Origin of the sequence: Bifidobacterium minimum (assembly GCF_000741645.1) — a bacterium.
In the GTDB taxonomy this organism is placed as follows: domain Bacteria; phylum Actinomycetota; class Actinomycetes; order Actinomycetales; family Bifidobacteriaceae; genus Bifidobacterium; species Bifidobacterium minimum.
In genome coordinates, this window is sequence record NZ_JGZD01000009.1 from 1 (window position 1) to 115,343 (window position 115,343).

85 protein-coding genes, 4 tRNA genes and 7 pseudogenes are annotated in these 115,343 nt (G+C 63.8%); 80 read left to right on the forward strand and 16 right to left on the reverse strand.

Going from position 1 to position 115,343, the window contains the following annotated elements:
* A partial coding sequence (locus BMIN_RS03685) for an IS256 family transposase (protein WP_034886280.1) occupies positions 1-329 on the forward strand: 329 nt, incomplete at its 5' end.
* A 74-nt stretch (positions 330-403) separates the two neighbouring features.
* Here the strand turns inward: BMIN_RS03685 and BMIN_RS03690 are convergent.
* From BMIN_RS03690 to BMIN_RS03705, 4 genes are all read right to left on the reverse strand, one after another.
* Entirely contained in the window at positions 404-1,345 is a 942-nt protein-coding gene (locus BMIN_RS03690) for an NAD(P)-dependent oxidoreductase (protein ID WP_022860762.1), read from the reverse strand.
* A gap of 192 nt (positions 1,346-1,537) precedes the next feature.
* Positions 1,538-1,759 carry a helix-turn-helix domain-containing protein gene (locus BMIN_RS03695; protein ID WP_022860763.1) on the reverse strand — a complete coding sequence of 74 codons (222 nt, stop codon included), beginning with the start codon at positions 1,757-1,759 and terminating at the stop codon, positions 1,538-1,540.
* Positions 1,756-2,448: a hypothetical protein gene (locus tag BMIN_RS03700; RefSeq protein ID WP_022860764.1), complete on the reverse strand. Its 693-nt coding sequence runs from the start codon at positions 2,446-2,448 to the stop codon at positions 1,756-1,758. The genes BMIN_RS03695 and BMIN_RS03700 overlap by 4 nt, the downstream gene beginning before the upstream one ends.
* Before the next feature lie 237 nt (positions 2,449-2,685).
* Positions 2,686-3,567 (reverse strand): oxidoreductase, encoded by an 882-nt coding sequence (locus BMIN_RS03705; protein WP_022860765.1) that lies wholly within the window; start codon positions 3,565-3,567, stop codon positions 2,686-2,688.
* A 353-nt stretch (positions 3,568-3,920) separates the two neighbouring features.
* Here BMIN_RS03705 and BMIN_RS03710 point away from each other — a divergent pair.
* From BMIN_RS03710 to BMIN_RS03730, 5 genes and pseudogenes are all read left to right on the forward strand, one after another.
* Positions 3,921-4,395, forward strand: a pseudogene (locus BMIN_RS03710) (MFS transporter); the annotation flags it as partial.
* 911 nt (positions 4,396-5,306) lie between these two features.
* Positions 5,307-5,876 (forward strand): hypothetical protein, encoded by a 570-nt coding sequence (locus BMIN_RS08045; RefSeq protein ID WP_022860768.1) that lies wholly within the window; start codon positions 5,307-5,309, stop codon positions 5,874-5,876.
* Positions 5,877-5,928: 52 nt separating this feature from the next.
* Positions 5,929-6,507: a hypothetical protein gene (locus tag BMIN_RS03720; protein WP_022860769.1), complete on the forward strand. Its 579-nt coding sequence runs from the start codon at positions 5,929-5,931 to the stop codon at positions 6,505-6,507.
* A 47-nt stretch (positions 6,508-6,554) separates the two neighbouring features.
* Positions 6,555-7,223, forward strand: coding sequence for a response regulator transcription factor (locus tag BMIN_RS03725; protein WP_238565616.1), 669 nt, complete (start codon positions 6,555-6,557; stop codon positions 7,221-7,223).
* An 85-nt stretch (positions 7,224-7,308) separates the two neighbouring features.
* Positions 7,309-8,370 carry a sensor histidine kinase gene (locus BMIN_RS03730; protein ID WP_152595252.1) on the forward strand — a complete coding sequence of 354 codons (1,062 nt, stop codon included), beginning with the start codon at positions 7,309-7,311 and terminating at the stop codon, positions 8,368-8,370.
* Positions 8,371-8,734: 364 nt separating this feature from the next.
* Here BMIN_RS03730 and BMIN_RS03735 read toward each other — a convergent pair whose 3' ends face one another.
* Entirely contained in the window at positions 8,735-9,025 is a 291-nt protein-coding gene (locus BMIN_RS03735; RefSeq protein ID WP_022860772.1) for a hypothetical protein, read from the reverse strand.
* Positions 9,026-9,207: 182 nt separating this feature from the next.
* On the opposite strand from BMIN_RS03735, the pseudogene BMIN_RS08760 reads away from it, so the two are divergent.
* Positions 9,208-10,460 (forward strand): annotated as a pseudogene (locus BMIN_RS08760) (IS3 family transposase); the annotation flags it as partial.
* A gap of 487 nt (positions 10,461-10,947) precedes the next feature.
* Here BMIN_RS08760 and BMIN_RS08560 read toward each other — a convergent pair.
* On the reverse strand, positions 10,948-11,484 hold the full coding sequence (locus BMIN_RS08560) for an HIRAN domain-containing protein (protein WP_152595152.1): 537 nt from the start codon (positions 11,482-11,484) through the stop codon (positions 10,948-10,950).
* 155 nt (positions 11,485-11,639) lie between these two features.
* Here BMIN_RS08560 and BMIN_RS08935 point away from each other — a divergent pair, with 155 nt between their 5' ends.
* Together BMIN_RS08935 and BMIN_RS08940 are read left to right on the forward strand one after the other, a co-directional pair.
* Entirely contained in the window at positions 11,640-12,155 is a 516-nt protein-coding gene (locus tag BMIN_RS08935; RefSeq protein WP_238565617.1) for an AbaSI family restriction endonuclease, read from the forward strand.
* Positions 12,152-12,532 (forward strand): hypothetical protein, encoded by a 381-nt coding sequence (locus BMIN_RS08940; protein ID WP_238565618.1) that lies wholly within the window; start codon positions 12,152-12,154, stop codon positions 12,530-12,532. Before BMIN_RS08935 ends, BMIN_RS08940 begins: the two co-directional genes overlap by 4 nt.
* Positions 12,533-13,083: 551 nt before the next feature.
* Here BMIN_RS08940 and BMIN_RS03750 read toward each other — a convergent pair.
* Positions 13,084-13,157: transfer RNA gene (locus BMIN_RS03750), tRNA-Met, on the reverse strand.
* A 103-nt stretch (positions 13,158-13,260) separates the two neighbouring features.
* Here BMIN_RS03750 and BMIN_RS03755 point away from each other — a divergent pair.
* The 10 genes from BMIN_RS03755 (at position 13,261) to nucS (ending at position 22,360) form a co-directional block, all read left to right on the forward strand.
* Positions 13,261-14,355 carry a homoserine O-succinyltransferase gene (locus BMIN_RS03755; RefSeq protein WP_022860774.1) on the forward strand — a complete coding sequence of 365 codons (1,095 nt, stop codon included), beginning with the start codon at positions 13,261-13,263 and terminating at the stop codon, positions 14,353-14,355.
* Between the two features lie 101 nt (positions 14,356-14,456).
* On the forward strand, positions 14,457-15,263 hold the full coding sequence (atpB, locus tag BMIN_RS03760) for a F0F1 ATP synthase subunit A (protein WP_420796715.1): 807 nt from the start codon (positions 14,457-14,459) through the stop codon (positions 15,261-15,263).
* A gap of 54 nt (positions 15,264-15,317) precedes the next feature.
* The gene (atpE, locus tag BMIN_RS03765; protein WP_022860776.1) at positions 15,318-15,548 is read left to right on the forward strand and encodes an ATP synthase F0 subunit C; all 231 of its coding nucleotides are present in this window, start codon (positions 15,318-15,320) and stop codon (positions 15,546-15,548) included.
* A 46-nt stretch (positions 15,549-15,594) separates the two neighbouring features.
* The gene (locus BMIN_RS03770; protein ID WP_022860777.1) at positions 15,595-16,128 is read left to right on the forward strand and encodes a F0F1 ATP synthase subunit B; all 534 of its coding nucleotides are present in this window, start codon (positions 15,595-15,597) and stop codon (positions 16,126-16,128) included.
* A 38-nt stretch (positions 16,129-16,166) separates the two neighbouring features.
* Positions 16,167-16,994 (forward strand): F0F1 ATP synthase subunit delta, encoded by an 828-nt coding sequence (locus tag BMIN_RS03775; RefSeq protein ID WP_022860778.1) that lies wholly within the window; start codon positions 16,167-16,169, stop codon positions 16,992-16,994.
* 55 nt (positions 16,995-17,049) lie between these two features.
* Positions 17,050-18,678, forward strand: a complete 1,629-nt coding sequence (atpA, locus tag BMIN_RS03780) for a F0F1 ATP synthase subunit alpha (protein WP_022860779.1) — start codon at positions 17,050-17,052, stop codon at positions 18,676-18,678.
* A 3-nt stretch (positions 18,679-18,681) separates the two neighbouring features.
* The gene (locus BMIN_RS03785; protein ID WP_022860780.1) at positions 18,682-19,602 is read left to right on the forward strand and encodes a F0F1 ATP synthase subunit gamma; all 921 of its coding nucleotides are present in this window, start codon (positions 18,682-18,684) and stop codon (positions 19,600-19,602) included.
* Positions 19,603-19,610: 8 nt separating this feature from the next.
* Entirely contained in the window at positions 19,611-21,095 is a 1,485-nt protein-coding gene (atpD, locus tag BMIN_RS03790; RefSeq protein ID WP_022860781.1) for a F0F1 ATP synthase subunit beta, read from the forward strand.
* A 1-nt stretch (position 21,096) separates the two neighbouring features.
* The gene (locus tag BMIN_RS03795; RefSeq protein WP_022860782.1) at positions 21,097-21,405 is read left to right on the forward strand and encodes a F0F1 ATP synthase subunit epsilon; all 309 of its coding nucleotides are present in this window, start codon (positions 21,097-21,099) and stop codon (positions 21,403-21,405) included.
* A 142-nt stretch (positions 21,406-21,547) separates the two neighbouring features.
* A complete protein-coding gene (gene nucS, locus BMIN_RS03800) occupies positions 21,548-22,360 on the forward strand; it encodes an endonuclease NucS (protein ID WP_026647365.1) in 813 nt (270 codons plus the stop codon).
* A gap of 80 nt (positions 22,361-22,440) precedes the next feature.
* Here the strand turns inward: nucS and BMIN_RS03805 are convergent, their stop codons facing one another.
* On the reverse strand, positions 22,441-23,469 hold the full coding sequence (locus tag BMIN_RS03805; RefSeq protein WP_022860784.1) for an FKBP-type peptidyl-prolyl cis-trans isomerase: 1,029 nt from the start codon (positions 23,467-23,469) through the stop codon (positions 22,441-22,443).
* Between the two features lie 322 nt (positions 23,470-23,791).
* On the opposite strand from BMIN_RS03805, the gene BMIN_RS03815 reads away from it, so the two are divergent.
* The 3 genes from BMIN_RS03815 to BMIN_RS03825 all read left to right on the forward strand — a co-directional run bounded on the left by BMIN_RS03815 (position 23,792) and on the right by BMIN_RS03825 (position 26,948).
* The gene (locus BMIN_RS03815) at positions 23,792-24,895 is read left to right on the forward strand and encodes a hypothetical protein (protein ID WP_156097302.1); all 1,104 of its coding nucleotides are present in this window, start codon (positions 23,792-23,794) and stop codon (positions 24,893-24,895) included.
* A 14-nt stretch (positions 24,896-24,909) separates the two neighbouring features.
* Complete coding sequence (locus tag BMIN_RS03820) at positions 24,910-25,905, forward strand: DUF8094 domain-containing protein (RefSeq protein ID WP_022860786.1); 996 nt, start codon at positions 24,910-24,912, stop codon at positions 25,903-25,905.
* 71 nt (positions 25,906-25,976) lie between these two features.
* A complete protein-coding gene (locus BMIN_RS03825) occupies positions 25,977-26,948 on the forward strand; it encodes a co-chaperone YbbN (RefSeq protein WP_026647368.1) in 972 nt (323 codons plus the stop codon).
* Between the two features lie 297 nt (positions 26,949-27,245).
* On the opposite strand, the gene BMIN_RS03830 is transcribed toward BMIN_RS03825, so the two are convergent.
* Complete coding sequence (locus BMIN_RS03830) at positions 27,246-27,881, reverse strand: CYTH domain-containing protein (RefSeq protein ID WP_022860788.1); 636 nt, start codon at positions 27,879-27,881, stop codon at positions 27,246-27,248.
* 127 nt (positions 27,882-28,008) lie between these two features.
* Here BMIN_RS03830 and BMIN_RS03835 point away from each other — a divergent pair.
* The 13 genes and pseudogenes from BMIN_RS03835 (at position 28,009) to BMIN_RS03905 (ending at position 45,920) form a co-directional block, all read left to right on the forward strand.
* Positions 28,009-28,081, forward strand: a tRNA-Arg gene (locus BMIN_RS03835).
* Between the two features lie 179 nt (positions 28,082-28,260).
* Positions 28,261-28,650, forward strand: a complete 390-nt coding sequence (locus BMIN_RS03840) for a Rid family detoxifying hydrolase (protein ID WP_022860789.1) — start codon at positions 28,261-28,263, stop codon at positions 28,648-28,650.
* A 224-nt stretch (positions 28,651-28,874) separates the two neighbouring features.
* Positions 28,875-30,596 (forward strand): serine/threonine protein kinase, encoded by a 1,722-nt coding sequence (locus BMIN_RS03845; RefSeq protein ID WP_022860790.1) that lies wholly within the window; start codon positions 28,875-28,877, stop codon positions 30,594-30,596.
* Entirely contained in the window at positions 30,593-31,120 is a 528-nt protein-coding gene (locus tag BMIN_RS03850) for a hypothetical protein (protein WP_022860791.1), read from the forward strand. The genes BMIN_RS03845 and BMIN_RS03850 overlap by 4 nt, the downstream gene beginning before the upstream one ends.
* Before the next feature lie 53 nt (positions 31,121-31,173).
* Positions 31,174-35,220 (forward strand): Ig-like domain-containing protein, encoded by a 4,047-nt coding sequence (locus BMIN_RS03865; protein WP_156097303.1) that lies wholly within the window; start codon positions 31,174-31,176, stop codon positions 35,218-35,220.
* A gap of 130 nt (positions 35,221-35,350) precedes the next feature.
* Complete coding sequence (gene argS / locus BMIN_RS03870) at positions 35,351-37,147, forward strand: arginine--tRNA ligase (protein ID WP_022860793.1); 1,797 nt, start codon at positions 35,351-35,353, stop codon at positions 37,145-37,147.
* A 19-nt stretch (positions 37,148-37,166) separates the two neighbouring features.
* Positions 37,167-38,795, forward strand: a pseudogene (locus BMIN_RS03875) (diaminopimelate decarboxylase); the annotation flags it as partial.
* Positions 38,796-39,182: 387 nt separating this feature from the next.
* The gene (locus BMIN_RS03885) at positions 39,183-40,496 is read left to right on the forward strand and encodes a homoserine dehydrogenase (protein WP_022860796.1); all 1,314 of its coding nucleotides are present in this window, start codon (positions 39,183-39,185) and stop codon (positions 40,494-40,496) included.
* Between the two features lie 88 nt (positions 40,497-40,584).
* The gene (gene thrB, locus BMIN_RS03890; protein ID WP_022860797.1) at positions 40,585-41,652 is read left to right on the forward strand and encodes a homoserine kinase; all 1,068 of its coding nucleotides are present in this window, start codon (positions 40,585-40,587) and stop codon (positions 41,650-41,652) included.
* 131 nt (positions 41,653-41,783) lie between these two features.
* The gene (locus tag BMIN_RS03895; RefSeq protein WP_022860798.1) at positions 41,784-43,346 is read left to right on the forward strand and encodes a Maf family protein; all 1,563 of its coding nucleotides are present in this window, start codon (positions 41,784-41,786) and stop codon (positions 43,344-43,346) included.
* A gap of 27 nt (positions 43,347-43,373) precedes the next feature.
* Positions 43,374-43,511, forward strand: coding sequence for a hypothetical protein (locus BMIN_RS08565; protein ID WP_022860799.1), 138 nt, complete (start codon positions 43,374-43,376; stop codon positions 43,509-43,511).
* Positions 43,512-43,755: 244 nt separating this feature from the next.
* Positions 43,756-44,511 carry an ABC transporter ATP-binding protein gene (locus BMIN_RS03900; protein WP_152595166.1) on the forward strand — a complete coding sequence of 252 codons (756 nt, stop codon included), beginning with the start codon at positions 43,756-43,758 and terminating at the stop codon, positions 44,509-44,511.
* Positions 44,508-45,920 (forward strand): ABC transporter permease family protein, encoded by a 1,413-nt coding sequence (locus BMIN_RS03905; RefSeq protein WP_022860801.1) that lies wholly within the window; start codon positions 44,508-44,510, stop codon positions 45,918-45,920. Before BMIN_RS03900 ends, BMIN_RS03905 begins: the two co-directional genes overlap by 4 nt.
* A gap of 18 nt (positions 45,921-45,938) precedes the next feature.
* Here the strand turns inward: BMIN_RS03905 and BMIN_RS03910 are convergent, their stop codons facing one another.
* Entirely contained in the window at positions 45,939-46,883 is a 945-nt protein-coding gene (locus tag BMIN_RS03910; protein ID WP_026647370.1) for an AEC family transporter, read from the reverse strand.
* Between the two features lie 167 nt (positions 46,884-47,050).
* Between BMIN_RS03910 and dapE the strand changes: the two genes are divergently transcribed.
* The 12 genes and pseudogenes from dapE to rplA all read left to right on the forward strand — a co-directional run bounded on the left by dapE (position 47,051) and on the right by rplA (position 59,128).
* Positions 47,051-48,226: a succinyl-diaminopimelate desuccinylase gene (gene dapE, locus BMIN_RS03915; RefSeq protein WP_026647371.1), complete on the forward strand. Its 1,176-nt coding sequence runs from the start codon at positions 47,051-47,053 to the stop codon at positions 48,224-48,226.
* Positions 48,227-48,584: 358 nt separating this feature from the next.
* Entirely contained in the window at positions 48,585-51,248 is a 2,664-nt protein-coding gene (locus BMIN_RS03920) for an Rne/Rng family ribonuclease (RefSeq protein WP_051126266.1), read from the forward strand.
* 217 nt (positions 51,249-51,465) lie between these two features.
* Positions 51,466-51,774 carry a 50S ribosomal protein L21 gene (gene rplU / locus BMIN_RS03925; RefSeq protein WP_022860803.1) on the forward strand — a complete coding sequence of 103 codons (309 nt, stop codon included), beginning with the start codon at positions 51,466-51,468 and terminating at the stop codon, positions 51,772-51,774.
* Positions 51,775-51,818: 44 nt separating this feature from the next.
* Positions 51,819-52,067: a 50S ribosomal protein L27 gene (gene rpmA / locus BMIN_RS03930; protein WP_022860804.1), complete on the forward strand. Its 249-nt coding sequence runs from the start codon at positions 51,819-51,821 to the stop codon at positions 52,065-52,067.
* Between the two features lie 196 nt (positions 52,068-52,263).
* On the forward strand, positions 52,264-53,934 hold the full coding sequence (obgE, locus tag BMIN_RS03935) for a GTPase ObgE (protein ID WP_022860805.1): 1,671 nt from the start codon (positions 52,264-52,266) through the stop codon (positions 53,932-53,934).
* A complete protein-coding gene (gene proB, locus BMIN_RS03940; protein WP_022860806.1) occupies positions 53,931-55,112 on the forward strand; it encodes a glutamate 5-kinase in 1,182 nt (393 codons plus the stop codon). The genes obgE and proB overlap by 4 nt, the downstream gene beginning before the upstream one ends.
* 30 nt (positions 55,113-55,142) lie before the next feature.
* Positions 55,143-56,354, forward strand: coding sequence for a pyridoxal phosphate-dependent aminotransferase (locus BMIN_RS03945; RefSeq protein ID WP_022860807.1), 1,212 nt, complete (start codon positions 55,143-55,145; stop codon positions 56,352-56,354).
* Between the two features lie 253 nt (positions 56,355-56,607).
* Positions 56,608-56,680: transfer RNA gene (locus BMIN_RS03950), tRNA-Trp, on the forward strand.
* Between the two features lie 41 nt (positions 56,681-56,721).
* The gene (secE, locus tag BMIN_RS03955; RefSeq protein ID WP_022860808.1) at positions 56,722-56,964 is read left to right on the forward strand and encodes a preprotein translocase subunit SecE; all 243 of its coding nucleotides are present in this window, start codon (positions 56,722-56,724) and stop codon (positions 56,962-56,964) included.
* A gap of 140 nt (positions 56,965-57,104) precedes the next feature.
* Positions 57,105-57,728, forward strand: a pseudogene (gene nusG, locus BMIN_RS03960) (transcription termination/antitermination protein NusG); the annotation flags it as partial.
* 258 nt (positions 57,729-57,986) lie between these two features.
* The gene (rplK, locus tag BMIN_RS03965; RefSeq protein WP_022860810.1) at positions 57,987-58,418 is read left to right on the forward strand and encodes a 50S ribosomal protein L11; all 432 of its coding nucleotides are present in this window, start codon (positions 57,987-57,989) and stop codon (positions 58,416-58,418) included.
* Between the two features lie 14 nt (positions 58,419-58,432).
* Positions 58,433-59,128 carry a 50S ribosomal protein L1 gene (gene rplA / locus BMIN_RS03970; RefSeq protein ID WP_022860811.1) on the forward strand — a complete coding sequence of 232 codons (696 nt, stop codon included), beginning with the start codon at positions 58,433-58,435 and terminating at the stop codon, positions 59,126-59,128.
* A gap of 193 nt (positions 59,129-59,321) precedes the next feature.
* Here the strand turns inward: rplA and BMIN_RS03975 are convergent, their stop codons facing one another.
* Positions 59,322-60,158 (reverse strand): PucR family transcriptional regulator, encoded by an 837-nt coding sequence (locus tag BMIN_RS03975; RefSeq protein WP_022860812.1) that lies wholly within the window; start codon positions 60,156-60,158, stop codon positions 59,322-59,324.
* Positions 60,158-62,257 carry a DUF6020 family protein gene (locus BMIN_RS03980; protein ID WP_026647372.1) on the reverse strand — a complete coding sequence of 700 codons (2,100 nt, stop codon included), beginning with the start codon at positions 62,255-62,257 and terminating at the stop codon, positions 60,158-60,160. Before BMIN_RS03980 ends, BMIN_RS03975 begins: the two co-directional genes overlap by 1 nt.
* 97 nt (positions 62,258-62,354) lie before the next feature.
* On the opposite strand from BMIN_RS03980, the gene BMIN_RS03985 reads away from it, so the two are divergent.
* Positions 62,355-63,410 (forward strand): biotin--[acetyl-CoA-carboxylase] ligase, encoded by a 1,056-nt coding sequence (locus tag BMIN_RS03985; RefSeq protein WP_022860814.1) that lies wholly within the window; start codon positions 62,355-62,357, stop codon positions 63,408-63,410.
* 208 nt (positions 63,411-63,618) lie between these two features.
* On the opposite strand, the pseudogene BMIN_RS03990 reads toward BMIN_RS03985, so the two are convergent.
* A pseudogene (locus BMIN_RS03990) lies at positions 63,619-64,203 on the reverse strand (biotin transporter BioY); the annotation flags it as partial.
* Between the two features lie 274 nt (positions 64,204-64,477).
* Between BMIN_RS03990 and BMIN_RS03995 the strand changes: the two are divergent.
* The 31 genes and pseudogenes from BMIN_RS03995 to BMIN_RS08945 all read left to right on the forward strand — a co-directional run bounded on the left by BMIN_RS03995 (position 64,478) and on the right by BMIN_RS08945 (position 112,081).
* A complete protein-coding gene (locus BMIN_RS03995; protein ID WP_022860817.1) occupies positions 64,478-66,424 on the forward strand; it encodes an ATP-binding protein in 1,947 nt (648 codons plus the stop codon).
* Positions 66,425-66,432: 8 nt separating this feature from the next.
* Positions 66,433-68,041: pseudogene (locus tag BMIN_RS04000) on the forward strand (acyl-CoA carboxylase subunit beta).
* A gap of 251 nt (positions 68,042-68,292) precedes the next feature.
* On the forward strand, positions 68,293-77,964 hold the full coding sequence (locus tag BMIN_RS04005; RefSeq protein WP_022860819.1) for a type I polyketide synthase: 9,672 nt from the start codon (positions 68,293-68,295) through the stop codon (positions 77,962-77,964).
* Positions 77,965-77,999: 35 nt separating this feature from the next.
* Positions 78,000-78,593, forward strand: a complete 594-nt coding sequence (locus tag BMIN_RS08365) for a holo-ACP synthase (protein WP_081647980.1) — start codon at positions 78,000-78,002, stop codon at positions 78,591-78,593.
* A tRNA-Gly gene (locus tag BMIN_RS04015) sits at positions 78,584-78,657 on the forward strand. Before BMIN_RS08365 ends, BMIN_RS04015 begins: the two co-directional genes overlap by 10 nt.
* A gap of 208 nt (positions 78,658-78,865) precedes the next feature.
* Complete coding sequence (locus BMIN_RS04020) at positions 78,866-79,561, forward strand: hypothetical protein (RefSeq protein WP_420796716.1); 696 nt, start codon at positions 78,866-78,868, stop codon at positions 79,559-79,561.
* 136 nt (positions 79,562-79,697) lie between these two features.
* A complete protein-coding gene (gene rpsO, locus BMIN_RS04025) occupies positions 79,698-79,967 on the forward strand; it encodes a 30S ribosomal protein S15 (protein ID WP_026647374.1) in 270 nt (89 codons plus the stop codon).
* Between the two features lie 297 nt (positions 79,968-80,264).
* Positions 80,265-82,862 carry a polyribonucleotide nucleotidyltransferase gene (locus BMIN_RS04030; protein ID WP_026647375.1) on the forward strand — a complete coding sequence of 866 codons (2,598 nt, stop codon included), beginning with the start codon at positions 80,265-80,267 and terminating at the stop codon, positions 82,860-82,862.
* A 261-nt stretch (positions 82,863-83,123) separates the two neighbouring features.
* Positions 83,124-83,702: a LemA family protein gene (locus tag BMIN_RS04035; protein ID WP_022860823.1), complete on the forward strand. Its 579-nt coding sequence runs from the start codon at positions 83,124-83,126 to the stop codon at positions 83,700-83,702.
* Between the two features lie 265 nt (positions 83,703-83,967).
* On the forward strand, positions 83,968-86,118 hold the full coding sequence (locus tag BMIN_RS04040) for a DUF2207 domain-containing protein (protein WP_026647376.1): 2,151 nt from the start codon (positions 83,968-83,970) through the stop codon (positions 86,116-86,118).
* An 84-nt stretch (positions 86,119-86,202) separates the two neighbouring features.
* Positions 86,203-87,084 carry an aldo/keto reductase gene (locus BMIN_RS04045; protein WP_022860825.1) on the forward strand — a complete coding sequence of 294 codons (882 nt, stop codon included), beginning with the start codon at positions 86,203-86,205 and terminating at the stop codon, positions 87,082-87,084.
* Positions 87,085-87,180: 96 nt separating this feature from the next.
* Positions 87,181-88,191: a purine nucleoside phosphorylase YfiH/LACC1 family protein gene (locus BMIN_RS04050; RefSeq protein WP_022860826.1), complete on the forward strand. Its 1,011-nt coding sequence runs from the start codon at positions 87,181-87,183 to the stop codon at positions 88,189-88,191.
* Positions 88,192-88,323: 132 nt separating this feature from the next.
* Entirely contained in the window at positions 88,324-89,094 is a 771-nt protein-coding gene (locus tag BMIN_RS04055; protein WP_152595167.1) for an IspD/TarI family cytidylyltransferase, read from the forward strand.
* A gap of 67 nt (positions 89,095-89,161) precedes the next feature.
* Positions 89,162-89,830: a pyroglutamyl-peptidase I gene (locus BMIN_RS04060; protein WP_022860828.1), complete on the forward strand. Its 669-nt coding sequence runs from the start codon at positions 89,162-89,164 to the stop codon at positions 89,828-89,830.
* A gap of 196 nt (positions 89,831-90,026) precedes the next feature.
* On the forward strand, positions 90,027-91,481 hold the full coding sequence (locus tag BMIN_RS04065) for a cell division protein (protein WP_022860829.1): 1,455 nt from the start codon (positions 90,027-90,029) through the stop codon (positions 91,479-91,481).
* Between the two features lie 163 nt (positions 91,482-91,644).
* A complete protein-coding gene (locus tag BMIN_RS04070; protein ID WP_022860830.1) occupies positions 91,645-92,982 on the forward strand; it encodes a C1 family peptidase in 1,338 nt (445 codons plus the stop codon).
* 66 nt (positions 92,983-93,048) lie between these two features.
* Positions 93,049-94,191 (forward strand): 3-deoxy-7-phosphoheptulonate synthase, encoded by a 1,143-nt coding sequence (locus tag BMIN_RS04075; protein ID WP_026647378.1) that lies wholly within the window; start codon positions 93,049-93,051, stop codon positions 94,189-94,191.
* Positions 94,188-95,399: a 3-deoxy-7-phosphoheptulonate synthase gene (locus BMIN_RS04080; protein WP_022860832.1), complete on the forward strand. Its 1,212-nt coding sequence runs from the start codon at positions 94,188-94,190 to the stop codon at positions 95,397-95,399. The genes BMIN_RS04075 and BMIN_RS04080 overlap by 4 nt, the downstream gene beginning before the upstream one ends.
* 69 nt (positions 95,400-95,468) lie before the next feature.
* Positions 95,469-96,203, forward strand: a pseudogene (gene mtnN, locus BMIN_RS04085) (5'-methylthioadenosine/S-adenosylhomocysteine nucleosidase); the annotation flags it as partial.
* A gap of 208 nt (positions 96,204-96,411) precedes the next feature.
* Complete coding sequence (locus tag BMIN_RS04090; RefSeq protein WP_022860834.1) at positions 96,412-98,049, forward strand: sensor histidine kinase; 1,638 nt, start codon at positions 96,412-96,414, stop codon at positions 98,047-98,049.
* A complete protein-coding gene (locus BMIN_RS04095) occupies positions 98,021-98,725 on the forward strand; it encodes a response regulator transcription factor (RefSeq protein WP_026647379.1) in 705 nt (234 codons plus the stop codon). The genes BMIN_RS04090 and BMIN_RS04095 overlap by 29 nt, the downstream gene beginning before the upstream one ends.
* A gap of 309 nt (positions 98,726-99,034) precedes the next feature.
* A complete protein-coding gene (gene pstS / locus BMIN_RS04100) occupies positions 99,035-100,156 on the forward strand; it encodes a phosphate ABC transporter substrate-binding protein PstS (RefSeq protein WP_022860836.1) in 1,122 nt (373 codons plus the stop codon).
* A 186-nt stretch (positions 100,157-100,342) separates the two neighbouring features.
* Positions 100,343-101,299, forward strand: coding sequence for a phosphate ABC transporter permease subunit PstC (gene pstC, locus BMIN_RS04105; protein WP_022860837.1), 957 nt, complete (start codon positions 100,343-100,345; stop codon positions 101,297-101,299).
* Positions 101,296-102,312 carry a phosphate ABC transporter permease PstA gene (gene pstA, locus BMIN_RS04110; RefSeq protein ID WP_022860838.1) on the forward strand — a complete coding sequence of 339 codons (1,017 nt, stop codon included), beginning with the start codon at positions 101,296-101,298 and terminating at the stop codon, positions 102,310-102,312. Before pstC ends, pstA begins: the two co-directional genes overlap by 4 nt.
* A 26-nt stretch (positions 102,313-102,338) precedes the next feature.
* Entirely contained in the window at positions 102,339-103,118 is a 780-nt protein-coding gene (gene pstB / locus BMIN_RS04115) for a phosphate ABC transporter ATP-binding protein PstB (protein WP_022860839.1), read from the forward strand.
* A gap of 252 nt (positions 103,119-103,370) precedes the next feature.
* Positions 103,371-104,768 carry an NCS2 family permease gene (locus BMIN_RS04120; protein WP_022860840.1) on the forward strand — a complete coding sequence of 466 codons (1,398 nt, stop codon included), beginning with the start codon at positions 103,371-103,373 and terminating at the stop codon, positions 104,766-104,768.
* A gap of 420 nt (positions 104,769-105,188) precedes the next feature.
* Positions 105,189-105,710, forward strand: coding sequence for a 50S ribosomal protein L10 (gene rplJ / locus BMIN_RS04125; RefSeq protein WP_022860841.1), 522 nt, complete (start codon positions 105,189-105,191; stop codon positions 105,708-105,710).
* A 109-nt stretch (positions 105,711-105,819) separates the two neighbouring features.
* Positions 105,820-106,200, forward strand: coding sequence for a 50S ribosomal protein L7/L12 (gene rplL, locus BMIN_RS04130; RefSeq protein ID WP_022860842.1), 381 nt, complete (start codon positions 105,820-105,822; stop codon positions 106,198-106,200).
* A 331-nt stretch (positions 106,201-106,531) separates the two neighbouring features.
* A complete protein-coding gene (locus BMIN_RS04135; protein ID WP_022860843.1) occupies positions 106,532-108,226 on the forward strand; it encodes an FHA domain-containing protein in 1,695 nt (564 codons plus the stop codon).
* 7 nt (positions 108,227-108,233) lie between these two features.
* Positions 108,234-111,863, forward strand: a complete 3,630-nt coding sequence (locus BMIN_RS04140; protein WP_022860844.1) for a helicase — start codon at positions 108,234-108,236, stop codon at positions 111,861-111,863.
* On the forward strand, positions 111,860-112,081 hold the full coding sequence (locus tag BMIN_RS08945; RefSeq protein ID WP_022860845.1) for a hypothetical protein: 222 nt from the start codon (positions 111,860-111,862) through the stop codon (positions 112,079-112,081). Before BMIN_RS04140 ends, BMIN_RS08945 begins: the two co-directional genes overlap by 4 nt.
* On the opposite strand, the gene BMIN_RS04150 is transcribed toward BMIN_RS08945, so the two are convergent.
* The 3 genes from BMIN_RS04150 to BMIN_RS08370 form a co-directional block, all read right to left on the reverse strand.
* Positions 112,065-112,733 carry an SAF domain-containing protein gene (locus tag BMIN_RS04150; RefSeq protein ID WP_022860846.1) on the reverse strand — a complete coding sequence of 223 codons (669 nt, stop codon included), beginning with the start codon at positions 112,731-112,733 and terminating at the stop codon, positions 112,065-112,067. The genes BMIN_RS08945 and BMIN_RS04150 overlap by 17 nt on opposite strands.
* Before the next feature lie 84 nt (positions 112,734-112,817).
* A complete protein-coding gene (locus BMIN_RS04155; protein ID WP_022860847.1) occupies positions 112,818-113,009 on the reverse strand; it encodes an FmdB family zinc ribbon protein in 192 nt (63 codons plus the stop codon).
* Positions 112,931-113,743, reverse strand: coding sequence for a 5-formyltetrahydrofolate cyclo-ligase (locus tag BMIN_RS08370; RefSeq protein WP_238565619.1), 813 nt, complete (start codon positions 113,741-113,743; stop codon positions 112,931-112,933). Before BMIN_RS08370 ends, BMIN_RS04155 begins: the two co-directional genes overlap by 79 nt.
* 125 nt (positions 113,744-113,868) lie before the next feature.
* Between BMIN_RS08370 and BMIN_RS04165 the strand changes: the two genes are divergently transcribed.
* Entirely contained in the window at positions 113,869-115,143 is a 1,275-nt protein-coding gene (locus BMIN_RS04165) for a hypothetical protein (protein ID WP_022860849.1), read from the forward strand.
* The last annotated feature ends 200 nt before the right edge of the window (positions 115,144-115,343 follow it).

Here is a 115,343-nt window from a genome sequence, read left to right on the forward strand (position 1 = left end):
ACTGGTCAAAGAAGTATCCGGCTATCAGGAGTCTGTGGCTCAACGCGTGGGAACGGTTCATTCCATTCCTGGACTACGACGTGGAGATCCGCAAGGTCATCTGCTCGACCAACGCGATCGAGAGTCTGAACGCTCGGTTCCGCCGCTCCATACGCGCCAGGGGCGACTTCCCCAACGAGCAGGCCGCCCTCAAATGCCTCTACCTGACCGTCCGCTCCCTGGACCCGACCGGCAGAGGTCAGGTACGATGGATGACACGATGGAAGCCCGCATTGAACGCGTTCGCCATCACCTTCGCCGACCGCTGGCCGGACGGAGACAACCAATAATGAAAACCGCCAGTTACACACTTAATGAGATAGTCCCGGAACAAAACCCAGTCCACATCAGGTGCCGGTGGGGGTCATACGGTGTGTTCGGGTTTGTTGTGTAGCCATGAGGCGATGTTGCCGAGTACTTGGCGGGCGCGGAAGCTGAGGGCTTCGGTTGTGTCGAAGCCGATGTGGGGTGTGAGCACGGTGTGGGGGGCGTGCAGGATGGGTGTGTCTGCGGGCAGTGGTGGTTCGGTGTTGAACACGTCGAGTCCGGCTCCTGCGATGGTGCCGTCCGACAGTGCCCTTGCGAGTGCGTCATTGTCGACCACGGGGCCGCGGGCTGTGTTGATGAGTAACGCACCTGGTTTCATCTGTGCCAGCCGCTGGCCGTCGATGAGGTGCTCGGTGTGTGGGGTTAGGGGCACGTGGACCGAGACGATGTCGGATCGGTGCAGCAGTTCGTCCAAGCCGACGATTTTGATGCCGTCGACCGGATGGCCGGAATGGTTGAAGCCGATGGTCGTGGCTCCGAAGGCCCGGGCGAGGGCGGCGGTTGCCTGTCCGATGCGTCCGGTGCCGATCACGCCGAAGACGCGGCCTGCGATCTGTGCGCCGGTGAGACCGGCGGCGGTGCCGCCGCTGCGAACGCTGTGGTCGGCTGTTATGAGGTCACGCAAGAGTGACAGCGTCAGGCCGATGGCCAACTCGGCCACTGCCTGGGTGGGGTAGGTGGGTGAGTTCGCCACCATGATCCCATGACCGTGGCAGTAGTCGACGTCCACGTGGTCATATCCCACGAATCCGATCGACACCATCCGCAGGTGGTCGCACTGTTGGAGAATGTTCTGGCGGAGGGGCATGTTGGCGATCACGATGACGTCGGCGTCACGCACGCGACGCGCGTATTCAGCATCATCCGCCGGACGATCCTGGTAGCGCACGACCTGCACATCACCGGGCAGCGTCCGCCGGATGTCCTCGTCCAATTCCCCGTCGGAAACATGCAACGGTTCTGCCACAACGATCTTCATAACTGCCTCCTGGTATTGCTTCTCGTCTATCAACCCTATGCCCCGAGCACGAACTTCGAATGCCTATGTCTGATCAGGCGCTGCCCAGAAAACTGTCAAAAGATGCCAAGCAGCGGCGCTATGTGTAGGAAAGGTCTCATTGATCGCCCGAAAATCACGAGCCGGAAGATATCTCGATCGTGTATGTCCGGTTCACTGTTTTTCTTCTCGAACGTAGATCAGAATGTCGCCAGGCTGGCATTCCAGTGCCTCGCAAATGGCTGCGAGCGTGGAGAACCGTACGGCAGACACCTTGTTGTTCTTGATTTTCGATAGATTGACGTTGGTGATGCCAACCTGTTCGGCTAGCCAGTTGAGGCTGCGGCCGCGCTTCTGCATCATGCGATCCAGCCGCAGCACGATGTGTCCGGTCATAGCAGCCCGTCCACCTCGCGCTGCAGCTCGCCGCCATATGAGAACACGTGTGCGAGACTCAAAGCCACCAGCCCGAGCATGATGCACAGGATGCCGTAGCTGAAGCCGATGCTCACGGCGCCGACCACGAAGAACCCCAGCAGTGAGGTGGCAAATCCGCCCAATGGCGCAATGATTAGATACATGCCGATTCTTCGCATGCGGGCTATCAGAGCTGAGCGGAAGGGGGATTCCATCTCGTCTGAGAAGTAGTCCCTGTCTCGATTCTCTGCCCGGGCAACATTCCAGCGGTAGAGTTCGGAGCACGTCGATCCGACCTCATGGAAGGACAGCGCGAACATCGCGATTACCAGCATCGTGCTCAGCACGGTGATCACCAGAGCTGGTATGCTCACTTGATCCGAACCCCCGAAGGTACTGAGGCGAATGCTCGTGTCCAGGACCTGACCGTCGATCTCGAAATTCCACACACCGAAATGGACCACTGCCGTCTCGCCCTCTCTGCCCAGCTCCAGCGACTGAGGGGATAATACCGCGATCCCAAGCAGTACCGGACCAATGGCGAAAGATATCCACAGGAATACTTCGCCGAGCCGGGCGCATGTATGTGCGATGCCGTTCACCGCCTGCATGCGTCGGACGGGATCTGACCACCAAGAGGTTCGTGCGGACTTGATGTTGCTCTTCATGGCTCTCCCTTTCGTAGCCACTTGCATTGATGGATATTCTTATCATGGTTCATTGTTTATCGTTTGTCAATAAATATTCTTATCAATAAACATTAATCCCTGTTGACTGCAACAGACGATCCGAGAGCCACGTGCTGACTCCTGTATCCATGTCGCAGCATCTTCGCGTCGGATCTTCGCCATGACATTCAGACACCCATCTCGCGGGCACAATCCTCGAGATGCGCAAGAAGCCGATCAGTTGGCGTCTGATGCTGCAGCGAGCAGGGGAACGATAACGTCGCTGATTGGCGTGGGAATGCCGTGGACCCTGCCTAGGCGTTGGATGACGCCGTTGCGGATGTCCCATTCGAGTGGCCGTCCCGCTTCATGGTCAGCGAGGATCGAGTTTCCCATGTCGGGCGGGGATGACTGATATATATTGAGGATCTCTTGCGGGGTACCGTCATCCAGAGAAGCACCCTCGGCGCGGGCAACCTGGAGGCATTCATCGAGGTAGTCAAGGGTGAGACGAGAGATGTCGGCTCGGCGATACGTGCCGGAGCGGCGTCCTGTGAGGACCATGAGCCCGCCTGCGGCGTTCTGCAGGAGTTTTCGCCAGGCAAGGGAACTGAAATCGGCTGATAGTTCGGCTTCGCACCATGTGTTATCAAGGACTGCCTGAATCACCTTTGAGGCTTGCGTATCCGGAAGGGTGAGTTGCGCATGGCCTCTCAGGAGTATGGACCCATCCGGCTGTGCCTGTGCGGGGAACCACACAACCGCGGGAATCACCTGAGATCCTGCGGCGTATGGCGTGACCATCCGAACTTGTTCGATGCCGTTCTGCAGAACACACACGACCGTATGCGGACCGCAGAGTGATGTGAGCCAGCCGGCCGCCGCCTCGGTCTGCGTTGCCTTGACGGCGAGAAAGACAACATCCGCTGTGTCGGCCTGCTCTGCAGGATCCGTGAGTATAGGACCGGGCACGGTGATGATCCGTGTGCCGTCCAGCAGCGTGAGATGATCGCGATGTCTGTGGCCACAGAGCACCGGCGTATTGCCGGACTCATGCAGTGCGGCTGCGATCGTGGTACCGATGGCTCCCGGGCCGACAATGGCGGTTGAAAAACTCATGCCATCCACCTTTCTCACAGTGGTGATCGGTGTCGATGCTGCAATCGTACTTCCAAGGCATCCTGTGTCCACTGTCATCCTGCGCGTAGTCGCAGGATCCTGCGAGTCGCTTCGCTCCCGCAGGATGACGGGAGGGACGGGTTGCTCCCGCAGGATGACGGGAAGTGCAGGATGACAGCAATCCCACTCCCACAATTCGAATGTTGAAACGTCCGGAAGATCGTCCGCACTGCCCACCGAATGGAATCTCGTGTTATATATGTGGTTGTTCGCTGTAGTCGTACGCGCACACGGATCAAGTTCGTCCAAGTCGGGTAGTGGTCACCAACTGGCATAGGTAGTGGAAAAGAAGAATGAAGCGATTGCCAGCGTTGCACTGGGCCCTGCTTGGGTTCATGTTTTCGGCGTTGAGCAATGCCGTATTCGAGGGAGAGCTGGGTGCCAGGCGTGCTGATAGCCATGCTGCCGGCGTGGGTGATCGCCTTCCGCTCGACGTTCGGAACGGTCAGTGATTTCCTCTCCCCATGTGCAGGTTACCTGGTCGAACGGTTCGGCGCGTTCAAAGCGCTCGCCGTTACCGAAGGGCTTGAGGGTGTGTTGTGTCTGGTGGTCGCGCTTGTTCCCAGCGGATGGTCGCAATGTAAGTGGCTGCTGCCTACGTTGGCGTGTCTGCTGCTGGTGACTGGGCAGGTTATCGATGTCGCATCGGAGGTGTTTGAGGTCGATGCCGCTGAAGGCGATGATGACATGCTGATTCGATACAGCGGTATCGTCGGCAGTATCTCCAGCCTGATCGGCACACCCATCGCCCTGGTCGCCAGCACCGCCTTCCTTGTCATCACTCCATCACTGGTTAAGCGAAAGCCTAAACCATAAGCGAAGAGCAGTGTTGCATGTGCATACGTTACGCCATATGGTTTACGTGGTAAGCCACATGCCCTACGTTCCCAGGCATCAGGTTGAAGCCGTCGGTCATCAACCACATTCTCCCGTCATGGTTGCGTATGCTAGGTGTGAGCGATGAGAGCAATCATTCTCAGTCATTAAGCGGCCCATTCGGACTCGAGCGGATTACTGTGTGAACCTGAAAGGCGAACTCGCCAGGTATGCCGGAGAGGCACTTGTATTGATGGGTTCTTTCATAAAGGAATGACAGTGGACCGCACCATGAGAAGAGATGAAACATTGCGTGTAGTGGAAAATGATGACAGCATATCTCTGTTTTCGATGGCATGAATCTAGCTTGTGAAGTGTCGTGCAACGTTTGCGTCTTTGTCTATACCTAATGAGAAGGAGCGGCTGCAATGCATGTAACTGCAGTATTGCTGACCACGGTCATGACCCTTTGCCCGCCTTCGGCGGCCGGGGTCATTGGGTATCAGTCGGTTGGTCCCGTTGAGCAGGTGGGCAATATCAATATGTATACTCCCCAGCGTGTGAAGTGCCCGTATCTCTTGCGAATTCTCAAATGGTGCAAGTAGGTGGTTCCTGGCCCCCAAACCCACTTTCACTCGCATGAATTGTCACGCGACAATTATTTGATGATTACAAATGATGATCACAAACGGAGACGCGAATCATGGTAGAAAGGCGATCCATGCTTTGATTCCACGCTTATTCTTCCGTCATAGTTTGTGATGACATCCATTATTCTCCGCCGTACATGGCTGGTTACCTTGGTACTGGTTGGCATGAACCAACCTGAGAACAATCACGCAATGAGTTCATGGAGGGAAGCAATGATGAAGGTTTCATCACATGCAGGGTTGAAGAACAGAATAGCTGTCGCAATGACTGCTGCCATTGTTTGCTTTGGTGTCGGTATAGGGACAACCGGGGTGGCGAATGCAGCGGAGGTGGAAACCAATACTGTTTATTCGAGTCTTATCACAACTACTTCGAAACCGTCGTTGTCGGATGAAGAACTTGATTTCCTGATTGCAAGACTTGATCAGCTTCCGGATAACATCAAACGGGCGAATCCAAAGGATATCCACAACTATGCGACCAAACTCGACCATTTTCTCGCTGGAGGTTCCTTCAGCGATGTAACCGGTATCACTCCTATGGGTACCAATTGGCCGAAATGTATCTTCGAAATAGGGATGCTGGTCGTACAGTACGGTATACCTGTCGCCAAAGTGTTGAAATGGCTGAAAGAGGCAAAGGCAATCTGGGGAGGAGTCAGTGGCATCTGGTGGGCGATACGTCATGGTGTTGCAGCTGCGGAGATGGGATCCGATGCCGCTAAAGTGCTGAGTGGCTTGTTGGGTACACAAGGTGTCATCGACGCTTGTTTCAATGCGTGAATCGGTGTTGTTGAATGCTACGACGTGAAGAAATACACAATGGAGGATTGATATGGCTGATGGTGAGCATCGTGAGGAATGGTCGCCGATTCCCCTTAGGTATGTCATCCAAGGGCATGTGACGACTGAAACGCTGCTGATTCCGGTGTATCTGCTGGCGTGCTGGCTGTGCGGGCGTATCATGCCGACGATTGCTCTGTCGTTCGGTGTGCTCTCCGCCTCGGTGATTATTGCTGCTTTGGCAAGTGCCATACCCAATGCCTGTATTCTGCATGCCATCTCGGTGCATGAACGTACGGACCATCCCAGCCCTTGGTATTTGGTACCCCAGGCCTTGTGCCTGGCTCTTATCGCAGCTGTGGTTGTTATGGTGTTGACGGGTGGTCGTATTCAGGCCCTTGCTTTGGGGCTGATCATGGCGGTCGTGAGTCTTGTGGTGGAACTGCTCATGCTTCCCAGAAGTAAGGATCAGGTGATGAGTCGCGCCAAGGTGAGGGAGAACATGGAGCGGACCAGGGACATGACCCATGAGGTGTTCGCCGATGAGATCGCCCATCTTCATGATGAGCAACGGCGGAAACTCGACGAGGAGAATCGTGCCCACGGTATCGACAGGATTCACCGATCCTGATGAGCAAGATTAAGATGAGGTCGCAGACGACGTGAAGGAGGCGGTTGTTGGCGGGGTACGTGACGACGGTTGGGGTGCTGGACAATGATCAGTTCAGCCTGCGAGCTATGTCGAGCTTCCTCGTCAAGGTGCTTCCCGCCAATTTCTCGATATGCTGGCTGACGCAGGATCCGCATGGCGCCATTCGCAAATGCCTCGATGACTCTCCCAATGTGCTGTTGGTCGACATGTCTTTGGGAGACATGGATGGGGTGCAGGTGATCAGGGCCATCAGGGAACGGGATGCTCATGTGGGCCTCGTCGCGGTCACGTCGTTCCCTCTGTGGGAGTATGCCGGGGATGCAGCTGCTGCCGGTGCTCAGGGGATTGTGGGTAAGAACGATTTGGTGTCCATGGTGTCCCTGATCAGGGATGTGGCATCTGGGCACACGGGCAACGACTACGGCAGCGCCCATTTCGATTCGGTTCAGTCTGCCTTTCGAAGGATCAGTTCCGGAGATACTGACAAGGGGAATGGACTCTCATCGCGCGAGTCTGAAATCATAGAATTGTGCAGTCGGGGTGCCACCACTTCGGTTATCGCCGCTTCGCTTGGCATATCACAGGCAACCGTCAACACCCATCTGCAGCGGGCTTGTAAAAAACTGGGGGCAAGAAATCGCGTGCATCTAGTGACGCTGTGGATGAAATCCAGTCGGCTCAGACATCGAGTGTGAACGGATGACCATGCCAATATGGAATGGCGTACGAAGAAGACTGCCCCACCCCGTCCTGACGTTCGGGATAGTGGCCGGACTGGCTGTGGACTCCTACTATTACTTTCTCCATTACCCAAGCGATTCCAACCAGGCTGTGCTGGCGTTCGCAGTGTACATTGCGCTCTGCATGGCCGTTCCATGGTTCCCCAGAGCCGCCTCGATCGCGGTGATCGTGTGGTATCTGTGTTGCGCAGTCCTCCCAGCCACGAACGCCGGGGCCATGCTCACGGGCACTTGTGTTGCCATCGCCGCTGTGTTCGCATTCATGAACACGGCGATCTGTCTGGCGCTCATATCCTCCTGCGCGTTGGTGCTCTACCTGACAACGGATACGGATACGATGATCGCGATTATGATCTTCCAAACGTTTGCCGCCTTGACCGGGTACACGTGCAAACGTCATGCCGATTCCATCCGTCAACGGGAGCAACTTGCCGAAGCGCAGAGAACAGTTGCCGCACTTTCGCGCGATATGGCCCTTGCGGCACAACTGCACGACACGGTGACCAACGATCTCTCCTATATCATCACGGTCGCCTCCACGGAGAGACTGGATGCCAAGTCTGCAGTTCACAAAGCAATACTCGACTCCGTCATCAATCGTTCACAGGATGCGTTTGCCAAAACCCATGAGGTGATAGACGTTCTCAGTGGTTCGAAGCATCGAGATGTTTCGGCTGCCACGGAGTGCAGACTCAAGGCGGAGCTGGAATCGATCATGGATGCCGGGCAGCGACGGCTCCGAAGGTTGGGATTCACGGGAAGCTGCATTGTGCGTGGAAGTGACGGGTCGATGCATGTGTTGCCTGACGTCCACACGGAGATCAGGGGCCTGCTCCTGGAGATTTTCGTCAATCTGAGGCGACACTGCAACCCGCCCACCGACTACACCGTCGCCGTCGACATCCAACACGAGGTCTGCACATTCACCACGATGAACACCGTTAACAGGACGAGACTGCCGAAAGCCCAATCATCCGGGCGCGGACTTCACCTGCACCAAACCATCATCGAGTCCATCGGCGGGAAACTCGACTTCGCTGTCGACGGGGACATCTGGACGTTGCATGCAGTGATTCCCTTGATGGGGAACGATCGACATTGATGTCCTGGATGGATACAGGGGGCATGCATTGACCGCAGAAATCGAGCCGTGAGGCATTTAGATAGACTGCTCAGTGGACGGGCGCGGGGGGATACGCGGGCTGGGCGAGGCGGCCGTATTGTCCGGAGAACAGCTTTTACGACTCATGGAACAGGTGATCCCGTTACCTACTCTGAGTTACTTTAAGCTACTCTAAAGTATTTAGAGTAGCTTAAAGTAGCGGGAATTTAGAGTGGATGCACGCAGTGCGGCAGCGTTCACTCGTTGAGCTGCCAAATGGCCCGAGGGTCACGTGCTGACTTCCCTGTCCATGTCACAGCATCTTCATGCCGCAGACCTTGGCGATCCGAGGGTTGTGCTCCCGCTAAGCCGTAGAGTCGTCTGCATCGGATCCGACGGCAGTGCGGTATATCTGCAATTGTTCCGCGTCCATGCCCGACATTGTCGCCGCCCTGACCTCGCTGCCATCGAACTGCGATGGGCCACGGTTGTAGAGCAACTCCTGATGTTGCACGAAGTTTAAGTGCCGGGACTCGTCGCCGACCTGTAAGAAGCATTCTCCCCGGTTGGTTTCATGCACCTGTTCGTCGGGACTGACGCGGATCAGCAGCAGGGGGTGGCTGCTTGAGCCGAGTGAGACCAGCTCGACCTGCATGTGCACGGGATGGACGGTGAAGTTGATTGCATTCTGTCACAGTGCGTTCTCCCGTTTTGTGCTCAACCTTGCCATCATGGATACCGAGAATTACCGAGCCCCATCCGCATTGGCGAAGGTAACAAGGGTGATGTGGACTGGTTTTTGTTCCCGATTTCCCCCAGATAAGGAATGATGGAATTATGAGCACTCGATATACGAAGGAGTTCAAGGAACGGGCGGTCAGGCTGTTGGCTGAGTCCCGGGAGAATTACGCGTCCGAGACGAAGGCGTTGCAGGGCGTGGCGAAGGATCTGGGTGTGGCGGCGGAATCATTGCGCCGCTGGCAGGCCAAGGCCGATACGGCAAGCACGGCGGTCCCCAGGAGTCCGGCGAGCTCAGGCGCCTGCGCCGGGAGAATGCGCAGCTGCGTCGGGCGAACGAGATCCTGTCGAGCGCGTCGGCTTTTTTCGCCTCACGGCTCGACCCGACACGGCATTGATGGTCGCGTACATCGACACTCATCGCCACCGGTTCGGGGTCGGGCCGATCTGCACGGTCCTGCGGGCTGCGCTGGCTGGCGGGTTTCTCACCGCCAGAGCCTACTGGCAGGCCAAGAAGCGTGCCGTCTGCAGGATGCGTACTCGCCCATGAGACGCTGGCCCGTGACATCATGGTGATGCACGCGCACCGGTTCATGGCGGTGTACGGGTATCGGAAAGTCCATCACCGGCTGATCCGACAGGGATGGCATGGCATCGGGCGTGACCAGGTGCTGCACGTCATGCGCTCCCTCAGGATCCAGGGGGTGCGTCGGGGACGGAACCCGATCACCACGCGCCCCGCCAGGAGCGCGGGTGGCAGGCCGGACCTGGTGAACAGGCAGTTCACCACCGAGGCTCCTGGACGCTTGCACGTGGCCGACATCACCATCGTCACGACTCGCGTCCGGCTCGTTCGCGTATGTGGCGTTCGTCACCGACGCGTACGCCAGAAGGATCGTGGGATGGGCCGTCGCCGCGAGCCAGCACACCAGGACGCTGCCGTTGATTGCCTTGGATCAGTCCATCAGCCGGGCTGCCCGACATGGGGATACGCGCGGCCTGGTCCACCATTCGGATCACGGCACCCAATACATCAGTGCCCTGTACGGCACGCACCTGACACCAGCAGGCATCCTCGCATCCACCGGCAGCGTGGGCGACTCGTATGATAACGCGCTGGCAGAAACCGTCAACGGCGCATACAAGACGGAATTGATCAAACGATCCGACCCGTTCGAATCCGTGCACGCCCTGGAACAGGCCATCTTCCAATGGGTCTCCTGGTGGAACCAGGAGCGCCTGCACCAGCACCTCGACTACCGGACACCAGCAGAAGTCGAAACCCTGTATCATCAAACCAAGGCGACACTCGTCGCCCAATAAGACACCGGGAACAAAAACCAGTCCACATCACTTATACGCGGGCGAAGACCGGGTTCATCCGGTCATATGTGGCCAAGTCGCGGGAGAAGTGAACGCTAGCGGAATAAAGCGATCGTTCATTGAACGTTACTTTGAGACCTTTAGTCTTCAAGCTTTGGCTTATTGTTTCGCTTTCAGTCCGTCCATTCGAATTGGAATAGCGTTGTCTGGATTCTTTTCGAGATATTCTGCAGGGCAGTGGTCGATCCAGCGTTGAAGAATGACCATTTCATCCTGAGTTCTGTGGAGTTTGCGAAGTATTATTGCTGCCTGTTCGGTGTACCAGGGAGCAGGTTCACGGTGAGTGGTCCGGGTTTCGTTTTCTGCTCCTTGAATTGCCACGAGTGTGAGTTGGAGAGCCCCTTCGAATCTACCTTCACGTTTCAATTCTTGAATGGGCTCGACCGTCTCAAGGAAGTGTATGCCGTTGGCAGTCCCCGGCCTGATCTCGGCTGCCCGTTCGGGGCTTTCCTGTGTCTATGAGCGAAGCATACTTTCCGTGGCTTCGAATCTTGCGTGGCGCATTTCTTTAGAAGACATGGGTGGCCTGTGCTCTTTCGACCTTGCCCATTGTGGGTCACCATTGCCTATCCATGCCCAGGCTTCGCACCTGAGATTCTGCTGCAGTACCGCGGTAAAGAGTTGAATCCGCAGAGTCTGAGAGCTTTCGGTGGGAAGCTGGAGTATGTGCGCAACATAGCCAGGAAGGTATCCGACTTTATATCCTTCCGCGAACACGGCGATCGTTGAAGGGTCATATGTGTTGGCTGGTTCTCTCTGCATCTTTCCTTCTATTTCAAGATAGCCGTTCTCTGCTAGTTGGTGTTGTTCAGCCAGCCTGGCGATTTCTTCCTTGCATATGGTGGTTGTGCCGGAGAGGCTGACAAGACCGACCTGTGAAGAGAGAACGTTGTTTGCACTGTTACTGCTGCTGCCAGCTGATCTTCGTATTGACGCATTGTCCTGAGTAGAGTCAGCATGCAGCTGGCCGATCAATGATTTAAGAAAGCCCATGCTTCATAACAATAGATGCTGACTCATAGCGAACGACATAGAAATCAGTACGTACATTTCCAACAAATGTTAAGGGCCTATGACTGTGGCTCACTGGTATCAAATGGTCATTAGTGGGATGCAGATCGCTTTTCCGTGAGCATTATAATGGCTTCGTGATTGAGAAGAAGGAATATTTAATCCGAACATTGTCGCGCACTAAACGCAAAGATTATGAAAACTACGTCGTGAATGCGGTATGGAACCGACTCGATATGAGCGACGTTAAGCCGGTTGCTCAGCAACTAGTCATCAACAGCCCCAGCGAACGTTATTTCATTGATCTATATTTTCCCCAGATTGCCATCGGTGTTGAATGCGACGAAGGACACCACAAGAAGCAAGCGTCCAAGGATATCGATAGGGAATTGACAATCACAGACATCCTCAGACAATTGAAGGGTAAGGACTATAGAGCAATCCATGTTGACATTTCAAAATCTTATGAAGAAGTTGAGCAATCCATCAACAGTTGCGTCACAGATATAGCGAACCAAGTGCGGCAACTTCGGGATGATGGTTCATTCATCCTTGGACCGGCACTGAGAGAGATCCCCATGCTTATTTTGCGGGTAAGACAGAGATTCGAGCTAATGATGATTCTGGTTTTCGAACAATTGCAGAGGCGTTGAACACAGTTCTTCGTGCAAATTATAAGGGATTTCAAAATTCGTTTTGCATACCTTCTCGTTTACGAGCAGCCTATGGGAATAAATACCACGTCTGGTTTCCGAAACTTGCGGTTAATGGGCGGGCGGTGTCCAGGGGGTGGAACAACCAGCTCTCACTTGATGGAAAGGAAATCATTGAGTTCAATGAAGCGCTGGAAAAAATTGACCCAGGGTACCAAGATGAGACGGCTTTGACTTTTGCAAAGGAAACTGACCCAGTAACCCGTGAATCAGAATACCGTTTCATAGGTATTTTTCAGCGAGATGGGATGGTACCTGGATGCGAGAGCAAACGGCGGTGGAAAAGAATCAGTGAGTCATTTGCGTTCCTCAACTGAGTGAAACACTGTCTGAAATGGAACATTTGTTCACGCTGTCACCGCTCGAGAGCTCGAGTAGTTTTCACGCCATGGGTGTATGGAAACCCGGGCAACAGTCAGTCACGCCTCTGCACTGTTAGTGTCAACTTTCTAGTTCCCAGAAGACAATAGTTTCGATGGATTAACGCACGCACCGAAATTCAATTGCCTAATGAAATAATTCATTGTGTTCGCGCTACAGTAGACTCTTGCCATCGTGTGACACACTGGTTGATTGCACGCTGTCGTCTGATTTCTCAGACCGATCCGGTTTCCTTATGTGCGCTTCAAATCATGCGGGGAGTGCGACTGGATCATCCTTTTTCGATGACGGAGATGCTTATGAGATTGTGAGGATGATGCAATTCATAGTCAGAACTTTTGTTGGAGTTGTTCAAGTGTGTATGAAATCGGCACCTCAAAAGATTGTTCGAACCAGCCGCCGCGGGCTATAGCGGACTTTTAAGCTACTGTTCTCGAATCAAAGAGAAAACAAAAGCCCGGAACCATTGACATTCCGGGCTTATCAGTAGCGGGGTCAGGATTTGAACCTGAGACCTCTGGGTTATGAGCCCAGCGAGCTACCGAGCTGCTCCACCCCGCGTCGGCTGCCTCAAGGGCAGCTCTATCCACTTTACCGAGTGATGTGGGAATGTCAAATCGGTGTGGTGAACCCCTTTGTGCCGGGATGCGGACATAATGGTTTCATGCCTATCAACATTCCCAGTGGCCTGCCGGCGCGGGCCATACTCGACTCCGAGCGCATCTTCGCGCTGGAGAGGCCCGAGGCCGAGCGCCAGCGCGTGCGGCCACTGCGACTGGTGATCCTCAATCTCATGCCCAAGAAGATCGAGACGGAGACGCAGCTGCTGCGCCTGATCTCCAAGTCCCCGCTGCAGGTCGAGGTCGACTTCATGAAGACGTCGACCCACCAATCCACGCATGTCAGTGCCGATCATCTGCTCAAGTTCTACGAGAATCTCGACGCCTTCGAGGACAACTGCTACGACGGACTCATCGTCACGGGGGCGCCGGTGGAGCATCTGGACTTCGAGCAGGTCGATTACTGGGACGAGTTCACGCATATCCTCGATTGGGCCGGCTCCCATGTGTTCTCCACCATGTATCTGTGCTGGGGGGCGATGGGCGCGCTCTACCATCGGTATGGCGTGCGCAAGCACGTTCTGGACACGAAGCTGTTCGGAGTGTTCCCGCAGTTCCTGCAGGACGAGTACTGCTTCCTGACGAACGGCTTCGACGAGGTGGCCCTTCAGCCGCACTCGCGGATCGCCGGCGTGGACGAGGACGACGTAGCCGCCAATCCCGCTCTGCAGACGCTCACCTGGGGGCCGCAGTCCGGACCGGGGCTCATCGCGACGCGCGACTTCTCCGAGGTGTTCGCTCTGGGGCATTGGGAATACGGAAAGTACACTCTGGCCGACGAGTACCAGCGGGACATATCCAAGGGCATATCCAACGTGCCGCTTCCCGCGAACTACTACCCGCATGACGACCCCTCACTGGAGCCCCTGTTCGCGTGGCGGGCCCACGCCAATCTTCTGTGGCGCAACTGGCTCAACTGGGTGTACCAGACCACGCCGTACGACCTGTCCGAGGTCCCGGCGCTGAGATCCGAGAAGAGGCTGGGTACCGATCGCTCCATCCGACACGCTCCGGGATCGCCTCGAAGGGACGGATTCGCGCCATTGCTGACCGATGGGTACGGCCTTGTAGAAAACAGTCGTAGAATCGCATCTAGCCATTCGGGGTTGAATGTCGACACGACTCCGAGTCGCGCCTGACAGACCGGTGATGCTCCTCATGGAGGAAATCGGCCCGATACATTCAGCCCCACCGATGGGCTAGACTGACAGCTGAACGAAGCGGGAGGCGCGGAATGATTATTGCTGCCAAAGCGGCTGCAGGAATGCTTCTTGCAGAAGGGTCGCTTCAGGTACCAAGTATCGATGAGTTTCTTCCTCCGGAGATTCTCTTCCAAGGCACGCCTTTCGCCATCAACCGCATCATTTTGGTTCGCATCGTGGCGACGGTGGTCATGCTGGCGGTTCTTGGGACTACTGCCGCGAAGGCGAAGCTGATTCCTGGACGTTGGCAGGGGGCCGTTGAATGGCTTCTCGAATTCGTTCGCGACAACATCGTCTATCAAGTGATGGGCGAGATCCGTGGTCGCCGGTATGTCCCCATGATCACCACAATGTTCATGACCATACTGGTCTTTAACCTGTGCGGGATCATCCCGGGACTCAACATCGCGGCCACCGCCACCATCGTCGTCCCGCTCCTTTTCGCGTTGTGGACGTTCGTGCAGTATTGGGGTGCGACTTTCCGCGGCAAGGGGTTCATTCCCTATCTCCGTGAGGAGCTTTTCCCTGCGGGCGTCCCGTGGCCGATCTATATCATCCTTGCGCCCATGCAGCTTCTGGACATCGTGGTGATTCGTCCGTTCTCATTGACGATCCGGTTGTTCGCCAACATGATTTCCGGACACATCCTCGTCGCCCTGTGCTTCGCCGCCACTCAGTACTTCCTGATCGATGCCGAATCAAAGGCCCTCATCGGGTTCGGAGCCGTGACTTTCGTAGGAGGAATCGTCATGACGCTTTTCGAGGCGTTCGTGGCGGCGATTCAGGCCTTCATCTTCGCCACATTGAGTACGGTCTACATCAACCTCAGCTATCCCGAAGATTAGGTTTCTCTCATCAACAAGGTTTGGTCCTTACGGACCCATAAGAAAGGAACAGATATGGATCTCATCACACTTGCGGAAGTGGCTGGCAACGTCAGCACGATCGGATACGGTCTCGCTGCGATTGGACCGGGAATCGGCATAGGAATCGTATTCGGCAAGGCGATCGAGGCAACGGCGCGCCAGCCTGAACTCAGCGGACGCATCCAGGTCCTGATGTGGCTGGGCTTCGGCCTGATCGAGATTCTCGCGCTCCTCGGCTTCATCGCATACTTTATCTTCCAGTGACGGTTGAGTCGTCAAGTGGTTGGCTCGAATAGTGAAAGGAGAAACGATGGATACCTTGGCAGCTGACGGGATCAAACTGTTTCTTCCTGAGACCTACGATCTCGTATGGTCATCGATTGTTCTGGTTATCGTCGCGGCGTTCTTCTACAAGTACTTCCTGCCAAAGTTCCAGTCGGTTTTCGACGAGAGGTCCCACAAGATAGAAGGCGGCATCGCCAAGGCTCAGAAGGCTCAGAAGGATGCCGACGAGGCCAAGCGCAAGTACGAGGAGCAGCTGAGCACGGCACGCGTGGATGCGTCGAAGATTCGCGATGACGCGCGCGCCGAGGCCTCACACATCATCGCCGACGCCCGGTCGAGGGCCGAGACGGAGGCGTCTCAGGTCACCGCCAATGCGCAGCGCTCGATCGAGGCCCAGCAGAAGCAGGCGTTGGTCAGCCTGCGCGGCGAGGTCGGAACGTTGGCCGTCGCGCTGGCGGGTAAGATTCTCGGCTCCCGTCTTGAGGACGATGCCGTCCAGTCGTCGATGATCAATCAGATGATCGACGAGATCGACGGTACGGACGGCGAGGGCAAGTGACGCATGGCGTCACTGCGGATAGGAGGAGGTGAGGACGTATGCGTGGAGAGGCATCCCGGATAGCCGACCGCACATCACGTGATTCCCTTGCGCCCAGGCTTCGTGAGGCTGGCGACGATGCGTGGAGGATCGGCAATGAGCTGTTCTCCATCACCGATCTTCTGGATCATTCCACCCATGTGGAACGCGCCCTCACCGACCCGTCGCGGTCTCTGGACGACAAGAAGCGTCTGCTGACCACCCTTCTGGGCGATCAGGCCCATCCGCTGACCATGGAGATCCTTACCGATCTCGCGGCCCGTCGGTGGAGCAGATCGGGGGACATCGCCAACGCGGTCGAGGACTTCGGCGTGGATGCGTTCATGTACGCCGCCGATTCCGCGGGGTCGACGCTCACCGTGTCGGTCCAGCTTGCGGAGCTTCACTCGGCTCTGCTGAACCTGCCGGTGGTCCGTGCGCGCCTCTATGACGAGAAGGTCCCGGCCCAGGTGCGCATCCGGCTGCTCCATACCGTGCTGGGGGGAAACAACCTCGATCCCATCGCGATGCGCCTTGCGGAGCATGCCACCGCGAATCTGCGCAACCGGCGATACTTGGCGACGATCCAGTGGCTGATCAACAAGTTCTCCCGGCATATGGGGGAATCGATGGTCACCGTCACCACGGCCACTCCGCTGACGCCCGAGCAGATCGGGCGCCTATCGCATATCTACTCATCCAGACTTGGCCGTGCCGTCCACATCAACTCCGTCGTCGACGCGACGGTTCTGGGTGGAATGCGCGTTCAGGTGGGGGACGAGGTCACCGACAACACGGTGGTGGCCCAGCTTCAGCAGTTGCGCCGCAAGGTCCGTGTGAGCGCATGAGCGGCAGCAGACACGATAACGACGTACAGTCAGAAAAACAACATAAGGAGTGATCATGGCAGAACTTACCATCGATCCCGCCACGATTCGCAAGGCGCTCGACGAATTCGTCGAATCGTACAAGCCGTCGGACACGCCGACCCAGGAGGTCGGGTACGTGGCCACGGCCGGCGATGGCATTGCGCATGTGACGGGACTGCCTGGTTGCATGGCCAATGAGCTGCTGACCTTCGAGAACGGCACGCTTGGTCTGGCCTTCAATCTCGATGCCCGTGAGATCGGCGTCGTGATTTTGGGAGACTTCGCCGGAATCGAGGAGGGACAGGAGGTGCGCCGCACGGGCGACGTTCTGTCCGTTCCCGTTGGGGATGGATATCTGGGCCGCACCGTCGACCCGTTGGGCAACCCCATTGACGGTCTGGGCGAGATCAAAAGAGAGGGACGCCGAATCCTTGAGGCTCAGGCGCCCGACGTCATGCATCGCCATCCCGTCGACGAGCCGATGTCCACCGGACTCAAGGCCATCGACGCGATGACCCCGATCGGACGCGGACAGCGACAGCTCATCATCGGTGACCGCCAGACCGGCAAAACGGCCATCGCGATCGACACGATCATCAACCAGAAGACCAACTGGAAGAGCGGCGATCCCAAGAAGCAGGTGCGGTGCATCTACGTGGCCATCGGCCAGAAGGGATCCACCATCGCCTCCGTGCGCCAGAGCCTCGAGGAGGCCGGCGCGATGGAGTACACGACAATCGTGGCAAGCCCCGCGTCGGATTCCGCGGGATTCAAGTACATCGCCCCGTACACCGGCTCGGCCATCGGCCAGCACTGGATGTACCACGGCAAGCACGTCCTCATCGTCTTCGATGATCTGTCCAAGCAGGCCGAGGCGTACCGCTCGATCTCGCTGCTTCTTCGTCGCCCGCCGGGGCGCGAGGCATACCCCGGAGACGTGTTCTACCTGCATTCCCGCCTGCTGGAACGCTGCGCCAAGCTGTCCGACGAGCTGGGCGGGGGGTCGATGACCGGTCTGCCGATCATCGAGACGAAGGCGAACGACGTGTCGGCGTACATCCCGACCAACGTGATATCCATCACCGATGGGCAGATCTTCCTGCAGTCCGATCTGTTCAACGCCAACCAGCGTCCCGCCGTGGACGTGGGCATCTCGGTGTCCCGCGTCGGTGGCGCTGCGCAGACGAAGGCGCTGAAGAAGGTCTCGGGAACCCTGAAGATCTCCCTGGCCCAGTATCGGTCGTTGGAGTCCTTCGCGATGTTTGCCTCCGATCTGGACGCCGCCTCCAAGGCCCAGCTGACCCGTGGAGCCAGGCTCACCGAACTGCTCAAGCAGCCCCAGTTCTCTCCATACTCCATGGAGCAGGAGGTCGTCTCGGTGTGGGCCGGAACCCATGGGAAGCTCGACGACCTCGAGCTGGCCGACGTTCTGCCGTTCGAGAAGGCCATGCTCGACTATCTCGACCACAACACCGACATCCTCTCGACCATCCGCGACACCGGAGACTTCACCACGGACACCGAATCCGCTTTGGACAAGGCCATCGATGAGTTCCGCGCGACCTTCGTCACGAAGGCCGGAAAGCCTCTGGTGGAGAAGAAGCCGTCCGTCAAGCCGGATACCCCTGTGGAGCAGGAGAAAATCGTGGCCGGAGGGAAGTGATCCATGGGTTCCCAACTTGCATTGAAGTCGAGGATCGCCTCGACGGCCTCGCTCCAGAAGATATTCAACGCCCAGGAGATGATCGCGTCCTCGCATATAGCGAAGGCGCGCGATGTGGCGCTGAACGCGAAGCCGTACACGGACGCGATTTTCGAGGCCGTGCAGGCGTTGGTGGCGCATACCCACATCACCCATCCGATCGTGCGCAAGAACGAGGACAACCCTCGCGTAGCGGTGCTCGCCCTGACGGCGGACCGCGGCATGGCGGGCGCCTACACGTCCTCGATCATCCGGGAGACCGAATCGCTGCTCGCCCGTCTGGACGCGAAGGACAGGCAGCCCCAGTTGTATGTGTACGGGCGTCGGGGAGTGACGTACTACAAGTACCGCAACCGTGAGGTCGCGGGAACGTGGGAGGGCAACAGCGACCATCCCGGCGTGGAGGTGGCGGAGTCGATATCGTCGACCCTGCTGGACGCCTACATGAAGGATGCGGAGCACGGCGGCGTCTCCGAGCTGTACATCGTGTTCACGGAGTTCGTGAACATGGTCACGCAGAAGGTGCGCGTCCTGCGCATGCTTCCGGTCGAGCTCGTGCTGTCGCAGGAGCCCGACGCGGGTCCCGTGCCCGAGTCCGAAGCGGATGCCGCGACTCCGCTGTACACGTTCGAGCCGAGCGTCGACGAGGTGCTGGACGCGATACTGCCCAAGTACATCCAGTCACGCATCCATGAATGCCTGCTCACCTCCGCCGCCTCCGAGACGGCGAGCCGACAGAACGCCATGCATACGGCGACGGACAACGCCAGAAACCTCATCGACGACCTCACGAGGAAGCTTAACGCCTCCCGTCAGGCCTCGATCACCCAGGAACTTACCGAAATCATCGGCAGCGCCGACGCGCTGAACAAAGAGGAAGAGTAGGAACGCATATGGCTGAGAACCAGACCACAGCGGTTTCCGAGGAGACGGCGGCCGAGCCGACCGCTGGACGCATCACGCGCGTCCAGGGATCGGTTATCGACGTCGAGTTTCCCGTGGGCCACCTGCCCGATATCTACAACGCCCTCAAGGTCACGATCTCGAATGTGGGCGACACGGAGGGGGAGACTCTTCATGAGATCACTCTGGAGGTCGAGCAGCATCTGGGCGACTCCACGGTCCGTGCGGTCGCGCTGAAGCCGACCGACGGACTGGTCAGGGGCGCCGAGGTCACCGACACGGGCGGCCCGATCGAGGTTCCCGTCGGGGACGTCACCAAGGGACATGTGTTCGACGTCTCGGGCAACATCCTCAACCTCAAGGACGACGAGCACGTCGACATCAAGGAGCGGTGGCCCATCCACCGCAATCCGCCGGCGTTCGACGAGCTGGAGTCCAAGACCCAGATGTTCGAGACCGGGATCAAGGTCATCGATCTGCTTACTCCGTATGTGCAGGGTGGCAAGATCGGCCTGTTCGGTGGCGCGGGCGTGGGAAAGACGGTGCTCATCCAGGAGATGATCCAGCGCGTCGCCCAGAACCACGGCGGCGTCTCGGTGTTCGCCGGCGTCGGTGAGCGCACCCGTGAGGGCAACGACCTCATCGGGGAGATGCAGGAGGCCGGCGTCCTTGAGAAGACCGCTCTGGTCTTCGGACAGATGGACGAGCCGCCAGGGACGCGTCTGCGCGTTCCGCTGACCGCGCTGACGATGGCCGAGTACTTCCGCGACGTGCAGAATCAGGACGTGCTGCTCTTCATCGACAACATCTTCCGATTCACGCAGGCCGGGTCCGAGGTCTCTACGCTGCTGGGGCGCATGCCCTCCGCCGTGGGATACCAGCCGAACCTCGCCGATGAGATGGGCGCCCTTCAGGAGCGCATCACCTCGACCCGCGGGCACTCGATCACCTCCCTGCAGGCCATCTACGTGCCGGCCGACGACTACACCGATCCCGCCCCCGCGACGACGTTCGCCCATCTGGACGCCACCACGGAGCTGTCGCGTGACATAGCGTCGAAGGGCATCTACCCGGCCGTCGACCCGCTGTCGTCGACCTCGAGGATTCTCGATCCGCGCTATGTGGGTCAGGCCCACTACGATTGCGCCAACCGCGTGAAGGCCATTCTGCAGCGCAACAAGGAGCTTCAGGACATCATCGCCCTGATCGGCATCGACGAGCTCGGCGAGGAGGACAAGACCACCGTCAACCGCGCGCGCAAGATCGAGCAGTTCCTTGGCCAGAACTTCTATGTCGCCGAGAAGTTCACCGGTCGTCCGGGATCCTACGTGCCGGCCGACGAGACCATCGAGGCGTTCACCCGCATCTGCGACGGCGTCTACGACGACGTTCCTGTGCAGGCGTTCTCCGGCATCGGCGGAATCGACGATCTCGAGAAGAAGTGGCACGATATGCAGAAGGAATTCGGGGCCTGATATGACCGCGACCATGAGTGTGACCATCGTCGCCGCCGACCATCCCGTGTGGTCGGGGACGGCGAGGTCCGTCACGATTCCCGCCGCCGAGGGCGGAATGGGAATCCTCCCGGACCACGAACCGGTTCTCACCGTCATCAAAGAGGGTGACGTCACCGTGGTCGAGGCCGGCGGCGAGCGTCATTCCTTCGCCGTGCGCGACGGTTTCATATCCTTCGATTCGAACCGGCTCACCATCGCCGTGGAGCGTGGACACGACGTCGTGCGGTCGGGGGAGGGCCAGACCGGCGGGGATCCGATCGAAGGCTAATGACCGGTGATGCCATCCTTTGGGCCGTTCTGGGCGCCGATGAAGGATGACGACGAAGGATGGCGATGATCGTCGGGCGACACGCCCGCGACGATGAAGGCGCTCCGACGACGAGACGCCTGTGGTTGCTACAGTGGACGCCGTGCGAATCATTGTGGCAGACTGCAGCGCCGAGTATTCGGGGCGCCTTCAGGCGTCCCTGCCGCCCGCGAAAAGGGTGATACTGGTCAAGGCCGACTCGAGCGTGCTGATCTTCTCGGAGCTGGGCTCATACAAACCGTTGAATTGGATGGCCGCACCCTGCACCATCCGTGAGGTGGATCCGTCGGCGGATGACGGGGAGTCGCCCTCGCCGATGGCCGGCTTATCGGGATCGGCGGACGGATCGGATTCCGGGTCCGACGAGGTAGCCGGGGCCGGGACGGGGGATGCGTCGGCTTCTGATGCGTCGGCTTCTGAGGAAAGACCCTGCAGGATCATCCGGGTGAAGGCCGATAAAACCCCGGACCTTCTGGAGATCCGTCTGGCGCATGTCTATTCCGACGAATCCCACGACCTCGGCAGGGATCCGGGACTCGTCAAAGACGGCGTCGAGGACCATCTCCAGAGGCTGCTGTCGGAGCAGATCGAGCGCGTCGGCCCGGGATCGCGTCTGGTCCGCAGGGAGTTTCCCACGGCCATCGGTCCGGTCGACATTATGGCGGTGGACTCCGAAGGAACCCATGTGGCCGTGGAGATCAAACGTCATGGCGGGATCGACGGGGTCGAGCAGCTCACCCGGTATTGCGCGCTGCTGAACCGCGATCCGCTTCTGGCCCCCGTCCGGGGCGTCCTCGCGGCGCAGAGCATCACTCCGCAGGCGAGGGTTCTGGCCGAAAGCCGAGGGTTCTCATGTCTTCTTCTCGACTATGAGGACATGAAGAACGCTCAAGATCCGGACCTGACGCTGTTCTGAGGCGTCCGGTCCGGGTCCCGCGCGTCGGGATGCGCGTCGTCGTCGCGGACGTATGCCGTTCGGGACGGACCGGACGCGGATCAGGACGCCGCGTAGGCGTACAGGATGTCGACGACGAAATACAGCGTCGAGTTCGCGGGGATGGTCACGTTTCCGGAGGAATCCTTCTGGGCGTCCGAACCGTAGCCGAGATCCGGGGGGATCACGAGCAGGACCTGTGAACCCACCGTCTGTCCGGTGAGTCCCTTCGTCCAGCCTTTGACGACTGAGGAAAGCGAGAAGCTGCTGGCGCTGCCGCTGTCCCAGGAGGAGTCGAACTGCTTCAGGGTGCCCTTCTTCGTTTCGTACCAGCCCGTGTAATGGGCGCTGACGGTGTCCGTCGAGGTGACTTTGTCGCCGGTGCCCTTGATCAGCGTCTGGGCGACCAGCGATCCGCTGGGCTTGTATCCGTTAAGCGACAAGGAGGGCTTGCCGTTCTTCGCAAGCGTGACCTTGGGAAGGTCGGAGGGGATATCCTTCACGGTGGTTCCCGTAGCGCGGGTGAGCGCCTTGGTTTTCGACACCAGCGTCATGGCGAGGATGTAGGAGGTGCCCGACGAGTTCGAGTCGTTGACTCCGAAGGCGATCGTCGAATTGATCTTCGCGCCCTTGAATATCTTGTAATAGGCGTCGGTCGTGGATGAGGAGTCGACCACGAGCGAGCAGTCGGGGGTGTTCTTCGTCCAGGTGTTCATCAGCTCGGAGCCATCCTTGGCGTTGATGGCGATGCCCTGGGAGCAGACGCGGTCGCCATCCTGGATCGTTGCGCCATCGCCCTTCTGAAGAACCGCATACGTGTTGTTCTGGACCGTCATCGGCGTGTGGAAGGAGATGGTCGGCTTCTTGCCCGGCTTTCCGGTGGCGGTGATCCCGGCAAGCTGGCTCATCGTGGATGTCGAGCTGGAGCTTGACGAGCTTGATCCGGATTCCGTCGACGAGGCCGACTCCGTGGAGGTGGACGCCGATGAGGAGGATCCCCCACATCCCGCCAGAGCGAGTCCGAGGGACGCCATCAGGGCGATGGCCGAGACGATGTGGTTGCGCCGGGTGTTCCGGATTGTTGTTCTCATGCGTTCCAGCCTAGCCGCATCGACTGATCAATCGTCGTTCGACCGACCATCGGCCGGTCCACCATCATGTCTGTCATCATGTTCGCCATCGTGTTCGCCAGCAGAGGGACGAGCGGGTTCCGGCTGGGGCGGAGCGGGACTCCGGCCCCGATCCGCCGGTCGATGGCCCCGCGCTCTCACGCTTTTTGATACACCTCTAGTAGACTACCGTTGATATGAACCATGAACAGCATGCTCGTCCTCGCCGCGCCCGCCGCGGAACTCCCACGAGGCATGCCCGGATCATGAGGGGAATCGTCGCTCCCATACTGGCTTATGCGCCGTGGCATGTTGCGTTTTCGGGGTGCTCAACGCCACGATCTGGCGCCCCTCGACAGATATCGCCGCGACCGCGAGATTGTCGGGAGCGCGCTACGTCGTGACCGATCCGGGGGTGCTGGATCTGGTCGATACGTCGGCGAGGATGCGCGTGTCGTCGGATTCGTCCTCCCAGACCGTCTGCATCGCGCTGGCGAGCGCGCAGGACGCCATGGGATGGGTCGCGGGCGAGACCGTCACGCGCGTCACGGGAATGTCCAATTGGTCCACATTGTCCACGGACAAATATGAGGCTGCGGCAGGCGCGGATTCGCAGGGGTCGGATGTCGATTTCAAGGACTCGGACATGTGGACCGCCTCCAGATGCGGACAGGGGTCGGTGGGGCTGGCGACATCCGACACATCGTCGACCGTGGCCGTGATCGATCTGGGGAAGGCGAGCACCGGGGGATCGCTGGTCCTGTCCTGGACGAGGCGGAATCCGCCGAATTTCGCCGCTCCGTTGTATTTCATGGCGGTTCTTTTCGCGGGTATGGCCTTTCTGAGCGCCTCCGTCTTCGCCATATCCCCCGAGCGTAGGCGCAAGTCCGTCAAGGCCGCGGCCGCTGCGGGGAAGTCGGCCGGGGCACAGGAGGAAGTCACCATTCGTGAGGCCCTGAAGGGCACGCTGGAGGTGATCCATTCCTCCATGCCTCGGGGGCGCTCCCGCCGGGCGGGCGCTTCCGGCCGTGGCGCCTCGCACAAACGGAGGGAGGCGTCCCGAAAGCGCCTCGATGACGGACAGAAGAGAGATTCCGGTGATCATGCCGAGGCCGGGCCCGTGGTGGTTGACCCGTCGGCCCGCAGCATGGTGGCCGAACAGGAGAGTCGGCGGTCCGCATCGGATGAGACGCGGGCGAACGATGGTGTGCGCGAGGACCGCAGCGGGGTCGTGGGGGATGATGTCGAGCAGACGTCGGTTATCTCATCCGAGGAGTTGCGTTCGTATTTCGCTCGCCTTGCCCAGGAATCCGCTCGTGCGGGGGATCAGACGGACGATCATGCGGATCATGACGATGAATCACCGCACCATGGCCATGTGCCGGGCAGTCAGGAGGACCGTGGATGAGAGGATATAGCCGAATGCTCAGAAGGATGGTGGCGGCGCTCCTCGCGTGTGTGGCCGCGGTGGGGTTGTCGGCCTGCGATGGCCAGCCGCCGAGCGTGGAGGCCTCCTCGTCCGCTTCCCAGACGGGTCCCGATCTGACGGCCTCGCAGGAGAAGGCCATCCGTCGGAGGATCCTGGCGGGGATCAACGCCGCGAACGATTCCCGCGATGCGAAGGGATTGGACGCATACATGAGCGGTCCCGCCCTGACCATCCGCACGAGCGAGCTGTCTATCGCCAAGGCGACGGGCGAGCTCGATCCGAAGACGACGATTCCCTCCGGTGCCGTGCAGACCGTGATCCCGACGGACTCGGGGTGGCCGCGGTCGGTGTTCACCATCACGACCACGACCAAGGACCAGCAATCCAAACGGCTTCTGGTCCTCAGGCAGGATTCGGCGCGGAACAACTATCGGCTCTGGGCCGTCGCCCGTTTGTTCGAGGGCGCGCAACTGCCGAAGTTCGCGATCCCCTCCATCGGATCATCATTGGGCGAGGCGGATGATTCGGGTCTGGTGATGACTCCGAGCGATGCGGTCCAGCGGTATGCCGATGTGCTGCAGAAGGGATCGCAGAGCGACTACGCCAAACAGTTCTCGGACGACTACTTCCGGCAGGATCTGGCGACATTGGCGGAAACCGTCCAAAAGGGCATGGAGCAGAACGCGGGGACGCAGAATCAGACCTTCACCGCGTCACGCGACGACATCTCCGTCATGCGCTCTACGGACGGCGGCGATCTGGTCGTCGCCCGTATCGATTCCCAGTGGAAGAGAAGCGCCGGCGAGGGACGCAAGTCATTGCCCGCGTCCGATGCCGAGAAGGCGTTGTTCGGTTCCGGAACGGCCACCTCCGTGATGACGGTGACGTATGTCAATGTCGTGGCGCTGTATATCCCTCCGGCGAATTCAGGCAAGCAGGTCGTGGCGGTGGGTGCCGAGAGGCAGCCGGTGGCCGTGAAGGCCTCATGATCGCGGCGGTGCCCTACCGAGGCTAAGCTGAGGGGGGACCGTCATGGGACGGGCGACGGAAATGAGGAATGATGGCGCGTGATGGGCAGATGACTCCGGGGGTTTCCTTGGCCGGAGCGGTTGATCTTGAATCACTGAAGCATAAGGCGGAGGCCCAGTCGTCGCCGCGGTCCGGGGCGGGGAAGTCCGGCGGATTCGTGGTGGACGTCGATGAGTCCGGTTTCGAGGCGATGGTCCAGACGTCGACGACCTTCCCCATCCTTCTTCTCTTCTGGATGCCGGATGATGAGAGACTCGTCTCCATGGCCACGGCATTGGCCGACGCCGTCAACGCGCATAACGGAGAGATACAGCTGTGCCGGATCGATGCCGCGGCCAATCCCTCCATCGCCCAGGCGTTCCGCCTTCAGGGTGCGCCCGCGTTGTTCGCGCTTATCGGAGGCCGTCCCATGCCGCTGCTGCAGGGGCTGCCCAACGACGACGAGATGGATCAGATCAAGAACGACGTCATACCCCGTGTTATCGAGGTCGCCCATCAGGCGGGCGTCTCCGGAACGGCACCGCGTCAGGATGCCAAGGATTCCGCCGAGGAGGACGGCGCTCCCGCCGAGTCCGCGTCCGAGCCCGAGATTCCGCCGGAGCATGCCGAGGCCCATCGTCTGGCGCTCGCAGGTGACTACGCCGGTGCGGCGCAGGCCTATCGCGAGGTTCTGGAGGCGGATCCCACCGATGCCCTCGCCGCGAGGGAGAGGGCCAAGGCGCTGCTGCTGGCACGTTCGGGATCGGTTGACGTCCGGGTCGTGCGCGATGCCGCCGCCGCCCATCCCGATGACGTCGACGCCCAATTGGCCGTCGCCGATGTCGATATGATCGGTGGCCAGATATCCGATGCGTTCGATCGTCTGCTGGACTTCCTGTCATCCGGGCATCGTCAGGACATCGCCGCCGTCCGGGATCGCCTTGTGGAGTACTTCCTGATCCTCGACCCGGCCGATCCGCGTCTGGGGAGCGCCCGTCGCAGGCTCGCGACGCTGATGTACTAGCGCAGGCTTGTGCGACGCTGATGTGACGCTGATGCCCCGGAGGCCCGTGCACGGAACATGCCGCGCATCGGTCATGTCCCGAAGCGGCGGGGCATCAGGTGCTGGAGTGCCGGAGCGCTGCTGGAGTGCCGGAGTGCGGGATGTGACGGTTGGAGGTGACGGGCGCATCGGGTGCGGGATGTGACCGGATGCGTCCGGCCTGATCGTGCGCACGTCGTCCGGCATTCGTGGGGGTTCCTCTCTCGCGGCGGATCTTTCCGCGGTGGATTCCGGGCGTCTATACGCGTCTATATGCGTCTATACGCGGCGGTTGCGGCCGAAGACCTGCTCGAAATGCGGACCCTGATCGTCAAGCTCTCTGATGAACTCGTCGCGCCACTGGTCGAACGGCCGGGATGCAAGACCGTCATTCGAGAATCGGCGCTGGTCCGTGATCTCGCTGACGCAGAAGGCGGGAATGGCCAGATTGGTGACGGGGCCGCTTCTTTCGGCCTCGGCGACCACCAGAGGATGGTTGTCGCCCCCGAACACGTCGACGCTCCATCCATCCTCTCCCATCCACAGGGAGAAGCGGTTCTTGATGATCACCGATCCGCCTCGCAGGATCAGCTCGGTGGCCACATGCTGGTCGATCTCGCGCTCGGCCTCGTACCGCGTTCCGCCGACGGCGGGACCCTTGACGGTCACGAACGCCTCCGAGACCCTGTCCGTGAGCGAGCGCAGGACGCTGCGGGCGTCCGTGGCGCGGGTCATGTCGACGTCGACGTCATGGACTTGGACGCGCACCCGCAGCGCGTAGTTGTCCTGATGGACGTAGTAGCTCTGCACTATCAGGGTGGGGCTTTCGTCGGCGAGCTCGGCCGGCGGCTGCGCGCAGTAGAAGCGGCGTTCGAACTCGAAGTCGGTCATGGAATCCCAAGGGCCACTGGTCATGGGTCCCAGTCTATGCCGTCCTCATGTCGTCGGCGCCGTTCTGATGCCATCGGCCTGTCCGTGCCCCGCACCATGGGTGTCGTCACTGCCGTGTCCGGGGTGCGTGTACAGTGGTGTGGGTGCGTGAGGGTTTGTAGCTCAGTGGATAGAGCGTCTGTCTCCGGAACAGAAGGTCGTGGGTTCGAATCCCATCAAGCCCACCGGTCGGTCCTTGGAACCATTGGTTTCCGGGGCTTTTTTGATTCTCCCTCTGGTTGCCCTCGTGGACACGATTGGGCACGATGGCCGTGGAATGAGCCGCTCGCCCCATTGTTACGGCCGTGAGGGATATTGTTCAGTGTGGTTCACCGTCCATTGCGGATCTATCGAAAGGATTGCCATGTCAGAGGGAGTCAATGAGGTTGCCACGGCATATGCGCCGGCGGCTCTGGGTGCCTACAGCCAGGCGGTGAAGGCCAACGGCCTGATATTCGTCTCCGGTCAGCTCGGCATCGATCCGGCGACCGGCGAGCTGGCGGGACCCAGCGCGGGGGAGCAGACCGCGCAGGCGCTGAAGAACATCAAATACATTCTCGACGCCGCCGGCAGCGGAATCGAGAAGGTCGTGCGCACGACGATCTATATGAAGAACGTGGATGATTTCCACGAGGTCGACTCCCGGTATGCCCAGGTCTTCATCGGCTCGGTGAAGCCGGCGCGCGTGGCGTTCGGCGGCAACGACATCCCCAAGGGCGCTCTGGTGGAGATCGACGCCATAGCCGTCGCGTGACTTTGAGCTGCTGAGCTGCTGAGACGAAGGGGCGCATAATCGTTGCGTCGTGGGATCCGGTTCCTCCGATTGGAGGGCCGGATCCTTGCGTATGCGGGACGGTATGACGGGACGGTTATCCACATTCCCCGTGGCAGTGGCGGCCCTCCGTCGTCGTCGGGCAGAGTGTGGGTGGGAGGTCTGAAGGCCTGTCATCCGCATGGGGGAAGCCGAGGTCAGAGGGAATGGTGGTCGTCAACGAACTCATCCGTCATCGTTATCGCATTCTGGGGGAGATCGGCGCCGGAGGCATGTCGGTCGTCCATCTTGCCCGTGATGAGCGTCTGAACAAACTGTGGGCGGTCAAGCAGATCAGAGGCAGCTCCGATCCGGTCAGGCGGGATCTGGTCGTGAGAAGCTTGACCGTCGAGGCGGCCATGATCAAGGGGCTCGACCACCCGGCGATTCCGCGAATCGTCGATCTGATCGATGACGACGGCGACCTTCTTGTCGTCATGGACTATGTCGAGGGACGGACGCTGGAATCCATAATCGACAGTGACGGGCCTCAGCGCGAGGATGACGTGGCCGACTGGGGCGTCCAGCTGTGCGACGTTCTGGAGTATCTTCACGCACGCCGTCCTCCGGTGGTGTTTCGCGATATGAAGCCCAGCAACGTCATGCTCACTCCGGATGGAATGGTCAAACTCATCGATTTCGGCATCGCACTTGAGTCCGGCACCGAGGACCGTCCTCATATCGGCGATGACAGGACCTTGGGAACGCCCGGCTATGGCGCCCCCGAGCAGTTCGATCCGAACGCCTCCGTCGACTCGCGTGCCGATGTGTATGCGCTGGGCGCGACGTTGTTCCATCTTCTGACGGGTTCGGATCCGCGACGGAACGCCATCGTGACGGTACGCACCATCAGACCCGGTCTGTCCGAGGGGATGGAGCGAATCATCAGCCGGGCGACAAGCGCATGTCCCGGGGACAGATACGCGGGCTGCGTGGAGATGGCGTACGACCTTCTCCATTATCGGGAGCGTGATCGCGCCCATCGTTTGATGCTTGTCCGACGATGGAGGGGGTTTCTGGCGGCCGTCGTCGCAGTCGCCGCGTGTCTGGCGTTCGGCGGCGCGTCCCTTATCGGCGCCGCCTATGTCACGGCCATCGATTTCGACCATTGGATGCGGGTCGGGTCGCAGAGCACCCGGCCGGACCATGCCCGCGCCGCCTATCTCACTGCCATCGGGATCAAACCGTCCTCGACTGCTCCATACGGGAGACTCATCGCCCTGTATACCGCGGATGGGATTCTGTCGGACGCCGAGGAGTACGAATACAACACGGTCATCACGCAGAACGCCGAACTTCTGCGCGCGGACGCGGATGAGTGGGCGGCGCTGTCCTACGAGACCGGAAAGATGTACTGGTACTACTACGCGGGATCGTCGGAACGGTCCACTGCGGATCCGCCGTCGGCGGAAGGCGACCAACGGTATGCGAGGATGCGTGCGGCTTCGCAGTGGATGCGCGACGCGGCATCGAACACCGGCTTTGCCGAACGCTCCATGGCCGGGGTGTACGCGGATATCGCCGAATTCAACATGGGCATCGTCCCGCGTATCAACGACGGGTCGGATCGTGGTGAATACGGACCGTACTTCGGCAGGCTGAAGAACCTCGTCACGGCGGCCGGACGTGGAGGAAACGATGTGCTCGGCATGGATTCGGCCAATCTGGCGCTGGCCGCGATGCAGGTCTATCCACGCAAGTTCAGGGCCGACGGGGTGGACAGGGCCGACATGGAGCGTCTGCTCGAATCGGTTGGGGCCCTGATCGAGTCGACCGTTCCCACGACGGAGTCGCTTGACGGGCAGAGAAGGGACGCCATCGAGGGGTTGCCGTGCGCCCGTTCGGCCGTCGATAACGCGTTCGTGGACGTCACGGGGGCGTCGCGATGAGCGCCGGAACCCTGGACATGATGGCCGTGGCGTTCTTTGCCATGGCGGGGATCCTGCTGACTCTCGCGGTCGTCCTGTACAAGGTCTGGGATATCCGCACCGTCCGCGATGTTCTCAGCGGACGCGCCGCGGGCAGGGAGATCGAACGGATGAGGGGATCGCGCCCGGGCGCGTGGGGATACGCCGGAAGATCGCGGCGGCGATGCTCCTGTGAGCGCGGTGCGAGCGTCTGCGGGACCGCCGACAGGGGCAACGACAGGGGCCTGGAACCGGTCGGTTTTCGTCCTTGGTGGGATTGCGGGATCCAGCTGGATGGGGATGCGACCGTGCATGGGGACGGGCCTGTGGATACGGAAGGGCCTGTAGACAGGGAGGAACTTGTGGATATGGAGAGGCCTGTGGATGACGACGTGACATCGCTGCTGCGGATCCGCACGGCCGCGGACCCGTCGGATGATGACGGGATGCCGACGAGGATGATGCAGGGGACGATGCGGGGGACGATACAGGGGGAGAAACGATGAACGTCTTTGCGGGACGGGCTGTTCACATGCGCCGAATTCTGGCTATGGCGTCCATGATGGCGATGGGGATCGGCTCCGTCATGGCGGTGGCCGCGGTTCTGCCCGCGATGGCGGAACCCTCCGCGGACGGCCTTCGGTGGGGATCCATGACCATCGCGTCACGGAACTCCACTCCGACGATAATGTCGGATGACACATGGCTGGCGACGGGGGAGCAGACGATCACCGTGAGGCCGTCCGCCGACATGGAGGACGTGGGTTCCGTCGCACTGTATGCGCCGTCGCGTGATGGGGTCCGCTGCCCGGCTCCGGACGACCCGGGGGCATGCGACGTGGTGCCGATCTCGCCGGACGGGGAAGGTGCCTTCGCATGGACGGTCCATGACGGGCAGACCTACCGTCTGGACAGGATGGCCATCGTGACCGTTGACGGGAACGGCCACGTCCTGTCGTCCGAGGCGCTCGCCGATATCCCATTGGATGGTTCGTCGCAGGATAGGCTTCCGACGCCGACGACCCTTATCGTGGACGATGCGTCGGCGGAGACCACGGTGAGTCTGGACACGGCCGTCATCGCCGGCGACGGCCACAATATCGTCCGCAGGATGCCGACGGTGATGTTGACGGGATCGTCGCCGTTCTTCGAGGAACGCATGGCGCTTCTTCGGCGGGAGGGTCACCGTTCCATTGCGATTCTGACGGTGGATGGGAAGCCCGGATCGGATGGTTCCGCGTCGGATGGTTCCGCGTCGCACGGCTTCCCGGCCGGAGCGTTCTCCGACTGCACGAATCCCCGGGGTTCCGCTGGCGCGGCGGCATACTGCCTGTCGGGCGACGCGATCACGGCCGCCTTCGTCGGTGATGGTGATGGTGATGGCGATGGTGATGGCGATGGTGATGGTGATGAATCAACGGCTCCGGGAACATTCGTCATCTCCCTCGCATCGCCATACCTGCCGATGGTCGATTTTCCGCACGACGGCGTTCCCCTGTCGATTGATTCCACGCCTCCCGCATTGTCGTCGTCGCGCGGACCGGCCGTGGGCGAGGCGGGATCATTGGCGGCCGACGTCCGGGTCGGATCGGAGCTCCATGACGTCGTCGTCTCATCCTCCGCGATGGCTTTCGACTTCCGTGTGGAGGACCCGATGCCTGCCTCATCCGATGGGAGGAGTGCCGGCGGTGACACGGTCGCATCCGGCGTCGCGTCCATATCGGTGAGCATTCCAGTTCCCACGGATCTTGCCGGAACGCCGATTCCGGACGCCACGCGGACCACGCTGACGATCGACCCCGCGACGCGTTCCGCCGACGGCTCCGTGTCATTCGAACTCGACGGTGAGGGGTTCTACGATCTGCGCGCGATCACCATCGTCGTCGCCGACAAGGCGGGAAACAGCCGCAGCATGCCCCTGATCGAGGATATCGGCGCATGGGAATACGACGCCGTCGTCATTGACCGCGGAGCCACCAGAAGCGTGGATCTCGCCGTACGAAAGGCGGGGACCTATGCGGATCCCACAGGACACGACGGCGTCCCGCACTATCGCGGCGACGTCGAGGCGACATACACCGTGACCGATCGGTGGTTCCCGCTGTATCAGAAGCTGCATGGCGGCGTGAGCCTCACCCGGGGAAGCGTGGTGGATGCCGACCCATGGGACGGGTCGGCATCGACGCGGGACGTCCGGTCCATAACGCCCGCCGAACTCGCTTCCCACGGGCATGATGAGGAGTACGTCTATTCGGTCACGGTTCCCGTGCGTCCGGAGGGTGACGCGAGGGCGACCGAAGGCCGATACGTTGTCGCATTGTCCTACGGGGGCTTCGGCACGACTGGCAGAGATGCCGTGGCGTCGGCCCGCAAGGAGTTCATCATGGACTGGACGGCACCATCGACGGGAGGCCTGTCGTCGTCGGTGATGGATTCCATGCAGTGGGGCTGGGCGTTCTCCACGGAGCCGGTCATCATCACGCTCGATGGCGTGAGGGATGCCGTCTCCGGAGTCGACGCCGCGTCGGCCGAATTCGCCTCGCTGGACTTCGATTCCCCTCCGGCGGATCAGGCGCGCCATCCGCTCCCGTCGATCTCCTACTCCGGCTCGGTCTCCGGAGGCTCCCTTTCCTTCGGATTCGATCGTGATGGCCAGCGGTTGTCGCTGAACGGAACATCCATCAGAGTCTGCGACGTCGCGGGAAACTGCGCGCAGACCGGTTCCCTCCGGGATTACGGACGAGGCAGCGACATGGGGTCCCTGATCGGAATCGTCGTCGACCGCGGATCGCCCGCTCTGGACGTGTCCTATGACAACACCGACGCACGCAACGGCACGTACTACAAGGCCCATCGAACCGCCACCATCACCGTCGACGAGGTGAACTTCGATCTTCTGCAGCGCAACGTCCCTCACCGCATCGTCGCCGTGGGCGAGACGGAGGGAGCCAGACGGACGGTTCCCGTCAGCGCTTTCCGCAATCCCTCGGGAGATGGACGCACGTATGTGGCGCAGCTTCCCCTGGATGTCGATGGGGACTGGTCCGTGGACGTCGCGCTCGCCGATCCCGCGGGACGCGCGGCGGCCCCCCGCCATGACGAGTTCACCATCGACACCGCGGCCCCCATCCTGTCGGTGTCGTTCGACCGGACGTCGGCGGTCAACGGCCGGTACTACGACACGTCCAGAACGGCCACCGTAACCGTTGCCGAAAGGAACTTCAGCCCGAACGAATCCGTGATCTCGACCACGCGGAAGGACGACGAGGGCGTGGTGGCGCAGGCTCCCTCCCCATCGCGATGGACGGTACGGAACGGCGCCTCGGACCATCGGCGGTCGGCGTCCGTCGTGTTCTCGCGGGATGGGACTTACGCCCTCACCGTCAGGGCCGCCGATCTGGCGGGCAACGTGGCCACGGTGGTCAGGGAACCGGAGTTCGTCATCGATACGACCGCACCCGCCATCACCATCGTCGGCGTCTCCGACAACACGGCCTATGCCGGTTCCGTCATCCCCGGAATCTCCTATGACGATGCCAACATCGATAGATCAAGCGTCTCCTGCACGCTGAGCGGCGCCCGGCGTGGGGACATGGACGACGTGGAGCTCGACGCAATGACGACGAGAAGCGATCGGCCCGATGGCGTCGCGATGGCCTTCCGGGATTTTGACCGCACCCCCTCCACCGACGACATGTACACGCTATCGGCCACCGTCAGGGATCTGGCGGGGAACGTGATCACGGCATCACGAACGTTCTCCGTCAACCGCTTCGGATCGACGTATTCCTTCGTGGGCGACACCGGGAATCTGCGCGGCGCGTATCTCAGGAAGCCATCGGACGTGACGATAGCGGAGACCAATGTCTCCGGGCTCAGGCAGGGGACGACCAGGATCGTGGTGTCGCATGGCGACCGGGCGATTGCGTTGGAGAACGACCAGTACGCGATCGACACGGGTTCCGACGAGGGATGGAGCCGGACCGTCTACACCATCCCGGCGGCACGGTTCTCGCGGGACGGCTACTATCGCGTGCTCCTGCAGTCCGTGGACAACGCCGGAAACCTGTCGCAGAACACCATGGACGGCAAGGATCCCACGCGCACCGAAAGCGCCGAGCTGAGCTTCGCCATCGACGGCACGTCGCCCAGCGCGCGTCTGCTGGGGGTTCGTTCCGGAGGAGTCTACCGATCCGCCCTCGGCAGGGACGTCGGAATCGACGTCAAGGACAATATGGCCGTCAACGTCGCCGAGCTGTATGTCGACGGCCGGCTCGTCAGGAGATGGACGGGCGAGGAGACCCTGTACCGCACGCCACGGTACCTCATTCCATCCGATGGGGAATTCCACACGATGACGGTCCGCACGGTGGACGACGCGGGGAACGAGGCCAGAACCGAATATGACCATGTGTATGTGGGTTCCAGCTGGGCTGTGTACGCCATGCGCGCGCCTTCCGCCGCCAACGCAATCATCGTGGGCGTCGTCGCGGCGTGTGTGGTCATTGTGGGGATCTCCGTCGCCGCGATCGTATCCGGACGGTTCGCACGACGTGGCTCGTATCGGGGACGGGATCCGGAATCGGCCGATCCGGAGGATTCATGAGGGTTCTCGACCGAAAGGGCCGACCATGATCTCCATGGCCGGAATGACGTCCCGACGCCCCCATCGACCTCCTGTGCATCATGGTGGCGACCGTCCCGCTCCTGTCACGAGGGACGTTAGACTGGGGGGAATGAGTCCTGAAGAGCTGAGCGAAGTCATCACACGCATCGTCCATGATCTGGCGGCATCCGGCCGGATCGGATCTTTGGGGGAGGATGACGTCCCTCCCGCTTCGGCGTTGGCGGTCATGCGTCCCAAGGACCGTTCCCATGGTGATTGGGCCTCCAACGTCGCCATGAAGGTGGCGCGCAAAGCCTCCATGGCCCCGCGTGAGATCGCCCAGCGGATCGCCGACGTGCTGGGACGGCAGACGGGCATAGCCTCCGTCGAAGTCGCCGGACCGGGCTTCATCAACATCGTTCTGGACTCGGCCTCCGCCGCCGCCGTGGTCGATACGGTTCTGGAACGGGGTTCCTCCTATGGTCGCAACGACCATCTGTCGGGAAAGACGCTCAACCTCGAGTTCGTCTCCGCCAACCCCACCGGTCCCATCCATATCGGCGGGACGCGGTGGGCCGCCGTGGGCGACTCCATGGCACGTGTTCTGGAGGCCAACGGCGCCAAGGTCGTGCGCGAATACTATTTCAACGACCACGGTGAGCAGATCAACCGCTTCGCTAAATCGCTGGTGGCGGCCGCGCACGGCGAGCCGGCTCCCATAGACGGGTACAAGGGCGCCTATATCGACGACATCGCGTCCCGTGTGGTCGAGCAGGCCGCGTCGGAGGGCATCGACATCCTCGACCTTCCTCGCGAGGACTCCGGTGCGGATGACGACGGCCAGCCTCTGGGCGAGGGCGACTCCCCCCAGCGCGAGGAATTCCGCAGGCGTGCCGTCCCGATGATGTTCGAGGAGATCCAACGGTCGATGTCGGCATTCCGCGTCGACTTCGACGTGTGGTTCCACGAGAACAGTCTGTACGAGGACGGCGAGGTCGAGCGGGCGATACGGGCGCTTCGCGACAAGGGCGACATCGCCCAGAAGGACGGAGCCACATGGTTCCTGTCCACCAGGCACGGCGACGACAAGGACCGCGTCATCGTCAAGTCGGACGGCAACTACGCGTACTTCGCCGCGGACATCGCCTACTACTACAACAAGCGCCACCGCAAAACCGATCCGGCGGACGTGGCCATCTACATGCTGGGCGCCGACCACCACGGATACATCGGCCGCATGATGGCGATGTGCGCGGCGTTCGGCGACAAGCCGGGCGTCAACATGCAGATCCTCATCGGTCAGCTGGTCAACGTGATGAAGGACGGCAAGGCCGTGCGCATGTCGAAGCGGGCCGGCAACGTCGTCACCATTGATGACCTCGTCGAAGCCGTCGGGGTGGATGCGGCGCGTTACTCGCTGGCCCGCACCGACTACAACACGAGCGTGGACATCGACCTCGATCTGCTGGCTTCGCACACCAACGACAATCCCGTCTACTACGTCCAGTACGCCCATGCCCGGTCCCGCAACGTCGCACGCAACGCGAAGGACGCCGGAATCGGGTATGAGGGCGCGGACCTCGCCCTTCTCGACACGACGGCGGATGGCGAGGTTCTGGCGGCGCTCGCCCAGTGGCCGTCGGCGCTTGAGCAGGCCGGAGACATGCGGGCCCCGCACCGCATCGCCCACTATCTCGAGGATCTGGCAGGCACCTACCATCGGTGGTACAACGTCGAGCGCGTCGTGCCGATGCCGCTGACGGACCACGAGACGTCATTGCCGCAGGCCGAGCGCGACGCGCTCGAGACGAGCAAGAACCCGGAGCCCGCGCGGGCGGCGGCCCGTCTGCGTCTGAACGACGCGGTGGGAACGGTGATCCGGTCCGGTCTCGATCTTCTCGGCGTGGACGCCCCTGAAAGGATGTGACCGCATGGGATGTGACCGCATGGAGGACAGCGGAATCTGGCCCCAGGGCGTCGACCGGGACGATCAGGGATCGTTGAGGATGCACGGCAGGCCCGTCCGGTCACTTCTCGACCGCTTCGGCTCCCCTCTCTACGTCCTGGATACTGACGATCTGCGCTCTCGCGCCGCGCGTTTCGTCACGGCGGCGACACGGGCCTTCCCGACCACCACAACGCACGTGAGCTACGCGGGAAAGGCGTTCCTCTCCAAGGAGGTCGTCCGACTCGTTCTTGACGCCGGCATGTCCGTGGACACCTGCACCATGGGCGAGATGCGCATCGCGCTCGCAGCGGGGGCTCCGGGCCGACGTCTGGTGCTTCATGGGAACAACAAATCCGACGAGGAGATCACGCTCGCCGTGCGTGAGGGATTCTCCAAAATAGTCATCGACGAGACATCCGAACCGGCCCGCATCGCCGCCATCGCCCGCAGCGAGGGGCGCAGGGCGCGGGTGATGCTGCGGGTGACCTGCGGAATCCACGCAGGAGGCCATGAATACATATCGACCGCGCATGAGGACCAGAAGTTCGGTGTCCCGCTTCTCGCCCCCGGGACGGATGCGTCCGCACTGGACATGCTGTCGCACATTGTACCGGCCTCGCCCGCGGCCGCCAACGCCCGTGTGGGTGAGACCGCGGCACGGGATGAGCGATGCTCCGCGTCGTCCCCTCCGTTGCCGTCCCCCGCGTCGTCGCCTGCGGCCCCGCGGCCGCGCGCTCTGCGTCATGATGTCCGGTACCCCTTCGATCTGCATGCCGTCGACGTGTCGTCCAGTGACCGCGAGCTCGCGCAGGCGATGCAGGCCGTCGCCGATGGCCCCGCCCTCGCGGTCCTGCAGGAGATCGCGCGTCACGGCGACGATCTTGAGCTGGTGGGCATCCACTCGCATATCGGATCGCAGATCCATGACGCCTCCGCGTTCATCGAGGCCGCCCGTCGCATGATGCTGCTGCGCAAGACGTTCTACGCCACCGACGCGATCACCCTGCCTGAAGTCGATCTGGGAGGCGGGTTCTCCGTCGCCTACACCCCCGACGAGGACTCCATGGACGTGGACGTCGAACTCGACCGTCTCGCCACGGCGATCCGTGAGGCGAACACCGCCTGGGGCATGCCGCAGCCGATAATCTCCTTCGAACCCGGACGGTGGATCGTGGCGCCCGCGGGCATGACGCTGTATCGGGTCGGGGTGATCAAAACCGTGCCGCTGCCGGCGGGGACGCTTGACGGACGGGGAAGGCCGTTGGACGCTCGCGTGTATGTCTCCGTGGACGGCGGGATGAGCGACAACATCCGTCCCGCGCTCTACGGCGCCGACTACACCGCGATGCTGGCCAACCGGACGGGGTCGTCGTGGACCATGACGTGCCGTGTCGTCGGCATGCACTGCGAATCCGGCGATATCCTCGTCCATGAATGCCAGCTTCCCTGCGACATCAGACGCGGCGATATCCTCGCGATCCCCGTCACCGGCGCGTACGGACGCACGATGGCGAGCAACTACAACCAGGCGTTGTTCCCTGCGGTGGTCGGCGTGGGGGATGACGACGCCCACGTCATGCTGCGTCGTCAGACCATGGAGGATCTGCTCGGCTACGATCTGGCTGAGCCGACGATTATGGCGGTCGAGGCGAGCATGGGGGTAGAGGCGATCATCGATGTAGCGGCGGAGAAGGGGCGTCGTCGCGCGCCCCGGAATGGTCCGTGAGATTTCCCCTGTGATCGGGTGTCCGGCGCGCTTCCTGCAGGGCGGAGGGGGACTGACGTCCTCATTCCGGGGCACTGGTCGATCCTTCGGCGTGAGCGTCCCGACGTTGTCCGGCGCGGGTGTCCGTCAGATGGTTCCAGAGCGCACGTTTCCGGCGATACGTCAGCTTGTTCCGGTAGGATCGGCGAAGATGATGATGACGCATCGCGTCCCCGCCGGCATCCGTTGACGCCGGCGTCCGTTGGCGCGATGGTCGCGAGTTCATGAACTTCATGGGAGGGATTCACTGTGGCACAAGACAATCAAGCCCCGATCCGCATCGCACTGCTTGGCGCGGGAACCGTCGGTTCGCAGACCGCACGGCTGATCGTCGAGCAGCGTGAGGACCTGTCGCAGCGCATCGGACGTGACATCGAGCTCGTGGGGGTGGCCTGCCTCGATCCCGATGAGGTGACCGTGCCATGGATCGACAGATCGCTGCTGACCACCGACACGGCGGGGCTGTGCACGCGGGCCGACATCGTCATCGAGCTCATCGGCGGCCTCGAGCCCGCCAGAACGTTCGTCCTCAGGGCCATCGAATCCGGCGCCTGCGTGGTCACGGCCAACAAGGCCCTGCTCGCCAAGCACGGACCCGAGATCTACCGCGCGGCCGAGAAGCGCGGAGTCGACATCTATTTCGAGGCCGCGGTCGGCGGGGCCATCCCCATCGTCAGACCCCTGCGTGAATCCCTGGTCGGTGATTCCGTCACTTCCATGCTGGGTATCGTCAACGGCACCACCAACTACATTCTCGACGAGATGACCACCAAGGGGCTCGACTTCGACGTCGCACTCAAGGACGCGCAGGACAAGGGCTATGCCGAGGCCGATCCGACCGGCGACATCGAAGGTCATGACGCGGCCAACAAGGCGGCCATCATGGCGACGCTCGGATTCCACACCCCCGTGTCCATCGACGACGTGACCGTCGAAGGCATCACGGCGATCACTGCCGACGACATCGCGGCGGCCACCGCCGAGCACAAGGTCGTCAAGCTGCTCGCCGTGGTCGAGAACGGCGAGGAGGGTGTGTCGGCCCGCGTCTATCCGGCGCTGATCGACGAGAACCATCCGCTGGCGTCCGTCCATGGAAGCTTCAACGCGGTGTTCGTGCATGCCGAGGCGGCCGATGATCTGATGTTCTACGGTCGTGGCGCTGGCGGCGCGCCGACCGCGTCGGCCGTCGTCGGCGATGTGGTGACCGAGGCGCGGCATATCGCGCAGGGCTGCGTCGGTCCGTCGATACCCCTGTACCGGTCGCTGCGGAAGGCGCCGCTCGACTCGTCGACCGCCGTGTTCGCGGTTCGTTTCCTCATACACGACAAGCCCGGCGTCCTCGCCGCGATCGCCCAGGAGTTCGCCGATCACGGGATTTCCATCAACGGAGTCAACCAGGACCTCAAGCCCACCCTGCATGATCCCGGATACTCGGGTGAGATACAGCAGCTTCGTCTGGTCACGCACCGATGCGACGAGGTGACGCTGCGCGAGACGGTCACGGCGGTCTGCGCTCTTGACTGCGTGGCAGGAACACCTTCGATATTGCGTGTCCTCGACTGATGCGCCCATCGTCGCGGAAGCGTTGAATCCGCGGGTGCGGGCGGGGGAGGAGAGAGCGTTGAAGGAAAGGGAGTGCGGAAGGAGAATGATGAATCCGGTATGTCGGCAGGTGACCGTCAGCGTTCCCGCGACAAGCGCGAATCTGGGGTCCGGGTTCGATTCCGTCGGACTCGCCTTGGACTACCATGACGATCTGACCTTCACCCTTCATGACGATCCGGACGACCACACGGCCACCGTCATCATCCATGGCGAGGGGGAATCGACGCTTCCGCGCGACGAGAGCCATCTTGTCGTGTCGACCTTCCGCAGGGCCTGTCAGACATGGGGGCTGGGGCGGTGCGGCTTCACGCTGGAATCGACCAACCGCATACCCCAGGCGCGTGGCATGGGGTCCTCGGCGGAGGCCATCGTCGCGGCCATCGCCGCGGCCGACGCGTTCGCCCATGACGGGGAATCCGCGCGCCAGACCATATTCGACATGGCGGCCACCATCGAAGGCCACCCCGACAATGTGGCGCCGGCGGTTTTCGGCGGTCTGACCGTGTCGTGGAACTTCGACGTCCCGGAGGGCGCGGGATCCGCTCATGTTGCCGGAGGCGAGCCGATGCATTCGGGATTCCACACGGTGACCTATCCCGTCGACGGTGACATCATGGCGTCGGTGTTCGTTCCCGACGTCGAGCTTTCCACCCAGAAGGCGCGTCAGGCGCTTCCCGCGACGCTTCCCCATGGCGCGGCGGTGGCCAACATCTCCCGTGCGGCGCTACTGCCGGGGGCTATGAGTCCCACGGTTCTCGGGTGGAGCGCCGACGATCCCAACGGCCTTCTCCTCGTGGCCACGCAGGACGCCGTGCACCAACCCTTCCGGGCGTCCCTGATGCCGTCATCGTGGGATCTTATCGGGACGCTCAGGGCGCATGGCTACGCCGCTGCGGTGTCGGGCGCAGGCCCCTGCGTCCTCGTGCTCCATCATGGGGATGCGAGAGCTGACATCGAGTCCGTCGCACGGGATCGTCTGGCGTCCGGACACTGGCGTGCGCTCCATCTGGGCGTCGACACCGATGGAGTGCGTGTGGAGCGGCTGCTGACCGATGCCGGACGCGGCGGCGTTCCGGCGGCGTCCGGGGACGGCTCCGGCCGCGGCGAAAACTAGGAAACCGGAAAGAAGCGGAAAGACAAGGGATCAGGAAAGACCAGGGACTAGGAACCAGGGAAGACCGGATCCGGGTCGCCGCCGGAACATACGGCATTCATGGCACATCAACGGAACATGGCAGGGAGATCATGGCAATTCAGTTGATTCTCGCATCGCAATCACCCTCACGGCGCAATGTTCTGGCTTCGGCCGGAATCCGGGCATTGGTGAGGGTGTCCCATGTGGACGAGCCGGCGGTTCTGGCTTCGGAGGCCGAGGCGCGCGGCGTCTCCGTGGACGATCTCGGCATCGGCGACCGCGTGGCGATCCTCGCCCGTGCGAAGGCGTCCGTGGTCGCGGACGAATGCCGTCAGATGGCAGAAGTCATCCGCGACGCGAGGGGGGATGTCGTCACGGCCTATCCGGTGAAGGCCATGAGACGGAATGAAGCCATGCGGGCCGGCACCGGCGACATGGGGGCCGGCACTGCCCGGCATGGGTCGGACGCCGGCTCCCATGAGGTCTCCATGATGACCAGGGACTTCTCCGGTCTGACCATTCCTATGACCACGACAGCTCTGCAAGGTTCCCTTATCGAGGCATACGGAAGCGATGCCGGTAATGACGGGGATGACGGGAATGCCGGCCCTCTCCTTCTGGGATGCGATTCGTTGTTCGCCATTAATGGGCGGATCCAGGGCAAGCCGCATACCGCGGACGTGGCGCGTGCGCGGCTGCGTTCCATGCGTGGACGATCGGGTGAGCTGTGGACGGGACACACCCTCATCGATCTGGCGTCAGGGCGGTCCGTGTCGGGCACCAGCCATGCCGTCGTGCGCTTCGGCGACTATGACGACGCGGACATCGACGACTACGTCGCCACGGGCGAACCGTTGGAGATTGCGGGATCGTTCGCTTTGGAGGGACTGGGCGGGGCGTTCGTCGATGGGGTCGACGGCGATCCGCACGGCGTTCTGGGATTGAGCCTGCCTCTGGTGCGCCGGCTCGCGCGGGATCTCGGCGTGCGATGGTCCGATATGTGGAACATGCGGCGCACGCCCATCGGCGGCTCGTCCTCCGCGGCTTCCGGGAAGTCCCCGGACGCCCCCTCGCCCTCCGATGCCGCCCCCACCGTCTCTGACATCCCCACCGTCGCCGTTGCTCCTGCCTCTGCCGCCTCTGTTTCCGCCGCCCCCGCGGACAACGTCCATCAGCCTGGGGACGGGTGGGTGGACTGTGTGTGCGGCCGTCGCCACTGGGGGCTCAATGGGGCCGCCGGGGTTCTTCTCGCGCGGCGCGACGGGAAGGGGCATGTGACCCATGTGGTCATGCAGCATCGCGCGCTGTGGAGCGCCGAGGGGGGAACATGGGGGATTCCCGGGGGCGCCATAGCCGATGGCGAGAACGCCGTCGAGGGTGCTTTGAGGGAAAGCCACGAGGAGGCGGGGATCAGTCCCGGAGACATCCGTGTGGTGGGCGCCTATCGCGAGGACCATGGCCCTTGGGCGTACACCACCATCATTGCCTTTGAACGTGAGGGACACCGCGTCGACCCCGTCGCGAACGACGACGAAAGTATGAACGTCACGTGGGTTCCCGTCGAGGACGTGCCGTCCCTGCGGCTGCTCACGGCCTTCCGTGCCGATTGGCCGAACTTCCGGCGGCGATTGGATGATCTGTCCGGTTCCGGTTCGGATTCCGGCGTTCGATAGCCCTTCCGGTCGGGCGGCGGCGACCGCGTGGTGATCCTCGCCCGTGCGAAGGCGTCCGCGGCGGCCCACGTGGCGGCCCCCGTGGTGGTGTTCATGGCGGGCGACCGCCGCTCCGGCGCCGGCCTCATTCCCGCGGATGAGGGACCGGGCGGCGCCGCGGTCTAACCATCCATCGGCATGATGGAATCGCGCGCACGGGATTCCTACGGTCGAAGACATGCGCATACCATCGTCTCCCGCCCGGGGGAACACACGGCCCAGGGGGAACACACAGAGGTTCGTCGAGGAATCCTCGGGAGGGGCGGCGGCTCCCGATCCCTGGAATACAAGGAACACCGAAAACACGGGGATCGCCGGAAATGCAGGGAATGCGGAAAGCCCCGGAATCCTGAGGGCGACGGATCTCGTCATGGACTACACGCCCGGCATCATGGGAACCATGGCGGGACGGACCACGTCGATCGCCCAGCCCTCCACGGGCATGCGGCACACGCTGGGCCTCGACCACGTCTCCCTCTCGCTGGGGACGGGGGAGACCGTGGCGGTCATGGGACCATCCGGCTCGGGAAAGTCCACCCTTCTGCATGTGCTTGCGGGCATCCTTCCGCCGACGTCGGGAACGGTGTCTTTCCATGGTCGGGACATCGGAGGAATGCCGGATTCGAAGCGCACGGCGCTTCGCAGAAAATCGTTCGGATTCGTCTTCCAATCCGGCCAGCTGCTTCCCGAGCTTCCCGCCGTGGAGAACATTGCGCTTCCCATGATGATGGGGGGCGTCCCCTACGATCAGGCCGTGAGCCGGGCCATGCTATGGCTGGAGCGCATGGGCCTTCGGGAGCTGTCTACACACCGCCCGGGAGAGATGAGCGGAGGGCAGGTGCAGCGCGTGGCCATCGCCCGTGCATTGTGCGTTGAGCCCGAGATCGTCTTCGCCGACGAGCCCACCGGAGCGCTTGACAGGGCGACCGGGCATGACGTCATGACGATGCTGGTGCAGACGGCCCGGGACTGCCATGCCACGGTGGTCGTGGTGACGCATGACCCCAGCGTCGCGCGGTTCTGCCAACGTACGCTGATGATGCGTGACGGTCGCATCATGACGCCGCGCGACCCCTCCGCGTCGGCCTGCCATAATCCATACCCCGATACGGACGCACGGCCATGAGCACATGGAGATTGTGGCGTCTTTTCCACGGTGTCGGAGGTCCTCGGCGCGGCGGCACATCGGTGTTGTCGATTATCGCCTTCGCGGCGGATGGCGCGATCTTCCTCACGGTCCTCGGCGGCGTCCATGGTTTTGCTCGCAGGGCGTCGCCGGATGGGACGCTGCGGTGTCTGATCGATTCATCGAGGTGCGGGCGTCGAATCGTCGCGGTGGATTCATACGCCGGCATCTACGTGATTCTTTCGGTGATAGCGTGTCTTCTTCTCACCGTCCCCTTCGCGGCGTTGGCGGGATCCGCGGCGCGTCTGGCCGCTTCCCGTCGCGACGCGCGTCTTGCGGCGCTTCGTCTGGTCGGCGCGACCACCGGACAGGTCGTCCGTCTCACCGCCATGGAGGCCGCGGGGCAGGCCCTCGTCGGCGTCCTTCTGGGAATCGTGGGCTATGTGGCGCTGATGCCCGTGGTGGGGTTGGTGCCCTTCCAGCGTCGGCATTTCCGCATGGGGGAGCTGTGGGTCGGCGCCGGGGTGCTTGCCGCGGTGTGCGTGGCGGTTATGGCTCTCGCGCTGGTCTCTTCCCTCGTCGCGCTGCGGCGCGTGTCCATCACGCCGTTGGGTGTGGCCCAGCGGTCGGCCCAGCCCCTGCCGACGGCGTGGCGGCTTGTCGTCTTCGTCGTGGTCGTGGCGGCGTCGGTGGCTCTGATGCGCTCGCGGGCCGTCATGGCCCATCTGGCGCTCGCCCAGCAGATCATGGTCGTCGTCGGCGTGATCCTCGTCTGCTTCGCTCTGGTGAATCTGGTGGGGACGTGGGCGATCGCGTCGCGTGCCAGACATCGTGCCAGACGTCCCCGGAACGCGGCCACCATGATCGCCATGCGCCGCATACTCGACAACCCCCGGCGGGCGTGGCGCAACGTGTCGGGAATCGCGCTGTCCGTGTTCGTCGCGGGGATCACCTCCGTAGCGGGCTATATGGCGCGGGCCGTCGATACGGGACGAACGGACGATCCCGCCGTGACGCTGCTCGGCGACATCGGCACCGGAGGACTCCTTACGCTTGCTTTCGCCGCGGTTCTTGCAGCCGTGAGCTGTGGCGTCATGCAGGCCGGATCGGTGTATGAGCAGCAGGACGAGTACCGCATGCTCGCCCTCGAGGGCATGGATATGGCGACTATGGGCAAGGCCCGGTTCATCGAGGTGATGACCCCATTGAATGTCGTGGTGGTCATCGCCGCGGGATGCTCGATGCTGCTGATGCTGCCGCTGATGGCCGCGGTGATGACGAGTCCCACGACGCTCCTCTATGCGGCTGGAGGCATAGCCCTGTGCTATGCGCTGGTGTCGGTGGGCGTGGTGGCGGCGAACCGGGTCGCCAAGGGCCTTGATCTGGTCGATCGCCGCGGCGACAACTGACGTCTTCGAGGCGTGTCGTCAGCTGAGGAGCATCGCGATCAGAGCGATCACCAGAGGGCTGGTGACGGTCGAGAGAAGTATGCCGTCGCGTGCGAAGGTGAGGCCCACGTTGTACCGGGCCGCGTAGTTGTAGACGTTCTGTCCGGTCGGCAGCGCGGCGAGCACCACGCAGGCGTAGAGCGTCGGACCCCGGAATCCCATAAGGCCGTAGGCCAGAGCGAAGGCCACGATCGGCATGACGACGTTCTTCAGCACCGCCACGGTGACGATCGCGGTCCGGTCGCTGCGTTCCCTCATCGGCGTGCTGCCGTGGAGGGACATTCCGAACGCCATCAGGATCATCGGCACCGCGGAGTCGCCGATCATGTCGATGGGATCGAACAGGAACGAGGGGATGACGAACCATCCCGTCCGGGCGCTTATCGCCGATACCGCGATGCCTGCGAGCGATCCGATGAGAAGGGGCTGATGAAGGGGCTGCGCGAGGATGCGTCTGACCGAGACGGTGCCCTGCGTCGTCACGTCGAGGACGGTGAGTCCGATGGGAGTGAAAACCGCCTGCTGCATCACGAGGATGGGCGCGACCAACGCGGGGTTCCCCAATATGTAGGTGGCGATCGGCAGGCCGATGTTGTTCGAATTGAGATACAGGGAGTTCAGGGCGCCGATGGTGGCGTCCGCCGCGTCCATATGGAAGTGCAGACGGTTGAGCAGAAGAAAGAGCCCTCCCACGGCCACGGCCGACAGGAACGCGACCACGATCGAGGAATGGAAGATGTCGAATATCGGCTCCTTGGACAGGATGGCGAACATCAGGCACGGACTCGAGACGAAGAAGCTGAACTTGTTGAGGACCATCTGCGCGCTGGGTCCGCCGATGCGCATGCGTGCGGCCATGTACCCCACGAGGATTACCACGCCTATGACGCAGAAGCCCTCCATGGCGCTGAGCAGACCTGGCATGCGACCCCCACCTTTCCTCGGCTCATCATTGTTCATCGTGGCAGAGACCGGTGCCGCGCGCCGTCCTCCGTCCGCTGTGTGGGAATCGCCGTCGATCCCATCGAGGGTGGATGGCACACTGGCGTGGAGGCGTCGCGCCAGGGAGGTCGTCGCCGGGGGAGGGAACCATGCGCGCGGATTCCACCGTGGAGGACATTCTGGCCGAGGTGATGGCGATCCGGTCCGTCAGCGGGGAGGAGACGGTGATCGCCGACGCCGTGGAGTCGTTCCTTCGCGGTCTCGGCTCCCTGGAGGTCCATCGCGACGGTGACGCCGTGGTGGCGTCGACCCGCCTGAACCGTCCGACGAGGGTTATCCTCGCAGGACATCTCGATACGGTTCCGATCATCGACAATTTCCCGCCACGATGGCTTGAGCCCGGCGATCGCCTCATCCGGGCGGATGTGGCCGACCTCGCGCCCGGTCAGCGCGTCATGTGGGGCCGCGGGGCGACGGATATGAAGGCCTCCGACGCCGTCCTCCTTCATCTGGCGGCAACCCTGCGCGATCCCCGCCACGACCTGACCTTCGTGTTCTATGACCATGAGGAGGTCGCCGCCGAACTGAACGGTCTGGGCAGGGTGGCGCGGAACCATCCGCAGTGGCTGGAGGGGGACTTCGCCATCATCGGCGAACCCACCAGCTGCGCCATCGAGGGGGGATGCAACGGGACGATGCGGTTCGACGTCGTATCGCACGGGGTGGCGGCGCATTCGGCCCGTGCCTGGATGGGACGCAACGCGATCCATGGCGTGGCGCCGGTGCTGGATCGTCTTGCCTCCTACGAGCCGGTCGACGTCACGGTGGAGGGGCTCACGTATCGCGAGGGCGTGAACGCGACCCTGATCTCGGGCGGCAAGGGGACCAACGTGATCCCGGACGAATGCAGGGTCCATGTGAACTACCGATTCGCGCCGGACAAGTCGATCGATGAGGCCAAGGCCCTCATGATGGGCGAGGGGACGGACGCCCGTCTGGGCAATGGGGAGCATCTCGCGCGTGGAGGGATGTTCGAGGGGTTCGGCATCGAGATGCGTGACGAGTCTCCGGCGGCCCGTCCCGGCATGGACTCCCCGATGACGGCCGATCTGGTCTCCCTGGTCATGGAGGCGACGGGACGTCCTCCCGTGGCGAAGCTGGGATGGACCGATGTCGCGCGCTTCTCTGCCCTGGGGATCCCCGCGGTGAACTTCGGCGCGGGCAGTCCCCTGCTTGCCCACAAGCAGGACGAGCAGGTTCCCGTAGGCGATCTGACCATGATGGAGTCGATTCTTCGGCGGTGGCTGGGGTCGGATTCGGCGTGATGCCGTGTCGGCCGTCCGGGCGGTGGCAGCGCGGTGGTAGTGCGTATGTCACGTGGTGTGTCATACTGGGAGGTGGTGGCTCTGCAAGCCATCAAGGCATTCGATGATGTCGATCCCCTCGCGCGGTAGTTCGCGAGCGTTGGTGTCCGTCATCGTGCAGCTGAAGACTTTTCCAGTCGCCTCGTACGGGCGCCGAGGGCGTGGTCACGGTGAGAGCGTGGCGTGACAGCGGCGAGGCCATAGCAAGGCGAGATGGTTGCAGCGTCTCGCGAGGAGCATCGTGCCCAGAAAACGCCATGAGGACGTCGACGACGTCGAGTCCATATCACCATCATCGCAATCACCGTCATCATCGTCTATGCCCGTGCATGCCGTGACGGAGGCCGCGTCGCCGTCTCCGCAGCAGGACGCCGCAGACGCGCCTCGGAACGCCCCCGTCCGCCGCCGCCGCTCGGGACGTCGTGTCGTCAGAGGGGCCGGCGCCGCCGACGCGGACGTGGCCCTGAAGGTCGAGGAGCATTCGTCCCCCATATTCGAGGAGCCCCACGTGCCCGGTGACGCGCAGGACGCCATGCAGGACGACGCCCCCGCGCCGGCACAGCCCTCCGCCCGTTCATCCTCGTCTCCCCGGCCCATGACCTCTCTGCTTTTCCGTGAGCCCGTTCTTCCCCATGATGGCGGCACGGACGCCGAGTTCGAATCCGCCGCCCCCTTCGACGGCGCCGATGCCGATGCCGAGGCGGAGCCGGAGGTCGAGGCCCCCCGTCGCGGTCGGGGACGTTCCCGGTCGCGTGCGGGCCTTGACGAGGATTCGCGATCCGAGACCAAAACATCCCGGCGCGCGTCACGTCGGCGTGGCCGTGCGCGCGAGGATGAGGACGCCCCGCGCGACGACCGCGAGGATGAGGATTCCCGCGATGGCGTGGTGCCGCAGGCGCCCACGATCATGCGCATCACCGATGACGATGCGCATGACGGAATGGACGCCGACGAGGATCGCGTCCGTTCCCGTCGTTCCCGCAGACTGAACGCGCAGGAGCGTCGTGCCGCCGCCGAGGTCGAGCGCATTCAGGATGATCTGGAATACGACGACATCGTGTACGCGCCGATTGACGCGACCGCGCATGACTCCCCGGATCGGGGCGAGGACGACGAGTCGGATGATTCCGCCCCCACCCGTTCGCGTCGTCGGCGTCGTTCCCGTCGTACCCATGACGATGACGTCGAGCAGGAATCATCGCAGTCCTCTCGCGACTCGGAGGATGGGGATTCGTCGTCGGCACGGTCCGCGCGCGGTTCGCACGCCTCCGAGGACGGCGACGAGGGGACCGTGATCACCCGTCGTCGTCGGCGTCGTCGCTCGGGGAAGCATGATTCCGAACAATCCGGCGACGAGCAGCCGCAGTCCAGACGTTCGCGCAAGCAGCAGTACATCGACGAGATCACCGACATCGAGGGATCGACCCGTCTGGAGGCCAAGAAGCAGCGCCGTCGTGACAACCGGCGTGAGCGCAGCCGCCAGAGCCAGCTCGTCGAAGCGGATTTCCTGTCCCGTCGTGAGAACGTCGACAGACTTATGGTCGTGCGGGAGAAGGGACGTCACACCCAGATCTCCGTCATCGAGGACAACGTCCTCGTCGAGCACTACGTCTCCGACATCCAGGAGGTCTCGACGGTGGGCAACGTCTATCTGGGGCGCGTGCAGAACGTGCTCCCCAGCATGGAGGCAGCGTTCGTCGACATCGGGCAGGCCCGCAACGGCGTGCTCTACGCGGGGGAGGTCAACTGGGACTCCACCCGTCTGGAGGGGCAGCCCCGCCGCATCGAGCTGGCGTACCGGTCCGGGGATCCGGTCCTCGTCCAGGTGACCAAGGATCCCATCGGGCACAAGGGCGCGCGACTGACCTCGCAGGTCACGTTGGCGGGCAGGTTCCTGGTCCTTGTGCCTTCCGGCGGAATGACGGGCGTCAGCCGCAAGCTGCCGGACGCCGAGCGGTCCCGTCTCAAGTCGATCGTGTCGAAGATCGCGCCCAAGAGCGTCGGGGTCATCATCAGAACCGCGGCCGAGGGCGCGTCCGAGGATGCCATCGCCAAGGATCTGGCCGCGCTGCAATCCCAATGGGACTCGATCCAGGCCAAACGCGAGGAGTTCCTCCACGGCAGGCATCCCAAGCTCCTGCAGGGCGAGCCGGACGTCGCCATCCGCGTGGTGCGCGACATCTTCAACGACGATTTCAGATCGATGATCGTTGAGGGCGCCGGCGTGCACGCCCGCATCAGCGAGTACCTGTCCACGATGGCCCCCGATCTGTGCGATCGCGTGGAGCTGTGGGATCCCCAGGACCACGGCGGGAAGGACGTCTTCGACCGCTGGCAGATCGACAGCCAGCTGCGCAAGGGCATGGAGCGGCAGGTGTATCTGCCGTCCGGCGGGTCCATCGTCATCGACCGCACGGAGGCGATGACCACGATCGACGTCAACACCGGACGGTTCATCGGCCGCGGGAAAAGCCTTGAGGAGACCGTCACCCGATGCAATCTGGAGGCGTCGGAGGAGATCGCGCGTCAGCTGCGTCTGCGCGACATCGGCGGCATGGTGATGATCGACTATGTCGATATGGTGATGCCCGCCAATCGCGACCTTGTCCTGCGTCGCCTGCTGGAATGCCTGTCGCGTGACAGGACCAAGCATCAGGTGGCTGAGGTCACGTCCCTGGGGCTGGTCCAGATGACGCGCAAGCGCATCGGCCAGGGGCTTGTGGAGGCGTTCTCCGAGGAGTGCCCCACATGCAAGGGGCGCGGGTTCATACTCCATGACGAGCCGACGGTCTCGTCCGATTTCTCCGATCCGTACGCACTGAAGGGCGGCGATCCGTTCGTCAAGACGAACAAGCATGGGCATGGGGTGGAATCCTCGTCCCCGCAGGGGTCGTCGCCGGACGTCAAGGCGAAGCTCGCGCAGATCGCGGCCGCGGCCGTTGCGGCGAACGACGCGGACGGCGAAGGGGACGGGAAGGACTGATCGTCCCGATGCCGGGACGTCGTCGCCGTGCGCGGCGGCGTTCCCGGATGGTCGACCGGTCGGGATCTCCCGATGCCCCGTCGTCCCGTCGCGATGACACGCATCGTGGTGGGACTTGACGTCTGTAGGGACGTTGATGTAACGTGGGACGTCGGTGTCTGGCCGCGGGCTCGAGTGTGCCGGATAAGATGCTTGTCCAGTAGCTAAGGAATGGGATATGTACGCGATTGTGAAGGCCGGTGGCCATCAGGAAAAGGTCGAGGTCGGTGACGTCATCCTGGTCAACCGTCTCGCGGCGAAGAAGGGTGATTCCGTGGAGTTTCCGGCGGCGCTGGTCGTTGACGGATCCACGGTGACCCTGTCGGCGAAGGATCTCGCCGACCGTTCGGTCAAGGCCGAGGTCGTGGATGATGAGGTCAAGGGTCCGAAGATCTCCATCCAGAAATTCAAGAACAAGACGGGCGTGGCGCGCCGCAAGGGGCATCGTCAGCCGTTGACCGCTGTGAAGATCACGGCCATCGCCTGATTCGATCGTCCATCCACGACGAGTAGCTTCGAAAGGATCACATCATGGCACATAAGAAGGGCGCTTCCAGCTCGCGCAACGGGCGCGATTCGCAGCCCCAGTATCTGGGAGTCAAGAAGTTCGGTGGCGAGGCCGTCGTGGCGGGCAACATCATCCTGCGTCAGCGCGGCACCAAGGTCCATCCCGGGCAGAACGTCGGCGTCGGCAAGGACCACACCCTGTTCGCGCTCAAGGACGGCAGCGTGAAGTTCGGCGTCCGTCGTGACCGCAAGGTCGTCGACGTCGTCGACTGACATTCGGCGCAGTTTCTTGTAAGGCCGCATCCCTTTTGTGGGTGCGGCCTTTGTCGTCGCGGCCTTTGTCGTCATCGTGGCGTGGACGACGTGGCGTGGAGGACGCGGCGCGGGGCGGTGGGGTGCATGGTGGGGTGCGTGGCGATGGTCTTCATCCAGCCGCGAATCGATTCCTTCGGGGAAGTAAGGTGGTCGCATGAGTGATTTCGTTGATCGGGTGACGGTCCATGTCAAAGGCGGTGACGGTGGCAACGGCTCCGCCGGAGTGCGCCGTGAGAAGTACAAGCCGCTCGCCGGTCCCAATGGCGGCAACGGCGGTGACGGGGGATCCGTGATCGTCGTCGCCGATTCGCGGACGAACAGCCTTCTGGACTACCGTTTCATCCCGCATCGCACGGCTCCCAGCGGGACCATGGGTCTGGGGGACACCAAGGACGGGTCGCGCGGGGAGGATCTCATCATGCCGGTGCCCGTGGGAACCGTGCTTTTCGAGGCCGTCGGACGTCCGGGTCAGCGCAGGGCCAATGGGCGGCAGCTGGCCGATCTGAAGCATGATGGCGACCGCTACGTCGTGGCCGCCGGAGGGGTCGGGGGGTTGGGGAACGCCGCACTGGCCAACAAGACCCGTCGCGCCCCCGGCTTCGCACTGCTGGGCGAGCCGGGTGAGGAGCGCGACATCATCCTCGAACTGAAGTCCATCGCCGACGTCGCGTTGGTCGGGTTCCCGTCGGCCGGCAAATCAAGTCTTATCGCCGCCATGAGCGCGGCTCGGCCCAAGATCGCGGACTATCCCTTCACCACGCTCACTCCGAATCTGGGCGTGGTCAGCGCCGGCGAGGGGCGGTTCACCATCGCCGACGTCCCCGGCCTCATACCCGGCGCCGCGCAGGGCAAGGGACTTGGTCTTGAGTTCCTTCGGCATATAGAGCGCACCGAGGTCATCGCCCATGTCATCGACTGCGCGACCATCGAGCCCGGCCGTGATCCGCTCTCCGACTATGAGGCGCTGGAGCGCGAACTGTCCCAGTACGCCGACCGTCTCGAGCTGCCGGTGGGCGCCATTCCCATTCCCGAGCGACCCAGGGTCGTCATCCTCAACAAGATCGACGTTCCCGAAGCCCGCGATCTGGCCGAGATGGTCAAGCCGGAATTCACCGCGAGGGGGCTTCGCGTGTTCATGGTTTCCACGGCATCGCACGAGGGTCTGAGGGAGTTGGGATTCGCGCTGTCCTCGTTGGTGGACGAGATGCGCCGCGAGGTCGAGCTGCGCGAGCGGTCGCAGGATGAGGATGAGCGTGTGATCCTCCGTCCCCTCGACGAGACTCCGCGTCGCGCCCGCGAAGGCCGTCGCGAGCAGGGGCGGTTCGAGGTGAGCCGCAAGGGCGGCGCTGACGACTACTGGTTCGCGGTCACTGGCGAGAAGCCCGAGCGATGGGTTCTGCAGACCAATTTCGACAACGACGAGGCGGTCGGATATCTCGCGGATCGTCTGGCCAAACTCGGGGTTGAGGATGAGCTTCGCAGGCATGGGGCCAAACCCGGCGATGAGGTCCGCATCGGCACGGGGGACCGTCAGGTGGCCTTCGACTGGGATCCGACCATCGCGGCGGGGGCCGAGATGCTTGACGGCGCGCAGCTGGGCAGTCGCGGCCGCGACCTGCGGCTTGAGGAGACCGAGACCCGTTCCCATCGCCGCACGAACGCCGAGCGACGCCGCGAATACCATCAGATGATGGACGCGAAGACGGCCGTGCGCGAGGCCATGATGAAGGAGCGCAAGGCCGGCCATTGGTCCGACCCCAGCGTGGACGACGATCCCCATGACGAGAAGGCCATCGTCGGACGTGGAGGGGACGGCGACCAGTGACGTCGCCGCAGGAGGATGAGGTGCGCTCCTGGGTCGCGCAGGCCCGCACCATCGTGGTCAAAATCGGCTCCAGTTCCCTCACCGGCGCTTCGGGGCACCTCGATGCGCGACGACTCGAACGTCTTGTCGGCTCCATCGCCCACGCCCGGATGTCCGGCGCGCGCATCGTGGTCGTCTCATCGGGCGCCATCGCCGCGGGATTCGGACTTCTGGGATTCCCCTCGCGTCCCCGTGACGTCGTGACGCAGCAGGCGACCGCGTCGGTCGGCCAGGGGCTGCTGATGGCGCACTACGAGACGGCGTTCGCCCGTTATTCGATACGCGTGGGACAGATACTTCTCACGGCGCAGAACACCATCCAGGCCTCGCAGTACCGCAACGCGCAGCGGACCCTGTCGCGGATGCTCGACCTGGGCGTCGTGCCCATCGTCAACGAGAACGACGCTCTGGCGAGCAACGAGATCCGCTTCGGAGACAACGACCATCTCTCGGCGCTGGTGGCCAACATCGTCCGTGCCGACGCGCTCGTCCTGCTGACCGACGTGGATGGGCTCTACACCGCCCCGCCGTCGGATCCCGACGCGAGACGGATCGGCTACGTTCCGGACATCGCGAGCGTTCTTCGGACCGTCGACGTGGGGGGGAGCGAATCGGGCGTGGGAACCGGGGGGATGGTCACCAAGCTCGAGGCCGCTCGCATCGCCGCCGCGTCGGGAATCCCCACGGTTCTGGCCTCGGCGGAGGACGCCGGCCCGGCGTTGATGGGGGATCCCGTCGGGACCGTCGTCGCTCCGATCAGGCACCGGGGCTCGTCGCGCCGCCTGTGGATCGGATTCGCCGCGGAGCCCCGGGGCATCGTCGTCGCCGACGCGGGGGCGGCCCACGCCGTGGCGTCCGGTCGCGCCAGTCTTCTGTCCGCCGGGGTCGTGGGGGCGTCGGGGGATTTCTCCGCGGGTGACCCCGTGTGGATCGACGATGAGAACGGCATGCATGTGGCCAAGGGGCTGTCGGGGTTCGACTCCGAGGAGATCCCTCGTATGGCGGGTCGCAAAACGGGGGAGTTGAGGCGTGAACTGGGGCCGGAATACGTTCATCCCGTGGTCCATCGCGACGATCTCGTCCTTGTGGTGGGCAGGCCCTCCGACGGGGCCCGGAGGACGGCGGTCGACGGCGTGTGAATTTCCTGACTCGGTTATACAGTTGGGCACATGACTGGGTCTGATTGGCGCGCAGTAAGCGATCGCATCGATTCGGTGGCGCCAAGCGCCACATTGGCAGTGGATTCCGAAGCCAAGGCCATGAAGGCCAACGGCGTCGACGTCATCGGATTCGGCGCGGGCGAGCCGAACTTCCCGACGCCTGATTATGTGGTCGAGGCCGCGGTGCGTGCCTGCCGCGATCCCCGCAACCACCGCTATACGCCCACGCCGGGGCTGCCGGAGCTGCGCGAGGCGATAGCCGCCAAGACGCTGAGGGATTCGGGATATCGGGTGGATCCCGCGCAGGTCGTCGTCACCAATGGCGGCAAGCAGGCGGTGTACGAAACCTTTCAGGTGCTTCTCAACGATGGCGACGAGGTCATCATTCCCGCACCCTATTGGACGAGTTATCCCGAGGCCGTCCGTCTGGCCGGCGGCGTCCCCGTTCCCGTCTTCTCCGGAGCCGACAGGGGGTTCGAGCCTCGCATCGAGGATCTGGAGGCCGCCCGGACGGCTCGGACCACGGCGGTTATCGTCAATTCCCCGTCGAACCCGACAGGCGCCGTGTGGAGCGCGGACACCATCGAGGCCATAGGGCGTTGGGCCGTGGAGCACCGCATCTGGGTGATATCGGACGAGATCTATGAGCATCTGAACTATGACGGCGCGCATACCGCCTATATCGGGGAGAGCGTTCCCGAGGTCCGCGAGCAGCTGGTCGTTCTCAACGGGGTCGCGAAGACCTACGCGATGACGGGGTGGCGCGTGGGCTGGATGGTCGCGCCCGAGCCCATACGCGCGGCGGCGGTGAAGCTGCAAAGCCATCTGACGTCCAATGTGTCGAACGTCTCCCAGCGGGCCGCTCTGGCGGCGGTGGGCGGATCCCTGGACGCGGTGGCCGCCATGCGCGAGGCCTTCGACCGTCGTCGTCGGACGATCGTGAGGGCGTTGAACTCCATCCCCGGCGTGGTCTGTCCGACGCCCACGGGCGCCTTCTACGCCTTCGCCGACGTGACGGGGCTGCTCGGGCATGAGCTGGGACCCCACCACGCGGTGGCGCAGTCCTCGTCCATGCTGGCGTCGCTGCTCCTTCAGGAGGCCCATATCGCGGCCGTTCCCGGGGAGGCGTTCGGGGCCCCGGGGTACCTGCGGTTCTCGTATGCGCTGTCCGACGATGACCTCAAGGAGGGGATGAGGCGGTTCGCCGAATGGGCCCGATGACCGTCGTTCCCCGTCACGATCGGTCACGATCGGTCACGATCGGTCAGGGACGGTCAGGGACGGTCGCAGCGAGCCGTGCCATAGCAGGCCGTCATGTCGCAGCGAGCCGTCATGCCATGGGTGTGTCCCGCGATTCCGCATGGCGTCCGGGCTGCGCAGCATACGGTGATTGGACGAAATCGGGCCCACCCGCTAGTATGGCTCCTTGGCGGTTTTGTTTGCGCGCGCCGTGCGCGGATGGGACTGTGGCCTTAGGGATGTGGCGCAATTGGTAGCGCAACGGTCTCCAAAACCGTAGGTTGTGGGTTCGAGTCCCGCCGTCCCTGCAAAGGATAGTGAGAGTGACCAGCCGAGTGAGGGATGACTAATGGCGAAGGCAAATGCCAAGAATGCGGATAAGGCCGTCAAGGCTCCCAAGCCCAATGTGTTCATGCGCATCGGCCGGTTCATCAGGCAGACCATCGACGAGCTTCTCAAAGTGGTGACCCCCACGGGCAAGGAGCTTCTGGCGTGGTCCTTCGCGGTGTTCGTCTTCGTTCTGCTGCTTATGGCTCTGGTCACGGGGATGGATTTCGGTCTGGGCAAGCTTGTCCTCTGGGTGTTTGGCTGATACGACGAATCGAAGGTGTGTGAATGTCTGAAGAACTCAATCCCGCGCAGACCGATGCCGATGTGACGGCGGAGGTGGCCTCGCCGGCCGAGGCGGATGCCGCCGAGGTTCAGGAGGAGGGCGCTCAGGAGTCTCAGCAGCCCATGGATGCGGGTTCCAAGGCCGTCGAGGAGTTCACAAGCAACCTCCGGACGCTTCCCGGTCATTGGTATGTGCTCCACACGTATTCGGGATACGAGAAGCGCGTGAAGGCCAATATCGAGTCCCGTGTGCAGAACTACGGCATGGAGGACAACATCTTCCAGGTCGAGGTGCCCATGGAGGAGGTGGAGCAGCATACCGAGAAGGGACGCAAGGTCGTTGTCCGCGTGCGCGTCCCCGGTTATGTCCTCATCCGGATGAACCCCGATGAGGAGGCCCGTCGCATCGTCAGGGACACCGAGGGCGTTACCGGTTTCGTCGGTCCGTCGCGCGAGCCCGCCGCCTTGAGCAATAAGGAGGTCGTGGCCATGATGGCTCCGATGATCGCGGCCGAGGCCCTGCACGCCGCCGGCGACAAGCCCGCCGCCGCCAAGGAGCGCAAGGTCGAGGTGTCCTACGCGGTCGGAGATCAGGTCACCGTGACGGATGGGCCGTTCGAGACGATGCCGGCGGTGGTGTCCGACATCGAGCCTGCCACGCAGAAGCTCACGGTTCTTGTGTCCATCTTCGGGCGCGACACCCCGGTCGAGCTTGGTTTCAATCAGGTCGAGAAGCTGTCCTGATCGGACGGAGTCCCGGCTTTTCGGCAAGGGACGGTTCCTCTTCTCCGCGGGGAGGGGCCGTCCCTCGCGTTGTCTTCGGCGTTTTGCGGGAATTCCATTTTGTCCGCTCCATGGTGCATAGTGGTGAAGCTTGTGTCCATGGTGATCATCAGGACACCGGCACGGTAACATCCGTTGCGGGAGGGTCCATGTCCGGACCGGTTCATCCGGCCCGATGCAGGAACCGTTCGCACCGCTGATAGAAAGAAGAACCATAGTATGGCTCCCAAGAAGAAAGTCTCAGCGCTGATCAAGCTCGAGATCCAGGCGGGCAAGGCCAACCCGGCGCCGCCGCTGGGTCCTGCGCTGGGCTCGCATGGCGTGAACATCATGGAGTTCTGCAAGGCATACAACGCGGCCACGCAGGACAAGATGGGCCAGATCGTCCCCGTGGAGATCACGGTTTTCGAGGATCGCTCGTTCACCTTCATCCTCAAGACCCCGCCGGCCGCGGCTCTGCTTCTCAAGGCCGCCGGTATCGACAAGGGCACCGAGAACCCGCTGACGCACAAGGTCGGTTCGGTCACCAAGGCGCAGGTCCGCGAGATCGCGGAAATCAAGATGCCGGATCTTTCCGCCCGTGACGTCGAGGCCGGAATGAAGATCATCGCGGGCACCGCCCGTTCGATGGGCATCACGGTCACGGACTGAGAGGAGAAGGACAGATGGCCAAGCAGCATTCGAAGAAGTACCGTGAGGCGGCCGAGAAGGTCGATAGCACCAACCTCTACACCGCTCCCGAGGCGATTGCCCTGCTCAAGAGCATGCCCAAGCGTGGTTTCGATGAGACGGTCGAGGCCGTGTACCGGCTGGGCGTCGATCCCCGCAAAGCCGATCAGCTTGTGCGCGGCGTGGTGAATCTTCCCCACGGAACCGGCAAAACCGCCAAGGTCCTCGTCTTCGCCCGTGGCCCCAAGGCCACCGAAGCCACCGAGGCCGGTGCCGACATCGTCGGTGATGACGATCTCGTCGCGAAGGTTCAGGATGGTTTCCTCGACTTCGACGCCGTGGTGGCCACTCCGGACATGATGGGCAAGGTCGGTCGTCTGGGACGCGTGCTCGGACCGCGTGGTCTGATGCCGAATCCCAAGACCGGAACCGTCACGATGGACGTCACCAAGGCCGTCAAGGACATCAAGGGCGGCAAGATCGAGTTCCGCGTCGACAAGCACGGCAACCTCTCCTTCCTCATCGGCAAGCTCTCGTTCGACGAGAGCGCGCTTGACGAGAACTTCAAGGCCGTGGCAGACGAGATCAAGCGTCTCAAGCCCGCGACGGTGAAGGGCCGCTACGTTTCTAAGGCGACTCTCACCTCCACGATGGGCCCCGGAATCCCGCTCGATCCGGCCGCGCTGGCCTGATCCGCGCATTCGAATCGCAGTCCACCGGATCGCAGTCCACGCTCCCGAAGGAATCCTCGTCGTCATGACAGTCATGCCATGGTCGGCGGGATTCCTCCGGGGGCGTCGTCTTTTCCGTGGTCGTCTTTTGCGTGGCCCGGTCAGGCACGATCCGATCCTGCTGATCCGCGCTGATCCCGCTGGCCTCGCACCGCTATGAGTCGCGCAGCGCGGCGTCTCCGATTCGCCCGATGGCCAGCGCGGTGCGCAGAACATAGGCCTCCCGGGGATCGGTCGCGTCCCATCCGGTTGTTTCGGCGATGCGTTTGAGGCGGTAGCGCACGGTGTTCGGATGCACCTTCAGCTGACGGGCGGTGGCGTCCAACGATCCCCCCAACCGGAGGAACGCGTCCACCGTGGGGAGGTTCGGGTTGAGCGGACCTCCCTCGCATAGCGCCGAATAGACGGCGTCGTAGAGCTGGCGTCGCGCGTCCGCGTCGCCCAGAAGGGCCCGTTCGGGAAGAACGTCGCTTGACCTCATCACCCGCGGGAGGTCGGGGACGGCGGGGATCGTGCGCAGAGCGGAGAGCACCCCTCGGATCGACGAGGACGCGCCCTGCGCGGAACGGCCCATATCGCCCAGGCATACCGGCGAATCCTCGTCGAACAGGGATGCGGCCGCCTGGATCCCATCCTCCACCGTCTGCGCCTCACGGGCCGCCGCCACGATAATCGTCCAGCCTGAGCGCGTCCCGCTGAGCACGAGGCCCACGCCGTGCGGTCTCATGAACTCGAGAAGGCCATCCTCCCCCGCGTCATCGTGATCGTCATGGGAATGGCCGGCGACGGCCATGCAGGCGTCCTCGTCATGCCATCCCATCACATGCATGAGGGATACCACGCGATCATCGGCGATTCCATCGGCAAGGCATTCGAAAACGATGGAATGCAGACGGTCCTCGGGAACCGCGTCATCGGTCGTCGGGCGCCTGTGCCGAATCGTAAGACGGCTCACCAGATCGAGAAAATCGCCATGTCCGGACATGCCCATCACCGCTCCTTCGCGTGTCGTCGTTCGATGGCGGCCGTTCCGGAGCCACGCGACTCGCGGTGGAACTGCAACGCCAGGAAGAGGGCGACGAAGACCACAGGCAGCATATGCCTCTCGAAGTCGTTCGCGGGCGCCATGATCATCACCCCCATGAGGGCAAGAAGGGGGATATGCCAGGCCAGGGACCTCCAGCGTCTCAGCACGACCTCCGCGGCTCCGACGAGCAGCGTGAGAGTGACGTAGAGATTGCCGTGAGTCACCCACCCAAGCACCGGTATGTCGCTCCACTGGCGCGCGAATCCGACGATGGAGGAGCGGCCCGCGGAGTTCCAGTGGCCGATCCAGTCCGTGGAGTTGCGCACGTAGTCGTTGTCGACGTAATAGTCCATGGCGACATAGGGATGGTCGCACACGTTGAAGTATCCGAAGCTTTTTGCGAGGAAGGCGTCGATCGCGGTCACCGGATCGCTGAGGACGATCCGCAGCCAGGCGTCATTGAAGCGGGAGAGGTCGTCGCGCGTGACGGAACGCCAGCGATAGCTCACCTTCTTGGACTGGATGCCCGAGGATTTGACCGGATCGGCATCATAGGGGGTATAGGCCTCGGCCATCTGGTCGAGGTTGAAGATCGGGGCCATCTCCGTCCGGGCCTTCTGCGGAATCGCGTCCGGGTTGCGTTGGGCGATCCGTGCGATCTGCTGCAGCTGCACCCCCCGGCTTTCGATCGGGTCGCCGTTGATGATCAGCCCTTGGGATATCAGCAGGGCGATGCCGCCATGGACCAGCAGTGCGGGAAGGACCATGGAAACGAGAATCGCACGCCATCGCCGACGGTCGGACAGCACAACGGTGACCGCGGTGATCAGGATGATGTACCACGCGTACTTCGCGCTGATAAGCATCACCACGCCGGAGACCGCCAACCCCACAAGAGAGGAGCGTCGCATGGAACGGGGGTGGCCGCCGCGGCTGGCGGCGTCGCGCGTGGCGTGCTCATCGTGCGGGGAGAACGCCGTCCTGCGCATCTCGTAGCCGATGCCGAACCACCAGACGAAGGCGAAGGCGAAGACCGGGGATTTGGTCAGCGATATCGTGCTGAAAACCACCAATGGGCACGTCAGAAAGAAGACGAGAAGAAGGACGCGCATTCCCGACCCCGCGAAATCCGGCGACGGCGTGCGAGGGATCGTCCGCGTCCAGACGCGAATCGCCGTGGTGGGACGGAACGACATTCCCCGCTCCGGTCGGGAGAAGTCGACGGGGGACGTGGCGGGTCCGCGTTCCGGCCGGCCGGGGTGGCGCGTTTCGGCTCCCCATGCGTGGCGCCGCCCAAGCCATGGGGAGTTGAGGAATCTGTTGGCGGTCGACGCGCAGCAGAAGGCGGCGAACACCAACTGGGCCAGAGACAGTGCGGCCAGTCCCCAGTCGTTTCCGCCGGTGAGGAAACGGGACACGGTTCCCGTCGCCCCGTAGAGGACGGTGAGAACGATGTTGTGCTGATCCGTGAGATACGTCGCGTGGGCGGGCCACAGATAGTGCGCGGTGGGATAGATGTCCATCGGGACGAACGAGAAGAAGCCGATATACGGCTGCTGGACGCCCGTCCATTGGTTCCAGGCCCAGCTGAACTCCTTGAACTGCGAGAAGACGTCCGCGCCGAAGGCCGATACCAAAGTCAGGGGAATCCACATCCATCCGATCAGAAGAACGAGCATGATCTTCCATCCGGCGTCGGACCCGTGGATCACGGCGCGGGACAGCACTCGACGCCATCCGGCGGTGCGTGTCGCGATGCGGACGGCGAGCCTGCGGACCCCCGACGGAGCGGCATCCGTGTCGTGGCGCCGGCGGCGTGAACGTCCCGCACCACGCCCATGCCGGACCAGAAGCATGACGATTCCCAGATATATGGCGAAGGAGACCACACCATAGAACCCGTTGAGCCAGGAGAACCGGGCGATCGAGGAATCCTTCCAGTACAGGGGGCCGACCGCGGTGCACAGGGCGAGCCACAGACATGCCAGCACGGCCACGGTCCAGGTGAGAACGGACCCGATGCCGGCCGTTCTCGTCGGGACGACCTCTGATGGGGACGCCATCGGATGGGGGTCATGTGAGACAGAGGTCATGGCATGGCATTGTACTTGTGCCCCACGGACGCTGACGCGGAAGGACCACGCGAGTAGTGTGGTCGGCATGATGCATGTCAGGGGGAAGGAAGGGCCGTCGGACGGGTCGGCGACCCCGGTGGCCGTGCCGGCGGTGGCGTCCGAGTCGTATGCCGGATCCGCCGCCGATGATGGTGACGATGTCATTGGGGCCCGGGTGCTGGCGTCTCGTCGTCTGCCAGTGACGTGCGGTCTGGGCGTGGACGCGATGCTGTTCGAGCGTACGGACTCGACGAACAGCGTCGCGGAGAGGCTGCTGGGGTCTGTAGGACCGGAACCTGTAGGGTCGGAGTCTGCGGGATCGGGTCCTGCGGGATCGATACCGTCGGCGGCGGGAGGCGTCTCGACCATACGACCCCGTTTTCCCGATCTGGTGATCGTCGCTGATTCCCAGAGTCGGGGACATGGGCGTCTGGGTCGTCGCTGGGTGGAGCATCCCGGCAAGTCCCTGATGGCATCGTTCGTCGGATCCATGCCGTGGAGCGTGGTCTCGGACGCATCGGTGAACGGATGGATTCCCCTTGCGGCGGGATTGGCAGCCCTCGACGCCACGGCTGACGTGGTCCGGGACTGTGGGGCGCGCCCGACGCATAAGCCATGCGACATGGCGGTGAAATGGCCGAATGACATCTTCTGCGACGGGCTCAAACTGGGGGGCATCCTCGTCCAGATCGTCTCACCGGGTGACCCGGTGTGCGCGGTGGTGGTCGGTGTGGGGATGAACCTGGCGATTCCCGAATCCGATCTGTCCGTCGAGGGGTCGACGTCGCTGCTGGCGCACAGGTCTCCGCTGCCCGATGACGATAAGCTGCGCGACATGATGGTGGCGGCGCTGACCCGTCGGCTGCGGGCGCGGATGGCGGAGTTCCTGGACTCCCCGGTGGAGGCCGCGGCACGTGCGCGCAGGGACATGGGCGACCGGTGCTGGACGCTGGGACGCCGCGTCAGGGCGCGGATCGTCGGTGGCGGGTCGATCGTCGGCGTCGCCGTTGGTGTGGAGGATGACGCGTCGTTGAGGATACGCGATGATGCCGGCGTCCTCCATATCGTGAGCACGGGGGATGTCGGCATCCTGGCGGGATAGACGGGATGAGGGGAACAGGTGGGACGGGAGTCCATAGCCGGGCGGGATGGCGGCGTGCGGCGCCGAACGGTCACCTGACGGCGTCGTGGCTGGGGTCTTTCCGGACGGCGTCGTTACGGACGTCGTCGTTAAGGGCGGCGTCATCCGGAACGCCGGTCGTGGCGTGGGTGGTGCCGCGCGATGCCCGGCCTGCGGACATTCCCGCATGCAGTCCCGTGACGGTGATGCAGGCCACGGTCGCCTTGAGCATGTCCACGGCGATGAACGATGCGCTCGAGGCGGCCACGACGGACAGCGGCACGGCCGTCACCGCGCTTTGCAGGGCGATTCCCAGGATGTAGAGAACGCCGACGCATCCGATGAGGGCCGCCGCAAGATTGGCGGTCAGAGCGGCCATCCATCTCATCAGCGGAGTGCGTATGGCTTGGGTGCGTTCGCGCAGCGGTGTGGCGACAAGAGCGGTGACGATCACGGCGGGAAGGAACCCGATGAGGAATCCCGCGGATGGCCCCATGAACGATCCGATCGAACCGCCTCCCGCGAAAACCGGCAGTCCGGCCGCGCCGGCTCCGAGATACAGGACCACGCTGGCCGCGGCCTCGTGCCATGGCAGCATGAGGCCCGTGAGCATCACGACGAGGGTCTGAACCGTGATGGGAACGGGCGTGCCCGGGAGGGGTATCTCGCCGGCGGAGGCCGCGGCCATCAGAAGGACGGCGAACAGGACGGACCGCATGATCGCGCGGCTCAGGGGGCGTGCGGTTGCGGGGATGCGTGTCAGAATCTCATGCATGGTGTCTCCTTTGATAATCGGCGAACTGTCGCGGCATATCGTAGGCGGATGCGCCGCGCGGCTCTTTGTCGAAACCCACAGTCGGACGGCATCACCCACGGTTCAGGGCCCTTTTCTCCGTGATGGAGCCGATCCGGTGTATGCCTGCGGCGTCCGCCATCGGAGATGATGGTGCCATGTAACGGTTTCGTTTGAGGAAACCTCCAAAGTCGATGGTGTTTCTTGTGCGATTCCTGAGGACCATGCGCGGCGCCGCCATAATACGGTCTGCCGTATGCCCAATTCCATCACCTCTCTTCTTGTGGCCAATCGCGGGGAGATCGCCCTGCGCGTCATCCGAACGGCCAGGGAAATGGGGATTCGAACCATCGCGGTGTATGCGCAGCAGGATCGGGACGCCCCTTATGTGGCGATGGCCGACGATGCGTATCTGGTGCCCGGCGACAGCTACCGGGACACCTATCTCAACGAGGACGGCCTTATGGAGGTCATCGCACGGTCCGGAGCCCGGGCCGTTCATCCCGGCTACGGCTTCCTGTCCGAATCCCCCTCGTTCGCCCGCCGCGTCATCGCCGCGGGCGTGGTCTGGATCGGCCCATCTCCCGAGGCTCTGGAAAGGCTGGGCGACAAGGTTCTGGCCCGGCGCACGGCGTCCGCGGCGAAGGTCCCCGTTTCGGCCGGAATCGACCACCCCGTCCACGGTCTGGACGAGCTGCTGTCGTTTGCCGGAGAGCAGGGGTACCCGCTGGTCCTCAAACGCATGGATGGCGGTGGCGGACGCGGAATCTGCGTGGTGGAGGACGATGACGCGCTACGGACGTTCTTCCTCTCCCACGACGCCGTTCAGGGGGGCGACCTTTCCTCGTACTTCGCCGAGGAGTTCATCGGATCGTCCCGGCATGTGGAGACGCAGTGCGCCAGGGATTCGCGGGGTGGATTCGTGGTCTACTCCACCCGCGACTGCACGGTCCAGCGGCGGCATCAGAAACTGATCGAGGAGGCGCCCGCCCCGTTTCTTCCCGATGGCGTGGAGGACGCCCTGGGGCGTTATTCGCATGCGCTGTTCGACGCCGTGGATTACGTGGGTCTGGGAACCTGTGAGTTCATGATGGATCCGCATGGCGGGGTGCGGTTCCTGGAGGTGAATCCTCGGCTGCAGGTCGAGCACACGGTCAGCGAGGAGGTGTGCGGGATCGATCTTGTGCGTGAGCAGATCATCATAGCCGGCGGCGGAGCGGCGTCGCACCCGGGACGGTCGCGGGGGCACAGCATCGAACTGCGCATCACCTGCGAGGATCCTGCCACGAACCTCACTCCCGTGTCGGGGACGATCGACAGGCTGGAATGGCCGTCCGGCCCCGGCATACGCGTGGATTCGGGGGTGGAGGTCGGCGATGTGGTGTCGCCGGCATTCGATTCGCTGATGGGCAAGCTCATCATCACCGCCCAGAACAGGGAATGCGCCATCGCCCGCGCCCTGCGGGCCCTCGACGAGATAAGAGTCGACGGCGTGGCCACGCCGATTCCGCTGTATCGGCGGATCCTGGAGGATCCGGCGTTTGCCGCTGCCTCGGGATGTCTGGGAATCTCGGCCACATGGCTGGAGGACACCTACCTGAACCATCCGCCCGCGGCCGCGGCCGCGGGGCAGCCGGCCTCCCTCAACCCCGATGCCCATGCGCCCGATGCCCATGCGACGGCGGGTCGCGACCGTTGCGAGGATGAGTCCTTCGTCGTGGAGATCAATGGGCGTCGGACCACGATCACCATTCCCGGCGATGTCGTCGGCCATGTCCTGGGATCGCCGGTCACGCGTCCCACCGCCCGACGCATCCAGCCACTTCGAGGAGGACAGGGAGTTTCGGTCGCGGGGCCCGCCAGGCGTCCTCAGGAGACCCCCGGCGTCATAGCCTCGCCCATGAGGGCCGTGGTGACCAGAATTATGGCGCAGGTGGGTGATGAGGTCGATCAGGGCGATCTTCTGATCGTGGTCGAGTCCATGAAGATGGAGAACTACATCTACGCGCCGGAGAAGGGCGTGGTCGTCTCGGTCAAAGTCGATGTGGGAATCAGCGTCGAGCCCGGCGACGTTCTGGTGGTCATGGACGGTGGGGAGCGGTCCGCGCGGGAGCGGCGGACCACCGAACGCGCGTCGTCCCCGTCCCCTCGCCGCGTGCGACGGGATTCCGCGGCAACCGGTGAGGACAAGGAGCAGCAATGAGCATATCGATGAGGGAACGAACCGACGGCGCCGTGGGTCGGGCTGGCGCCCCATCGCCGGCGGAAGCGGATCGTCAGCCGCTCCGGCCGGCGATTTCGCGGGCCGCCGATCTGGCGAGGGCGGGCGAAAACCGCGCGTGCGCCAAACAGCACGCCAAGGGGAAGAAAACCGCGCGCGAGCGTCTTGATCTGCTGTTCGATCCGGGGAGCTTCCGAGAGACCGGACGCTTCATCGGAGCGGACATCAACAACGATCGGTCCGGCTGCGCGGTCGTGACGGGTATGGGGCAGGTGCGGGGACGCACCGTCGCCGCCTATGCCCAGGATTTCTCCATACGGGGAGGAACGCTCGGCGCCGTGGAAGGCGACAAGATCCTGCGGCTGATGGACGAGGCGATGCGGATCGGCGCTCCCATCGTCGCCCTCCTCGACTCGGGAGGGGCGAGGATCCAGGAGGGCGTGGCCGCTCTCTCCCGATACGGCGGCATATTCCGCGCGACCTGTCGGGCCAGCGGAACCGTTCCCCAGATATCGATCATCCTTGGTCCCTGCGCCGGCGGGGCGGTGTATTGCCCGGCGTTGACGGATCTGATCATCATGACGCGCGAGAACTCGCATATGTTCGTCACCGGCCCTGACGTCGTCCGTGAGGCCACGGGGGAGACCATCGGCATGGATGAGCTCGGCGGCGGCCTGCTGCATGGAACGGTGTCGGGCGTGGCCCACTATCTCGCGCAGGACGAGACCGACGCCATCGACTATGCGAGGGTCGTCCTGTCGTATCTCCCCTCCAACTGCATGGAGCAGGCGCCGCGCTACGACTATGTGGCCACCCGCGCCGACAGAAGAACCGCCGACGCGCTGTCCTCCATCGTTCCCGAGCGTGATCGTGAGCCGTACGACATGCGCGAGGTCATCGGTCTCATCGTCGATTACGGGGAGTTCGTCCAGGTGCATGAGATGTATGCGGGAAGCGCCCTGACCGGGTTCGCGTGCATCGATGGCCGCAGCGTCGGAATCGTGGCCAACCAGCCGTCCGTGATGGGCGGTGTGCTTGACGTCGAGTCGTCCGAGAAGATCGCACGGTTCGTCAGACTGTGCGACGCCTTCAACCTTCCCGTCGTCACTCTGGTGGACACCCCGGGTTACCGTCCCGGCTCCGATCAGGAGAGGGCCGGCATCATCCGTCGCGGAGCCAAGGTGATCTACGCCTATGCCGAGGCGCAGGTTCCTCTGGTGACGGTGGTGCTGCGCAAGGCGTTCGGAGGCGCGTACATCGTCATGGGATCGCGGTCCATCGGCGCGGACGAGGTGTTCGCCTGGCCCACCAGCCGCATCGCCGTTCTGGGCGCGAAGGGGGCGGTCGACATCATCCATCGGCGCGACCTCATCACGGCGCGCGAAGGCGGGGGGGGACGTCGAGGCTCTTCGCCGGACGTTGGTGGACGACTACGAGAACCGTGTGGTCAACGCGAACCTGGCTCTGGAGACGGGACAGATAGACGCGATGATCGATCCCGCGCAGACCCGTGACGTCCTCGTCTCCTCGTTGTCCGCCCTGGAATCCAAGAGGAGGGCCGTTCATGGACCACGGCATCACGGCAATCCGCCTCTGTGACCGCTGACCGGCCGGTCGGGATTCGGACCCGTCCGTTTCCCGATTAAGCCGTTGCCCTCATCCACCGTGTTTCCCTTATCCGACCCGTTTCCTCATCCACCGTTTTCCGATTCGACCCGTTTCCCGATTCAATCCGTTGTTTCCATCCAACCGTTGTCGTTCGTTCCGCGGCATCGCCGGTTCGTGTCCGCTGGCCCCAGGGCCTCTGCCGGAGCCGGTCGTCGCATATCAGCAGAAGGACCAATACAATCATGACCACATCATTCCTGTCCGGTCTATCCGGCCGCCCGCATGCCCTTGTCTTCGCAGGTCAGTCCACGCCGTGGAGGTCCTCGCTGTCCGAGCTTCGGGGGGACCCGGTGCTGGAGGAGTCGCTGGTCTCCCTGATGGATGACGTCGAGACGGAGCTGGGGCCGGTCAGCGCCGATCTCATGAAGGCGGTGGGCCGTCCCGTGTCGCTGATCCATGACATTCGCGACATCCATGACATCCACGACATGAGTGGCGACGACCCGAATGATGGTGACGTCGATGGCGTGGATGGGCCATCGGCCGTATCGGACGCCGCCGTCAGCGTGCCGGGAATCGCTTTGGCCCAGTACGGCGCCTTTGTGGATCTCATCCAGCTGGGATACGGCCTCGACTCACGCCCCAAGGCCGTGATGGGTCATTCGCAGGGAGTCCTCGCCGTCAGGATGGTCGAGGCGGTTCTCGGCGCCGGGTCGGTGGACGCCGCCCGCAGAACCATAGTCGGCACCATGATGATCGCCCGGCTTATCGGTGCCGCGGCGACCAGATGCGCGCGGATCCAGGGCATCCATGTGATGGGCGAGGCCACTCCCATGTTGTCGGTGACCGGGATGACCCCAGCGCAGGCGACGGCTCTGATCGATCGCATCCCCGATCCGCGCGGTCCCGTCGAGGTGGCCGTCGTCAATGACGTCGACCGCGTCGTGCTGTCCGGATACCCCCAGGATCTGATGGCCGTCGCCGCGGCCGCCGCTGCGGAGAAGAACCGTGAGGCCGCGCAGCGCAAGGAGGGGAAGCGCGGTGGTTCCCTGTTCGATCCAGTTCTCGAGTATCTCGATGTGAGCGTCCCCTTCCATTCGCCGTTGATGAAACCTGCCGTCGACGAGGTGCGGCGCTGGGCCGAGCGGTGCGGTCTGGACGGTGACGTCGCCCGCTCGCTGGCCGCGAGGGTTCTTGTCGAGCATGTGGATTGGGCGGGCGAGATGAGGTCGATGCTCGAACGGTCCTCCGTGGAGGATGATCCGTTGTGGATCGTTGACATGGGTCCAGGGCATGCCGTGGGGCGTATCGTCTCCGCGGTGGCGCAGGGGACGGGTGTCGGAGTGGCCGACGCCTCCGATTCATCCGTGAGGGAGGGATTGTCGACGCGCGTGACCGATCCTGATCGTCTTCAGGATTGGAGCCGGTTCCTTCCGCGCGTTCGCGGACGCCGTGGAAGCCGGAACCTGGTGACCCGTTTCACCGAGCTGACAGGGAAGCCCCCCGTTCTTCTTGCGGGAATGACGCCGACGACGGTGGATCCAGGCATCGTCGCGGCCGCCGCGAATGCGGGGTACTGGGCCGAGCTGGCCGGTGGCGGCCAGGTGACGGCCGAGGTGTTCGACGCGAATATGGATCGTCTTTCCGGACTTCTGGAGGAGGGTCGCTCCATAGAGTTCAACGCGATGTACATGGACCGGTATCTGTGGGATCTGCAGTTCGGGGCCTCGCGGATAGTTCCGCGGCGCCGTGCCGCGGGGGCTCCTATCGATGGGGTCGTCGTATCCGCGGGAATCCCGGCACTGGACGAGGCCGTGAAGCTCGTCCGCGACCTACGTGCCGACGGGTTCCCGTATGTGGCGTTCAAACCGGGAACCGTGGACCAGATCCGTCAGGTCGTCGCCATAGCGCGGGAGGTGGCGCCCGTACCGGTTATCATGCAGGTCGAGGGGGGGCAGGCCGGTGGCCACCACTCCTGGGAGTCCCTGGATGATCTTCTGGCGAGGACCTACGCGCATGTGAGGGCGAACGACAACATCATCCTCGTCGCCGGAGGAGGCATCGGAACCGCCGACGTCGCGTCCCGCTACCTATGGGGTTCGTGGTCCGTGGAGCGCTCTCTCCCTCCCATGCCGGTGGATGCGGTGATGGTCGGGACGGCGGCGATGACGGCGCGTGAGGCCCTGACGAGTCCCGACGTCAAACGCATGCTCGTCGCGACCCCGGGGCTGTCGTCGGGCGGAAAAGCGCAGGACGACGATCCCTTCGCCCCTCGTGAGCCATGGGTCAGGGCCTTCCGGGTCGACGGCGGCATGACCTCGGGCATGAGTCATCTGCACGCGGACATCTATGAGGTCGAGAACTCCTCGGCGCGGTGCGGAAGGCTGCTGGCGCATCTGACCACGCATCCCGAGGAGATGGAGACGCGGCGCGGGGAGGTCATCGAGGCGCTCTCCGGAACGGCCAAGCCCTATTTCGGTGATCTGGAGACGATGACATACGAGGGGTGGGCTCGGCGTTTCGCCGAACTGTGCTTCCCGTGGGCGGACGACACGTATGCGCGGCGTTTCTCCCATCTGCTCGATCGCATCGAGGCCCGGGTGTGCGACAAGGACTCGGGGTCGGTGTCATCCGTGCTCGACGCGGGTCGTGCCGTCGAGGATCCTCAGGCGGCGATCGACGCCATGCTCGACGCCTATCCCGCCATCGCGTCGTTGAGGGTCGAGCCCCAGGACGCCGCATGGTTCCCCGAGCTGGTGCGAGAATATCCCAAGCCCATGCCCTTCGTTCCGGTTCTGGATCAGGACCTTCTGCGGTGGTGGGGGCAGGACCAGCTGTGGCAGTCCCAGGACCCCCGGTACGCGGCGGATTCCGTGCGCGTGATCCCCGGACCCGTCTCGGTGGCGGGCGTGACCTCTATGGATGAGCCCGTGGCCTCCATCCTGCGCCGATTCGAGCAGGCGGCGATCGACGCCGAACCATCCTCGGATGATGCGGCGTCCACGCGCGATGGCGCCATGGACGATGGCGCCGTGAACGATGACGACGTGGACGATGGCGCCGTGGACGATGGCGCCATGGACGATGACGTCGTGGACGTTGTGGGCGGCGGGTCGGGGTTCGATGCCCCGGCCATCGTCCGCAGCAGTCCCGTCATCTCGTGGCTGGGACGAATGATCCCCAACCCTCTTCGCAGCGATCCGTCGTCCCGGGATGCCGATGCGCACCGGGACGGGACGGCGCCCGCCACCGGGGATGATGCCGGAACGTCGGGCCTTGGCCGGATCACCGTCGCGGGACGTGAGGGGGACGACGTCCTGCTCGAGGCCGTCATCGATCTGGACACCTATGACGGGAGCCGCGGCGAAGGAGACCCCGCGCGCCACGCCGTGCGCTCGATATCCATTCCCCTGCGGGTGGACGCGGAGTCCGTCGGCCGGATCCCCCGTGTGGATCGCAACCGTCTGGCCGCGGACGTCCGTGCGCTGCTTGCCGGCACGGCGGGCGTCCACGGCATCGGCGCCGGAGGGGACCCCATCGAGGAGCTGCCGCCCGTGGGCTCTTCGGACGCCGAGCACCCCTTCGGCGTCGTGACGTACGCCTACACATGGTCGCGCGCTCTGGGAACGGACCATGAGTCCGCGACCGCGGGGACGCTCCCCGACGGACTCGAGCCCTCGACCTTCGCTCCCGACGCGCTGGTGGGACCCGTGTGGCCCGCCATATACGCGGCTCTGGGATCCATCGACATGGATGGGACCCCCGTCATCGAGGGTCTGCTTGATGCGGTGCACCTCGACCATATGATCCGGCTTCTTGTGGAACCGTCGGAGGCGGAGCGGTATGTCGGAGGGCGAATCGGAGTGACGGCGTGGGCCGACCTCTGCCAGGAGTCCTCGTCCGGCCGTCTGGTCACGATCCACGTCCGGCATGCCGGAGCCGATGGCGCGGCCATCGCCGAGGAAACCGAACGGTTCATCATCCGCGGCCGCGTGGGATCGGATGAGCAGCCACGATCCTGCGCCCCGTACGGCGGGTCGGTGGACGGGGACGAGGCCGTCGACGTCGTCCGTCGACGCCTGCGCCGCGTGGTGCTTTCCGCTCCCGACGACATGACCACGTTCGCCAGAACGTCGGGGGATTTCAACCCCATCCACACCTCGTACCGTGCGGCGCGCGTAGCCGGATTGGACGCGCCTCTCGTGCACGGCATGTGGCTGTCCGCCGCGGTCCAGCACATCATGCAGGCCCGTGACGGGAAGGGGCGCGCGTGGAGGATCGAAGGATGGACCTACACGATGTTCGGCATGGTCGCGCTCGGGGACTCGGTCGAGGTGACGGTCGACAGGGTCGGACGCGTGCGCCACGGCGGGATGCTTCTGGAGGCCACGTGCCGCGTCGGCGACGTGGTGGTGTCGCGTGGAACGGCTCGGGCGTATCCTCCGGTCACCGCATTCGTCTATCCGGGGCAGGGCGTCCAGAGCGTGGGCATGACGCTGGACGAGCGCTCGTCGTCCCCGGCCGTGCGCGAGGTCTGGGACCGTGCCGATGCCGTCACCAGAAACCGTCTGGGATTCTCGATACTTGCGATCGTGCGCGACAACCCCCGCAGCATCGTCGTCAACGGAAAGGTTCTACGCCATCCGGACGGTCTTCTCAACCTCACGCAGTTCACCCAGGTCGCGCTCGCCGTCGTCGCCTTCGCCCAGACCGCCCGTCTGCGGGAGGCGGGGGCCGATGTGTGGCCGGCCTATTATGCGGGGCACTCCCTCGGGGAGTACAACGCGCTGAGCTCCTTCGCCTCGATCATCCCCCTCGAGACGGTGATCGAGCTGGTGTACCACCGCGGATCGACCATGCACCACCTCATCGACCGCGATGAGCGGGGGCGTTCGAACTACCGGATGGGGGCGCTGCGTCCCAACCAGTTCGGCGTGGGGGACGCTGACGTGCGCGACTACGTCGATGCGGTGTCGCGCGACAGCGGGGAGTTCCTCGAGATCGTCAACTACAACCTCGAGGGATCCCAGTATGCGGTCGCGGGAACGATCGCGGGTCTGAAGGCGCTGAAAGACGACAGCGAGCGCCGGGCCGCGGAATACGGGGGCAAACCCCCGTTCATGCTGGTGCCGGGAATCGACGTGCCCTTCCATTCGACGCTGCTGCGCAAGGGCGTTCCGGAATTCCGCCGAACCCTTGAGCGGCTTCTTCCCCAGGACATCGACTGCGACTGCCTGGTGGGGCGATACATCCCCAATCTCGTGGCGAGGCCGTTCGAGCTCACCCGTGACTTCGCGTCGTCCATACTCGACGTGGTCCCGTCGGAGCCGGTCTCCCGGCTGCTGGAGGATCCCGCGCGGTGGGAGGAGCTCTCCCGCGAGCCGCGCCGTCTGGCCCGGGTCCTGCTCATCGAACTGCTGTGCTGGCAGTTCGCGTCACCGGTGAGGTGGATAGAGACCCAGAACCTGTTGTTCTCCTCCCGGCGTCGCGGCGGTCTCGGCGTGGAGAAGTGCGTGGAGGTCGGGCCGGGATCGGCTCCGACGCTGGCGAATATGGCGGCCAAGACATTGAGGCTGCCGCGTTTCTCCGGCTCCCATGTGGATGTGCGCAATGTGGGCAGGGACGCCGCCGTCGTGTATATGACGGATGCCGATGCGCGTCCCGAGGAGTCCCCGACCTCGTCGTCCGTGCGAGCGGAGAGCGCCCCGTCATCGCGTCGCGCCCCGTCGCGGGAAGAGGGGACGGAAGCGGGAAGCGGGACCTCCTCGGTGGCCCCGGCCGGATCGGGTGATTCCGCGCGGCCGCTTGCGCGGGGAGGCGAGACCGACAATCCGGGCTCCGGAGCGGGTTCCGGCGTCGACGCGGCTTCGGGCGCGGCTTCGGGCGCGGCTTCGGGCGCGGCTTCGGGATTGACCGTCCCGGATCTGGAATTCCCCGCCCATGAGGCCGTCGCGGCGGTGATCGCCTATGAGGCGAAGATCAGGCCGGATCAGATCGTCGATCATGACACCACCGACACCCTGACGAGCGGGGTTTCGTCAAGACGCAACCAGCTCATCATGGACATGGGGGTGGAACTGGGGGTTCCGGGCGTCGACGGCGCGGCGGATGCGCCGATGGCGCGTCTGGCCGGCATGGTCGATGCGGCCGCGCCGTCGTACCGTCCCTTTGGCCGGGTGCTGGGCGAAGCCGTCGCCTCGCGGATCAGGGAGGTGTTCGGCGCATCGGGAATGTCCCGCAAGGACATCGAGGACAGGATTACCTCCGTCTGGTCCCTGGGCTCCGGATGGGTTTTCCATGTGCTGCTGGAACTGTCTCTGGCGACCCGCGAGGGCGAATCGCTGCGCGGGGGGGATCTGGCGACGATGGGCGCGGACGCGTCCGATCGCGCCTCGGCCCAGGCCCTTGTCGACGAGGCCGTTCTCTCGGTCGCGAAGGCTCACGGCGTCCATGTCGCCAAGCCGGTCCACGGGTCCGGATCGGCGGTTGTCGATTCGGCGGCTCTGGAGGATTATGCCAACCGCGTCACCGGTCCCGAGGGGGTTCTTGCGGTTACCGCCAGATGCGTGCTGGATCAGCTGGGGCTGTCCGTCCCCGCTCCGACCGGCGATGACGACGCCGACGCGCGGGATACGGTCGCGGCGGTTCGCGCGGAGCTGGGGGAGGATTGGCCTGATCAGGTCCGTCCCGTCTTCGACCCGCGGGCCGCGATCCTTTTCGACGACCGATGGGCGACCGCGCGCGAGGATATCGCACGCGTCTATCACGAGCATGACGCTCGCGCGGCGGCGAGGGACTTCGTCGGCGCGGGAACCGCGGCGCATGACGAGGCCGAATGGTTCGCCGGGGCCGCCAGGAGGAACGGGGACGTCGAGACCGCGGATCGGCTGGAGTCCATGGCGGCGGATGCGCTGCGCGACCCACGGGATGGGGACCGTCGCCGTTTCCGCTCCACCGTCGCCGTCGTGACCGGCGTGGGGCCTCGATCCATAGCGGGAGCCGTGTCCTCGCACCTTCTTGAGGAGGGCGCCACCGTCATCGCGGTGTGCCATCGCCTCGATGATCGCATGAGGGTATGGGCCCGTGACATGTACCGTGACCATGCCGGCGTGGAATCGTCCCTCTGGGTGGTGGCCGCGAATCTGTCGAGCTACCGCGACGTGGATGCGCTCACGGAGTGGATCACGCGGGAGCAGACCTCCGTCTCGGGGGCGACGACGACCATCGTGAAGCCCGCGTACGAGCCTGATGCCCTTTTCCCCTTCGCGGCGCCCCGGGTGCATGGCTCCCTGGAGGATTCCGGCCCGTTGTTCGAGTCCCAGACGAGACTCATGCTGTGGGGCGTGGAGCGTCTGATCTCCGGCCTGTCCCGTGCGGGATCCGGGGTGGATGTCTCCCACCGCATGCATGTGGTCCTTCCCGGATCGCCCAACCGCGGGGTCTTCGGCGGTGATGGCGCCTATGGAGAGGTCAAGGCGGCCTTCGACGCCCTGGTGGCGCGGTCCACCTCCGAATCGGGGTGGTCGTCACGGGTCACCTTCGCCCATCCCCTTATCGGATGGGTGCGGGGGACGGGTCTTATGGGAGGCAACGATCCCCTGGCCGCGGCGGCGGAACGCCATGGGCTGCGGACCTACTCCACCGACGATATGGCCCGGGAGATTCTGGAGCTCGCCACGCCGGACGCTCGGAGCCGAGCGGTGGACTCCCCGCTGCATGCCGATCTCACGGGAGGTCTGGGAGCCACGCCGGTGGATATCCGCTCTCTTCGCGCGGAGGCGGAGCGTGACGCCTCCGGAGCCGCGGATGCCGGGCCGGATCATGGCCTCCGTTCCTCCGCGGACGACGATGGTCGGCATGTCATCCGCGCGCTTCCCACTCCGCGCATCCCGCGTCTGGCGGAGGTCGCCCCCGAGCGGTGGGGTGAGGTCGAGGCCAGGCCCGACGAGATGATCGTCGTGGTCTCCGTGGGCGAGCTGGGTCCGTGGGGATCGGGACGAACCAGATTCGAGGCGGAGATGGGGCTGGAGTCCGACGGGACCGTGGAATTGTCCGCGGCGGCCGTTCTTGAGCTCGCATGGGGGATGGGACTGATCCATTGGCAGGATGGTCCCGTTCCCGGGTGGTACGACGGCGATGGCGACCGCGTGCCCGAGGAGGACATCCACGACAGGTTCCATGACGAGGTGGTGGCGCGCAGCGGAATCCGGCCCTTCGAGGAGGGTATGGGCGACGACTATCGCGACGGAGCCGACGAGCATGAGGTCGAGGTGTTCCTTGACCATGACGTCTCGTTCCATGTTCCGGATGAGCGCAGGGCCCGTGAGTATCTGGCCCAGGACGCGCGACGCACGACGATCGCATGGGACGGGGACTCGCGCGATTGGGTCGTGACGCGCCGGCCCGGATCCATGGTCAGGGTTCCGCGCCGTGCCGCCATGACGCGCACCGTCGGCGGGCAGATACCCGCCGGCTTCGATCCGCGCCGATGGGGAATCCCGGCGTCCATGGTCGGCGAGGTCGATCCGATCGCCTTGTGGAATCTCGTCACCACGGTGGACGCCTTCCTGTCCGCGGGCGTGACGCCCGCCCAGCTGCTGCGATCGGTCCATCCATCGCTAGTGGCTGACACGCAGGGCACGGGATTCGGCGGGATGCGGTCGATGCGGCGGCTGTATCTGGATCGTTTCCTTGGGCATGACGTTCCGAGTGACATCCTTCAGGAGGCGTTGCCCAACGTCGTCGCGGCGCATGTCATGCAGTCCTACGTGGGTGGCTACGGCGCGATGGTCCAGCCGGTGTCGGCCTGCGCGACGGCCGCGGTCTCCCTGGAGGAGGCCTGCGACAAAATCGCCTTGGGCAAGGCGGACGTCGTCGTCGCCGGCGCCATCGATGACATCGGCGTCGAATCCGTTGAGGGATTCGGCAACATGAACGCGACGGCCAACAGCGCGGACATGGCCGACAAGGGCATAGCCCCGAGGTTCTTCTCACGCGCGAACGATCGCCGGCGAGGCGGCTTCGTCGAGGCCCAGGGAGGCGGAACGGTTCTGGTCATGCGAGGGGATGTCGCGCTGTCCATGGGATTGCCGGTGTCCGCGGTGGTGGGTTACGTCCACTCCTTCGCCGATGGCGCGCACACCTCAATCCCCGCCCCGGGTCTCGGGGCGCTCGCCGCGGGATTGGGCGGGCGGAACTCCCGTCTGGTTCGGGACCTCGCGCGTTTGGGAGTGTCTCCGGACGACATAGCCGTCGTGTCCAAGCACGACACCTCCACCGGAGCCAACGATCCCAACGAGTCGGAGCTTCACAACCGCCTGGCTCGCGCCATTGGCCGCACCGACGGCAATCCTCTGCTCGTCGTCTCGCAGAAGACGCTGACCGGACATGCCAAGGGTGGAGCCTGCGTGTTCCAGATCAATGGGCTCACGCAGATCTTCGCCTCCGGAACGGTTCCGGGTAACAAGGCACTGGATTGCCTGGATCCGGCGATGCGCCGCGACGGGGCGATGGTGTGGCCACGCGCTGCGCTTCACGTCGGGCTGGTCAAGGCCGCCCTGGCCACGTCGCTGGGGTTCGGCCACGTCTCGGCGCTTGTGGCGTTGGTCCATCCGGGTGCCTTCGAGGCCTCCGTCGCGAGATATGAAGGCATGGAGGCGTTGGATCGCTGGAGAACGCTCGCCAACGACCGTCTGGCGCGGGGCCGGCGTCGTCTTATCGAGGGGATGATGGGCCACGGCCCGTTGTATGAGCCCATCGAGAACCGTCGTCTGGGCGGCGCCATGGCGGACGGCACGTCGCATGACGTGGAGGCCGCGATGCTGCTTGATCCCACCGCCCGTCTGGGCGATGACGGGGTCTATCACGGATCCGGGGCGCCGAGCGGCCATGGCGGCGACGGCAGACGCCGATGATGGACGCTCGCGTCAGGTGGCGTGGCGAACCGTCCATGGCGGTCGGCGGTTGCGTCGTCGCAGTGGAGGATACCGCAGTGGAGGACGCCGCGTCCGTTCTGGGCGTCGGATGCGACGTCGTCGACGTCCCCGCGTTCCGGGAGGAGATCGCCCTGCCGGGGTCGCGGATGGGGCTCCTGTTCTCGGTCAGAGAGCGCAGGCAGTGTCGTTCCCGTGCCCTGTCTCAGGGGAGCGACGCCGCGATGCATCTCGCCGCCCGATGGGCGGGCAAGGAGTCGGTGATCAAGGCGTGGTGCCAGGCTCTGGGCGAGTCGGATTTCCCGTATTCGCCCGACGATGTGCCGTGGAGCCGCATCGAGATTCTCGGCGACCGGCGCTCGGTCCCCCATGTGGTGATGGACGACGTCGTGCGCGGAGTCCTGCGGGCGGGCCTTGACGCGTGCGGCGGCATGTCGCCGCGTGGGCCGGTTCCGCCGGATGGGATGATGTCGCCGCGGTGGCGGCTGTCGCTGTCCCACGATGGCGATCGCGCGATGGCGTTCGCGGTGCTGTCGGCGTGCCGTCTTGTCGCCGTCGGGGGGAAACGTGTATACTCACACGAGTTGCCTCACGGTGACACGCGGACGTAGCTCAATGGTAGAGCCTCAGTCTTCCAAACTGATTACGCGGGTTCGATTCCCGTCGTCCGCTCCATTCCCTAGCCGTATCGTCGTATGGCGTCGACGTGCGGATTAATGGAATGGATGGAGCGTGTATGGCTGATTCGTCCACGTCCGCGGCGCGTGTGGCGCCGCATGTCGATGATGCGGGGGAATCCGTCCCCCAGAGCCCCTCCTCCGGTCGTCCCGTCTCCCATGCCCCCGTGGAGGGCGACTCCGTGACGGACAACACGGACGGCTCCGTGGAGGACAATCCCGTGGTCGACAATCTCGCGGAGGACAATCTCGCCACCGAGATCGTGCATGGCGTTCCGGAGACCGTCGAGGTCTCCAGGCATCCGGATCCCTCGATCGGCGATTCCGATCTCTCTCTGGCCGATATCGGCCGTCGGCGGTCCCATCCCGTGCAGTGGAGCGTCTATGCGGTGGGTGTTCTGACGGCCATCATCCTTCCCTATTGGCTGGGCAGGATGATGGCGGTGCGGCAGACCGACTGGCTGATCTCCCATATGCCGCCCGTCACCGTCGAAGGCGTCGCGCTGGTGTCATGGATGGTGACGGTCGTCATGTTCTCCGGATTGGGGCTGGCCATAGTCGAGTCCTCGCGCTGGCTGTGGCGCATCGTCTTCGCGGTCGGACTGGCGGTGGAGCAGCTGATCGCGGGAGTGGGCCTTCTGAAGTTCGATTTCTGGAACTCCACGTACGTCATATATGGCGAGCATGCGCAGTTCGCCAATGCGGCGAACGTCGGCATCATGGCTGCCGGGTTCGCCGTCGCGATCTATGCGATCCTGTTCGTGGGCCTTCTCGTGCTGATCCCCAAGAGATCACGGCTGAATGTTCTGACGCGCAGCTGGTCCTCCTTCATCCTGTTCTTCGTCATCGAGGTTCTTGCCTATCTGGTGGTCGTGTTCTCGGGCCTCCTGTATGTTTTCTAGATGTTTCTCAGGTGTCCTCAGGCGTGTGGTCCCCGTGGTGCCGTAGACTGGTGACTTGGCGTGTTTCGCCCGCGGATACAGAGCGCCATGGCAAAGGGTCATGGCACCGCGCAGCAAGACACCAAAGGAGGACGCCGTGGCATTGACGGTTGAGGATAAGAACAGCATCATCTCCGAGTACGCGACACATGAGGGCGACACGGGATCCCCGGAGGTTCAGGTCGCGTTGCTGAGCCGCAGAATCGCCGATTTGACCGAGCATCTCAAGGAGCACTCGCACGACCATCATTCGCGTCGTGGACTGCTGCTGATGGTCGGACGGCGCCGTCGTCTGCTGGACTATCTCAAACGCGTCGACATCAACAGGTACCGTTCGCTGATCGAGCGTCTGGGACTGCGTCGATAGGATCGTTTCGGCTCCCGGGTGGACAATCCACCCGGGAGCCGTTTTTCGTCAGCGGTATCGGCCGCCGCGGGTCTCGGGGATTCTCCCGGGGATTCCAAGGTCTGTCGTGGGTGCGATAATTGCAGACGCTGAGGGGGCGTTCCGGGATGGGACGCCCGTAAACATGAGGAATGACATCTGACATACGAGGGTCGCGGCCGGGTATGCCGCGCGGAAAAGCACCGGAGACTGCCGGGCGTCAGATCAGCATGTGGGTATCAGAGGATAAGAAAACAAAACAACAAAAGGAGGAACCCAGTGGAGGGTCCCGAAATCAAGGCCGTTGAGGCCGTTATAGACAATGGGTCGTTTGGTACGCGTACGCTTCGCTTCGAGACGGGAAGGCTCGCGCAGCAGGCCGATGGGGCGGTTGCCGCCTATCTTGATGATGATTCCATGGTGCTGTCCACCACGACGGCGGGATCGAGCCCCAAGGAGAACTACGACTTCTTCCCGCTCACCGTCGACGTCGAGGAGAAGATGTACGCGGCGGGGAAGATCCCCGGCTCGTTCTTCCGTCGTGAGGGACGGCCCTCGACCGACGCCATCCTCGCCTGCCGCATCATCGACCGTCCTCTGCGTCCTCTGTTCCCGCACACGCTGCGCAACGAGGTCCAGGTCGTCGAAACCGTGCTTTCGGTGAATCCCGAGGATTCGTACGACATGATCGCGTTGAACGCGGCGTCGGCTTCGACGCTTATCTCCGGACTGCCCTTCGAGGGGCCCGTCTCCGGCGTCCGGCTGGCTCTGGTCGATGGACAGTGGATCGCGTTCCCGACGTGGAGCGACCGCGACCGCGCGGTGTTCGAGCTCGTCGTGGCCGGACGCGTCGTGGAGAACGGTGACGTCGCGATCGCCATGATCGAGGCGGGAGCCGGCAAGAACGCCTGGCATCTCATCTACGACGAGGGACAGACCAAGCCCGACGAGGAGGTTGTGGCCGGGGGCATCGAAGCGGCCAAGCCCTTCATCAAGGTCATCTGCGAGGCGCAGGACAAGCTCAGGGATCTGGCCGCCAAGCCCACCAAGGACTTCCAGCTTTTCCCGGAGTACACGGACGCGTTGTACGCCCGCATCGACGAGATCGCCCACAAGGACCTCGATGAGGCCCTGTCCATCGCCCAGAAGCTCCCCCGGCAGGAGCGGATCCATGAGATCAAGGAGGCCGTCCGCGCTCGCATCGCCGACGAGTTCTCCGATATGGACGACGCCGAGAAGGACAAGGAGCTGGGCAACGCCTTCAAGGAGCTTCAGCGCCAGATCGTTCGCCGCCGCATCCTGACGGAGGACTTCCGCATCGACGGCCGTGGCCTGCGGGACATCCGCACGCTGTCCGCCGAGGTCGACATCGTCCCCCGAGTCCATGGATCGGCGCTGTTCCAGCGCGGCGAGACCCAGATTCTGGGCGTGACGACCCTGAACATGCTCAAGATGGAGCAGCAGGTCGATTCGCTGTCCGGCCCCCAGACCAAGCGCTACATGCACAACTACGAGATGCCCCCCTACTCGACCGGCGAGACCGGCCGCGTCGGATCGCCCAAGCGCCGTGAGGTCGGGCATGGAGCCCTCGCCGAGAAGGCCATCGTGCCGGTCCTCCCCAGCCGTGAGGAGTTCCCCTACGCGATCCGTCAGGTCTCCGAGGCCATCGGATCCAATGGATCCACGTCGATGGGATCCGTGTGCGCCTCGACGCTGTCTCTGTTGGCCGCCGGCGTCCCACTGAAGGCTCCTGTGGCTGGAATCGCCATGGGTCTGGTGTCGGGCGACGTCGATGGACGGCATGTCTTCAAAACCCTGACGGATATCCTCGGGGCCGAGGACGCGTTCGGTGACATGGACTTCAAGGTCGCCGGCACGTCGGAGTTCATCACCGCGCTGCAGCTTGACACCAAGCTCGACGGAATCCCCGCCGACATTCTGGCGGCCGCCCTGCAGCAGGCCAAGGAGGCCCGTGCGACCATCCTCGACGTGGTCACCGAGTGCATCGATGCCCCCGCCGAGATGAGCCCCTATGCTCCGCGTATCATCACCACGACCGTTCCCGTCGAGAAGATCGGCGAGGTCATCGGGCCCAAGGGCAAGATGATCAACAAGATCCAGGAGGACACCGGGGCTGAAGTGGCGATCGAGGACGACGGAACCGTCTTCATCTCGTCCGAGGGCGGCGAGGCCGCTCAGAAGGCCAAGGAGATCATCGACTCCATCGCCAACCCGCATGTTCCCGAGGCCGGTGAGACGTACAACGGCAAGGTCGTGAAGACCACGAGCTTCGGAGCCTTCGTGAACCTCACCCCCGGCACCGATGGACTGCTGCATATCTCGCAGATCCGCAATCTCGCGGGCGGCGAGCGCATCGACGCCGTCGAGGACGTCCTCAAGGAGGGTGATGCCGTCGAGGTCGTCGTTCAGAGCGTCGACGATCGCGGCAAGATCTCCCTCGCCGTCCCCGGCTTCGAGGATCAGGAGCAGTCGGCTCCTCGCGGCGGACGAGACCATGACAGGGATCGCGACCGCGATGATCGTCGTGACCGCCGTGGCCGTCGTGACGATCGCGGATATCGTGGGCGTTCGGATCGCGATGACGACGATTCACGCTCCGACAAGCCGAGCCGTTCGGATCGCGATGACCGGTACGAGGATCGTCCCCGCCGCCGTCGTTATGACGATGACCGTCGTTCGGATCGCGATGATCGTGACGACCGTCGTGATCATCGTGACCACCGTGGCCGTCGTGACGACCGCAATCCGCGTTACGCCGCCGACGAGAACTACGACGAGTATCGCGCCGATCGCGAGGAGCGTTCGGAGCGTCCGCGCCGTCGGGTGCGCCGCGACTTCGATCCCTTCGAGGACTGATATGGCGTGATGTGACCCATTCGGATGCCGCCCGGCTTTACGAGCCCGGCATCGTGACGGGTTTGGGCAGGGCCGTGATGGGGAACCGTCACGGCCCTGCCGGCATGTTCGCGCCCGCTCGTCGTCGTGATCGTGACTACGGTACGCCGATCTTCCGGATACGCCGACCTTCCGTGATGGGGGCGTGCACATCCGCCCCGACTGGTTAAATGGATAGCGAATCATCGAGGCAAAGGAGACTGCTATGAGCGGAGGGATGCTATGAAGACCGGAACCGTAATTCTTATCGTGGTGCTGGTGGTGGTCGCCGTCATCGTCATATGGGCCGTGACCGCCTACAACGGTCTGGTCACCCTCCGCAACCGGGTCAGGAACGGATGGGCGCAGATCGACGTGCAGCTCAAGCAGCGTGCCGACCTGATACCGAATCTGGTGGAGACCGTGAAGGGATACGCCGGACACGAGTCCAGCGTCCTGACCGAGGTCACCAAGGCGCGGGCGGGCGTGGTCGCGGCGGCCAACGATCCCAGCGCGACGACGGTTCAGCGTGCGACTGCCGAGAACGCCCTGTCGAACGCGCTGGTGAACCTGCGTGCGACGGCCGAGGCCTATCCCGATCTCAAAGCCGACTCGAACTTCATGGATCTGCAGAACAAGCTCAGCGAGCTAGAGCAGAAAATCGCGTACGCCCGACAGTTCTACAACGATGTCGTCCTTAAGTTCAACACGTCGATCGAGAAGGTCCCGACCAACATCATCGCCGGCATGTTCCACTTCACGCAGGCGCAGTACTTCGAGGCGGCCGACTCCGACCGCTCCGTCCCCCAGGTCAAGTTCTAGGCCATTCGAGTTCTGACCCATACGCTTCCAGACCGCATGCGTTTCGACCCGTGTCGTTTTGGGCCCGTGTCCGCCTTGATGGGCCGGTCGTGGGTCGAGAGGTCCGGGGAGGTCCGGGTGCGATCGGGAGTTCAGGATGCGGCGCACTCCCGAGCCGATCCGGACGGGCGCCGAGAGGGCTGCAGCCCATGGATGGCGCCGCATCGCGATCCGGTCGGAACGCGGATCATACGCGGATCATAGGCATAAGACGAAGGGAGACGACATGTCTCGTGGCAGCATGATCAGGCGGATCATCGGGGCCGCCGTCATCAGCGCCGTTCTTGTCCTCGTCACCGTCGGGTCGATGGCGTCCCAGGGGTCGGAGGCCGATCTCAGCTACAGATCGCTGGACTATCAGGCGACGGTTTTGTCCAACGGCGATCTTCGCGTCGTGCAGACCATCGACGTGCATCTCAGGGACCGTGACGAGCCATGGCGGCAGCTGTATCAGGACTATCAGATCAAGCCGTCCAACCTCACCGCGATCACCGATGTGAGCGTGCGGAACCTTAGCACGGGAACCGACTATTCCGTTCTCACGAATCCTCGCGTCCCCTCGGACGTTCCGGAAGGCATGTGGGACTCGACGCAGGCCGGTCATTGGTACATGGCCGATGTGACCCAGGGGGACGACTCCCTGTCGCCCTACGACCCCTCGAGCGACACCGGCGAGCGGACAGTCGAGGTCGGATGGAACATCCCCGCCACCGATTCCGCGTCAAGCATGAGATTCCGCGTGTCGATGACGTTCGTCGGCGTGGCCACCGCGCATCCCGACGTGGCCAGTCTCAAATGGGAGCCCTTCGGACAGAAGAACCAGACGCCCATCGGCAAGGTCACGGGGTCCGTGTCCTTCCCGGAGGGCATCGACTCCTCGAACTCGTGGGCGTGGCTTCATTTCGATGGCACCTCGACCACGAGCAGAGCCTCCGACGGATCGCTGCGGTTCAGCGCGGACGACGTCCGTGCGGGCCAGTATCTGGACGTGGTGGCCATGTTCGACGTATCCGCCGCGAAGGGCGTGGCCCGAACCGATTCCACCGACGCCAAACAGCGCATCATCGACGACGAGACCCAGCAGGAAAGCGAGTGGCGCGAGAGCCAGAGGCGTGCGGCCATCAGAAGAATCGTCCTCGTCGTGGTTTTCGCCGTCGCAGGATTGGCGGCGATCGTCGTGGGACTTGTTCTGGCACGACGCTCTCGCCGGCAGGCCTCCTACCAGGGGGACCTCGACTATTGGCGGGATCCGCCCGATCTCAGCCCTGCCAGTGCGGCCTCCATGCTTGTCATGCTCAATGGGGAGAAGGGGAAGGCCTCACTGCAGAACCGTCAGATGAGCTCGACGGTTCTCTCGCTTGTCTCCAAGGGCGCAATCTCGTTGCTTCCCGGTTCCGACCGCCTCTATCGGGGACTCGACCCCGGGCGGATCGACGCGTCCACGATCGTGCGGTCTGCCGCGCGAAGCGGAACTGGCGCATCGCGCGATGCGATGACGATGGCCATCATGCCGGTGTGTCGCGATAACCGCGAATCGCTGGCGCTGAGCCAATCGGAGGACGCGGTTCTGCGTCTGCTCGAAACGGCTGCGGGACGTCTGGGAACCTCCGTCTTCGATTTCGCGTCGCTGCGCAGGGCGTTCAAGGGATGGAAGGACGGATACAAGGTTTCCGAGGATGTGTCCAGCGCGATGGCCAACGAGTTCGCCCTGCTGGGAGCCACCCGTTCGATCGGCGGGGGAGCCGTGCTGTGCGGCGTTCTGGGGGTGGCCTGCGCCGTGGCCCTTGCCATGCAGGGGTCGTTGGCGGTGGTTGTGTCGCTCGCCGCGCCGGTCCTCTTTCTGTCCCTGTGCGTCATCGCCACGTCCCGGACCAAGGGACTTACCGTCCCCGAAGGGCAGCGCCTCGCCGGTCAGGTTCTCGGCCTGCGGCGCTACCTTGAGGATTTCAGCGATTTCACCGATCGCGGAGCGGCCGACCTTGTGCTGTGGGACCGTTATCTCGTCTACGCCGCGGCCTTTGGGATCAGCGAGAAGGCCCTGCGGCAGCTGGCGCTCGCCTATCCGGAGCTGTCCGACGGGCAGTGGCTGGATCAGAACGCCTCCGGCTCCCTGATCTATTGGTCCTATCGTCCCTGGGCCTTCCAGCGGGCGGCCATGGCGGGTGGAATCGCGGGAACGGCGGCGTCCATCGACCCCTCGGCCTTCTCCGCCACCGTGGGAGACATCGGCTCGCAGATATCGTCGAGCTTCTCCGAGCTGAGATCGACCATCGCCGCGGCGCGGCCCTCGTCGTCGGGCAGCGGCGGATCGTTCTCCGGAGGGGGATTCGGCGGCTCGGGCGGCGGCTCGGGCGGCGGATCCTTCGGCGGACGGTAGACGGCCGCCGAACATCCGGCGGCGCATGAGGCGCATAGGATATCCGCGTAACATATCAGGACGGACAAAGGAAACGGAGACATCATGGTTCTTCATCGCGATCTTGGACCCTTCGACACCACGGCCATCGGATTGGGCGAGATGCCCCTGACCATCGAGGACAACCTCGGGCACGGCAAGGGCATCGAGACGATCCACGCCGCGTTGGACGCTGGATGCCGGCATATCGACACGGCATGGGCGTACTACTGCTCGGGCGGCGAGGAGCAGACCGGCGAGAAGCTCGTCGCCGAGGCGCTGTCCTCCTGGACGGGCCCGCGCGATGAGGTCTCGGTCGCCACGAAGGTCGGGCATTACCGCAACTTCACCGACGGGCGTCCCACATGGGATGTGGACGGGCGGCCCGAAAGCCTTATCCGGCACGCGAAGGAATCCGCCCTCGCCCTCGGGGTCGATTCCATCGATCTGCTGTATTTCCACCGCCCGGATCCCCGGATCCCGTACCGCGAGTCCGTCGAGGCCATCAGGCAGCTGGTCGACGAGGGCGTCGCGCGCACGGCGGGAGTCTCGAACGCGTCGGTGGAGCAGATAGACGCGGCGCGCGAGATTCTGGGAGCGGACCTCATCGCGGTGCAGAACCAGTTCTCTCCGATCTGGACCGAGACGGCCGACACCATGGCCCACACGGAGGAGCTGGGAATCGCCTTCGTATGCTGGAGTCCTCTCGGGGGCTTCCGCAAGCCCAAGGACGATGCGGTGTTCGAACCCTTCCGCCGGGTCGCCGACAGGCACGGCGTGAGCTATCAGCAGGTGGTTCTTGCATGGGAGCTGTCCCAGGGCGAGCATGTGTTCGTGATTCCCGGGGCGCATCGTCCCCAGACGATCCTCGACAGTCTTCATGCAGGCGACCTTCGCCTGGATCCCGACGATCAGGCGGTTCTGGAACACGGCGTGCGGAAGGACTGAGCTCGGCGCGCTCGGACGCCATGGACGTCGAGATGGTCCGATGGCCGTTCCGCTCCCGCGTCGCCGGGTCTCATGTCGCCGCGTAGTATGGGCCGCATGAACGGCGACACCACGATGATCCCCGACGGATCCGAAAAGGCCTCCCCCGACCGCATCCTCGACAGCGCAGCGCTGTCTCCCACCGATGGCGAGGGCCGTCCGATCCCCGTGACGATTCCCGTCGCCTTGGATGGAGGGGCCACGGTGGTGTACAGCACGCGACTGGGCGGCGTCAGCGACGGGGATTTCGCCTCATGCAATCTGGGTGGCAGGGGCGGAGACGATTCCGGCCACGTTCTGTCCAATCGTGAGGCCCTGTCCAGAACCGTCGGCGCGCCCATCGTTCTGGTCAGCCAGGTGCATTCCGGTCTCGCCGTCGACGTCGACCGTTCCCTTCGGCGTGAGACGTCGTTCGGCGCCGAGCTGATCGACGCAGAAGGCGGGGTCATCGAGGCCGATGCGATGGTGAGCTCCGGTGGTTCGTTCGCCTTGGGAATATTCGCGGCGGACTGCCTGCCCGTTCTTCTGACGGATCCGGTGGAGGGAATCATCGCGGCCGCGCACTGCGGGCGCCGAGGGCTCTGTTCGGGGATCATTCCGGCAACAATCGATCTGATGCGCGCCAAGGGAGCGGATTCCGACCGCATCGTGGCGACTCTCGGTCCGCGGATATGCGAGCGATGCTACGAGGTGGGGGACGACATCGCCCGGGACTTCGAATCGCGCTGGCCGGGAAGCTCCTCGCAGTCCCGTTTCGTGGGACTTGGGGTGGATCTGGCCAAGGCCGCGCGATGCGAGCTCATCGCCTCCGGCGTGGTGCCCGACAACATCGTCGATTCGGGTCCGCGCGTCGCGGCGGCCACGCAATATCTCGAAAACGATGAGGAGCTGGAGCGGCTATGCGCCCATGACGACGAGGGGGCCGTTGAACTCGAGACGCGTCTGTCCTCCCTTGAGAACGTGCTATGCACGATGGAGAACCCCCTGTGGTATTCGCATCGTCGCGCATCCGTGGCGGGGAAGCGTCGTGAGGGACGCATGCTCGCCGTGATCGTGCGCGGGCGGTGAGGCCCGGATCCCCCGCGACGCGCCAGCGGTTTCGCATGTTTGGTGGATGCTTGTGGACGATTCGGCGTCAGGAGCCATCCGCTCAATACGATGGACATCATGAGCGATGAGAGAGAGCCCCTGGGGGAGGGGATGGCGATGGGCGCGCCGTCCGTGGATGCCGATGCGCGGCGCGCCCCCGTCGTCGCGGTGATACTCGCGGCGGGTTTCGGCACGCGTTTCGATCCGATGCGTCCCAAACAGCTGGTGTCGGTGGGGGGGCGACCGGTCATCGCCTGGAGCATCGACGCATTCGAAGCCAATCCGCGGATCACCGACATCCTGGTCGTCGTCAATCCGCAGGTTCGCCATGCCGTGGAAAGGCTGGTCGACGAGCGCGGATATCCCAAGGTGCGCGCGGTTATCGACGGTGGGGAACAGCGCTTCGACAGCACGGTCAACGCGCTGCGGATGCTGGATTCCGCGGGGATCCCCGATGATGCCAGGCTCCTCATCCACGATGCCGTCCGCCCCTTCGTCGGGCAATCCGTCATCACCGCGTGCGTGGCGTCCCTTGACGGCTATGCCGCGTCCACGGTCGCCGTTGCGTCGACCGACACCGTTCTGGTGACGGAGGAGTCGGAAGGATCACGGCTCATCACATCGGTGCCTGACAGATCCCTGATGTATCGCGCCCAGACGCCGCAGGCGTTCCGCTTCGCCACGCTGAGGAAGGCCTATGAGCTGGCGTCCCGCGATCCGGGATTCACGCCCACGGATGACACGCGGGTTGTGGTGGACTACCTTCCCCATACCGATGTCGCCATCGTGCCGGGCGACGACACGAACATCAAGATCACGACGCGGGAGGACATGCCCGTCGCCGAAAGGATAGCCGCCCGGATACTGGTCGGATCACGGTGACGCTCTGACGGGCGGGTCTCGGACATGGTCGTGGTGGGGGTCCGACGCCCGGCGATAGACTGATGCCATGCGCAGGCTGACAGTTGTCCTATCCGGATTCGGCTCCTACGAGGGGGTCGCCGTCAATCCCTCGCGTCGTGTGGTGGAGGAGATGGAAAGACGCGGTCTGCCGGAGGTGGAGGGCGTCCGGATCGACGTCCATGGCGTCCTTCTTCCGGTGAGCTTCGCCAAGGCATGGCCGGTTCTATGCGAGAGCATCGAGCGTTTCCATCCCGACATCGTCGTGGCCACCGGCCTCAAACGTCGCGCACGGGCCGTGGAGCTTGAGAGGTGCGCCACCAATCTGATGGATGCCTCCAGGCCCGACGCCGACAACATGTCCCCGCGAAGCACGCCTGTGAGGGATGAGGGGCCGGCCGCCTATTGGACGCGTCTTCCCCTGAGATCGATTCTGCGTGATTTCGCGGGGGAGGGAATCGCCGCCACCCTGAGCTCGGACGCGGGAACCTTCGTGTGCAATTCCCTGTTCTATCAGCTGCTGGACTGGGCGCGCTTCCGGGGACGAGTTCTTGCCGGGTTCGTCAGCCTGCCTCCGGTGCCCGAGGGTGAGGGCGCGGTGGCGGGGTCCACCGCGACGGGGCTTCCCGTCGACGTGCAGGTCCAGGCATGCGTGGACGTCGTGGCCAGGACGATCGAGTATTTCCTCGCCGAGCAGGACGCGACGGGGCGGGATTGACGCGGCGTCGCCCTTCGTTTCCTCGGGGGTCCTTCCGGAGGGCACGGAGTTCGTCGACGGGGACGCGGCGGACCGTCCGTGTGTGAGAGTATCAGTGACATTGTGGATGCGCCGCCGTTTCGCGGTCCCCCATGCGATACAGTGCAAACGGTGAGTTGGATGCGGACGTGATACGTCCGTGGTGAAAGGACACAGCATGGTGGATCGGTTCCCGGTCGTGTTGCGGGGTTATGACAAGGACAAGGTGGATGAGGCCTTCATATCGGCCCAGGAGACGCTGACACGACTACGCGAGCAGGTGCGGTCAAGCGATGAGGCCATCCTCCAGCTTCAGGCGAAGCTTCAGGAGGAGAAGACCAACGCCCGCAAGGCGGGCAAGGGAAGCACCTTCGCGTCCCTGGGCGCCAACGCGCAGCAGCTGCTCGCGTCGGCGGAACAGACCAGCGCCGAATTGGTGGAGCGAGCGAAGCGTGACGCGGCGGCGATTCGTCAGGAGGCCAAGGCCCAGGCCCAGACGCTGCTCAACAACGCCCGTCTTGACTCCTCGCACATCATCTCCGACGCCAACGCCAACGCGGCCTCGATCGTCACCAAAGCCAAAAGCCAGGCCGACACCATACTGACCAGCGCGAAGAACGATTCCGCCCAGCTGCGCGCCCAGACCGCGAAGGACGTCGCCGAGCAGCGGGAGACCACCAAGCTCGAGCTTGACAACGCCCGTCAGGAGACCGCCAAGAGACTGTCGTCCCAGAAGGCCACGCAGGAGCGCGAACTGGCGGATCTCAAGGCCAAGACCTCCCAGTGGGTCGCCAACCAGCGCAAAAGCGTGAGCGACGAGATCGCCCAGATGAAAAGCGACACGAACGATCAGATCGAGACCGCCCTCGCCGACGCCAACAAGAAGCTGGCGGATGTGCGCGAGCAGGTCTCCCGGATGATGACGGACGCGCAGCGTCAGGCGTCCGAGATCACCGACGCCGCCAACGCCAAGGCCCAGAGCATCCGCGATCAGGCCGAGGTCCATCGCGCATCGGTTATCAGCAAGGTCAGCGCCGAAGTCGAGCAGATTCGTTCCGACATCGCCAGCCAGCAGGATGAGGCGACCGCCAAGGTCAACGAGCTTCTCGGACAGCTTGACGAACGACGCACCGAGGCGAAGAAGGAGGCCGACGCCCTGGTGGCGAAGGCCGCCGAGGTGCGCAAGGAGGCCGACGAGTATGCCGCGTCGGTTCGCGCCGAGGCCGACGCCAAGGCCGCGCAGATCGTGGAGGCGGCCTCCAAGGAGGCGACCCGCCAGATCGAGGAGCGCCGGCTCGCCGCCAAGGACGAGCTGGACGACCTTCAGGATCACATCTCGCAGCTGCAGCAGCGTGAATCGATGATCACCCAGCGGGTCAGCGAGCTGCGTTCGATGTTCGCCAAGGCCTTCGCCGGATTCAGCTTCGGGGACGACTCCGAGGAGTCCTCCTCCGGTGGTGACGCCCCGGCGCGGGATGCTCAGGAGGATGACGCCCGCACGGATGATGACGTCGCCGATGATGACGCCGACGTGCCTGCCCCCGCATTCGCCGACGTCGATGGGGATCATGATCCCGCTGCGGCTCCGCAGTCGTCCGACGGCGCGTCATCGCCGGATCAGGAGGTTCGGTGAGGCCCGTGAATCTGCCTCGGTGAGCTCCACCTGATTCGCGCATGGCTGGAATCGACGTCCTCGACCGGTCCACGCGATATTCTTGACTGCGTCATGGGGTCCGAGCGACCCCGAACGCAGTGTCTATTGACAGCCGTCCCACAAGGACGCCGGAAGGAGCATGATGGGTTCCATCACGCCATTGGATCACAGCACACTTGACGATCTGCGCACGGGCTTCGAGGCCCGGCCCCAGAACCGTCTCGCGATGAACGCCGTCACCGTGGCGGGCATAGAGAAGGTGGCCCTCAACTATGAGCGTGCGCGCCGCCTCCAGCGCCGCTTCTCGGTGAGCGTGGACAACGGTGCCGTGACCAACCAGAACAGATCGGGGCGCTGCTGGCTGTTCAGCTCGCTGAACGTGGCCCGTTTCGTGGCCAAGAAGGCCCTGAACGTCAAGGAGTTCGAGTTCTCCCAGAACTACGCGATGTATTTCGACAAGCTCGAGCGCTTCAACTATTTCCTCGGCAACATGGCCGGTCTCATCACCGCGGGCGAACCAGTGGACTCACGCCTGTTCCAGCATCTCCTCTCCGACGTGATGGGCGACGGCGGGCAGTGGACGATGGCGATGAACGTCTATCGCAAGTACGGCGCCGTGCCCCAGGATCTTTTCCCCGAGACGGCGTCATCCAGGAACACCGGCGAGATGAACGTTCAGTTGAGGTCGCTGCTTCGGACGGCGGTCGCCCACATGAGCGCGAACCCCGAGGACATCGAGTCGATCACGGCGGACGCGCTGCGCGCCGGGCACCGCATCCTCACCATCCATCTGGGGGAGCCGCCGCGCAGCTTCGACTGGGAATGGACCGACGCCGACGGCGTGTTCCACCGCGACGGCGAGACGACGCCCGTGGAGTTCTGGAAGCGCTATGTCGACGCAGGGCTCGAGGACTACGTGTGCCTGGTGGATGATCCCCGTCCCGAGCACCCCAAAGGCCGCAAGATCGGCATCGAGCATCTGGGCAACGTCGTGGACGGAACGCCGACCGAGTACCTCAATGTTCCCAACGACTTCATGAAGGACTGCGCGCGGCGAATCCTCTCCGACCTCCGGATTCCCGTCTGGTTCGGCGCCGACTGCCATCCGATGATGGATCGCGAGAACGGCGCGTGGGCCACGGATCTCTTCTCCTATGGCGATGTGTATGACGTCGACTTCGATATGGACAAGGAGACGCGGGTGAGGTTCGCGGACTCCGCGATGAACCACGCGATGGCGTTCGTGGGCGTGGACGTGGACGAGGACGGCACGACGACCCGGCGCTGGCGCGTGGAGAACTCCTGGGGCGACAAAATCGCCGACAAGGGTTATTTCACCATGTCCGACGACTGGTTCAGCGAGTTCGTCTATGAGCTCGCGGTCCCCCGGACCATGCTTCCGCAGGAGTATCTGGACGCCCTGGACAAGCCGGCGATCATGCTTCCCGCATGGGATCCGATGGGAGCCCTCGCGCGCTGAGGGTCGCCGGCGTGGCCGCCGGCAGGGGAAAGAGGAACCGCCGTATGGGCGGGGAAGGTGATTATGGTGGCACAGCTGCGAGGTCCCGACAGTTCGCGTGACGAACTTATGCTCGACAGGAGCGCGGTGTTCCCCGAGACGGTGGACGTGAACATCCGTCAGCTTGATCCGATCCCCGCCCCACGGACCTTCCTCAAGGAGCTTCCCCTCACCGCGTCGATGAGCTCCGTGGTGCTGCGTTCCCGTCAGGAGATCCGGGATGTGCTGCATGGCGACGATGACCGGCTTCTGGTGATCGTGGGACCATGCTCGATCCATGACCCCCGCGCGGCCCACGACTATGCCGTTCGTCTGGCGGCGGTCAACAGGGAGCTACGCGACAGGCTGCTCATCGTCATGCGCGTGTACTTCGAGAAGCCGCGCACCACCATCGGATGGAAGGGCCTGATCAACGACCCGGACCTTGACGGACGGTTCAACATCCGCAAGGGGATGTTCCTCGCGCGCAGGGTTCTCACCGACGTCCTGTCCCAGGGGCTTCCCGCCGCCACCGAGTGGCTTGACCCCATCACCCCGCAGTATCTGTGCGATCTGATCAGCTGGGGTGCCATCGGCGCACGGAACACGGAGAGCCAGGTCCATCGGGAGCTGGCAAGCGGACTGTCGATGCCGGTCGGATTCAAGAACTCCACGGACGGCTCCGTCAAGGCGGCGGTCGACTCCTGCTACACCGCCGCCTTCGAGCACCACTTCCTCTCCATCAACCTTGATGGCCGCGTCATCTCCGCGCAGACACGGGGAAACAGGGATTGCCACGTCGTGCTCCGTGGATCGTCGCATGGCCCGAACTACGACGCCGAATCGGTGTGGCGGACGCTTGACGAGCTGTCGAGGTCGGATGCGCCCTGCGCGTGCAGACACGGCGTCGTGATCGACGCCGCGCATGGTAACTGCGGCAAGGACGAGCGTCGTGAGGCCGAGGTCGTCGACGAGCTCGCGGATCGTCTGGCGTCCGGGGAGCCGGGAATCGACGGCGTCATGATGGAAAGCTTCCTGGAGGGTGGACGTCAGGATCCCGGCCCCCTGGATTCCCTCGTCTACGGATGCTCCGTGACGGATCCATGCGTGCCATGGGACCGGACCGATGGGCTTCTGCATGCGCTCGCCGATGCGGTTGGGAAGCGCCGCGCCGTAGGAGGTGCCCGATGAGCGGCACGGAGGACGTGGCGGGGTCGGCCGTTCCCCTGAACACTCGCGAGGAGTTGCGGGCGATCCGCCGGGCGATGGCCGAGGGGAAGAATCCCCTCGTCTCCACGGATGTGCCCCGTTGGGAGGATGAGGTCGGCGTGAGCCGCATCATCAATCGGCGGGTTCTTGAGCTTGAGCCCCTTCCCACGCCGGCCCAGGTGCTCTCGGAGCTGTTCATGCCTCGCGGCGCGCAGGAGACGGTCGCCTACTCGCGAGACGAGATCCGTGCCTGTCTGTACGGGCAGGATGATCGCCTCATCGTGATCGTGGGGCCGTGCTCGGTGCATGATCCGCGCGCGGCTCTGGACTACGCCTCCCGACTGGCCGCGTTGCGCGATGAGCTGGGAGATCGTCTGATGATCGTCATGCGCGTGTATTTCGAGAAGCCGCGCACCACCATCGGGTGGAAGGGTCTGATCAACGATCCCGACATCGACGGCACCCATAACATCACCAAGGGGCTGCTGCTCGCCAGACGCATCCTGCTCGGGGTCCTTGACAAAGGCCTTCCGGCGGCGACCGAATTCCTGGAGCCGACGTCACCCCAGTACCTGTCCGATGCGATCAGCTGGGGGGCGATCGGCGCCCGCAACACGGAATCCCAGATCCATCGCCAGCTCGCCAGCGGACTGTCCATGCCGGTGGGCTTCAAGAACGCGACCGACGGCTCGGTCAAACCCGCGATCAACGGGTGCTATGCGGCGGCGCAACGGCATACGTTCTTCGGCATCGACCATCGTGGCCGGGCGTGCTCGGTCGAGACCCTGGGGAATCCCGACTGCCATGTGGTGCTGCGCGGATCCATCCATGGCCCCAACTACGACGCTCGGTCCGTGGCCGCGGCGATGGCGGCCATCCGGGAGGAGATGTCCTCCGATTCCGCGGCTTGCCATGGCGTGATCATCGACTGCTCCCATGGCAACTCCGGTAAGGACGAGCACCGTCAGGCCGAGGTGGTCAGGGAGATCTCGGCGCGGATCGCCGACGGTGAGCAGGGGATTTCCGGCGTGATGATGGAGAGCTTCATCGTGGGGGGCAACCAGCCGGCGGCGCCCGTGGACCGTCTGGTGTACGGGCAGTCCATCACGGACCGGTGCCTCTCGTGGTCCGACACGGAGGTTCTGCTGAGGGAGCTGGCCGACGCGGTGTCCGCGCGACGGTGGCGGTAGACGCGAATGGCGGACGGTGACCGCGGATGATGGCGGTCGTCGATGATGATGAGGAAACGGAGATGACGTATGAGTGACGTCACGGAAGCCATGTCGAACGCCGGCGCGTCGCGTCCGGACGGAACGATCGCCATCATCGGCGCTCTGGAGGAGGAGACGGCGCTGATATCGGCGGCGCTTCGGGACGCATCCACGCGGTCGGAGGCGGGGCTCGACGTCACCGTCGGCCTGCTGGATTCCGACGATGGCGGGGCGGTGCGGGTGGCGGTCACCGTCGGAGGAATGGGTCTGGTCAACGCCTCGGCGACGACGCAGCACCTTATCGACGCGTACGGGCCCGGCGCGGTCATCTTCTCCGGAATAGCGGGGAACCTCAATCCGGCGCTGCACGTCAACGACGTGGTTCTGGGACGGACTCTGCGCTATCTCGACACCGACATGCGGCTGGTCGGCCAATGGAAGCCGGGAACATCCGAATACCACAGCGATCCCGATCTTCTGTCGCTTGCGGATGCGGTTCTTTCCGATCGTGGGGTCACGCATATCGCGGGGGTCATCGCGTCCGGGAACCGCTTCGTCGATACCGATGAGCTTCGTGGGGAGGCCCGGAGGCAGACCTCGGCGGACGCCGTGGAGATGGAGGGCGCGGCCGTCGCGCATGTGGCGGCCAGGAACGGCGTTCCTGTGCTGGTGATCCGTGGGCTGAGTGACAACGCGGACACCAGCTATGACACTTTCGCGCAGTTCGACGTCAGCCGTTTCGCCGACACCGCCGCGGCCGTCGCACTGGACATCGCGCGTCGATGGCGATCGGGATCGGCGGCGTCGGACTTGCCTACGTCGGATCCGGGGGGATCCTTCGCCGCTCGTCGACGTCAGGGCTAGGCGTCAGGGCTAGGCGTCAGGGTTAACTCTGGACGAACTTTTGGTGACCGCGACGTTATCACTTGTCGATGCGGGTAGGGTGGCTGACGGGACCGCATGAGACGCTGGGCCAAGAGGTGGGAGTCCTATGAATCACGTCGTGACGTTGCCGGTCGCCATCGGTGTGGTGGTGGCGGTGGCTCTGGTGGTCGTGGGATTCCTTGCGGGCCGTGTGACGCGCCATGGCGGCGGTGGGCCGAGGCCGGTCGAGGCTACGCGTGGTCTGCCCGAGGGAGGGTTCGACCTTTCTTCCACGGGCAGGCGTCTGGTCGAGGTGATGCCGGACGCCGTGATGATCCTGGGTCCCACGGGCGTCATCCGATACGCCAGCGCCCAGGCCGCTCTTCTGCCCATCGGCGATGGGCCGCGCCTGTCCTCGAGGATCCTGATGGACATTCTTTCCCAGGTCGTCGCTGATGGCCGGACGAGGGAGCGTGAGGTCTCGGTGCCACGCCGTGACGGTCGCGCCGTGACGCGGGAATCCGGTCGTGGCGTGGACCCCGATGACGCGTCGGACTCCATGAACGCGCATCTCCGTGTCCGCGTCGCCCGCGTCGATGAGAACGATTACGCGATGTTCATCAAGGACGTCACCGAACAGCGCCGGTTCGAGTCCCTGCGCAGGGACTTCGTCACCAACGTCTCGCACGAACTCAAAACCCCGGCGGGGGCCATCTCGCTTCTGGCCGAGACCATCCATGACGCCGCCGACGACTCCCATGCCGTCAGGTACTTCGCGTCGCGGATAACCACGGAATCGTCGCGTCTGGTGGAGTTGGTGGGTCGTCTCATCGATCTTCAGCGTGCCGACATAGCCGATCCCGTTCTCGATCTCCACCCCGTCGATGTGCTTGTCGTCGTCGAGGACGCCGTGAAGCGGACGATGGTCCAGGCCAGAGCCAAGGGCATCGACGTCCGCGTGTCGGTGGACGGGCGTCTCGTCGGTTCCCCGGGCACCGATGCGGATTCCGCGTCAATGAGGAACTCGTCAGTGCAGAACTCGTCAGTCCGGAATTCGTCAGGCCAGGCCGCATCGGAGGGTGAGGCATCGGAGGGCGGGGCGTCGGAGGGCTCGACGGACGGGACGGGAGTCCGGAGCGGATACGTCGTCCGCGCGGACAGCGAGGCTCTGGTCGTCGCCGTCAAGAACCTGGTCGAGAACGCGGTCCGCTACTCGGCTTCGGGCACGGTCGTCGAGGTGGCCGTCGGAGGGGGGAACGGACGGGTCTCGATCCGGGTCGTCGACCGTGGGATCGGAATACCCCGTGAGGCTCTGGGAAGGATATTCGAGCGTTTCTATCGCGTCGACCCCGCTCGCTCCCGCAGTACCGGCGGCTCCGGTCTGGGCTTGTCCATCGTGAAGCATTGCGTGCAGGAGTGCGGGGGAACCATCACCGTGTGGTCACGGGAGGGGGAGGGGTCGACCTTCACCATCGAGCTTCCGGCTCTTTCCGATGCCGAAGCCGATGCCGATGCCGATCCTGATTCCGATCCCGAGTCTGATTCCGATGACGACGGTTCCTCGGCCCCGCCCGGAGCGTCGGGCGCCATCGCCGCCTCGGATGACGGTGGTGCGGCGGTTTCCGGCGCCGCTGAGGACGCTAAGGACGCCGAGGACGCTGAGGACGTCGGGGACGTCGGGACGCAGCCGGTGGACGGTTCGTCCGACAATGGAACAGTGATGGGAGATGATATCGATGACACGCGTGTTGATAGTCGAGGATGAGGAATCCTATCGTGAGCCGCTGGCGTATCAGCTGACGCGTGAGGGGTATGAGGTGGCTTCCGCGGGAACCGGCGAGGAGGGGCTTGAGATCTTCACCCGTGGCGGAGTGGACATGGTCCTTCTGGATCTGATGCTTCCCGGTCTGGACGGCATCTCCCTATGCAGGCGGATTCGTGGCCAGAGCCGCGTCCCCATCATCATGCTCACCGCCAAAAGCACGGAGATCGACAAGGTCGTCGGTCTGGAGATCGGGGCCGACGACTATGTGACCAAGCCTTATTCCTTCAGGGAGCTTCTGGCTCGTATACGTGCCGTCATGCGGCGCAACTCCCTGGCGGCCGACCAGACGGCGGAGGGCGCGGACGACGATCTTCCCCTCCGGTGTTCGAGGGTGTCGATGCTGGTGGGGCAGCATGAGGTGAGGATCGACGGGGATGCGGTGTTCTTTCCCCTCAAGGAATTCGAGCTTCTGGAGTATCTTATGCGCAACAAGGGCCGCGTGATGACGCGCCATCAGCTCATCGACCACATATGGGGCTCCGACTACGTGGGGGACACCAAAACCCTGGATGTCCACGTCAAGAGGATCCGGTCCAAAATCGAGCGCGATCCCGCCCACCCGGCCATCCTGACGACGGTTCGTGGTCTGGGGTACAAAATCGATGATCCGCAGTGAGACCTTTCGCCGTGGTGAGGCCCATCCGCGTGAGGTGGCCTTCGGGTCGCTCCGGTGGGGGGAGAGCCACAAGGGAGGGGAGGGCCACAAGTGTTCACCGTGCGTTCATCTCATTCGGTGCACGGGCCCTCCGGGGTTTTCTAATCTGGAATTGTCACGGATCGCAGTGCGTCGTGGTCGGTGGCGGTGGCCGGTTGATGGCCATGGTCGGTGGGGCGCACGGACGGTCACATCGCCCTTGAATGACAACGACAACAGAGACAAAACGTACGATAGACACGTACGACATGACAAGAGGGAAAGCAGATTATGCGCAAGAATGTCCTCGTTCGTTCAATCGCCGTGGTGTCCGGGCTGGCCGTGATGGCCTCGCTCGCCGCCTGCGGCGACAACACAGCAGCATCGACCTCCACGGATTCGGGGTCGACGAGCTCGACGATCACCGGCGAATACCAGGGAGCGGGCTCGAGCGCCCAGGAGGCGGCGGTCGAGGCGTGGATCGCCGGATACACCGAGAAGAACCCGGACGTCAAGGTCGCCTATAACCCCACGGGATCCGGTGCCGGGGTGAGCACGTTCCTTACGGGTGCGACGGCGTGGGCCGGCTCCGACGCCTCGCTGAGCGCGGATCAGGTCACGCAGTCGTCGTCGGTGTGCGCCTCGGGAACGGCCTTCGACATTCCCGTCTACATCTCCCCCATCGCCATAGTCTTCAACCTCGATGGCGTGTCGGGCAAGGACAAGCATCTGAAGCTTGACGCCGAGACGATCGCGAAGATCTTCAACGGCAAGATCACCAAGTGGAACGACTCCGCCATCGCCAGGCAGAACTCGGGTGTCGATCTTCCCAACACCGCCATCACCGTGGTCCACCGCTCCGACAAGTCCGGCACCACCAAGAACTTCCTGAGCTACGTCAAGGATGCGGGCGGCAGCGCATGGCCGTACGAGGTCGGCGAGAACTGGCCCAATAACGTCGGACAGGGTGCCAAGGGCACCGATGGCGTGATCAGCACCGTCGGACAGGCGGACGGGACGATCGGCTACGCCGACGCCTCGAAGGCCGGGGATCTCGGCACCGTGTCGGTCAAGGTGGGAGACGATTACGTTCCCTATTCGGCCGAGGCTGCGGCCAAGGTCGTGGACGCCTCCCCGATGGACGACACGGCGACCCAGGACAACCGAGTCGTCGTCAAGCTCGACCACAACACCACCGAGTCCGGCGCCTATCCGCTCGTCCTCGTCTCCTACGACATCGCCTGCCCTGCCTACAAGGATTCCAAGACCGCGGAATTCGTGAAGTCCTGGCTCACCTACGTCGTGAGTGAGGACGGGCAGCGGACCGCCGCCGACAACGCGGGGTCCGCCCCGATGAGCGACACGATGCGCGCGAAGGTGACCAAGTCCATCGAGGCCATCAGCGTCAAGTAGGACGCGAACCGGGGTGGATCGTGGTGTCGTTCCGCACCTGATCCACCCCCTCCGTCGTGTCCGGTGGGGTCCCGGGGGAAGGGCCGCTAGAATCGGTGGCAGTGGGATCGTGGCCGTGCCGCGGGATCCGCCACCCTGGGATGGCGCTCGCGCCGGCGGGCCGATCCGATCGAATAAGGAGAGCTTGTGAGTTCGCAAGACACGAAGTCGTCATCCACCACGGATGGCCGGATGGCGGATAGGGTCTTCCGGGGCGTGGCCTACGCCAGTGGGATCCTCATACTCGTGGTTCTCGCCGCGGTGGCGTTGTTCCTTCTTTTCCGGGCATGGCCCCTGATCGGGGGGGATCAGAAGGCCAATTCCCAGACGATCGAATCCTTCACGGGGGGTCGGTCGCATAATTTCTGGCAGTACGTCGGTCCTCTGGTCTTCGGCACGGTAGTCGTCTCGACGCTTGCGCTGGTGATCGCCTTCTTCGTCGCGGTCGGAATCGCGTTGTTCATATCGCACTACGCGCCCCGCCGCATAGCCACGGCCCTGAGCTACATCGTCGATCTGCTGGCGGCCATCCCCTCGGTCGTCTACGGACTGTGGGGCGGCATCGTTCTGGTGCCCGCCATCGCGCCGTTCTGGAAATGGGTCGCCGCATATCTCGGATGGATTCCGCTCTTCCGCGGACCGGCGGCGAATCCTCCCCGGACGGTGGCGACCGTCGCGGTCGTGCTCGCGGTCATGATCCTGCCGATCATCACATCCATGTCCCGTGACATCTTCCTCCAGACCCCGCGGTTGCAGGAGGAGGCCGCGCTCGCGTTGGGCGCCACCAAGTGGGAGATGATCAGGCTCGCCGTCCTGCCGTTCGGACGGTCGGGAATCGTCTCCGCGTCGATGCTGGGGCTGGGCCGTGCGTTGGGGGAGACCATGGCCGTCCTCATGATCCTCTCTCCGGGGATGCTCTACTCCCTGCGGCTGCTGTGGGCGTCGCAGAACCAGACGATCGCCGCGAATATCGCGGCACAGTACCCTGAGGCCAACAGTCTGGGCGTTTCCACGCTGATCGGCACCGGTCTCGTCCTGTTCCTCATCACCTTCCTGGTCAACTTCGCGGCCCGGAAGATCACCGAGAAAGTGAGCGCGCAATGAGTGGCGGCAACACACACTCGAACGGCGCCGCGGCCGCCCAGGAGCCCGCGCAGACGGCGCCGGTTATAGACTTCGCGAGGTTCGCACCCACCCGGTCGCATGTGGCGGCGAGAAAACGCCATAGCGTCATCATGGGGTCGTTGATCTCGCTCGCCTTCATCATCGCCCTGATTCCTCTTGCGTCGGTTCTGTGGACGACGATCAGCAGGGGGATCGCGCGGCTGAACCTCAACTTCCTGTCGTACAACATGACCGGGGTCGTCGGCGGTCGCCCCACGCCGTCGGGTGGCTATGGAGGAATACTCCACGCCATCATCGGGACGCTGGAGGTGACGCTGGGGGCCATGGTCATCTCGGTGCCGATCGGTCTTATGTGCGCGGTGTTCCTCATCGAGTACGCGCGGCGCGGAGCCCTTCCCCGGGCGATCTCCCTGATGGTGGACGTGATGAGCGGTATACCGTCCATCGTCGCGGGCCTGTTCGCCTTCTCGATGTTCGCGGTGCTTTTCGGCCCCGGAACGATCAACGGCTTCGAGGGGTCGGTGGCGTTGGCGCTTCTGATGATTCCCACGGTCGTGAAATCGAGCGAGGAGATGCTCAAGGTCGTGCCGACGGATCTTCGCGAGGCGTCGTACGCTCTGGGGGTCACCAAGCAGCGGACGATTTCCAAGGTCGTTCTGCGCACAGCGCTTCCCGGGATCGTCTCGGGGATCATCCTGGCCATCGCCCGCGTGATCGGCGAGACCGCGCCACTGCTGATGACGGCCGGCTTCATCTCATCAACGAACCTCAACCTGTTCTCCGGTCAGATGACCACCCTTCCGGTGTACGTCTACCAGGAGTACAGCAAGCTGTCGGCCACATGCCCGGCGAACGCCGGTTCCTCGTGCGTCACGTCGATTCCCGTGGAACGCGCGTGGGCCGCGGCCCTGGCGCTGATCATCATCGTTCTTCTGCTCAATCTCGTGGGTCGGCTTGTGGCGAAGGTCTTCGCCGTGCCGACGCAGCGCTAGACACCATACAATCTGGGAGGCCATCAATGGGACAACGCATAGACGTCCGCAACCTCAACATCTACTACGGTGATTTCCTCGCCGTCGAGGACGTCAACATCGCCATCGAACCCGATAAGGTCACGGCCTTCATCGGACCGTCCGGCTGCGGCAAGTCCACCGTTCTGCGGACGCTCGATCGGATGCACGAGATCATTCCCGGGGCGCATGTCAAAGGGGAGGTGCTTCTCGAGGGGCGGAACCTCTATGCCAAGGACGTCGATCCGGTGGCGGTGCGGCGTGATGTCGGCATGGTGTTCCAGAGGCCGAACCCGTTCCCGACGATGTCCATCCGCGAGAACGTCCTTGCGGGAATACGCCTGAACAACAGGAAGCTCGCCAAATCCGACGCGGATGATCTTGTGGAATGGGCGCTGCGGGGCGCGAATCTGTGGAACGAGGTCAAGGATCGTCTCGACAAGCCGGGAACCGGTCTGTCGGGTGGACAGCAGCAGAGGCTGTGCATAGCCCGTGCGGTGGCCGTGCATCCTCAGGTCCTGCTGATGGACGAGCCCTGTTCGGCTCTTGACCCCATCTCCACGCTCGCCGTCGAGGACCTGATTAACGAGCTCAAGAACGACTACACGATCGTCATCGTGACCCATAACATGCAGCAGGCCGCGAGGATCGCCGACTACACGGCCTTCTTCAACCTCAAGGCCGTGGGGGAGCCGGGGCACCTGACGTATTTCTCCGATACGACCACGATGTTCAACAACCCCCAGAACGAGGAGGCCGAGCGGTACATCTCGGGACGATTCGGCTGATCGTCGTCCCCCGGTCTCCCATATTCACGAAGCCTCCCGATGCCTACCGATGCGCGGGCGCCGCGGTGGTCGGCGCGCGCGTGCGCATGCCGTTCTTCCCGACATCCGTGGGGAGGGGGATGCGCACGCGAAATATGTCATGCCGGCGACATGACCTGGTGCTAGGCTCTCCCGTGTCCGGCCCGGTCGGACGAGTCGCAGCAACCTCGGCGCGATCACTTCGCGCGCAAACCAAGGAAGAAGAGAGAGTACATGGAGAAGTACTTCCATCTCAAAGAGAATGGGACCACGGTGTCCACGGAGATCACCGCCGGTCTGACGACGTTCTTCGCGATGTCGTACATCATCGTCGTCAATCCACAGATCCTCAGCAAGACGGGAATGCCCTGGGGCGGGGTGTTCCTGGCGACGATCATCGCGGCGATCATCGGAACGCTGGTGATGGGTCTTTTCGCCAACGTCCCCTACGCGCAGGCCGCGGGCATGGGCCTGAACGCCTTCTTCACCTACACCGTGTGCTTCGGCCTGGGATTCACCTGGCAGGAGGCGCTGTGCATGGTGTTCCTGTGCGGCCTCATCAACATCCTCATCACCGTCACGAAGATCCGCAAAATGATCATCGAGGCGATCCCCGAGGTGCTGCAGCACGCCATCGGCGGCGGCATCGGTCTGTTCGTCGCCTATGTGGGCATGATGAACGTCGGACTCATCACCTTCACCTCCAATGACGCCAAGGCCGCGGGCAAGGGCCTCGCCACGGCGGGAACCCCGGGCCTCGCCACGCTCAACACCAAGATTCTGTGGGTGTTCCTCATCGGTCTTTTCCTGGCCATCATCCTCACCGTGCTCAAGGTCAGGGGGGCGCTGCTAATCTCCATCGTCGTGACGACGCTTATCGGGATCCCCTTCGGCGTGACCACCATGGCGAACTCCGTCTCCATCGGTGACACCTTCGCCCAGCTTCCCCAGACGTTCGGTGCGATCTTCACCTCGGCGGGCTTCCCGGCGCTGTTCTCCAACGTGGAGCGCCTTCCGCTCGTCCTCGTGACCATCTTCGCGTTCTCGATGTCCGACACGTTCGACACCATCGGCACCTTCATCGGGACCGGTCGCCGCACGGGGATCTTCTCCGACGAGGACGAGAAGGCGCTTGAGAACGGCCACGGGTTCAGCTCCAAAATGGACAAGGCCCTGTTCGCCGATTCCATCGCCACGTCGATCGGCTCCATCTTCGGCACCTCCAACACCACCACGTACGTCGAGTCGGCGGCGGGCATCGGCGCTGGCGGACGCACCGGCCTGACCTCCGTCGTCGTCTCCGCGTGCTTCGCGCTGTCCATCTTCCTGTCGCCCGTGATCTCGGCCATCCCCTCCGCGGCGACGGCCGGCGTGCTCGTGCTGGTCGGGTGCATGATGGCGGCCAGCCTCAAGGAGATCGCCTGGGATGACATCACCGAGGCGATTCCGGCGTTCTTCGCCGCCGTGTTCATGTCGTTCTCGTACTCGATCTCCTATGGGATCGCGGGCGGGTTCATCATGTACTGCGTCGTCATGACCTGCAAGAAGAAGGCCAACAAGGTCCATCCGGTCGTGTGGGTCGTCGCGGGACTGTTCATCCTCGACTTCATCATGCAGGCGTATCTCGCCTAGGCTTCCGGTTCGTATCGGAATCGACGGAGGCGGCGGTATTATGACCGCCGCCTCCGTCGATTCCGCTCACGCCGGTGTTCGTCCGTGGTGTCCGTGGTGTTCGTGGATTTCGTGGATGCGCCGGTGTGGTGTGGATGCGCTGGCGTGCGGGCGGGGTGCCTCATGGAGACACGCCGGCCTCATGCGGACACGCCGGTGCGGCTCGGTGTCGCGTGATGCTATCATTAACTGGTTGTAACCATAGACCGTTGGTTTGAATCCTAGGATTCGTGAAGCCGGTTATCCGGGCCATCGCAGGTTGAGCATGAGGGTGCGTGACGTCGTCGCGCGTGATGTGGCTCTGCCTGCGGGCAGGGCTTTTTTGTTGCCTGCGTCGGGATGATCGCGTTTCGATCAGTGGTCACTCAAGGAAGGAACGCCATGAAAAGGCCCGACAAGGCAGCGGCGATCGCCGAGCTTACGGAACGTTTCCGTAACGCCGACGCGGTCTACCTCACCGAGTACCGCGGGCTTACCGTTCCCCAGATCTCTGATCTCCGGGAAAAGCTAGGCCGCGATACTTCCTATTCCGTGGCGAAGAACACTCTGGCGCGCATTGCGGCCAAAGAGGCCGGTATCGAGGGGCTCGACGAGACCCTCAAAGGCCCCGTGGCCATCGCGTTCGTCAAGGGTGATTTCGTGGAGGCTGCAAAGACTCTGCGCGACTTCGCCAAAACCAACAAAACCCTCATCGTCAAGGGCGGGTACGCCGATGGTACCGTCTACGACGCCGAAGGCTTCATGAAGCTCGCGGATCTCGAATCCCGCGAGGTTCTGCTCTCCAAGATGGCCGGCGCGCTCAAGGGCACGATGGCCAAGGCCGCGTTCCTCTTCGTCGCTCTGCCCACCAAGGCCGTGCGCACGATCGACGCTCTGCGCGAAAAGCAGGAAAAGGCCGCCTGAGACGCGTCCGGAGATCATCGGACCGTTCTCGGTAATCATCGGGAAACACCATAAGACATATGGCGAGCGGGTTTAAGGAATCCGCCGCCGCAACCGAAAGGAAGCCATCATGGCAAAGCTTTCCAAAGAAGAGCTGCTTGACGCGTTCAAGGATATGACCCTCGTCGAGCTCTCCGAGTTCGTCAAGGCGTTCGAGGACGAGTTCGACGTCGAGGCCGCCGCCCCGGTCGCAGCCGTCGCCGCCGCCGCTCCGGCCGCCGCCGCCGAGGAGGAGGAGAAGACCGAGTTCGACGTCATCCTCAGCGCCGTCGGAGACAAGAAGATCCAGGTCATCAAGGCCGTCAAGGCCATCACCTCCCTCGGTCTCGCCGATGCCAAGAAGCTTGTCGACGAGGCCCCCAAGCCCGTCCTCGAGAAGGCCAAGAAGGAGGACGCCGAGAAGGCGAAGTCCCAGCTTGAGGAGGCCGGAGCCACCGTCGAGCTCAAGTGAGCGCGGTGACGTCCGACTGACGTCAGGTCGTGTCTTCCCCCGTCGTGGAGTGATCCCGGCGGGGGAAGTTGTATATGCTGGTTTCTGACGACGTCGGTCTGGCTGGAGGCGACCTGTCCGCTGGAAACGCCGGAGCGTGACGCCTGCGCCGTGGGCGCGCCACACGATGGAACCCCTACTGCGTGCGGTGAATCGCACTCGTGCGGAATATGCGAGAAAAACCCGCGGATATGTCCGTGCGCGGATAACAGCGCGATACTGGATAATGAGTGTGGACGGGCGGCGGCGATGTCGTCGGTGACGACATGACGTGGGTGAAAGGAGATCGGTAATGGCGCAGAGGCGAATCACCAGACAGTGGGTCGTCACGGCCAAGGGGGTCGAATGCGCGCGCGTGGATCAGGGCCACTCCGTGGAGATCGGCCGCAGGCCCATTCGACCGATCGCCGATTCCTCCATGACGCGCGTCGAGATCGTCGATCCCGCCAGATCGATGTCGAAGCGCCACGCCATATTCCGCGTGGACGAGTCGGGAGTCGCGACCGTCCGTGATCTGAACTCCACCAATGGCAGCTATGTGGTGAGGGCCGATGGCGGCCTGATGCGTCTCCAGCCCGGAATGGACTTCCTGCTCCCCACGTCATCGATGCGGTTGCAATTCGGTGACGTCGCGCTTGACTTCCAGCGCATCGACGTCGAGATCGGGCAGCGCGAGACCAGCGATGCCGACGATGTCAAGGATCTGTTCCGCTACGCGCGGCCTGATGCGTCTCCGCAGGGCCATGATCTTGGAGGGCTGTCGGTGGGGGACATTCTGGATGTCCGGGCAGGTGAGCCCACCATCGTGTTCCACGCCAGACATAGCGCCGCAGCCGAGGGGGTGGCCGCCGCCGGTGCAGCCGCTGCGGACAAGCCGGAGCGGACCGCCTTGGAGGAGCCGGATGCGCGGATTCCTTCGGAAGCGCAGCGCTCCCACGACGTTGCGTATTGCTCGTTCAATGCGAATGCCCCCGTGCAGGACGATCCGGTCGTTCAGCCTGCGCCGGTTGTTCAGTCTGCACCGGTCGTTCAGCCTACGCCGGGCACCCCGGACTCCCGTGATGATCGGAAGGATCCGGGCATCGGGCGCTCTCCCAGGGAATCGCTCGATGGCGGCGGATCGCGTTCCGATGGGACGCGTGCTGACGCGCCGTATCGTGACGGGAATCTGGAGTTCCCCGTTGCTCCTGATCAGGTCGCTCCTGATCAGGTCGCATCCGATCAGACCGCTTCCGAGTCCGATGCCGCGGGATCGTCTTCAGGCTCATCCGGACCGGATGGTGTCCCGGCCTTTCTGGTGGATGCGAGCGACGAGCGGGAACGGGGCGCGGCCGCCGAGTCCGACGACGTGGCCGGCAGCGGGTATGCCGATGCGCGCCATTCCGACGATATGCGAGTGACGCCGGCGACGCAGACGATTCGGCCCCGCGACCTGTTCGCGGACGCGGCGCGGTCGTCGTCCGTTTCCACGACGGCTGACAAGCCGGACGAGCGGCTCGTTTCGTCCGTCACGTCGTCGTCCGTCACGTCCGCATCCGAGGAAGCCTCGCCTGATGCGGCTTCGGCGTCACCTGATCGGGAATCGGCATCCATGCCGGTCACATCCATGCCGGTCACATCCATGCCGGTCGCCTCCGAGGCCTCTGACCCGGCGCCATCCGATGCGGCGGCGGCCTCCGGGACATTGTCCGGCGTGGCCTTCGAGCCCGGCTCGGTGTTCCAGCGCGTGAGCTCAGGAAGTCTTAACGCTTCCCGGCCCCGCATCGAGGTCGCGGGTTTCACCTCCGATCAGGCTCGCACCACAGCCGACTACACTGAGCAGTTCGAGATGGCGCGTCATTCCGAGCTTCTCGGATTCCTTGCCATGAACCCGTCGCTGTACGACGATCTGTATGCATGGCTGGCGTCCCAGGGGGACAAGGACATCGACGCGGCGTTGGCTCGGAACGACGGGTACCGCGACTATCTCACGACGATAGGGAAGTGAGCCTGACATGAGCGCAGAGCACCGCACATCACTGGAGGACATCCGCCGGTGGAGGGCCGACTATAGGGAGGGGCTCGGCCCGTCGCCGCTGGATGACATCGCGAAGCTCCCCGCGCGGATGGACGTCACCCACGCCCATCCTTCGGGCATCGCCCAGTTGTTCGCATCCGGCCGGGCGCCGCTCGCGTCGTTGTTCCGGGATCCCGGAACGTTGCGTGCGGCCGGGCGCCGGCTGGAGCGCGTGCTGGACGACTGCGCGGCCAAGGAGCGCGTCGGCGGGATATCCCAGGTGTCCCTGGTCGTCGGCGTGGCCTCCTGGAAGGGCAACTCGGTTCCGGTTCTGCTCTATCCGGTCGACGTCACGCGTGACGCGAAAGGCGATTGCACGGACGCCGTCGTCTCGATCGTCGGTCCCGCCACGCTCAACCATTCCTTCGTGTCCCTGATGCGTCAGGAGCATGTCGATCTTGATGAGGATGAGGTGCTTGGAGCCGCGCGGTACGGCAAGAACGGCCCCCAGACCTCCGCGGTATTCGATTCCATCGTGGAGGCCGTGGGAACGACCATCGTGGATTTCGACGTGGAGCGGCACATCATCCTCGGATGCTTCATGGACGCTTCGGCGCTGTACCTGTCGGAAAGCCGGAGGCTGATCGAATCGATGTCGTCGGGGGGAACGGGGAACACCGTTCTCGACGCGTTGTCCGGCGATTCGGATTCCGTCGCGGCGCTCGCGGGACCTGCGCTTCCCAATTACAGTCCGTTCGATGCGGATCCCCACGGCGAGTTCGCGGCGGGGGATGTCGACAACGTCATACGATATGCGGCGGATGTCGCAGCTTCGGGGCGTTCGATCATGATCGATTCCGCCGATGGGTCGGACACGGCGCTGCAATCGGCCGCCATAGCGTCGCGCTGCGTCGCCGAGGGGCGGACGGTTCTGTACGTCTCGGGGGTCACCGAACGCAGACGACGGTTCCGCAGGGTGATGGACAGACTCGATCTGGGAGGTCTGGTCCTCGATCTCGGCGGCGAGAATCTGGGCAGGGAGATCGATCAGCAGCTGATCGCGGCGGTGGGATTCCAGGAGGGGAAGGCCACCGCGAATTTCAACAGGCTGGCCGACGAGCTGGTCGGGGTGCGCTCGCGCCTGACCAGATATCTGGGCGATCTTCATGGAACGTCCAACAAATGGGGGATATCGGCATATGAGACGATGGAGCATCTCGCGGCCGTCGCGGCGCTCCCCAGCCACCCCAGCACCCGCGTGAGGCTTTCTCCCGCCTGCGCGGTGGCGCTGTCGGGTCATCTTGACGAGTGGTCGCGCAGATTGTCGCGGGCCGGGGAGCTGGGCGAATACAGGATCGGCCCCGACGACACGCCCTGGTTCGGGGCATCGGTCGAATCCGAGGATCAGGCGGTCGCGGTGTATCGCCGCGTCGACGATCTTCTGAGGATCACCCTTCCCACGATGCGCGCGCAGATCGCCTCCACGGTGCAGGCGTGTGGCTTCCCGGTCCCGCAGACGGCGGATGAGTGGGGGCGTCAGGTCACCGTACTGAAGAATCTGCGTCTTGTCCTCAACGTCTTCCAGCCGCAGATTTTCGAGCGTGACATCGCGGCGATGATCGAGGCGACGAAGCCCAAGGAGGTGCGCAAGGCCGAGGGGACGACCATGGGCTTCTGGGAGCGTCGACGCAGAACGAAGGAGGCCAAGGGCCTTCTGCGGGCGGGTGCGCAGATCGAAAGCCTGCATAAGGCGTTGATTGTCGTCGCGAAGCAGGCGCGGCAGTGGCGTGAGCTTGTACCCCATGGGGGATGGCCGGTGCTTCCCGGCAAGCTGGACTCCATCGTCGCTCAGGCGGATGAGCTTTCCTCCGGACTGACCTCCCTGGGTTCGGTTCTGGCCACCACCCCGGCGGGCGGCGATCTGGGATCGCTGACGTTCGTCGAGCTGGAGGAGAGGCTCAAATCCCTTCACGCCGATCAGCACGCGCTGGACACGCTTCCGGGGCGATGGGCGCTCGAACGTGAGTTCGAGACCGTGGGGTTGTCCGAGCTGGTCGCCGACCTTCGAGAGCGTGGCATCGAACCCGACGAGGCCGATGGCGAGTTGAGATTGTCATGGTGGACGACGGTTTTCGAGGACATCGTCCGGTCCTCGGCCGTCATCTCCAATCAGGACGGCATGGCGATGCAGTCGGCCTCAGACAGATTCGCGCAGGTCGATGCCGAGCACGTCCAGTCCATCGGACCGATGGTCCGGCAGGAATCGGTGCGGCGCTTGTGCGACCTGCTGTTCTCCCACACCAAGGAGGCCAACCAGCTCCATACGGTGCTTGCCGGCGCGGGGCACGTCCCCTTCTCGACGTTCCGCTCCGGGCATCCGCAGATGGTTTCGGCCGCCAAACCGGTTCTTGTGGCCACTCCGGCGACGTTGGTCGCAACGACGGGACTCGGTCCCATCGCCGATCTGGTGATCGTGGACGCGGGGGCGCATATGCCGTCGCTGGAGCTGCTGTCCGTTCTGTCCCGAGCGCGTCAGGTCGTGGTTGTCGCCCATTCCGCCACCGTCACGTCCCCGGCCACGCTTGCGCTGATGTCGTTGCTGCCGTCGGTGGCCTGTGCCGGCCACGCTTCGTGCAGGGATCCTAGGCTGTCCCGGTTCCTTGAGGAGCATGGCTATGGAGAGCTTCGTCATGACCCCGTCTGCGAAACCTCGCGCGGAACCGTCCGCCTGCATCGAGTCGAGGCCACTGGAGCTCCGGCCATGTCCACGGGACTGGTGGAGAGCAGCCAGCCCGAGGTCGATGAGGTCGTCCGGCTGATCACGCAGAGGGCGAAGTCGTTCACCGTGATCCCCCCGGGCTACGTTCTGACGGTCGTTACCCTGACCACGGCGTTCAGGGACCGTCTGGGCGCGGAGCTCAAGACGCTGGCGACACGGGACAAGGCACGGACGCGTTTTCTCCGGCATGTGAGGATCGTCGACATCTCCGAGGTGTGCGGTTCCATGGGCGACGACGTCATACTGTCGCTATGCTATGCGAAGACGGCCCATGGCCGGTTGCTGCAGCAGTTCGGAAGCCTTGAGGGTGACCATGGCGATCGTCTGCTTCTCGATGCGTGCGCTCTGGCCCGTCGGGATCTCGACATCACCGCGGCCTTCGGATCGGAGGACCTCGACGAGAGCCGTCTCCACCAACCTGGCCCCCGGCTGCTGCGTCGGTTGCTCGAATGGGGGGAGTCGTTGACCGGCGACGTCGATGAGGCCGGTCCCGTCGTCCATCCCGGTGAGGGTAACGTCCTTCTGGCCGATCTGGCGGCGCGTCTGACCGCTCGTGGCGTATCCGCTGGAGTCGACTACGGGTGCTCCGGGGGGATGAGGATACCCCTCGTCGTGGGACTTCCGGGCGGCCGGTACACCGTCGCGGTGATGACGGATGATGCGGCGTTCATGGGGGTGCAGTCGACAAGGGTCCGCCACCGGACCATCATCCGGGAGCTTGAGTCACTGGGGTGGTCGGTGATCACGGTGTGGAGCGTCGCGGCATTCGTTAATCCCGACAAAGAGGTGGATCGGATCATCACGCGCCTCGGGGAGGTTTCGGGACGTGAATCGTCGGGGTCCCGATGAGCGGATCGGATACCCGGGGGTATGATCCTTCCCGACGCACGCCGCGTGGGGGGCATCGTCGCGTCGTGGTCCCGGGCCGTGAGCTCTTCGAGGATGATTCTTCGCCGTCCGGAGACATGGACTCCGGGGATCGCCCTCAGGGGGCGGAATCGGACGATGACGACCGGATACTTCGTGAGCTCCCACCCCACTGGGCCATCTTCAATCAGAGGAGCTGACCGCCACCAGAGGCGTGTCTCGCGCCATTCGCGTCACGCGGAGGGCGTCCGCGGCGGGCATCGCGCACGAGAGGATCGTCGTGCCCTCGGATTCATGGGGGACGTCGAGGATGATGGCGTCCGAGCTCACCGTGCAAAGGCCATCGTCGTCCGTGGTCCCCTCGCCGCATCCCGTATCGGTGGCGAGTATGGCGTGCCTGCCGACGGAGTTCCCCTGAGGCGCGGCGACCACCGGCACGTCCATCGTCGCATAGTGAGCAGGAGGCTGAACGGCATCCGAGGCCATCGAGTGTGACACCACATCCCCCTGGGCCGTATCGACGAGAAGAACCAGTCCGACCGCGTCGTCGACGCGCGAGAATACCCTTCCCAACGCGCTTTCAAACGCGCTTCCCAACGCGGAGCCGACGGGAATGGAGCGTGATTCGAGATCCTTCCGAGATAGGACGCTTCCCGCCCGCAGCGAATCGGCCGCCACGACGATGGATATGGTCTGGCGGTTGGTCTGCATGAACGCCATGGCGATGCATGCCAGCGCGATGGCCACGACGGCGAACCCGTCACGCGCCCTCCGGATCCGGCGGCGGTTCCTCAGGGAGAGTGGTCCCGGGGGGATTCGGCCGTGTCCATGGTCATGAAAAAAAGTCATCATGCGTTCATGATGACCGGGGAAGCGTGCGGATGGGATGACGCTGGAGCATTGTGGACGAACGTCATCCTTCCGGGGAACGTGGGATCAGTGGGACGATCCGGCTCCGTCCGTGTGGTAGAAGCCGTGCCCCTTGAATTCTATGGGGACCGCCGAGAAGATCTTGCGCACCTGCGGCGCGTGGCATTCGGGGCATACGGTTATGGGATCGTCCTCGAACGATTGATACGTGGTGAAATCATATCCGCAGTTCTTGCAGCGGTAGTGATATGTGGGCAACGCGATACCTCCCGGCCAGTGTGGGTCGTTATGACATAGTATGCGGCCAATACTAATACGACGGGTGGTATCACGGGCCGTTTCGCATATCGTGAAGAGGGATGCGCGGGCGGCTCCTGATTCGGCGCGATCCTCGTCACATCCCGGGGAGTGACGATCGCGGTCATCGGGACGTCGTGGTCCTCCCTCGGCAGGGGCGTTGCAACGCGCTCCCAGGGCCAGCAGACTCCCGCGATCGTCGCGCCGGATGGAACGTGCCGAAGCGCGCGATCATACCAGCCCCCGCCCCGTCCCAGACGCGTGCCATGAGTGTCCACCGCGAAGGCGGGGACCAGAATGAGGTCCGCGGATTCGAGCGCGTTCGGCGGCAGGCGACGCCCGGTCGGCTCGTCCGGACGCCGTTGCGAGGCTCCCGAGGGGCGTTGAAGATCCTCCATCTTCGTCAGGAGGCCCCACCCCACATCGTCCGCCGCGCCGCCGCCCAGACGGGGCACGAGAACCCGCATGCCGTGGCCGAGGAGAGCCTCCAACGTTGGACGAAGAGGAATCTCCGTCCCCATCGACACGTAGGCGGCGATGGTCCGAGGACGCGTCGGACGCAGGAATTCCTTCATGATGAGGTTCATGAGGGCGATTCCCGCTCGCTCGCGTTGCCCGGGATCGATGAGCTTTCTGCGGGCGATGGCGGCGTGGCGCAGACGCGTCTTTTCCGATCGTGGTGAGATGTCGGTCACCCCTCCGTTGTATCAGCGTGGAGTCCATTACGCGCCGGATGTCCACGCGGCGGGCGTTCGGCGTATGCCGACACACCGACGCGTTTCGTCGTCAGTGGTCGAAGAGTCTTCTATCCTTGGATTCTATGGATGACAAATGGGTGAGCACGGCCATTGTGCTTGTCGCCATTATCATCATGGTTGTTGTGTGGCTGCCCAGGCGTGCCCGGGACAGCATGAGGAAGGTGGCCGAACATCGGCAGGATCGGTATTCGCCCTCGTTGCATCTCATCGATGAACGAAGCGGAACAAGGTTCTCGGATGGGGTGACGCCGACGGTGAAAGGGGTGCTGATGCAGCCGAATGGGACCGCTTCGTCGGCGTTGACGAAATCACGGATTGCCCGGGTTCGTCGTTTGCGGCGGGAGGCGATCCATCGCCGGAGGATTCTCGTCCTGTCGCTGTTGGCGCTGGGAATCGTTCTGACGGCGGCCATTCTGTTGTCGCCGGTGTCGTCGTGGTGGTCGATCGTCGCCTATGTCCCGTGCGCCGTCGTCCTTGCGCTCGGCGCCCATGCCTCCGCGCAGGCACGGGAATGGGAGCGTCGCGTGCATGCGGCCCATGATGGACGTGGGCCTTCGGAGGCTTCCCATATGAGGTCGAACGACGCGCCTGCTGCGGCGGATCGTGCCATCTCTCCGTCCGAGAACGGGCAACGGCGGGGTCATGTCGATGCGGATGAGCCGCACGCGTCCGGAAGCCCCGCGGATGACACGCCCACGGACGTCATGGAGTCACGCCAGATCCGTGAGGCGCTTGACCGATCGCGAGCCGAACGGGACCGGAGGTCGCCTCATCGGGCGGATGCCGCTGATGCGGGGCACGGCGGTTCGGATGAGGGGAGCAGGGGGACGAGGAAGCAGGGGGTCTCCCAGGGGGTCTCCGTGGTGCCCTCGTCCATGGAAGACGCCATGGGGGATGACGGTGGTGCCGCGAAAACCGAGAGCGTCGACGGCGACGCGCAGCCCCGTGCCCGCGCGGAGGTGTCCGTGGAGGCCGCCGTCGCGGATGACCCGTTCACGAGTTCCGCCGGGCAGGATCTGATCTCCTTCTCCCTGGGGGCGTCCTCCGACGAGGATAATGGCTCGCAGGGCCCCGAAAGCAGGGAGATTCAGTCCACTCGGCAGGTGTCCAGGGCCGTGCCTCCCGAAACTCCCGCCCGCCGTTCCTCCCGTCCTTCCCGGAGCGATGCCGACGCCGCGGCGGTCGAGGCGATGGAAGGGAGGCTGGCCTTCGAAGGTCAGGGTAATGCCGAGTCCTTCCACCGGCATGAGCTTGAGGCGGACATCGACGTTCCGGATGCGACGTCCGAATCCCTCGCGGTGGGCGTCGAATCGATTCTGGCCCGGCGCTCGCGCTGATTCCGCTGGATTGGATTTTAGGGGATTCACGACGACGCGGCCGGGGGACCGTGGACGGCGGCGCTTTTCGTAGGGCTTTTCACTTACAGCGTTAGCACTCGAGTTGGCAGAGTGCTAGCAATCGCGCTAGTATGAGTGCCAGCGCGAAGGAACGCGGCCATTCGTGATCGTCAGCCGCGAGGGGTGGCGTTTCGGCGCGG

What these genes read in the sequence shown, in the direction of transcription:
- BMIN_RS03985 (WP_022860814.1), top strand. Translation starts at nt 62,355, where the DNA reads ATGATGCATGTCAGGGGGAAGGAAGGGCCGTCGGACGGGTCGGCGACC.
- BMIN_RS04070 (WP_022860830.1), top strand. Translation starts at nt 91,645, where the DNA reads ATGGGTTCCATCACGCCATTGGATCACAGCACACTTGACGATCTGCGC.
- BMIN_RS03865 (WP_156097303.1), top strand. Translation starts at nt 31,174, where the DNA reads ATGATGGCGATGGGGATCGGCTCCGTCATGGCGGTGGCCGCGGTTCTG.
- BMIN_RS03695 (WP_022860763.1), bottom strand. Translation starts at nt 1,759, where the DNA reads ATGACCGGACACATCGTGCTGCGGCTGGATCGCATGATGCAGAAGCGC.
- BMIN_RS03850 (WP_022860791.1), top strand. Translation starts at nt 30,593, where the DNA reads ATGAGCGCCGGAACCCTGGACATGATGGCCGTGGCGTTCTTTGCCATG.
- BMIN_RS03900 (WP_152595166.1), top strand. Translation starts at nt 43,756, where the DNA reads ATGGACTACACGCCCGGCATCATGGGAACCATGGCGGGACGGACCACG.
- BMIN_RS04095 (WP_026647379.1), top strand. Translation starts at nt 98,021, where the DNA reads ATGACACGCGTGTTGATAGTCGAGGATGAGGAATCCTATCGTGAGCCG.
- BMIN_RS08365 (WP_081647980.1), top strand. Translation starts at nt 78,000, where the DNA reads ATGGCGGTCGGCGGTTGCGTCGTCGCAGTGGAGGATACCGCAGTGGAG.
- BMIN_RS04080 (WP_022860832.1), top strand. Translation starts at nt 94,188, where the DNA reads ATGAGCGGCACGGAGGACGTGGCGGGGTCGGCCGTTCCCCTGAACACT.
- pstS (WP_022860836.1), top strand. Translation starts at nt 99,035, where the DNA reads ATGCGCAAGAATGTCCTCGTTCGTTCAATCGCCGTGGTGTCCGGGCTG.
- BMIN_RS04060 (WP_022860828.1), top strand. Translation starts at nt 89,162, where the DNA reads ATGCGCAGGCTGACAGTTGTCCTATCCGGATTCGGCTCCTACGAGGGG.
- BMIN_RS03785 (WP_022860780.1), top strand. Translation starts at nt 18,682, where the DNA reads ATGGGTTCCCAACTTGCATTGAAGTCGAGGATCGCCTCGACGGCCTCG.
- obgE (WP_022860805.1), top strand. Translation starts at nt 52,264, where the DNA reads ATGAGTGATTTCGTTGATCGGGTGACGGTCCATGTCAAAGGCGGTGAC.
- BMIN_RS03775 (WP_022860778.1), top strand. Translation starts at nt 16,167, where the DNA reads ATGCGTGGAGAGGCATCCCGGATAGCCGACCGCACATCACGTGATTCC.
- BMIN_RS08945 (WP_022860845.1), top strand. Translation starts at nt 111,860, where the DNA reads ATGAGCGGATCGGATACCCGGGGGTATGATCCTTCCCGACGCACGCCG.
- BMIN_RS03830 (WP_022860788.1), bottom strand. Translation starts at nt 27,881, where the DNA reads ATGACCAGTGGCCCTTGGGATTCCATGACCGACTTCGAGTTCGAACGC.
- BMIN_RS03755 (WP_022860774.1), top strand. Translation starts at nt 13,261, where the DNA reads ATGCCTATCAACATTCCCAGTGGCCTGCCGGCGCGGGCCATACTCGAC.
- pstB (WP_022860839.1), top strand. Translation starts at nt 102,339, where the DNA reads ATGGGACAACGCATAGACGTCCGCAACCTCAACATCTACTACGGTGAT.
- BMIN_RS04135 (WP_022860843.1), top strand. Translation starts at nt 106,532, where the DNA reads ATGGCGCAGAGGCGAATCACCAGACAGTGGGTCGTCACGGCCAAGGGG.
- secE (WP_022860808.1), top strand. Translation starts at nt 56,722, where the DNA reads ATGGCGAAGGCAAATGCCAAGAATGCGGATAAGGCCGTCAAGGCTCCC.
- atpE (WP_022860776.1), top strand. Translation starts at nt 15,318, where the DNA reads ATGGATCTCATCACACTTGCGGAAGTGGCTGGCAACGTCAGCACGATC.
- dapE (WP_026647371.1), top strand. Translation starts at nt 47,051, where the DNA reads ATGCGCGCGGATTCCACCGTGGAGGACATTCTGGCCGAGGTGATGGCG.
- BMIN_RS04165 (WP_022860849.1), top strand. Translation starts at nt 113,869, where the DNA reads ATGGATGACAAATGGGTGAGCACGGCCATTGTGCTTGTCGCCATTATC.
- BMIN_RS03975 (WP_022860812.1), bottom strand. Translation starts at nt 60,158, where the DNA reads ATGGGCATGTCCGGACATGGCGATTTTCTCGATCTGGTGAGCCGTCTT.
- BMIN_RS08560 (WP_152595152.1), bottom strand. Translation starts at nt 11,484, where the DNA reads ATGGGCTTTCTTAAATCATTGATCGGCCAGCTGCATGCTGACTCTACT.
- BMIN_RS03905 (WP_022860801.1), top strand. Translation starts at nt 44,508, where the DNA reads ATGAGCACATGGAGATTGTGGCGTCTTTTCCACGGTGTCGGAGGTCCT.
- BMIN_RS03995 (WP_022860817.1), top strand. Translation starts at nt 64,478, where the DNA reads ATGCCCAATTCCATCACCTCTCTTCTTGTGGCCAATCGCGGGGAGATC.
- BMIN_RS03845 (WP_022860790.1), top strand. Translation starts at nt 28,875, where the DNA reads ATGGTGGTCGTCAACGAACTCATCCGTCATCGTTATCGCATTCTGGGG.
- BMIN_RS03820 (WP_022860786.1), top strand. Translation starts at nt 24,910, where the DNA reads ATGCTCAGAAGGATGGTGGCGGCGCTCCTCGCGTGTGTGGCCGCGGTG.
- BMIN_RS03910 (WP_026647370.1), bottom strand. Translation starts at nt 46,883, where the DNA reads ATGCCAGGTCTGCTCAGCGCCATGGAGGGCTTCTGCGTCATAGGCGTG.
- BMIN_RS04140 (WP_022860844.1), top strand. Translation starts at nt 108,234, where the DNA reads ATGAGCGCAGAGCACCGCACATCACTGGAGGACATCCGCCGGTGGAGG.
- BMIN_RS03770 (WP_022860777.1), top strand. Translation starts at nt 15,595, where the DNA reads ATGGATACCTTGGCAGCTGACGGGATCAAACTGTTTCTTCCTGAGACC.
- BMIN_RS03980 (WP_026647372.1), bottom strand. Translation starts at nt 62,257, where the DNA reads ATGGCGTCCCCATCAGAGGTCGTCCCGACGAGAACGGCCGGCATCGGG.
- BMIN_RS04120 (WP_022860840.1), top strand. Translation starts at nt 103,371, where the DNA reads ATGGAGAAGTACTTCCATCTCAAAGAGAATGGGACCACGGTGTCCACG.
- rplK (WP_022860810.1), top strand. Translation starts at nt 57,987, where the DNA reads ATGGCTCCCAAGAAGAAAGTCTCAGCGCTGATCAAGCTCGAGATCCAG.
- BMIN_RS03945 (WP_022860807.1), top strand. Translation starts at nt 55,143, where the DNA reads ATGACTGGGTCTGATTGGCGCGCAGTAAGCGATCGCATCGATTCGGTG.
- rplL (WP_022860842.1), top strand. Translation starts at nt 105,820, where the DNA reads ATGGCAAAGCTTTCCAAAGAAGAGCTGCTTGACGCGTTCAAGGATATG.
- BMIN_RS03825 (WP_026647368.1), top strand. Translation starts at nt 25,977, where the DNA reads ATGGCGCGTGATGGGCAGATGACTCCGGGGGTTTCCTTGGCCGGAGCG.
- rplA (WP_022860811.1), top strand. Translation starts at nt 58,433, where the DNA reads ATGGCCAAGCAGCATTCGAAGAAGTACCGTGAGGCGGCCGAGAAGGTC.
- BMIN_RS04035 (WP_022860823.1), top strand. Translation starts at nt 83,124, where the DNA reads ATGAAGACCGGAACCGTAATTCTTATCGTGGTGCTGGTGGTGGTCGCC.
- BMIN_RS04055 (WP_152595167.1), top strand. Translation starts at nt 88,324, where the DNA reads ATGGCGATGGGCGCGCCGTCCGTGGATGCCGATGCGCGGCGCGCCCCC.
- BMIN_RS03705 (WP_022860765.1), bottom strand. Translation starts at nt 3,567, where the DNA reads ATGAGTTTTTCAACCGCCATTGTCGGCCCGGGAGCCATCGGTACCACG.
- BMIN_RS03840 (WP_022860789.1), top strand. Translation starts at nt 28,261, where the DNA reads ATGTCAGAGGGAGTCAATGAGGTTGCCACGGCATATGCGCCGGCGGCT.
- rplU (WP_022860803.1), top strand. Translation starts at nt 51,466, where the DNA reads ATGTACGCGATTGTGAAGGCCGGTGGCCATCAGGAAAAGGTCGAGGTC.
- BMIN_RS03795 (WP_022860782.1), top strand. Translation starts at nt 21,097, where the DNA reads ATGACCGCGACCATGAGTGTGACCATCGTCGCCGCCGACCATCCCGTG.
- argS (WP_022860793.1), top strand. Translation starts at nt 35,351, where the DNA reads ATGAGTCCTGAAGAGCTGAGCGAAGTCATCACACGCATCGTCCATGAT.
- rplJ (WP_022860841.1), top strand. Translation starts at nt 105,189, where the DNA reads ATGAAAAGGCCCGACAAGGCAGCGGCGATCGCCGAGCTTACGGAACGT.
- BMIN_RS03920 (WP_051126266.1), top strand. Translation starts at nt 48,585, where the DNA reads ATGCCCGTGCATGCCGTGACGGAGGCCGCGTCGCCGTCTCCGCAGCAG.
- BMIN_RS04090 (WP_022860834.1), top strand. Translation starts at nt 96,412, where the DNA reads ATGAATCACGTCGTGACGTTGCCGGTCGCCATCGGTGTGGTGGTGGCG.
- atpD (WP_022860781.1), top strand. Translation starts at nt 19,611, where the DNA reads ATGGCTGAGAACCAGACCACAGCGGTTTCCGAGGAGACGGCGGCCGAG.
- BMIN_RS03735 (WP_022860772.1), bottom strand. Translation starts at nt 9,025, where the DNA reads ATGCAGGTCGAGCTGGTCTCACTCGGCTCAAGCAGCCACCCCCTGCTG.
- BMIN_RS08045 (WP_022860768.1), top strand. Translation starts at nt 5,307, where the DNA reads ATGATGAAGGTTTCATCACATGCAGGGTTGAAGAACAGAATAGCTGTC.
- BMIN_RS04150 (WP_022860846.1), bottom strand. Translation starts at nt 112,733, where the DNA reads ATGATGACTTTTTTTCATGACCATGGACACGGCCGAATCCCCCCGGGA.
- BMIN_RS04045 (WP_022860825.1), top strand. Translation starts at nt 86,203, where the DNA reads ATGGTTCTTCATCGCGATCTTGGACCCTTCGACACCACGGCCATCGGA.
- BMIN_RS03700 (WP_022860764.1), bottom strand. Translation starts at nt 2,448, where the DNA reads ATGAAGAGCAACATCAAGTCCGCACGAACCTCTTGGTGGTCAGATCCC.
- BMIN_RS03805 (WP_022860784.1), bottom strand. Translation starts at nt 23,469, where the DNA reads ATGAGAACAACAATCCGGAACACCCGGCGCAACCACATCGTCTCGGCC.
- BMIN_RS04005 (WP_022860819.1), top strand. Translation starts at nt 68,293, where the DNA reads ATGACCACATCATTCCTGTCCGGTCTATCCGGCCGCCCGCATGCCCTT.
- thrB (WP_022860797.1), top strand. Translation starts at nt 40,585, where the DNA reads ATGAATCCGGTATGTCGGCAGGTGACCGTCAGCGTTCCCGCGACAAGC.
- BMIN_RS03690 (WP_022860762.1), bottom strand. Translation starts at nt 1,345, where the DNA reads ATGAAGATCGTTGTGGCAGAACCGTTGCATGTTTCCGACGGGGAATTG.
- pstA (WP_022860838.1), top strand. Translation starts at nt 101,296, where the DNA reads ATGAGTGGCGGCAACACACACTCGAACGGCGCCGCGGCCGCCCAGGAG.
- BMIN_RS04065 (WP_022860829.1), top strand. Translation starts at nt 90,027, where the DNA reads ATGGTGGATCGGTTCCCGGTCGTGTTGCGGGGTTATGACAAGGACAAG.
- BMIN_RS03895 (WP_022860798.1), top strand. Translation starts at nt 41,784, where the DNA reads ATGGCAATTCAGTTGATTCTCGCATCGCAATCACCCTCACGGCGCAAT.
- BMIN_RS04040 (WP_026647376.1), top strand. Translation starts at nt 83,968, where the DNA reads ATGTCTCGTGGCAGCATGATCAGGCGGATCATCGGGGCCGCCGTCATC.
- atpA (WP_022860779.1), top strand. Translation starts at nt 17,050, where the DNA reads ATGGCAGAACTTACCATCGATCCCGCCACGATTCGCAAGGCGCTCGAC.
- rpmA (WP_022860804.1), top strand. Translation starts at nt 51,819, where the DNA reads ATGGCACATAAGAAGGGCGCTTCCAGCTCGCGCAACGGGCGCGATTCG.
- BMIN_RS03720 (WP_022860769.1), top strand. Translation starts at nt 5,929, where the DNA reads ATGGCTGATGGTGAGCATCGTGAGGAATGGTCGCCGATTCCCCTTAGG.
- BMIN_RS04050 (WP_022860826.1), top strand. Translation starts at nt 87,181, where the DNA reads ATGAACGGCGACACCACGATGATCCCCGACGGATCCGAAAAGGCCTCC.